Consider the following 115,343-nt stretch of genomic DNA (forward strand, 5'->3'; position numbering starts at 1 on the left):
CATTAAAAAAATCGGCAATTCGAAAAGCTAACAGCAAGGTCGGAACATAATTTCCTTTTTCCATTACGAAGATGGTTTGTTTGGAAACCCCGACTTTGTTTGCTAATTCTTGCTGAGTCATTCTGGCAAGTACACGATATTCATAAACTTTATTGGATATCGAATCACCAAAATCTTTCTTCACGACCATCACCTCTTCAAATCAAATTATAAACTTATCTTTTATAAAAGTAAAGTAAACTTATACAAAACAATGTAAAACTTTTATTTTTGATTAGATTACTTATATTTAACAAGAGTCATAATGCTGAAAAACCTGACGAAATTCACGATTCCATCAGGTTCACATATCGAATCTGGGGAATTTATCGTTTTGGCTGTAAAATGCAGTGGTGTAAAAAACGGTTAGAGTGGCGCAATCGGGTGATCATATTCAAATTTTTTCCTGGATCAGCTGGCAGCACTTTACTTAAAAGTAGCTAAGATGACCAAAGCAACTAAAACGCAAACTACAACGTAATAGGGATTATTGATTCCTTCCGTTGACATAACTAAATCAGCTGATAAAAAACGAACAATAAAGTGAAACTTCATTCAGTAGGAGTTTTCTTTCATCTCCTACTGAATGTTAGTTGAACCAATCGGGCATTTAGGTGCCGTTTTCTCCCACTTAGACCTTTTGTATTCACTCAAGATTTTGAAGTGGGAGGCTTACGGCACCTTACATGCGGGATAAAGTGAAACTTCATTCAGTAGGGCTCCTACTGAATGTTAGTTGAACCAATCGGGCATTTAGGGGCCGTTTTCTCCCACTTGGACCTTTTGTATTTCTCAAGATTTTGATGTGGGAGCCTTACGGCACCTTACATGCGGGATAAAGTGAAACTTCATTCAGTAGGGCTTCTACTGAATGTTAGTTGAACCAATCGGGCATTTAGGTGCCGTTTACTCCCACTTAGACTTTTTGTATTCACTCAAGATTTTGAAGTGGGAGCCTTACGGCACCTTACATGCGGGATAAATTGTCCCAGTGTATCATACGCAAGCTTTTAGCGTAGTCAACATATGTAGACTCCTGCGGGAATAGCTCGAGCTGAAGATACCGCAGGAAAGCGACCTTTGCTTTCCAAGGAAGCTGAAGGCGGGCCCGCGGAAAGCGAAATATGTTGACGTAGCGATGATAGGGATTTTTTTATCATAAATAAACCGAACAATTATAAATGAATTGGTCGTTTTTTGCTATTTCGTATTTGCTTATGTCCCGGCCCCATAATAAAGGATCAGTCACTAGGACTGATCCTCACATTACCTATACGTACAACTACTTATTTTGTCTTGTTCTTTTATTGATAAGAACAATAACAATACCTGCAAATAGCAATACGATCGCTACCGTTAACCAAAGATACATATTTGTTGCAGTGTTTGGAAGTTTTTCTCCTGCTTTATCTTTATTGTCCTGATCACTCTGTCTTTCTGTACGTTCTTTGTTCGCTACTGTTTCCTTTTTTGATTCAAACACTGTAAATTCACTAAAGTGATTCGTCGCGGCAGTAACGACACCAGCTTCATACGTACCGCCAATTAACTCCCACTTCTTGGCTTTTTCATTGAAATAATAAACATGGACATTGCTGGAATCTTGTATTTTTCCGTCAATGGTAAACTTCATCGTTACAGGTGTTTCGAAATCCTGAATCACTTGATCTCCTTGAATGATTGTAAAATCGTAAACATCCGTAAGAGCATCTTTAACTTTTCCAGTTTTCGTGATTTTAATGACGACTTCTTCATCCTGATGAACAAAGTTTATTGCCGGAATTCCTAACTCGACATTCGCAGCTTTCACGTTCAATGTCGCATTTTTCTCTCTTAACATCTGGACTTGTTTTTTCGTTAATTTCACAAAACCTTCTTCATTATTCCTCAAGTCAACGACCAATTTTCCTTGTAATGCGAGCTGTTCAATAGAGCCATTTTTAATTTCGAATTGATCGTTCTTATTTTTAGATGGTACTACAGTAACAACTTTTTTCCGTTCTTCCTTATCATCCGGCTTCTCACCTTTACCCGGCTTCTCGCCTTTACCTGGCTTCTCACCTTCGCCCGGTTTCTCACCTTCGCCCGGCTTCTCACCTTTACCTGGTTTCTCACCTTCGCCCGGTTTCTCACCTTTGCCTGGTTTCTCACCTTCACCCGGTTTCTCACCTTCGCCCGGTTTCTCACCTTCGCCCGGTTTCTCACCTTCGCCTGGTTTCTCACCTTCACCCGGTTTCTCACCTTCGCCCGGTTTCTCGCCTTCGCCCGGCTTCTCACCTTCGCCTGGCTTCTCACCTTCGCCTGGTTTCTCACCTTCGCCCGGTTTCTCGCCTTCGCCCGGCTTCTCACCTTCGCCCGGCTTCTCACCTTCGCCTGGTTTCTCACCTTCGCCCGGTTTCTCGCCTTCGCCCGGTTTCTCACCTTCGCCTGGTTTCTCACCTTCGCCCGGCTTCTCACCTTCGCCTGGTTTCTCACCTTCGCCCGGTTTCTCGCCTTCGCCCGGTTTCTCACCTTCGCCTGGTTTCTCACCTTCGCCCGGCTTCTCACCTTCGCCCGGTTTCTCGCCTTCGCCTGGGTCTTTATCTTGTTTGACCATTGTAAAGGCGTCTACCGTATCACCTTCTCTTGTTGTTACTTTAAACGTTAATTCATTCTTATCAATCGTAACACCAGAATAAATTTGAATATCGTCATCAAAAGCGACCCGAATCCATTCCTGATCACCCATTTCATAAAACTTAGGGCCTGCGGATCCGCCTATGATATACGTAGGACCTTTACCTTCTTCCACCTTCTCTCCATTGTATAACGGCCAACTCCGCATATACGCATGGTCATGACCGGAAAGAACAAGATCAATACCAACCTCATCAAAGACTGGCGTCCATTCATTACGAATATCTTCGCTGCCACGAGAGAAATGACTGTGGTATGGAGAACGGTGAAAAGAAACAATTTTCCATTGCTTATCACTGCTGTTCATATCCTGCTTCAACCATTCTGCCTGCTTTTTCAGATCGCCTTCTGTATTTAAGACAGCGATATGAAGATTCCCATAATCAAACGAATATGCTTGCTCCACTTCACCTTCTGGACCATTTAAAGGCAATTGGAACTGAGCCTTGAAGTTGGCATTTCCTCCGCCCACAACATCATGGTTCCCAAGGACGGGCACCATATTAATGTTCGGAAGATATTCCTTCGCCGCGTCAAACCAATGTTCCCAATGAAGCTGTTTGTCGCCATAATCAACGATATCCCCAGAAAGAAGCATAAATTTAGCGTTTGGATATTCTTGTAGTCCTTTACCAAAAATTTCTCCCCAAATACCGTAACCATCTACCGCTGTTTCGTTCGGAATGGCTTGTGTATCTGATGTGAATAAAAATGTAAATGCCTCATCCTCTTTCGCTTCGGTCGTAAATGTGGCACTTTCACTCCATCCTGCGTCTGTTCCATCCCCAACACGATATGTGTACGATGTCCCTGGCTCTAAATTAACGGCGCTCGCTTCGTGAATTTGCATGACACCAATGTCGGTAGCAAACGGATAATTCTTTCCTTTTATCGTATCGACATTATCCGCTTCAAACCCTTTAAATTCATCGGTTTTTACAATTTCAACTACTGTGTTTGTAACGGTCGGTGCCGTTCTCCATGTAAAGCTTTGTGTTGTTTTTGGGCTTTGTTCCCAAGATAAAGCCAAATGTTCCGGCTTTGTTGATCCAAGATGCGGCTTCACTGTCGTAGTTGTCTTTTTACTATAATGGGACCCTTTTTTCGCTTGCAGGTCATACGAGCCTACAGCTAAAGTAAGATCTTTCGTAACAAATTCTCCATCTTTATTTGTTACTCCCAAAGGTTGTCCCCAAGAAGAAATCGACGCATGTTCTTTGAGGATCCATCCTGCATTGCCGTTCGGCAGTTTCACGTTAATCCATGAGTCGTTATGATCGATCACTAATAACTGATCATACTCATTTACTGTTTCTAACACTTTTGATTCCGCATTACTATCACTAAAGACTTTTACACTATCGCTCTTGATTCGAGCTACTTGATTTACATCCCCCAGTACAAAAACCCCAACTCCAGCAAGTGGTTTTCCATTTTCGTCTGTTGCTTTAATCGTTGTGGGTGATTGTACAGATAAAGTTTCCAACTCTAATTGAACACCATAACTGATTTCACGGCTAAAATCAGGCAAGTTTATCGGCTTGGCATTCTCTTTATCGTCCTGTAAGCGAATATGGCCTTCTTTCCAAGCAACGGTCACATCGTCTTCAGCGCTCGGCTTCACTTTCCCGATGATCGATATAACCTCTTCTTGTTCGGTAAGATCTTTTATTTTCTCCATGTTTTCTACTGAGAATGTAATTATGCCTTTATCGGCATCGACCTGGTTCGCCGTAATCGTTGCTTGCTTTAATTTTTCAGCAACAACTATTTGAATACCTTCTTTTTCTTCATCCTGGTCTACGATCTCTACTTTACTAGGATCATATGTAAATGATAGAGACGAACCATGAATATCTTTTAATTTATTCGCTTGGACCTTTAATTCAAATGGGTTTCCTGCGTATACTTTTTCGGGAGCAGAAAGAGATAATTGGGCACTGTCTGTATCTACTTCAAAGCTCCACTTTTTTTCCACCGGATTTCCAAAATTATCTTGGACGGCTAAGTACACATGGTGGATGCCATCCGCATAAGGCTGTTTAGATGTATACGTGATTTTTCCAGTTTTTTCATCGAATGAAGGTTTTACAGAAACATTATCTACTTTCATTTCGATTCGATCTTTATTGATCCCCGTTCCTTCTTTATCATCTGTTGCAACGGCCGAAATTTCAACGGTATTCTCTTTTAACACCGCTTTATCGGCTGGTGCAATATCTGATATCGTTGGATTGGTTAAATCATCATTCGTTTCGCCATAGACTGCGCGAATATTATCAATATAAACCGTTCCCGCGTCTTTTTTATCGTTGCTCGTTTCCATATAACGAAATGCTAAGTCTAACTTTAGCGGTGTCGGCCTGCCCTTTGGAACGGGTGCTTCAATGTATTTCCAGCCTTTAAAGTCCGCATTCGTCACAAAATCTATAGCAAATGCTTTGTTCTCACCATCTTTTAATTGAGAACGAATCCAGTGTCCTTTACCATCACCATATACCCACATACCAATTGCTTCCGGATATCCTTCAATTATGATATCTTCTTTCGGAAATGCGTATGCACCCGATGTGCCCAGCTTTCCGGTAAAATCGTAATCCAATTGGAGAGCATGATTTCCGAAACGAGCCGGTTCCGGATACGTTGTTTGCCGAATATCAACTGTATTGTATCTTGCCCCTCCAGATGCCCAGTGGGATATTCCTTTTTCAAAGTCTTCTAGAATAATGGGCGGCTTGCCAACTTCAATCGTTATCGTATCTTCAACACCGCCATAGGAAACTGTTACCTTTCCTTTTGCGACTTTGTCTGTAGCAGTAAATATTCCTTCGTCATTAATCGTGCCAATTTCGTCTTCTACTTTCCAATTAAATAAGCGTTGATCCGCCACTACTTTTTTTCCCTTATGATAGACAGCAGCCGACAAATCAAACGTTCCACCACGATCAAGCGTTAGTTCTGATTGTGGAAGTTTAATTTCATCAATTTGATCAACAATTTCTACTTCTGCACTGCCTTCTACTGAACCAGTCGCAGCAGTAATCTTTGTTTTACCAGCTTCTTTCGCGGTAAGTAAACCTTCAGCTGAAATATCCGCAATGTTTTCAGATGAAGACCAAGAAATAGTGTCGTTAATGGCAACTGGATTGTATGCAGCATCTAATCCACTTGCCTTAAATTGCATCTTACTGCCTTTTAATATGAATCCTTTATTCGGCGTAACTGCTAAACTACTTAATTGTCCTACCGGAGCAGAACTTACAATCAATAATGAGTTGGCAATGAGTCGCTCAGAACCATCAGAAGGTGTGTTCACAACAGAAACAGTCTCTTGGCTTGGTTGCCTTGCTACTAGAGTGGAAGACCCGCCGCCATCTAAGTTAAGTGCATGAACAGCTCCCATTTCCTGCATGATTTTCTGTAATTCATGCACGGTAACTCCTTCACTATATCCAGGGTTACGCCCATCAATGACGACAAAAAAGAACGTCCCATCTGCTTTAATACCAACAGCCGATCTTGGTGCAACCGCATCATTAAAAGCGTTACTAGGAAGATCCGTTAATGTATTTGATTCTATTAATAACGGATGCCCGCCTACCGCTTCTTTAACATTATTCCATGGTTCGTTGGCAGCCATGGTAATGACCACCTCAGCGCCTTCTTTAAATTCATTTACTAAAAATGATTTTGCGGCACCGTGTCCAGACAGAACGATTGTCCCTTCAGCTAATGGAGTATCTCCTTTATCATTGATCACTTCTTTTACTGTAGCTTTTACAGTACCAAACTGATGGGCATCTCCCTCCACATTTTCTAAAACGACTTCAGCTCCGCTCGAATTCGTTTTTGTAGACGCTCCTTGCTTCGGAGTATAAAGAACTAATTGATCCGTCCCTCTGGCTTTATTTGTTCCGGCTATATCAAAAGATTTGTCTCCCAACGTCACTTGATGGCTAAATGAGGGTGTGCCAATAATTGGTTTTCCATCTTCAGTAATGCCAAAAGCCGGTCGAGTAGACATATGTAACCATTCTTTGTTATGTACAAATAAACCGACAACTTCACCTGTACTCATGTTATAAAAGTCGGCATTAATACCACCTACAACCACATGACCAGGCTTTGATACTTGCTTCGCTTGACCTGTTAATGTTTGCATACCTGGATATTTACCGTTAGGGATTCCAGTTTCAATGGCTAAATCCCCTTTACTTAAATCAACCGATAGCATCGATACACGTTGATTACCCCGATTATTCGAAACATGCATCTTTTTTTGCGTTACTCCTGGTGCAATCGTTGCCTCTTCTTCTTCAACAAGTGTCCCCAGTTGAGACGACTGTGCTTCAACCGAAGCAACGGGTGTCCCTACATAAGGAGCAACAGGAGAAACGATAAGAAGCAAACTAAATAAGGCAATCAAACTATTACGTAACAAAAGTTTCATGGAATCCTCCTATTCTAACAATTGATGTCAATTTTTGACGACTCTACCAACTTAGCAAAGAAATGTAAATCCCATGTAAATTTTTTGGAACAAAATAGAAAAGAATGTTATGTTTTTGTAAATTTTTCATTTTTAGCTCTCACGCTTGATCTTCCTTACATATTGGATGTATAAATCATGTAAGGATGTGAATTCGCCACAAAATACCTCAACATTCATGGAGTTAATTTCAATTTCTCAATTATATGAGCACATCGTGATGTGGATGAGATAGGAAAAAGGACATTGAAAGTTGAACTTCTCGAGTAAAAGAAGTAGCACCTGCCATGGGTTGGGGCTACAAATTTTTTTAATAGAAATGAAGAAATACGGAGCAGTCCGTATCATAAATGGGCCGGACTCCCACCCTTATTAAAGTCACATGTATATGACGCAGACTGTTTTAAATGAAGGATGTTGTCGCATGTTTACCATTACGACCATCAATGAAGACTTACAGGAGCGATTTCACATACTAATTTGCTAAATACAGTTCTCCGAGCGTTACAGGCCAAAGTTGCCCAGGCACACAAAATTGAATTTTGTAATGATGAAACGTTAAACTGCGGAGACCCATGGTTTAACGGTTGAAAAATGACTTTATGGCGCATGTTTCCTTGCTCTTTCATTTTTTCACCATCTCCCACTTGTTTCCGAGTTCAGTGGCCAAGGCTTTGAACGAAGAAGCAGCTGATCGCCAAAACCTTTCTTTTATGTCAATAAAGTGCCACGTAAGCGCCTTTGTCGCCTCCCTTTATAAAAACGAAACAACATTCTATATTTAAATATTTTTGTAAATTAATTTGGGTACGATATAATTTTTATAGATCCTAACTTTTAAGGGGGTAGATGGAATGGGAAAGATGGAAAATAAAGTTGTAATTGTAACTGGAGCGGCTATGGGTAATGGATTGGGGATCGCCAAAGTGTTAGCGAAATACCGCGGAAAAGTCGTTTTGGCTGATATTTCATCAAAGGTGCACGAAGCGAGTAACCGATTGAATGAAGAAGGCTATGAAACAATGGCGGTTGAAATGGATGTCAGTAATCCAGAAAGTATTAATGCCGCCGTGAAACAAGTAATAGAGCAATACGGACGGATCGATGCCCTTGTCAATAACGCCGGAGTCATACGGTTAGGCTCGTTGTTGGATACTACAAATGAAGACCGTGACTTTCAATTCAACATTAACATTAATGGTGTGTGGAACGTTTCAAAAGCCGTCTTGCCTTATATGAAAGAGAAAAAATATGGGCGAATTTTCAATCTTTCCTCCGTAACAGGCATGATGGTTGCGGATCCTGGAGAAACGGCCTACGCAACATCGAAAGCGGCTGTGATTGGCTTTACAAAAGCTTTGGCACGAGAGGTCGCCGAACACGGAATTACCGTAAACGCGATAATGCCAGGGTATATCCATACACCAATGGCCGAACAAATTGCCCATGATTCCAATCCGGAAAACCCTCAAGAAGTGATCGCCGGAATTGCGAGTGGCGTACCTTTAGGACGGCTTGGAAAAATTGAAGAAGTGGGAGAATTGGCGGCGTTTTTAGCATCGGACGAATCCAGCTACATAACCGGCACTCAAATTGTAATAGACGGCGGAAGTTCATTGCCGGAAACTGTTTCGGCCGGGGTGTGAAAGTAATTGCCAACGGTTGAGCCCGAATCCCTTAGATAGAGTGAAAATTCAACCAGTGGGGGGTTCGAGGCTGACACAAAACCTTATAAAAATGAATAAGCCGCACATGAAATCAAATGTAAAAACTTTGATTTCACGCGGTTTTCTGTTCACGACTTGTACGAATATCTTTTCGTTTTCAACTTATTCCCAGCTAGTATACGAACCTCCATTCCCTGATAAGGAACAGCAAGACAGGCAGGCCGGGCAGCGACACCTGTGAAAGCGATGATCAATGTATCAATGAAAAGCGGGGGCGGGCGAAAACTGTTCCTGTCTATACAAGAACACCGCCGTACATCCTTGATGGACTTTAACGCTCAAGGACATGCCATATCATCCCCGGCTTGAAGTACACCAATAAATGGGAGGTTACTATTACCATTCGAATGGAAATTTCAATGCCTTCCTTATTAGAACAAAAGGGCAAATATCTACAGGAGTTTATCCTGTGAGTATTGCCCTTTTTCCAATTTATACGGCTAACTGATTATACATGAAAAAAGTTGGAGCAAACCAAACTGCTTATCTTGGTGGTATTTACACTTTTAGGTCGAAGCTAGAACTAGCGGCCCGACTGTAGTTTTGTGTCGGGCTTGTTTTCATCTCTGCTCTTGCGGCTTTATAGGCTTCATAATAAATTGCCGTTGTTTCATCATAAAACTGACTTTCTGCTCTTGTCTGCCTCTCTGCCCATCCGGAATTAGTGCCATAAGATAATACTTCTTCGCCGTTTTTATTATAAATAAACATAGATGCCCCAGTTGCACCAACACATATTTGCCCTGTAAACGGTAATCCCGTAATCTTAAAAAAGAATGGTGAACCATTTGTATATGTTGCATTCATTAACCTGGGTGTCGTCAGTGATATAAGTCTTGAACGGTCAGGAGATACATGTTGTTTCTTATAAGAATTGATATAGGATATATAATCCTTTCCCATGTACACGCCTTTCGCCGCACCATCCTGCGCCATTTCCTTAATTCTTCTTACAACGTTATCTGGCAAAGAGCTTGTATTTTTCTTTTCAAAAATGCTTTTATCTGCTTTTGCTTTATGAGTCGCATGAGAATTTATACTTGAAAAACGGTCCAAACCACCAGAACGCACCATCATCATATCACCCCTTTTTATGAATAGTCACAATCATATTATCGTCTGTTTTTAGTAAAACTACATATCTATAAAATGAGCAGGACGTTCTTTATAGTTTTCTCTTCTGTATTAAAACAGGCTATTCCAAATAGTAAGGAATGGACATTTTGAAAAATCAAGGAAATACTGCCAAAGAACAGAGATCAAGAATTGAGTCTCCTGTAAGGCATGCACTTTTTTCCACGTTCCACTTTTGCCTCGACAATCACGGCCTAACCGCCAAAGAAACACATAATAGACAAGCAAATGAGTAAAAAAAGATTTACCCCCACCAAGCGAACTTAAAAAGGCAAGAGCATCGGTAACGGATCCTTCTACACTCTGACTAGCAAGACTCGGATTCAAATATCGAATGACATTACAACCAACAGATATAGGACAAACCATGCCATTTGGGTAAACGGCGCAGAAGTAGACAAGCGAAAGTCATTAATCGCCTAAGTAAACTTTCCCCCGATCAGATACTGGTATAGCTTTTTAATTTCTTCCAATTCGTTTAAATTCAAATAAAAAATAGGGCCGGGACATAAGCAAATACGAAATAGCAAAAACCGAACAATTCATTTGTAATTGTCCGGTTTATTTGTGTTAAAAAAATCCCGATTATCGCTACGTTAACATATTTCGCTTTCCGCGGGCACGGCTTCAGCTTCCTCGGAAAGCAAAGGTCGCTTTCCTGCGGGATCTTCAGCTCGAGCTATTCCCGCAGGAGTCTACATATGTTGACTACGCTAAAAGCTTGCGTATGATACATTGGGAAAATTTATCCCGCATGTAAGGTGCCGTGAGGCTCCCACATCAAAATCTTGAGTGAATGGAAAAGGTCTAAGTGAGAGAAAACGGCACCTAAATGCCCGATTGGTTCAACTAACATTCAGTAGGAGATGGAAAAAAACTCCTACTGAATGAAGTTTCACTTTATTGTTCGTTTTTTATCAGCTGATTTAGTTGTGTCCCAGTCCTAAATAGTTTTGCTGTTGAACTTTTTATTTTAATTTTCTACTGTTCCTCCACAATCGTTCCCGTTTGTTAAAGACCTAGGTGATCCGTTCTCACATTCAAACTTAGCTGTCTACCAAAATTTAAACCCTTAGTGAGCCGCGGAATCCTCTGGCAGCATAGTAAGAGTCCGCACCGTTGTGATACAAAAAAACGTGGCCGAAGCGATAATCGCAAAAAAGGGCACCGCCAAGTTCTCTAATATCAGACGGTGTTTGCACCCAACTTGACGTTTTTTGATCGAATTTTCCGAGTTTTTGTAACTCTCGATATTGTTCTTCTGTCAAAAGTTCGATGCCCATGGCCGTTGCCATATCAATAGCGTTATTTTCTGGTTTATGTTTTTTCCTTGACTCTAGCGCTTCACGGTCGTAACAAACACTTCTGCGCCCTTTGGGACTTTCCGCTGAACAATCATAAAAAATGTATTCATCCTTCTTTTTATCATAACCAACAACATCCGGTTCACCGCCCGTTTTTTCCATTTCATTGAGCGACCATAGTTTTAGAGGAGTAGCTTCCAACTTCTCTTGAACTTTCGTCCATTCAAGACCTTTATGGCGGTCCATGTTCTTCTCAAAACGGGCTTTCAATGTTTTAAGTAATTCTTCACGTTGTTCTAGGGACAATTCCTTTTCACTGCTGATGTTATTTCCCTTTGTCATGTTCATTCCTCCTTATCGTTTTTACTCATTATTTCAGAATATACGAATAGCCAGAATTCCATACAGTCATCTACATTTCGGTTTTGACATAATAATGATCAATGTTTCATAGATCAATTATATCAAGTACGAGCTTTGTTTCATATATTCATGTAAAGTGACAAGAGATGTTCCCATTGATTGACAAGGTAATATGCAAAACAATATCACTTTTCTAAATATATGGCGGCGCTTCATTAAAAGCGCCTGTTTCTTCAACCAAATACCTTGCCATATCAGGATAACAGATAGTGCTCGCCCCATTCCCAAAGCTGTCAAAAAGGTAAATTGAAACTCTTTCACTTCTACCTTCCATACATTAGATGAAAAAATTATTCCATATAGTCTTCAACTAATTCAAAGCATCTTTCTTCTGTAATATCTGCTTGCACAGCCACAAATTCTAATTGTTCCATCGTACCACCTTTATATGTAAGAGATGCCTCTTTTGCAGAGTTATCTCGGTAAGCTATCCATTCACGTTGTTCTTTTCTTAGTTGGTCCATCTCTTCTGAAGGAAGTTGCTTCTGTAAAACTTCATAAACTTCATTTAACAATCCATCCCAAACGTCATATCTATCTCCCTCAACTTTTTTCAAAGCGTATGTTGAATCATCTTCTGGATTGTTTTTTAGCTCATCCATTTCTTTTTTAGTTTCATTTAATTTCTTGAGATATTCTTCCTTCAAACTCGCTGTTTGATTCGTTGAAGCGTCTTCTTCTTTAAGCTCATTGGTTGATATATCTGCTTTTTCGTTTGTTTCACTTCTTGTATCAGCGGTATTCGCTTTGTCGTGATTTGAATCATTCTCTGCCGAATCTGCATTAGAAGAATCGGCGTTTGGGTTTTGAGTGTTGTTATTTGGAGACTGTTTGTCCAAGCCAGCACTTGACTCGTCGGATGAGTTGCCACAAGCAGCCAATATAACGAATACGACTGTTAACATTCCTAATAAAAATGTACGATTATTTTTCATTAAAATACTGCCTTTCTTTTTCTATAATGTAGGTTATTCTGTATCCACAACTTTAACCCTATCGTTTAAAACCACCTTTTTCCATCTCTTACTCTTTGTTTATGTTAACATATACTCAATATGTATCCCAAACTCATTCCAAATTGTTCAATTTTTACCAATTTCATTTTAAGACTGTTTCTTCCTTCTACTATCCTGAACTTTTATTGATTTTTAGATGGGGAAATCCTCCCGAAACTATTTCAGTTCTTTTTTACACTCTTCTTCTTTCTCTTTATACCGACATTTTAGCAGCGGGCGGGAAGATCGTTCCCCCATTTCTTAATTTCTCTCATGATTGTGATGTAAGCTAAAGCCGCGTTGTTCAAATTTATACTCGAACTTTGTGTCTAATAACAACTTGCTTAGCACCCTGTTTGCCAGTTCAATTTCCTTCGTTGTATAAAGTTGAGTCATTTTTCGATACATTTGCTCTTCCGCTTTTGTAATGAGTAGATGTTTTTCTTTACCTAATGGACTGAGTGTCATTCTTATAAACCGGGCGTCATTTTTATCCTTTTCCCGCCTTATGAGGCCTTCTTTTACCATTCTCTCCACTAACCTGGAAGGACTTCCATCTTCACAGATTAGTAACTGTCCCAACTCTTTCAGAGTAAGGAACTCCTTTTCTCCTAAAATACGTATTACTTCAGCTTGTGAAGGTGTAACGCCAATTTCTCTTAGTAATTCCATTAAGATTTTATTTCCTTGTCTTTGTGCAGCCAAAATCAAATACCTGAACTTTTCTATCTCGCGATACTTTTCCACATTTTTCACCTTATCTAATTATTTCTGGCACAATCGCTGGATCATGGTTACAAATGATTCTTACACATTCTTCTCTTTTTGCAAAGTTGTGCAGCCACTTTAAAGAATCATAAGCAGCCTTTCTATCTGTAGTTATACCAGGCAATATCATTTGCGTCCATGATTTTTCAGAGTAACCCACATCATTTGCCAGTACCACCCAGCCTTTTTCCATCTTAACCATCAAAGCGACCAAACCAGCACTATGGCCCGGTGTATGAACGATATAAAGCGAATTGTCACCAAATAGGTCATATCCTCTTTTATAGGGACCATAAGGTATATCAGTGAAACGAAAGGTATTTATAGGCACATCTTTCCACATTGATTGAATGTAGCCTAATTTTTTATGGGCCACCTTCCATTCGATGTCACTAACAAGGATATTTTTAGCGTCTTGAACATGTTTAATACCACTGACATGATCAGAGTGCATATGTGAAAGAATAACATAGTCCAAGTCCCTTGCCTTAATGCCAAGGTGATTGAGCCGTTCTGCTACTGAATGCCCTTTTGGCAATTCACCCTTAAACATAGAAAAAGCTAAACTCCCTAGATGTTTTCTCTGATTCACTCTCATATCTTCATGCCAGCCCGCATCAACTAAAATGAGCCCTTTAGGGTGTTCAATCAAATACGAAGAAACCGGCACCCATATCTTTTTCCCGCTATTCCTAAACCATCCCGTAAATGGAGCTGGGTGTAGGCCTCGCTCTTTATAAGCTAATGCTCGATCAATCTGTACTTTCCCTGTGTGTAAAATATGTATTCGCACTTCAAATCCCCCTTCAAAATAGATGACGTATCATCTATTATTCATATTAAATGACACGTCATTTATTTGCAATAAGGAATGTTGATATATTCTCCTGTAAAAGTCCTTCCCCTTTACCCTCAAGCGAATTGATTCGATCATAAACATTCAGCGAACCCCCCCGTATTCAACCGTACATTATAAAATGTTATGATTGAATCCCAAAAATCCAGGTGATAATGGACGGTTTTTTTTTGAAAAAGTTTTTCCCACCTCTAAATGAAATCCTTCTCAACATACGATCCGCAAACCCGTATTCCTCCATTGTCGTTAAAATAAAGTTTTTCCGTTTTTGGAAAATAGCCCGCGTTCTGAAAAAAACCAGTTCTACTCTGGGGTTGATCATTAAAAAGACCCCGACGAAAATCGAGGTCTGAATCAAACTAGATGTTGCAAGTGGGAAATACTTATTTTAGGGAGCCAATTGTCTTTGTAGAAACGCTATTGGCCGAGCTGATGGCATTGATGTCTGAGGCCATTTGGGAACCTATTAATTGTTGAGATATCTGTATGAAGGAACATATCGAAAAATCCTCGACAATCATGCCAATAGCAATCAGCTTTTTCATCATTAACACGATTGGAAAAGTACTCAAATGTTAAGACAAGACTCTATAGACTTTTTCATATAATGAACAAGTGACGCCACCTCGATCTCCCTTCCTTCCCACTTATCAACACGCTCTCCTAAGTAAGCCTTTCTCGCTAAATGGAGTAAAGCCGCATGATATTCAGGTAATTGAGGTATTGCCCATTCCGCGGACTGATCTTTAGAGCTAATTTCACTAGTAGATGCTGTAAACCACATTCTGGCTAAAGTTAAAATGACATTGCGTTCGTCACCTTTTATATCCTCAATCAACCCAGGTAAAGATTCTTTAATAGCCCTTTGAATATCTTTTATTGGCACAGGATCAAGGATTTCTGCTGCATTTACTCCCAAAAGAGTCATACTATTCTCTCTTGCAAGAGCTAAAAGAATAGCTAAATCAGGATCATAAGTGGGCGGAGGGATATCTCCCTTTTCAAACTGATCTCTCAGCCACTCTCCATACATAAATTCATATTTGGGAGGAAATTGCCAAGGAACAACATCTTTTTGATTGATCACCGTCACTTCAAGTGGTCGAATCGCATGTGCATTTCCTATTTTTCCAGATATAAGCATCAGCCTATTTGTAAGCTCTCTCCGGGTTTTTTCAGATAAACTCTGATTTGTTACCACCAAAATATCTACATCGCTATTAATGCGTAAACCTCCCATCACAGCAGAACCATATAAATATACCCCCACTAATATCCTATCAAGCAGTCCCTCTATCATTTCGATTGCTTGAATGGCTTCCTTTGGTATTTTCTTCAGCGAATTGCCCTTCAATTGTTATCCCCCTTTCATGAAAAAATAGAGCATATTTATGAAACTCTATTGCATCTTAATCTCAAATTTTCGCTTCATCTTCAGGTGGAAAAAGCCCCATATCCTCTGGCTTTTGCATCATTATGATATTCCCAAATTGATTAAGCCAAACATCATTCATATCCGCACAAAATATGTAATATCATCATCCTGGAATTCATCTTTGGGTATATTAATATTTGTATGAGACCTTCGATCGTTACAATTCTAATTCGCTTGTCCTGATTTGCTATGGAAAGTATTATATTCATCATTTCCTGTTCTATTCTCTTTTACATGCTCCCCGTCTACAAAAGCACCATAAAACAGTTTTTTTAAGAATGTCGCTACTTAATAGTACTAAAGCGGTTTAAAAAGATTGTAAGTCCTATTGAGATAAAACAGCCTATTGGCAGAAGGTTTAACGTACTGATATTAAAATCGAACCCTGTTTCATCTGCAGTAATTTCATATACTTTAAAAAAGTCTCCAAATAAAACAAATGAGCTAAAATCCTTCATTTTTAAATAAATAGTAAAGAGAAACAACAGAACAACAGTTAATATTGATGGTAAAAAGTGCCCGGTAATAAAACTTAACAGTTTGCCTTTCATTTTTTAATCAACTCTTATTTTTCTGTTGGATTTGTTTACCATCTTTCAAGTAATAATATAGCAATTTCAAAATATATATCAAAAATATTTTGAGATATACTCGATTATTACGGCTGTAATCTTTTCCAGGTTTCCCCACCTATAAAAAAGAAATGTTTATACCATGCAGATAAAGTATATACAAACTTTATCCACATTAGTATAAACATTCTTTTAATCTACAATTATTCAATTAACGATGTGTATAGGTATATACTGCCGCAGCTTTATATTTACTTCCACCCTGCACACCGTGTGTTCCATAAATCACATAAACATTTGATGGTACAGATGACCATGAGCCTGAGAAATAGGTTCTTCCTCTTGGACTCTTAATTTCTTGTGTTGAGACAACTGTTTTTCCATTTCTATCCTGCATAGATACCCTTTATTGACAGCTGTGCAGAGTCAGGGTTTTGGGTTACCTTTGTAATATAATTCGAACCCGATAACGTTCCAGTCAGTGTTCCATACCCAGTTACCGGTTTAGAAGAAGTGTTTGCAAATGATGGGGCAGCCAATGACAAACAAACCAAAATAGCAGCAATACTACTTATTAGCGTTTTCTTACTTAATACCATAGTAATCCCTCCTATTTTTTTCGTAAACATTCACTAGACCCAACAACATCTCAAAAACTATTTAAAACCAATAGATTTATTGGATATAACATGCCTCCTTTTCTACTCATTACCACCACCATACATGACTTACCTTAATAAACCCATATTATTTAGACTTTTATTAATTTTACAACCTATTCTATTCAAGGGATTTCTCGGGATACGGTGTTGCAGTCAATGCACCATCCTACCGAATTTAATCATTTTGATCCTCTAATAATAGATCATTTTCCCCATCCCTATCTATGCGATATTTTTTGGAGTCCGTCCTCGCCTCGTAGAAAATATATTGATCATCACAAGTAAAGTTCAGTACAGATTGCTCCGTGATTTTTCGGGTTGCAAAATCGTCCAGACTCATGGCATAGATTTTATATTGATCTTTACGATTCAAAAAGAGCAGTTCTGTCTCCGTCAAAATAAAATGTGTCGTTATGATATCAGGCAGAACTGTTTCCGAATCCGTCTTCGTATCATACTGAACCACTTCATATTTTTCATTAAAATAATAAATATGCTGACCATCAAAGGCCACACTTGTTAATAACGGCGCACGAATGATGACATTTGATTTGCCTGTCCCCCTATTTACCCGCCTAATCTCGTTTTGAACGATAAAATAGATACTCTTCTCATCCAAAAAGAAGGAATCTATTTCAAAGTAAAACCCCGAGTCAGCACTGTCCGCTGAATGAGGTCCTAGAAAATGATCTTCATTGGAATTCATGTTTTTTTCAAAAATGATCCTCTCATCAAACGTCCTCGTATCCACTTCTATAACAAAAAACCTGCCACGTTCTTCATTGCGGTAGGCAAAACCTCGCAACTTATCAAACTCTTGCTTGATATAATAGACAAACGGACCATTTCCATAAATAGAGGTCTCAACCTTTGTGAGTGATTGCATCGGATTTCTGATCAAATGATTCATTTCACCAGTTTGCTTATCTTCAAATACAAGTTTCATATCATCCAAATCCGTTTCATCCACATAAAAACGATATTGCTCATTTTCAAAGGACTGCCTGGAAGAATAATTATAAATATCAACGTCCTTCATATTTTGCTTAGAGGTGCAGCCGGCAAAGGTAAATGCGGTCAGGCAGAGGATCACCATCATACTTAATGACTTTAACCTTCCGCCTCTTCTTTTCTTGACACTCCATACATTCGTATGCCGGATCATAATCACTATCATGGCCCCGATGTTAAGGCACAATGTGATCACGAACAGGATCATCACGGTCAGCATCGAAATTTCCTCAAACGTCACATCCATCTGATCTGTAACGATATTATACTCAGCTTCACTCCCTCTGAAAAACCCGGTGGCAATCATAAAGGCAAGCGGCCCCGGCAAAAAATATTTAGTGGATTCCATACTCAGTCCAACATAAGGTAACAGAATCACGGCAGTAGATGAAAATAAGGTTAATGCGTATTTTTTCGTCCATACAGAAAAGAGCATAATGAGCACGGAGAAGCTTAGGTTGCCGAATATTTTTAAAACCGTTACCCATATAAAAGTGGAAAAAAGTGTGCTGTTTTTTGTAGAAGTTCCAAAATAAGATAAACTCTGTAGGGGATAATCACCATTCTCTAAGCCATATTTTATGTGAAAGAATCCATACCTTAACAGCGAGGTTAAGAAACAAAGCACAATCACCGTCATGAATACAAGAACAACTTTTGAGACAGCATGCACGCGCGTCCCTTTCTTTACAGTCAAGTGAAGGGAATCCATCTCACTGGCAAACTCCGCACAAAAAACGGGCGTAACCAATACTAACAATAATAATAGAAATAACAAATCCAAATGATCCGTGGCCAATAGTCCATTCCAACCATTCGTAGATAAAAAATACCGGTTGTCCGGATTTTCGCGAATATACGAATATTGGTCAAAAATGACTTTAAAGCCACTTTCATTTTTCACGATTTCCTCCAATGGACTTGCTATTTTTAGCAACTCATTCTCGGAGATTTTTCCATCATAGTATTCGTTGTATGCCCTTTCTAATGCTACGTTTGCTTCAGAAATTCTCTTTGCTTCCGTTTTAAAGAATCTCTCTGTTTCGTCCGTAAGTGCCCCCTTAACTTGGTTTAAATAGAAAGCATACGGTTCGGAATTCATCTCAATTTCGGGGTTTTTTGGCGTGTCAAAAATCAGTAATGTCGCCATGCTTAAGACGAAAAATAAACTGATAAAGTACAAACCTTTCTGATAGAAAAGCATTTTCTTCCATTCATAACTTAATAGTGACACGCTCTCTCCCCCCTCTTCTGGTGACAGTATTTTTCCTAATGAGCAGCATTATGCCTAATATACAGATCGCTCCCCAAGCTACCGCAAACAATAAGGCTAGGGTATAACTCACCACGGGGTATCCGAAAAGATTGACAAATTCCGTTTTACGAAATAATTCCCGATTGATCACAAGCACAAATGGATTTAGAACTTTGAACAAGACTCGACCAGACCCTATATACAGTTCCTGGATATAATTGAATCCAAAGGTAGCGAGCAGGCTGATGATAAACGGAAATAAAGCATTTTTAAAAAAAATGGAAATCAATAGAAACACGAAACTCAGTACTAGAATTCCCATTGTTTTTATGAGATTCGATAAAACGGCATACGCTCCTAAACGGATACCAATCGATGAATTTGCAAAGTTTTCAATCGCATAAAGCGGGGAAAAGGTTGCTTCCACCGATCCAAAAAAAGTCGCAAATGCCACAAAATCAAGCAACCAAAACCAAAAACAGACAACAACGACAAAAACGGCAGAGGAAATCAGTTTTGCCCAGACAGTTCTATTTCCTCCTGCTTGCGTCGTCAATAAAAGAACATCCATCTCCGTTTCCTTTTCGGAGACAAATACATAGATTAAGACATACATACAAATCAGTATGACCAAAAAAGATGAAAAGTCGTAATGAATAAGGTTTTCATACATTTCCGTATATGAAAAATCCGATATCATCCGTCCCGCGTAACGATCCGCAATCGCTGCATTCTTTCTATATTCGTATTGATTTCCGAGCGATTCAAAAAATGTCAGATTCTCTTTTGCCGTCATGACAACATCATTTGCATAACTTTTGTACATGTAGGCATATTCCATTGGATTCACAAAATTCCAACGGAAGAATAAGGTGTCGTTGTATACATTTCCCGTATATGTATTTGGATTATCTGTTGCTGTGCTTGCGGTTTTATCCGCTGTTTGCTGGTCAAGCGGTCCGTAAATCGACATGAGTTTCTCGATTTTTTCTTTTGTAATGGTTCCCCCAAAATCCTCATACATTTCCCAATATAAATCATGCCAATCCGACCCTGTACTTTTGGAAAGTAATGATGTTTGGTCATAAACGCTATATATTTTAACAACATTCAGTATACTAAAAAGAAGAATCGCCAGGACAACTGACTTTTTAAAGAAATGTTTACGGCATTCAAAAAGAAGTAACTTCACCATCGTTCGCGTTCTCCCGAATAGTACAAAAATACATCCTCCAAATTGGGCTCTATATTCACCGCATGGGGATCCGGTTTTTCATCATCAATCACTCTTAAATGAATGCCATCGTGATCCCTCATCATGTTACTAATGTGAAAATGATTGAGCTTTTCTTCCATCGTTTCATCTGTCACTGTCACCATCCAGACTTTCCCCTCGATTTCACGCGCAAGTGCCTGAGGCGAATTCTGTTTCAAAAGCTGTCCAGCTTTTAGTAAAAGAACCTGATTGGCGATATATTCAACATCGGAGACGATATGCGTTGCCAGTAAGACAATTCGATTCTCTGAAAACTTGGTAATCAAATTTCGAAAACGAATTCTTTCTTGCGGGTCAAGTCCAGCTGTTGGTTCATCCAAAATTAAAATATCAGGATCATTCAGCATCGCTTGTACAATACCGACGCGCTGGCGCATGCCGCCGGATAGTGCGCCGATTTTTTTATTAGAGGCGTCACTTAAATTGACGATATCCAATAATTCCTTTGCTCTTTTTTCACCTTGTTCTTTCGGAATATCTTTGAGGACACACATGTATCGCAGAAAGTCCATCACTTCAAAGTTTTTATAAAACTGCAGGTACTGTGGTAAATAGCCAATATGGGATAAAAAATCGATTCCTAAATGTCTTACATCCACATCATTCATGAGCACTTGCCCTTTGTCGCTCTTTAAAATGCCCACAAAAATATTAATCAGTGTTGTTTTGCCCGCACCATTCGCGCCCAACAGACCATAAATCCCATTCTCTAGTTCTGAGGAGAAATCTTTGAGTGCATACTTGCCCTTATATTGCTTTGAAATATCCTTAAACGTGACTTTCATAAACATGCCCCCCTTATTTCCCGCTTATCAGAAAGAACATTTCATTACCATTAAAATTGACTAATGATTACTTTCGATTCTATATCGTCTCGTTTTGACCCTAATAACACAATACAAGTCCTCGTCTCGTCTATCAATTTGATCACTGGTTCGTGAGACATAAAATGATCGTTTCCGTCATTTGAAACCGGTTGCTCTGCTTCCAACTTTCCCGTTTCCGTATGATACACCCGAATGGTCCAACCGGTTTTATGTGCAATCGGAGTGGCAAAATAACGACCAGCATTAGAACCCGATATGAATCCGCTTTCCGCCTTTTCCCTCAGAGTATGCAGTTTCGTTTGATTGCTTGGCATCTCCATCACCAATGCCTTTCCGGATACAACAGTAGGGTCTTCTGCAAATAACAGCAAATGATTGTAAGCCGTTAAATTCTGACATGAAAAATTGTCAAATGTACGATTTAATAACTCTGAACCATCTATATTTACGATCCCGCAAGTTGCAAAGGAAGGCTTGTCAGGGTCAGCTGGAATATCAAAGCTTTGCGCCTTAAATGCGATCCGTTGATCCTCATTCGTGAAGCCAATTTGTTCAATGTTGACCATACCAGAACGCTCCTTTGCGTCTTCAGATGTCAAATCGATGATCGTATTCTTTGTTTCTGTTGCAAAATCATAAATATATAATCCGGAATAGGTTGCAAATGCCACTTGGGTTCCAGAGGCAGAAAACGAAATCGCATCTGTTGACATCAACATATCGTCGCCCGCTAGCAATTGATTCAAGTCAAATTCTGAAACGATATTCAAGTCATAATCGTAAAACGCGGCTTTATAACGAAAAGCCCCATCCGTCATCACCGACTCACCATGATCGCTCGTTGATGATTGTCTAACTGCCACATAACCATTGTCAGTCACCCAAAAACGTTCACTTAAAACTTCTTCGTGCGGGGCTTCTTGTAGTATTTTCTTCGTATCTGTATCATATAGGTATAGCTTATCAGCCACTATGAAAACCTTGTCGTCATCAGCATAATAAACATGCTTGATATCTCCCTCTAATTTCAATTCTGAAACAACATCCGGTGTCGTCGGCTTGGGTGTGGTTGTTTCGCGGACTTCATCTGCTCTATTTGAATGCTTTTGACCATCATTTGAGGGACCAAAATGTTCATTATTTTTTGAACATCCCACGGAAAAGAACACAAATATGCTGAATATAATGCTGAATCGTTTATAATTCATCTTGATCCCCCGATCATTTATACAATAAGACGGATTCACTTTTTAGTAGAAAAGCATTATCAGGGAAATCCGCCGTATTCGTAGGTACGGAAACAACATAAAACGTATTGAAATCTTCCAATCTCTCTAAGTCAATCTCCACATCAATCACGGATACCTCTCCTTTTGCTAAAGTTGTTTCAAAAGAAGTGTCGCCATCTACGGTTGCTAACGCTTGATGGTTGATATAAAACGTATTTTGGTAGTGTATCCCCGGGTGGCCGAATAGTTTAAATGTCACGTGAAGGGTTCCGTTATCATTTACCTTTAGGTTATCGACATTCATCGAACGATCCCCATCAAAATTCACTTCATTTATTACGAGCTTTTCCAATGTCTCCAAGTCTATTTTCATCGCACTATGCTTTTCATGTTTTTCCAACAATTCCTTCTTCACTGGTTCTGTTGACAGACGAACATTCCTTAAATAGTCTTTTTTAGGGATGCTAGAAGCTTCCAGAACATCTGCATCTTTTTCAAAAACCAACGAACCTAACGACTGCAATGTAGAGTGATATCCTCCATAAGAACTCGTTTCTTTCATGTCTGGCATAAATGCTGGATTGTAAACGCTCGTAATATTGACATCCAAAGTATCCCCTTGCTTCCCTGTTATGGGGGTAAAGACAAATGTGAATGGTGTCTCTTTGTCGTCCTCTTCCAAATCAAGAATATGCATATATTCGTAAGGTGCTTCCGTTGTATTAAATTTATAGGGTTGCGGGATGCCGTCCACGAAAATAAGAAAACCGACATTTTTAGCTTTCCCTGATGCAGCTACGGAATAGTCTATTTTCAACTCTCCCCCATGATATGGAATGGGGAGCATTTCTTCATTTTCATCTACTTCTGGGTTATCAAAACCATGAACCATAGATCCCATAATACCCGTTTCTTCGTCATTTACTTCAAATGGATTGTCCGTTTCATGATGGATGGTGCCCTCGTTATTTTTATCAGAATTTTGATTGGAACAACCTGCCGCCAACACCATCAATGCGAGTAGTAATAATGCCAATGCATACCGAGAGAACCCGCATTTCCCCATACCTCATTTCTCCTTTCATATTCTGATGATTGACTTTTCTCGCTGTAGCATTATTTACTCTCTATCAACTTAGGATTATCATATTCGAACATCTTTTCATCATTATCTATTAATAGATTCCTATCTGTTGTATTTCTTGATACATCTTCGTCCACTTCTAGAACCGGTTTATCCTTTTGGGGGAGTGTCTGATCAATCTTTCTATTTTCCTCATGATCCATGCTCGGATCGCTTTCATTCTCAGGTACAAGTACAGATGGTTCGGGAGAGGCGTCTGGAGTGCTGATTTTTATCATCATACTTGTACTAAAAGTCGCCACAACAATCATTGCGAAAATTGAAAATCCCCATTTTTTGTTTCTGACATCCATAATGGAGAAAACTCTGTGTTTCATCCCCTGCTTCCCACTATAAAAATTGGTGGAAAATGTACTTCGTACCTTGGATTGTTTGCGGATGACCCCAATAATTGTTTCAACATATTTTTGTCGACCATCCACATTCGTATTTTTGACTACTTCTTCGTCACAAGCAATTTCACATTGAATAGAAACTTCTCTTGCTATCAGGTAAACGAATGGATTGAACCAATGCAGCGCAGTCGCTAAAAATACAAGTGCTCTAAACCAAATGTCTCTGCGTTTAAAATGAATCAGTTCGTGCTTTAAAATAAGCGGAAGCTCATCCGGCGGAATGTTGCCCGTTGGGAGCAATATGGTTGGCCGGATAAAACCAATTAACATGGGACTGGAAATACCGGGACAGATTTGCAATTCTACTTGTTGCTTGATTCGCAACTTTTTTTGAACATCGTGCAACAGATTCAGTACTTGCAAATCCTCGACTTTCATGCTCCAGCGTTTCACCATTTTCAAGAAGTGTCCGTGTCGAATGACATGAATGATGATAAAAACAACCACACCGACAAGCCATAGTCCACTCAATAGAACAGACCATGGAATAGCTGATGACATCGTCATCTCATAGGGTGCTACGAAATGACTGTTTGTTGTCTTTATGGCAGGTATGAACGTATCAATACAAATTGCTGATTCTTGTCGGTGAAATCGGAAGGGAATAATCAGCCCGATAATAATGACCAACCATGTATAGTAACGTCCTTTTGCTGTAAATATTTTGCTTAATAATGGAGTGACGGCCATGTACACAAGCGCGATGATTGACATGGCAATCGAAACTTCAAGCAACGAAAACAACAATTTCTGCAATATTACTCCCTCCGTTCTTTCGCCCATTTCAACAACTCATCCAACTCTTCTTCGGTAGGCGGCTCCGTGTTATACAACGTATTTACAAAACTTAAAAATGAGTTTTTGTGATATTTCTTCATAAATTGTTCTGTTTCTAATTGAAGATAATCTTCTTTACTGATCAACGGGTAATACGTGCGCTCTTTCCCTTTCTTTTCTGTTCGTAAAAACCCTCGTTCTACCAAACGCCTCATAAGGGTGAGTACAGTAGGCGCTTTCCATTTACGTTTATCTCCTATTTCTGCCATAATCATCGCTGTTGTGATAGGTGGTTCGTTCTCCCACACAACCTTCATGATTTCAAATTCTGCATCAGGTAATTTTTTCATTTTCTCCATACAAATAACTCCTTTTTCTACAATTGTCTTCCTCATATTCTACACTTGTAAAATATGAAGGTCAATTGTTTCATGAATATTTTTACATTTGTCTACAAGAGGGGCGTATTCATTTGAAGTGATGATAACCGCTGCATTGCACAAGCTCTTTACGTAATGCCGTTTGCTTTGTTTCATTCATTAACCCATCTGATTTTTGGCTGGCTTGAATAGTGAAAGGATGATTCAAGCCTTTTTCATTACTGGATTGAATCATACTGATTTTTAAAGACTTATTTTAGGATTTTATTACAAAACAAGGGGATAGAAGTAGAAAATTAAATCCTGCTTAGATAGGTTAATTTAATATAACTACTTTTGTGGTTTTTTTGGAAAGTATTAACAACAATCGTGCCCTTTCTTACTCAATATTTTTCATACGCACATGCGTCATAAACGTCTCTCATGTAATGTACACTTAAACGTAGAGTCAATGTATGAGGGGCCATTTTTTAATGGAAATGGGGTGCTCAGAAAACAGTGTGGAGAAATGAAAAACAAATCTCAAACTACTAAAACATTTTCATGATCCTTACGAGCTATCCTGTTTTTTTCCACAATCGCAACCGATTGTGGAAAGCAGCATGAAAAAGATAAAGTGAAACTCCATTCAGTAGGGCTCCTACTGAATGTTAGTTGAACCAATCGGGCATTTAGGTGCCGTTTTCTCCCACCTGGACCTTGTGTATTCACTCAAGATTTTGAAGGGGAAGTCCTACGGCACCTTACATGCGGGATAAAGTGAAACTTCATTCAGTAGGAGTTTTCTTCCATCTCCTACTGAATGTTAGTTGAACCAATCGGGCATTTAGGTGCCGTTTTCTCCCACTTAGACCTCTTGTATTCACTCAAGATTTTGAAGTGGGAGTCTTACGGCACCTTACATGCGGGATAAAGTGAAACTTCATTCAGTAGGAGTTTTCTTCCATCTCCTACTGAATGTTAGTTGAACCAATCGGGCATTTAGGTGCCGTTTTCTCCCACTTAGACCTCTTGTATTCACTCAAGATTTTGAAGTGGGAGTCTTACGGCACCTTACATGCGGGATAAAGTGAAACTTCATTCAGTAGGAGTTTTCTTCCATCTCCTACTGAATGTTAGTTGAACCAATCGGGCATTTAGGTGCCGTTTTCTCCCACTTAGACCTCTTGTATTCACTCAAGATTTTGAAGTGGGAGTCTTACGGCACCTTACATGCGGGATAAAGTGAAACTTCATTCAGTAGGAGTTTTCTTCCATCTCCTACTGAATGTTAGTTGAACCAATCGGGCATTTAGGTGCCGTTTTCTCCCACTTAGACCTCTTGTATTCACTCAAGATTTTGAAGTGGGAGTCTTACGGCACCTTACATGCGGGATAAAGTGAAACTTCATTCAGTAGGAGTTTTCTTCCATCTCCTACTGAATGTTAGTTGAACCAATCGGGCATTTAGGTGCCGTTTTCTCCCACTTAGACCTCTTGTATTCACTCAAGATTTTGAAGTGGGAGTCTTACGGCACCTTACATGCGGGATAAATATTTACATTTATATCACCATATTTACAATTTCATTCACCCATTCTGAATCATTTTCGATTTCCAATAGTTCACAAAGTGTATCATGTACTTTTTTAAATTCAAGTACGATACTTCTCATAACACTCATCATTTCTATCGTTTCTCTTCCGCATTCCCAACTTTCAAGTAGCGACTTCTGCCAGTCTTTTAACCGACTTCTATCACCTTCGTATTTAGACCAATCACCAAACGTATTTGGTTGAATTCCTGAAGCCATATACCAAGCTGTTGACATGGATAATCGTAATGTATCAATACAATCCAAAGCATAATAATATTCTTTTGTCATTGCCTTCCGATAAGCTTCATGTAAATACGCAAAAAATTTTGTTCTCCAAGCTTCAAATTCAGCGATTGTTGGTTTGTAAGTCATTTCCATGGATTGTCTTTGTATAGCTCTCATCACTTCATTGGTGTCCTTGATTATTTTAATGTTTTGTAACCAAGGAGAGGGTTGAATATCGTCCAAAGTAAAATAAAAAATGTCCACTTTAACAAAACAATCATAATGGGCAACAGTATAGATTGACGAAGGATCAGAATCCTCAAAATACAATACATTTCCCCAGCTTTTTGCGTGTATCTGTTTATTTGCAATGTATTTGTTTATTTTGTGAGGTTTCACAACGATTCTAAGGTCAATATCCGAAAAAATATTTGTATTTTCATTACCGATGGAACCACCATAAAAAAATGACAGAACATTACCATCGCTTAATAAATCACTTGCAATTGCATCTAATAATTTGTTTCGGTTATTTGGTAATTCTAAGTCTCTCTCTCCATGTTTACTTACAAATCCACACATGAACAGGAATGCTCCTTTCTTTATCAGGAACTTCTTTAAACGTCACTGGTGTATTTTTCAGGAAGTAATTCCAAAATCTTACACTTTACTAATTTGTCATTATAGGGAATGATGACATCTGTATTTTTCCCATAATCACTAATTAACTCCCGACACATGCCGCAGGGGGCAACCACCCAACATTTTTCTATATTTTCATGAGGGTGAGGATGAGCCACGGCTACAATTGTTTCAAATTCATGATCTCCTTCAGAAATAGACTTACCGATAGCTATTGCTTCCGCACAAACGGTGATTCTTCCCACATTTGCTTCTACGTGAACGGCTGAAAAAATAGCACCAGCTCTAGTTCTTACTGCGGAACCAACATGGTGTCGTCCATACTTATAATTTTTTTTAATAACTGTTTCTGCTTCTTTGATCAAATCATAGTCTCTATCCTCTAAAGGGCGTACCTTTAACATCATATTAACTCCTTAGTCATTTTAACCTTTACTTTATAATCCTACTATCAGCATTGCTTTTGAAGCTCAATCTTTATTTTTCTCTGGCCGTAGTTATTTCTGCTGGATTTGAATATATCTTTGATAAGCCTTATCAGTTCCTCTTCTTCCTGGCCACCTTTGATTTTGGCTTCATCATAATACGTACTTCTAGGGACTTGCAGGACGTCACACATTGCACCTGCGGTTACTCGGTGCAGTAAAAACATGTGCTGATACTGAGTATTTGTGAGCGTTATTTCGAATCACATCTACTTTCGTCCCATGATCAGCGCGGCTTGCTTTAAAATGTCATTCCCCATCGCAAGCCTTTGGTTTTCTTTACGTAGCTTAATCAGTTCTTCCTGTTCAGGCACTCGGTTATCTTTCTCTTCAAAAGAGTCAGTCATATTGTGTTAACGCACCCATTTATCAAAGGAAGAAGGTGTTAGATCATACTCCATGATGATTTCGGTTCGTGGCTTGCCAGTTGCATACAGCTGTACGATTTGTTCTTTAAATTGTTCATTCTCGATTCTCCTCCGACTAGATTGAATCGAGTCTATGACCTTAACAAATCTGTCCAACTAAGTGTAGCCGATTCAAAAAGATTCCTTATTGAAATGGATAGAAAGGTCTAAGTCTTTCTCGAATTAATTGCAGTATGCTTTGCTATAGAACCTGAGTATTTAAACTTTATCACCAAATTTCTCTCTTATTGCTGTTTCTACTTCATCTCTTTTTTCTTCTTTATTTTCATCGTCAATTTTTTCCTCTTCAAGTAATGATTCTAAATACTCTATTACTGACATATTAATTTCCCCTTTCATATGATAGTGCATTAGCCAATGACATCATATTACTTGTAAGGCTTGTCGGCATATTCGCCATAACTGAAAATGGGTAAGAATTTACTGAATGAAGGTCTTCTCCATCTACTCTTGTACCATGAGGAGCATAAACTACAATGGGAATTTCCAAGTCCAAATCTTTTAGCTTTTTTATGTATTTCCTTATAGTTTCTTCTTGCTTTTTCCCACCAGCTTTTTCATACCTATATATAATAATATCTATTTCACCACTAGCTATCGCCTGGTCAAATTCTTTGAAGTTTTCCAAACTCAATAACCGAGCTTCATCTACTATTCTACGAATTCTCATTACTTCAAGTCTTTCCATCTCTTCTTTTTTATCTTGGGGGCTTAAAACCATTACTCTGCTCTTTCTAAGAGAGTGTTGATTCTCCATAAACCTTTCTAACTCACTGTATTTTGCTTCAAAGTCTTCCATTTTAGGATCAATTAAAAGTTTAATTTTAGTTTTAGCTTCCTCTTCAATTACCTTTACGGAATCCTTCACTGTTGAGTCAGCACTTTCTTTTATCTCATTAATGGATGATTTTATTGTTAAATTTGCATTTTCTTTTACTTCTGTTTTCGTTTGACCAAAAATCCAATAAAGGACTATTGTTCCACCTGTTACCAAGACGGCTAATGCTACAAAAAATAAGCTGACTAAGTTCATGAAGCTTTCTCGGTCATTGTTTGCAAAATCCTTATAGTTTATATATTCCTGTTTAAGAAAATCAATCGTTTTATCAGCACTACTATTTCCTGTTGTTGAATTGTTTTCCTGCAGATCGCCTATTTGACTACTTAATTTGGTAAGTCTTTCTTCTAATTGCTCCAGCTTTTCGTTCATTGAATTATTAATGTGCAATAAAAAGAAAAAATTGAAGGCTAGTAGGGCTATGAGCAATATCCCTAACACCTTTTCAATGTTGTTTTTCAACATACCACCCCCAGCATTTACTATCAATTTAACCACGTAAGAAATAGAATTATCAAGGGAGAGAATAAAGAAATAAAATTGCAGCCAATTCTCATCCCTTATTCCATTAAAGCACCCCATTAGTGGAAGAGTGTTTTTGCTTAATACAAAAACATCCCGTTGCTTATAGACTTGTCACGTTATCAAAAGGTATTGATTCCCCATTTACTAGAACTTCTATTACATCGTGTTCTGGGTCTGTCGTTAAATAAAATGTATGTTGCTTTACAGCGTCTTCTGCTAAATTGGTTTCATTCAACTTTAAAGTAACTTTATCCCCTTGTGTTTCTAAATCAGTTTCTACATCTCCACTTGAATGAAAAATGATATAAGAACCTTTTTCTCCATCATTGATTAATTGAAGTTTTAAATTGGAATCAATTCTGTCTTGCACATGATTAGGTACATTTTCAATTTCACTAAAACTCAATGCTGATGAATTACAAGCCGATAAAATCAAAATCACTAAAGTTACAGATATATATGTTTTCTTCATTGTTTTGACTCCTTCTGCACTTTACTTTGATACAGTTAAAACAAATATAAATTCCACTTTTGATTCAATTCTATTTGAAATAACAAAAAATCCATTGGTGCTTATTAAAGAAACCTGCTTCGTTAGTACAATAAAAGACACGATAATCCTTCTTAGTTCAATTAGTTCAACAGAAAAGTGCGTTAAACCTTCTTGAAATCATCATAATTTTAAAATAGTTTACCGCAGCCTACGGGAAAATTGAAAATCCATTGGTTTGGCATCATTATATTTATATAACCACTACCACCAGTATGTATTACCTTTTCTCTTTTTTTCGCATATTTGCCCCGAACTAAAACCTGATGCACGTGCTCCGAGCTCCTGATACCTGAATATAATTATTATCAGCCATGATTTCTCCTTTTTATATATGATACGGTAAATATATGAGTGGGTTAACCATATTTAATCACTACATGACCATAATAGAATTTTGTGGATAAATCGGTATGACAATATTTTTAATGACAGCTTTACTAATTTTTGTTGAACATCACGTTGCTTAGTATTACTTATAGATTTGCTATGAATAAAACATTTATAATTTTTGAGCACATTGACGAGAAAATAGTTTATTTAAACAGAAATAACCTCACTACTGTTGCATAAAATTTGATAGAATTTCCCATTTATTCACTTTCCGTGTTAAGAGCTAAAAAAGTAAAAACCTAACTAAAGGTGGTTCCATCCACTTGGGGTTTATTTACAATTAGACTTTAAGAACGACGACGACTTACTTATCAGGGAACGCCTTTTCCTTCAATTTTCCGAAGCCAAATATGCGCTAAGCAGCCCGTAATAACGGCTGATTTGCAAGGTCTTTCGTTTGCTTCCTGTCTCTATTTGTACGAGAATATGTAGGCAAAAAACAATCAGTGCGATGAACACTTGATTTTGGATGGCCCACTCGCTTTGACCGTAGAATTTTTTTATGTTGAGATGTTGTTTGATCCATTTGAAAAATAATTCAATTCCCAACGTGATTTATACATCTCTGAAATTTCTTCGGCGCTCAAATCAAACCGATTTGTAATGAAGTGTAGTACATTCCCTTTTGAATCCATCCCTTTTAGAAAACGAAAGTAATTTTTAGCACTATTTTGAGTCGTAGTCGTACCAATCAGCACCATTTGATCAGATAAAACAGTCGTATCCTCGGGCAATTTAAAATTGTAAATTGCCCGTATGACAGCGCTTTTACGTAGTCTTGATAGAAAAAAGTAGCCGTCATCCTTCATGCGGTCAAAGCGCTCGTAGTCCAGATAGCCACGGTCAAACACATACATGCATTCCTTGTCATCCACCATGAATTCAAGCTGACCACGGTCGTGTTCTTTTTTTGTTATGACGGCTTTTTCGGGATAGGAAGTTCCTTTTTCCATAAATACAAGGCGTAGATGCAGTTTCACACCGGCTTTTGTCTTGCGGAACTTTGCCCCACCCATGGTTGTTTAAATTCAGTGACAATGTGCTTGAATCTATGTTTTTTAACGGCATAACAAGTTTTGTATAGTGAGTTTTGGCATGCATTTATGAGACTAAGTCATGGAAAAGCCTTTGAAATAGATCTGGATTCATACCATTTATTCGGCGTGACAGCTGCGAAATACTGATCGAATCAAGGTCAATCTCTTTTTGAAGATGATCATCGAAAAGACAATCACTTAGCGCATAAAGACTTTCTACTTCATGTAGCTAAGAAAAAAGCAGTAATTTTAGGAATGACTCTGTCGTTAATTTTTTAGTATAGAAATCTAACTTCTGGTTTTCACCTGTTCTTCAAATTATGAAGTTTTTCATGTAATCTTGTCCATGAGTTTGTGTCCTTTTTAGTGGATTTGGATGGGTTACCACATGACTTATCCATTATAAAAGACTTTTTCTATGCAAAAAATAAAAAGTGAAATTTAATTAATGCAACACTAGTGATTTCAGAATCATTATCAAAACTAGCAATGATGCCAGTTGATAAAAGTAAGATTCCACTTGCAATAAAAAGTTTTTTAGCTTTCAGCCAAAAAGGCCGAGAAAGAAAAAGAGAAAAAAGAAGCTGAAGAAGAACAGAAAAAGCTCGAACAAGAAAAACAGAAAGAAAAAGAGCGACTCGAAAAAGAGAAAGAGCAAAAAGCGCTTGAGAAGGAAGAGGCCGAAGCAAAAGCCAATGCCGAGGCGAAAAGCGCTGAATCAGCGAAAGAGTCTCCCCGTGATGAAGAGATCAAAGAGGTTATTAAAAAATCGCAAAGAAATATTTCAATGATGTTGAGATCAAAGAGATTAAAGCAAATGAAAACATGGGTCTTAATGACGGGAGTTATGTTGTACTCCCCCACTTCACTTGGAATGTAAAAAACGGTGCTAAAAATACACGTAACATGCTATCAATGTACAGTGAACATCTAGCTGCAAAGTTGGCCAAAGAATCTGATGTAAGTGAGATTACAGTATTCTGGGAGGTTCCCTATCATAAAGAAGCAAACAATGTTGCCAAGTTTAGTTATGAAAGAAATGGTGAACAAATGATGGTTGGCGAAGAATGGTTTGATCAGGTGATTCGTGAATAATATAAAGTGCGAGGTGAAATAAAATAATGGATGACAAAATAAAAACTGAGATGGAAATACAGAATGAACTTGAACAGTTAACTATTGAATTTCGTCGTGAATCAACGATTACAAACTCTCAAACGAAGAAAGATAAACTAAAGTTTATAAAAAACAAAGCGAAAAATCTAAGTATGAGAAGCATGCCCTTAAAAGGTTCAAACTTATATACCGAAATAGTGGGTTTGCAATACGACGTTGACCAAAGTTTAAAAGAAGAAACAAATAAATCAAGGAAGCGACACTTTGATCTTGAACGGTAACATCGCTTGATTTTAAGCCCTCTCGAAAGGGGCTTGTTTTTTATAAAAAACATTAACTTTTTTCATAATATCTGTTTACAACGTAAAGCGGTGGTATAATTTGTTATAGAAAGGAGGTGAAAAGTTGGAGGATGTAAGAAATATAGTCCTCACCGTCGCAGGAATCATCGCTAGCATCAAGGCGCTACTTGATATATACGATAGATTCACTAAAAGAGACGATAAGGACTAAACCACAGGGGGAGGCAATCCCCCTCCCTACAAATATTATAACACATCTTCCTCAAGCTTATGAATAAGATAAACAGTACAGACTTATTGGCGTTTGTTTTAATGGCCATACTGCTCTTGGAAATTGACTTCAACAACATGACTACATTAAACTGGATCGGTTTAGTAGTAAGTTTATTATGGTTTATACTCTTTATTACTAAAATGATATTACCAACAAAAGAAAAGAAGTGAGTGCGATGACAACTTACCAAAACTATACTCTAAAGCCGACTTAGCTCGGCGTTGGAACGTAAGTAGACAAGTCGTAAAAAATTGGGAGTTGAGACATGACGATTTTCCAAAACCGGCGATGTGGGTACATGACAACTCCCTCCCTCTTTATATTGAAAAAGACATCAACGAATATGAAGAAAAACGAGGTCTGTTAAAAAATGAAAATTAAAATCGGTCCCCGTAAACCCAGCTTAAAAAAGCGTATCAGCGGACAACGTTTTTACACGGAATATGACTGGAACAACAAAAAATAAAGAAGGGAAAGTGATTGGTATGACTTTTAAAGATACGAAATATCTTCATATTTATGCTCAATACATGCCACACCACGAGTCATTTATAGTGGGGAATAAAACAGCATTATTAGAATTAAAAAGAGTAATTGATGTAGCATTAAGTACGGGAGAGTCTCAAGGTGATTTTTCTGCATCTGATGGAGAGGGTTATGAAGTAATTGTGATAAAAGTTTCAGATGACAGCATGAAGTTATTTGAATCACTTGAAATGCCTTATACAGAACAATACGGAGAAATTAATAACCATATGTATTTTGTGAATGAAACGAAAGATAACAGTACACCTCATCCTCCTGCGATCTTGTTGAAAAATAAAAATGAGGATGGGAAATAAGTAAAAAATCATCGGAATTGGTACAAACCCAGAAAGTAAAACCGCATAAAATCAAGTTTGAAAACCCTTGATTTCATGCGGCTTTTTTGATTTTCACTGGGTTTTACCCAGCATCATTTTTAAAATAACGTAAGGCCTGGTTTAGGTTTATATTTTGAAGGAATTATAGCTCTTAAAGAGTAATGATGTTTCATTGCGGCTGGTGTTCCTCCTATATGGAAATGCCAGAACCATTGTGATGTACCAGGTTTTAAATATGCATGTAAACTACCATTATCTAATCTAAATACAATTTGTTTTGTAGGTTTGTGTTGAATACTTAATAATGTTGTAACTTTACCTTTAGAATTTTTAATATTCCAGATTAATCTGTAATTCTTTCCTACTTTTTTTAGATTCTTTTTTAAATATGAGGATGCAACACGAGTTCCATGTCTTACAACAGTTTGTAATGCAATTCTTGCAACATGGGCTAGAATTGGAACAAAAATTGGAGCTATTGCAGGTTGTACTTCTCCATGTTGACCCTCAAGTGCTGAGTATACTTCCCCATGTTCTCTTTCTAGTTCTAGAAATTCCTCGCTATAAAAATATGTATTAAAAATCTTATCAAACTCTTCATCACTCATTGTTTCAAATTCTTCTTCGGTATAAGGAATTGTTTTAAGATAATCATCAATTTCATCTTCAATATTTGATAACTTTTGAGTCAAAATAATGTTTTCTTTCTCGCTTAGCGCAGAATTATACTGGTTTTCATCCTTGATTGAAACCTTATTAGTTTCTGCGCTAACCACATTGGTAAAAAAAGGTAATGTCATTCCGAAAACTAAAAGGAAAGCGCATAGTAAAGAAATTACATTCTTCATCCTCTTTTTTGAAAATAAACTGTTCATTTTCAAATCCTCCTGAATTATAAATTTGTTTAATTATAACAAATTTTTTTAAAAAAACGAATAAATAAATACAGGAAGCGATCACTGCTCTTTATATTAATCGACGGTGTATTGGGTGCTGAAAGAGACCAATTGTGGTAAAAAGCATATTTTAAACTAATTAAGGATCCTTTGATTACCTGAGCATTTTGTAGTTATAAAGGGACTGTCTAAAAAATCCAATTGAGAGTAAAGGCACTAAAATATAAAACCCAAGAATGTTGATTTTACAGCAATCTTGGGTTTGTTTTATTTAGTATTCAAGCTGTAATTTTACTTTTCGGACAGCCCGCCTTTTTTTAAAAAGGAGGGATAATTTATGAATGCAGCTATATATGTAAGAGTATCTACACACGAACAGGCTGAAGAAGGTTATTCTATAGAAGAACAGAAAGAAAGGCTAAAATCTTTTGCTGAAGCTAAAGGTTATGATGTTGCTAAAATATATTCGGATCCTGGATTTTCTGGTTCTAATTTAGACAGGCCAGCTATGCAAGAAATGATAAAGTTAATAAAAACTCGATCCATTGACGCTGTGTTAGTCTACAAAATAGATAGGTTAAGTAGATCACAGAAAGATACTTTATTTCTGATAGAAGAAATTTTTCAAAAAAATGGGGTAGCCTTAATTAGTATGAGCGAATCATTTGACACATCTACTCCCTTTGGAATAGCTATGATTGATATACTTTCCGTTTTTGCACAACTAGAGAGGGAACAAATAAGAGAACGTTTTATAATGGGAAAAGAAGCGAGAGCAAAGAGTGGAAAGTGGCATGGTGGAGGTGGTGGTGCAAGGATAGTCACAGGATATGATTACATTGATGGCAGTTTGATTATCAATGAATACGAGGCACAATGCGTCAAATACATCTATGATAGGTACAACAAAGGTCACGGTATTTTTAATATATTAGAAAATGTTAGGGAAAAGTTTCCTGGGGTTCTTTCTTCTGAAACAACAATAAGCAACATTCTTTCTAATCCCATTTATATAGGAAAATTGAAATACAAAGGGGAAATTTATGAGGGCGAACATGAACCTATAATAGAAGAGGATTTGTTTAATCGAACTCAAGAATTGTTAGCAAAACGAACCAGTAAAACGAATCCTTTTAGAAAAACCTATCTATTATCTGGGATAATCTATTGCGGTTTATGTGGAGCTAGAATGAACGGAAGAAGCGGAGGATTGCTAAAAAATGGTGAAAGAAACAAATACTACAAGTGTTCTGATAAAATAATTAAAAAAAGGAAAGGTATTGCCGACGAATATTGCAATAAAAAAGAAGAAGCGAAAGAAGATATTGAAAATTATATCATAAGTGAGATTAAAAAAGTCAATATTGGTAACTTCGAGCAATACAAAAGAAAGAATAACGATAAAAATAAAGAAGTCTCAATACTTAAAAAGAAGTTGGGTGGCATCGATAAACAAATATCCAACTTGGTTGATTTATACAGCTTAGGTAACATCCCTGCCGAAGTAATATCAAATAAAATCAAAAAACTAAATGAAGACAAAGAAGGTATTTCAAACAGAATTAATGAATTAAAAAAGGAAAAAGATGTGAAACACTTAGAGCAAATAAAAGAAACAGTCTCTCAATTACCCAATTTCGACTGGGAGAACGAAGAGACTGATAAGAAAAGATTAGTCATTGCAACGCTTATAGATAGAATCACGGTCTTTGAAAATAAAGTTGTTATTGATTGGGCTTTCTAATTATGTTACAAACGCATTCTATATGTGTCGTATGCGGGAACATATCCACTGGCTGCACTTGCACCGTTGCATAGCCACCATCTGTAAGAATTCGCAGATCCCGCGCCAATGTGGCCGGATTGCAGGAAACGTAGACGACTTTCTCGGGTTTCATGTCGATGATTGTTCGTAACAAGGATTCGTCGCAGCCTTTTCTTGGCGGGTCGACGATGAGGGTGTCTGCTCGCACTCCTTCCTCATACCATTTTGGAATGACGCGCTCTGCCTCCCCCACCGCGAATTCGACGTTGGAAATACCGTTCAGTTCCGCATTGCGTTTGGCGTCTTCTATTGCTTCGGGAACGATTTCGACGCCGTACACTTTTTTGGCTTTTTGAGCCAGGAATAGTGAAATGGTTCCGATGCCGCAGTAGGCGTCGATGACGGTTTCTTTTCCTGTGAGTTGAGCGTATTCGAGCGCTTTTTCATATAATACCTTCGTCTGTTCAGGGTTGACTTGGTAAAAAGAGCGGGCGGAAATGGCGAATTTGATATGACCGATGTAATCGTAAATGAATTCATCGCCCCAAATGACGTTTGTTTGCTCGCCGAAAATAACGTTTGTCCGCTTTGTATTGATGTTCTGGACGATTGATTTGACTTCTGGAAGCGCATCAACGATAGCTTCCACCAGTTTTTTTCGGTTGGGGATGTCTGATGTCCTTGTGATCAGGACGATCATGATGTCTCCTGTCGCCTTACCGCTTCGCACCATGATATGCCGGAGTGTTCCTTTATGCGTCTTCTCGTTGTACGCCCTGAGTCCAAATTGGCTGCAAATCGCTTTGACTTTCTGAAGCACAACATCATTTTCTTCTTGCTGGATGAGGCATGCTTCCATGTCAATGATGTCATGTGTGCGCTGTTTGTAAAAGCCGCCGACAAGTCCCCCTTCCCGCTCCCCAATCGGCACTTGCGCCTTGTTCCTGTACCGCCACGGATCGTCCATGCCCAACACGGGATGAACAGGAACGCTATCGAGCTTCCCAATTCGTTGCATGGCCTCCCGTACTTGTTTTTCTTTAGCAAGGAGCTGTCCTTGATACTTCATGTGCTGAAGTTGGCAGCCGCCGCATTCTTCATAAATGGGACAAGCTGGAGCCACCCGGAACTCGCTCTTTTCCTGAAGTTCAACGAGCCGTCCAAACCCGTATCCTTTATTTAATTTTGTTGCTTGTATTTTCGCTTTTTCTCCTGGGAGCACACCGGCAATAAAAAGCGGGTAGCCGTCTATTTTTGCCACGCCTTTGCCGTCATGCGTCAAGTCTTCCACATAAACGTCATAATACTCATTTTTTCGAATGTCTGGATGTTTGTTCATGATTTACGCCTTCTTCTTTGCAGTTTGCTGATAAGATTGTAACATACATCACCGAGGGAGTCGTAATTCCAGCCATAACAGCTTCTCAATCAGTGAGGATAAGCCGACAGGAATAGGTTAAGATTCTTAGTCGTAAACCTCAATTTCCGCAAAACAATGGCAAGATCACAGCATCATCAAGCAGCACAGTTCTTGAAAAAGCACACACTTTTTCTTCGTTCGATGCCGATGTTGTTAAAGCTTTCTTTGTTCTGACGTGCGCTTGCACTCGTACGCCCTGTAATCGCCCCCCCTTGAAAAAAATGCGATTCGATGTATCTATGGCCGAAGTTTTTTTCTTACCCTGCTTATCAGGACGAATCATGCTTTGACGAGCTTTTCGTTACTGCCAATTGATCCTGTATAAACTGAAACTTCAATCAGCGAAGGCTTTTTATTCACGTTGATTGCTAGTCAAGACAATCGGACTTTTACTGGCAGATGGATCACTCACCCCGATACTGTCAGTTAAAGCGGGATTAGGAGAAATTCCAATCAGCTAAGGCTTGTATTCACGCTGTTTGCTAGTCAAGACAATCGGACTTTTACTGGCAGATGGATCACTCACCCCGATACTGTCAGTTAAAGCGGGATTAGGAGAAATTCCAATCAGCTAAGGCTTGTATTCACGCTGTTTGCTAGTCAAGACAATCGGACTTTTACTGGCAAATGGACTACTCACCCCGTTACTGTCAGTTAAAGCGGGATTAGGAGAAATTCCAATCAGCGAAGGCTTTTCATTCACGTTGATTGCTAGTCAAGACAATCGGACTTTTACTGGCAGATGGATCATTCATTCCGTTACTGCCAGTTGATGCAGGATAAAACTCGCCTGATACACGTCGGCCCATTGGTTGAATATGATACGTTAAAACGATGTGGAGTTGTGTATGCCATGCTGAACGCCTTGCCGGTAAACATTCAAACGAGTAAAGCATACTTTGGCCCTCAGCAATCTGTTTTTTATCCCCAAGTGTCTGAAATGAAAAATCGCGATTTGGAAAAAATGATCAATCGAACGATCATGCAGCAAACAAAACAGCTCATTCAGCAGCAAGCGGGTGATATACCGACACCGATAGAAGAGATGATCGGCTCTTATGAAATCAAGAACAATCAACGCAACATTCTTAGCATGTCATTATCCAATTATGCTTACCACTACCATGCCGCCCATGGCATGACGTATATTAAGTCTTTAACATTTGACTTAAAAAAAGGAAAGCTTTGTGCTCTTCAAAACTTATTTAAACCGGGAAGCGATTATGTTGAAAGACTTTCGGCCATCATTCAATCACAAATAAAGCAACGCAACATCCCTCTTCTCAATGGCCAAGTACGCATTGGGCCGAACCAGGATTTTTACATTGCGGACAAAGCGCTCGTCATCTTTTTTCAATTGTATGAAATCACCCCATATGTCTTTGGCTTTCCCATGTTTCCCATCTCTGTGTATGATATACAGGACATCATTGACGAAAATGGACCGCTTGGCCGAATGGCCGTCAATAATTAAGGACAGGTCAGCAAGATTATAAAAAATAGAGAATTTTTCTACCTTTACAAAACTTCATAGATCATTAACAATATTTTAAAATTAACCCCTTAAAATAGATGTATAAATAGACAAAGAAGGTGCATACATGAACCACTCATCGTCTTTCCTTTCTTGGGCCGATCATTTTATTTCCTACTTAAAGTATTTACATTATCGACTCAAGAAAGAGAGTTTGTATCATAAAAGATTTATGATGCTGCAAAAGATTATGCGAAACCAATTATTGGACACCTTCTTTCAGCCCATTGTCTGCCTGCAATCCGGTACAACGATAGGGTATGAAGCTTTGAACCGACCGGCGCCTTCAAAGTGGTTCCCCAGCACTGAAAGTTTTTACGATTTTGTCGGACAAACAGATCAAGTTTTCTTGTTTGATTATTTTTGCAGAAATATTTCTTTGCAACGCTTTATGGAGTTGTCTGAACATCTTGAAGCCCGTGAGGATACATTGCTTTTTATTAATATACATCCCCATGTTTTACTCGATTCCAGCTATCATAGCGGGGAAACACTAGGTCTTTTGCAGGATTTGGGAATTGATCCGGGAAACATTGTATTGGAATTGACAGAAAGAAGTGCAGTGACTGATTTCGTCCAGTTTGAACAAGTTCTCTCCAACTATCGTTCACAAGGCTTCCGTATTGCCGTAGATGATATGGGGGCAGGATATAACAGCTTGAAAACACTCGTTCATTTAAAGCCGGAATTTATCAAGCTTGACAAATCATTGACTCAAAATATTGATCAAAACAACGCGCAACAGCAAATGGTTACGTTAATCATTGAGTTTGCCAAAAAGACAATGACACATATGATTGCGGAAGGTATTGAAAGGGTGGAAGATCTTGCCTATTTGAGCTACAAAGAAGTGGATTTTGGCCAAGGATATGCTTTGGGCAAGCCTAAAAAGGAGGTTATGCCGGGGAAGATCCCAGATTTTTTTCAAAAACGGAAAATATTGTGAGAAAGGTGAGCGTATGGCAACACATATCGGTGAGATCGCTGAACCAGTCCCTTGTATTTCCCCAGATACAAAAAGCCAAGAGGTTGATAAAATTTTTAGCGAAAACCATCAATTGCAAGGAATTGTTGTCATAGAACAAGGCATACCGATCGGACTGATTACAAAAATACAGTTCTATCAAAAAATTGGCACACTGTACGGTTATCATTTATATATGGGAAGACCGATTACATTATTGGGACCCAAAAAACCCCTCATCGCACATTATTATGACTCCATTACAGAAGTAAGTAAATTGGCAATGTCACGCAAGGAAGAAAACCTTTACGATTATGTCGTCATCATTCAAGATCATAAGTTTGTAGGAATTGTGAGTATTCAAAGGCTGCTCATGAAGTTAGTCGAAATTCAAGTGGAAATTGCAAGCTATTTAAATCCTTTAACAGGTTTGCCCGGCAATCATATTATCGAGGCAAAGCTGAAAGAAATCATTGGAAAAGAACCATTCAGCATACTGTACTTTGATCTCGATCATTTTAAAGAATATAACGATACATATGGTTTTAAAAGAGGAGATGACCTCCTTAAATCTACTGCAGAATTGTTGAAAAGGATTATTGTACAAAATGGCGTTTTTCTGGGGCATATCGGCGGAGATGATTTTATCGCTATTTTAAATCATTATCATTATCAATTCAGCTGTGAAAAAATAATTGAAGAATACGGTAAAATGATCACGTCATTTTATAGTCCCGTTCATCTGTTGCAACAATATGTTGTCACCGAAAATCGTTTAGGCGTGCTGGAAGAAGTATCGCTCGTTTCATTGTCCATAGCGGTCGTCACAAATGAAGCACAGCAGTTTAACAGTGTAGAAGAATTGGCCGAATTTGCAGCGGTAGTAAAAAAGCGCTGTAAAAAGGTGAAGGGTAGCTGCTATTATGTGAATGACAGCCATTAGGGGATTATGGTATCCCAACGTCAACAACACTTTCTTCCGGCTTGATATGTCGCGCTTCCATATAGATGTTGTATGGGAGCGCCGTCCCGCCTTGCTCCTAGTCCACCTTACAGTGCCTTGCACCGGGGTATCATTCATGTTTCTCTATATGGTTCCCATGCATCGCGGTGGCCGCTGCTTCACTTTCTTCTCCCCCTTTTCTTGAAAATCTTCATCCGAACTCATACTTTTTTTCGATTTCCCAGCATGGCTCCAGCTTCAAACTACATATGTTTTTACTATTGATTGTTCGCGTATCCACCCACTTCTTTGCAGTTTGCTGTGAAGATTGTATGATAAGTACTGGATTCGTAATTATGATGACTAAGGTGTGTGAATATGAAAGAAACAGGAAGCAAAATTAACAGTCTGGAAAAAGCATTGGCTCTGCTGGATTTATTCTCCGAAGAAGTCGCCTCTCTGACATTAGATGAAATCGTTGCATTATCGGGCTACTCAAAATCAACCGTTTTTCGGATGGTCAGTTCCTTTGAAAAGTTCGGATATTTATCGAAGGTACAAAAAGGAGGCGAAATGAAAATATCGTTGGGGATGCGTTTCCTTGAAAAAAGCCGCTATGTTTCCTCCCAGTTAGAAATAAAAAGAGCGGCAAAGATGCCGATGCTACAGTTGCGGCAAAAGACCGGGCTTTCTGTTCAACTTGCCGTCAAATCGGGTTTGGATGCCATTTATATTGAGCAATTTGAATCTATGAAAGCCGTACGTGTTTATCCCCAGGTGGGCCGAAAAGTTCCTTTATATGCCGCTGCCTGTCCACGGGTGTTGCTCTCCGGTCTGAGCGAAAAAGATATTCGGACTTATATTCGTAATCAAGAGCTTTCCTCCTTTACTGAACAAACTTTAAATGAAAAAGAAGAGCTCCTGAACGAAATGATGAAAATAAAAGAACAAGGCTATTCGATCAGTAAGGGTGAGCTTTACTCTGGAACTTTAGCCATTGCCGTACCGATCTACCACCCTCCGGGCCATATTGTGGCCGCTTTGAGTGTTATTGGATTGGAGCAAGATTTTGAAACCGAAAGCTTGGAACATTTCTTACAGCTTTTAAACGATGCTTCCAAAAAAATAACAGATTATTTGACTTCCAAATGATAAAGCAGCTTGTAGAGAAAGGATGAGATTTTCTCTACAAGCTTTTTTTAGGATAATTGTAAAAAATATGGATTCATCCCGACCTTTGATACAAGCCCTGCAAGCCATCCTTATACGTATTGGATGTAATGCAGGTTTTGAAAACAATCCCTGGTAGAACAGTATGTTCAGCACTCACATGTTTCCGTCATCATTGGTGTAAATGGCTGTAGTAATAGCTTCACTAATATAACGAAGCGCTTCTTTTGCTCTTTTTCATTATCGAAGTGTTATGTCGGCGAAGCTGGCCTCGGCTGAGATTTTTTACGTTAACACAAAACAGTTATTGATTATAATTCACGCCGTGTTAAAATATAACTAAATTCGTATTATGGAATTACTATTTCACAATGCGGAATATGGGGGTTAAAAATGTCTGTTCAAAAAGTACACGCGGACGGGGCCCAAGGCGCAAAGCTGTCTAGAGGCCTCGGTTTTATTGATTTATGGAGCGTTGGTGTCGGCGCTTTAATTGGCGGCGGAATTTTCACCGTCATTGGCCCGGCCGCAGCGCAGGCGGGGCCGGCATTGTTCGTTGCCTTTTTAATTGCGGGAGTAGTAGCATTGCTCTCCAGCTTGAGTTATGCAGAAATGGCTTCACTATGGCCATATGAAGGAGCATCTTATGCCTATTCAAAGTTTGCTTTTTTGCCCATTTCCAAAGATTTGGCACAATGGATGGCATTGCTCTGTTCTATGCTCTATTTCTTATCTTTTGCGTTTGCCGCAGGTGCGGTCAATATGGGGTTTGCCGGCTATTTTCAATATTTATTCCCTTCGCTTACACCCCAATTCGTCGCACCAATTGTTTCGGTTTTAATTACTCTGCTGTTACTGGCCGGTATTAAAACGACTGGGAAAGTGAATACCATTTTTTCCATTATTCAAGTCGCGGCATTATTTGTCATTTCAATTATCGCCATGTTCTCCAATCCGTCTGGTCCTTTCACGTATCCTGAATTTTTACCAAATGGATGGACAGGAGTCTTTGCTGCCACCGCTTTGATTGCTTTTGGACAAATGCAAGTCGAGGCTGTCCTTACACTGGGGGAAGAGGCAAAGAATCCTCGGAGGAATTTGCCTCTTGCACAAATTTCGGCTTTGGCAACGGTCGTTGTTTTGTATATATGCACCGGATATGGGGTCGTTTCCGCCGCCGACATTAAAGCGTTAAGTGAATCGTCGGCTCCCCTTTCACTGGCTGTTGAAAAAGTGCTTCCAGTTGGAGGAGCCATGCTCATTTCGATTGCCGCGTTAACAGCAACTGGCACTTCGACTGTCGGGTGCCTGCTCGGTTCTTCCAGAATGCTATTTGCGGCGGCACGCGAAAAAGCCATTCCGGCGATTTTTGGAAAAGTGAATGAAAAAACGAAAGTACCAGCCAATGCCATTATTTTTACAGGTGTCATCGCTTTGGCTACAACACTGATGAGCTCTTTCGGGCTTGGACAAGCAATCTCGATTGCTGTTGGCGCCGCTGTTTTTTCCAACTGGCTGATGATGGCTTTAATGAATATCGCGCTTATCATTACAAGAATCAAACAGCCCCATTTGCGGGCATCGTTTCGCTATCCGCTCAATATCAAAAATATTCCCGTGCTGGCGATCATTGCGACAGTTGCCGCAATGGCCATTTTGGCTTATATTGAGCCGATTCCACTGCTGATCGGAATCTCATGGGTCATCGTTATTACGATTTGGTATTTTGCCTATTCTCGAAAACGCTGGGAATTTTTAGATGAAAGTGAATTGGAAGATTAAGAGGGAGTGTTTTTTTATGAAAAGCGTCTGGCTTCAAGAAAATAAATCACACGATGTAGAGGAATATTTAAAACATAAGAAGAGCATCATTGTGCCAATCGGCAGTGTTGAGCAGCATGCAAGACATCTTCCTCTCGGTACGGATTCCATGGTTGCCATCAAAGTGGCTGAAGAGGCCGCAAAACAATCGGGAATACTCGTGAGTCCCCCGCTTTGGCTTGGATGGGCTCCCCATCACATGGCATTTCCTGGAACGATTACGCTTAAGCCGGAAACATTAATCGAACTTGTCTATGATGTATGTAAAAGCTTAATCTACCATGGATTTGAGAAGATTCATATTTTTAATGGCCACCGTGAAGCAAACTTGCCGCCTTTAAAAATTGCGGCGACGAAACTCCGGAATGAGACAGGTGCTTATATTTCAATTTTGGACCCTTTTTATGTCGCTTATGAAATTGGCAAAGAAATCAAGGTGTCAGAACCTGGAGGAGTCGGCCATGCGGCTGAGATGGAGACGTCCCATATGCTCTATATCCATCCGGAGCTGTGCAATCTGGAAGAGGCGGTCAAAAACATTCAGGAAAAACATCGCTTCCTATCCCATGATCCTTTTGTTGAAGGGGATACCGTGTTTGTTCCGAGTGACGTGGCCCTGTACCGCGAAGGCGCATTAAATATCGGTGTCGTTGGGGATCCGACCGTTTCGACTAAAGAGAATGGCGAAAAATATCATAAGCAACTCGTAGAAAATGTGGTCGAATTTATTCATTACTGTGAAAATGAAATTGAGGTAGACATCCGCAAAAAAGAAATACCTTTATAAAATACAATCAAAGTCCGCAGAGAACGATTGAGTGATCTCTGCGGATTTTTTGAATGCCCTACTCTTTCAATTGATGATCCAATTCCTTTAAGAGCGAGCCGATTTTCCGGTTATGAATGGTCATGTCGGCATATATGTCCAGCTCGGTCGGCTCCATATTCACAATGACGAGATAGGCTCCGTTTTGTTTCGCGATGAGTGGAAACTGGTTGGCAGGTGTAACACTGAGTGAAGACCCGAGAACGATAAACAGCTCTGCCTTTTCACTCTCTTCCGCGGCTTGAAAAAGCGCATCCTCCGGAAGCATTTCTCCAAACAACACAACAGACGGGCGAAGTTTGCCGCCGCACTCACATTCATATTGCTTATTAATGTAAGTATCATTTCTATACTGTTTTCCACACGATTGGCAATGAACCTTTTGCAGTGTTCCGTGGAGTTCCGCGACATTTTTGCTGCCCGCTTCCGTATGAAATCCATCCACATTTTGTGTGATGATACTTTGGATGATTCCGTCTTTTTCCCATTTGGCCAAAATGTCGTGGCCAATATGAGGCTTGCAATCTTTCAAGCCTAGCACACGGTGGCGGTAAAATTCGAAAAATTTTTCCACATTGCGGTTCAGCGCATCAGTACTTGCAATCCGGCTTGGATCTTCTTTCTGCCAAAGGCCGCCGCTTTGAGAACGGAAATCGGGAAGGCCACTCTCCGTCGACATGCCTGCTCCTGTCAGGACAACTGTATAATTGGATTTTTTCAATTTTTCGAGCAACACCTGGTACAGCACTCCTTTCAGCTTCTCACTTCAGTATAGCATGGAAATAGAAATGTGATGGGTTGTGGCAAAACGGAAAGTGAATCATTTCTAAGCTGCTGGATGAAATGGCATTTTCGGATGACATTCCGATGACAAGCCGTTTTGAACGTCCTCCCCCTTGCTAGCGGAGAGCCGCTTCCCCGCTTTTAGAGTCCTGCCTTTGCCATGTCGCGGCTCTGCGGCGTTGCTTCCACAATTGATTCTTATTTCTTTAGTATGCGTTCGGGATGAACACCCGATTGCTCGAAGAACGATTATCACGACCAAATTATCGTGGAAACCTAGAAACGGGCAGCACCTTTTTGCACAATAAAGGCCCTCTTCGATTGTTACACTGCGTCTAACAATATAGATGCGGTTCGTTTACCTTTACATAACGGGTATCAAGTCCGCTTTTTCTTCCTCGATTAGGGGTATCCAGCAAATCTGGTATTCGGTTTTTGGTCTCCCTCCTGCTTGCCTATTATCTTTTTAAGCCAGAATTGGAATCTGATAAATGATTCTTTTTATAGAAAACAAGATAACACATAATATTCTGTAAATAATAGCACTCCTAACCAATAAAGATGAGGCCAATCGCAAGATATAAAATAGCGGCGATACAAGCAACCGTTAAAGCGTATGGCAATTGTGTCCTAATATGATCAATATGATCTGAAGCTGCCCCCGTTGAAGCTAAAATGGATGTATCTGAAAGCGGCGAACAATGGTCACCGAAGACACCGCCTCCCGCGACTGCGGCAATGGTGGCAAGCACCACAGTACTGATTTCTCCTCCTGAAAAATGAAAGGCCATCGGAACCGATAAGGGAATCATAATCGCAAAAGTTCCCCAAGACGTGCCTGTCGAAAATGAAATGACCGCCGCGATGAGAAAGGTTAGTAGTGGCAGTAAACTGGCCGACATCCACCCTTCAGTGATCGAAACAATATAAGATGCAGTCCCCAGTTGTTGACTCAAATGATTAAGCGAATAAGCAAACGCCAAAATAATAACGGCGGGCATAATTCCCTTCACTCCATCTGTAGCCGTTTTCATGATTTCTTGCAATGGGATGCCTTGAATTCGCATAATGATACCGAGCACGACAACGGCCGCCAAGAACGCTTCCATCGTTTTGGCAGATTGAACAGCCATAAAGGTCCCGACAGCGATCGAAATGACAATAGCGACCGGAAAGAAAAAGTTCAAAAAAATATTCGTTTTTATCCCTTCGTAAGGAGGTGTATTCGTCAACTCCTCCCCCATTAATGGCTCAGCCCCATCACGCAATACTTTTCCTTCTTCCATCGCACGCCGTTCCGCCTCCTTCATGGGACCGTATTCAGGAATGAACCGGAGAGCCAACAATCCAACGAAAAGGACGGACAGAATGGCGTAAAAATTGAATGGAATCGATTGGACAAATACATTTATCGCAGATGATTGATCACTAACACTCCCTAAACCGATCAGCAGCCCGGAAATATAAACTGCCCAACCCGAAATCGGGATCATGACACTGACGGGAGCAGATGTCGAATCTGCGATGTACGCTAGTTTTTCCCTCGAAATTTTTGCCTTGTCTGATACATTTCGCATCGTTGATCCGACAAATAGCGGACTGAAATAATCGCTAAAAAAAACAAACATACCTAATAACCATGAGAGGACTTGTGTTTTGACACGGGTTAAATTTCTCCTATCAATTATCTTTGTAAAGTTTTGAATGGCCCCGGTGCGCTGAAAGAAGGCAATTAAAATACCAATAAACAATTCCAGTAAAAATATCCACGAAAAACTCGTCGTTCCTAAAGAATCTTTTAATAAGTTAGGAAAGCCCATTAATCCTTGTCCCGCAAATAAGACACCGACAAAGCAGGCCACAGCCAAAGAAAAAACTGTATTTCGGGTTATAAAAGCCAAAGCAATGGCAACCGTTGCCGGAATGATCGAAACAATGCCTAAGTGTTCGGCCGCTTCCATATTTTCTCCTCCAAGTATAATATGGGCAACTGCTTGTGATCAGTTTTTGTTAAACGAAATCGTAATCCCTCTCTTCTTCAACTCTGTCATGAAACCATGAAATTTCTCTCCAGTTATTAATTGTTCAATCGGGAGAACGCCCTGATCAGCAATCTTGCCTCTCGCCATCCAATCTGCCACTACTACTGCTGGAAAAGCTGTCGTTTTCGCCATCGAAGTAATGTTACGTTCCCGGTCGTACAGGTCGACCATCTCCCATGTAAATGTTGCTGTTTCCCCATCTCGTTTTCCTTTTGCAATGACCCTTAATACGGTTGTATCTTCAATGGAGCCGCTTTTAAGTTTGGGCTCCAACAATGCGGTCGTCACCTGTTGCGGACTGATCATAATGCCGTCTATGTTGAGTGTTTTTTCATCCAAAAATCCCAACTCGGCCAAAACCCCCATTTTGGTCCAGTGACCCTTGTAACGCACTGTTTTTTCATATATTTTTTTGACTTTATTTTTTAAAGTATGGGGGACACTATGGGCATCAGTAATAACAGCCTCGCACGCGCCCACTGGTTCCGGAAAATGAATATCTTCCAATCCCGAGAGTGGGGGAAATTCAATGATTTTACCATTTTCAGCTGCCAAAGCTGGCCTTGTGTACAGTTTCATCACGCTCTCCAAGCGAAAAACGACTTGGTACCATAATGGGGGTTTGGGATGACGGGGTAACCCGCCGCAAATCATTGTCACTTCATCCGCTTCGTCCAACAATTCAGCTCCACGCGCCGCTAAAGCGTTTACAATTCCAGGCGCGACACCGCACCCCGGTACGATCAAGACGTTACTGTCTTGTGCGGCACCGTTTAACCTTTCTTTTTCTACATATTGAGAGCCGACTAAGTCCACGAGGTGGCACTTTGCTGATATCGCCGCTTGCACAGCCAGAAAACTGAGGGAATGGGGCAAGCAGGCGATCGCAATATCAGCTTCCCGCATCACGTCTGTCAGGCCTTCAACCTCGTTTAATTGTGCCAGTTTGCCTTTTACTTTCGCATTATTCGCCTGCGATACACACTGATCCAAATTCTTTTGTAAACCATCTACCGCCAGTACCTCGGCAACTGCCTCACTTTTGGCAATCTCGCATACGACTAAGTTGCCAATCATTCCGGTTCCTAGCACAACAACTCGCATAAAGTTCAACTCCTCTATCCAATCTGGGTTCAGGGGCACGCGCTATTTTCACCCGCCCGCTTGTCCCGCATTACATATTTATGCAAAAGGTGTCCCATTAAATACGTTTCGTTATAAATTAACCGTAAGCATCGATGAAACGGCACACTTACACACAAAAAAAGCGGAATGATGTTTCATCCGCTTTTGTTTTATGGTCATTTTTTTGGTAAAGTTTATCCGATTTTACATGCAATGATCTGCCCGGGATGGTGGAAGAGTGGCTCACAACATGATGAGTCGATGAACCCATACATAACATAGCGTGCGGCCGCTTTTTCACGGCTTTTTTCTACAATAAACAGAAGAGTATGGGACACAAGCAAAGCCGTAGGACTCCCACTTCAAAATCTTGAATGAATACAAAAGGTCTGAGTGAGGGAAAACGGCACCTAAATGCCCGATTCGTTCAACTAACATTCAGTAGAAGCCCTACTGAATGAAGTTTCACTTTATTATTCTTTATTTCATCAGCTGATTTATTTGTGTCCCAGACTCCCGCATCTTTACATTATGCTTCTTCTGTCGGTGTTGGATCTGCATAACCTTCTTTATATTTTTGATCAATTTCAGAACGTATTTCCTTTATCGATTTTCCTTCCTGAAAATCCATCACCGCTTTTGCGGCAATTTCCAGGCAAACGATGCATTTTGTACCGTGATCATCCCATACGACTGCACCATCTTCCTTATTTTCATGAACAAAGCAATCATAATTGTCTTTATGCCCGACAGAATCTCCGCAGCCGCAATAACAAGGCATTTTCTCCAATAAATCTTTGTTAAGTGCCGCCGCTTTATAAATCGTTTGCATGTCTTCCGGCTTTTCTTTTAAAAACTCGGGAAGCACCGTTGTCCCGCTCGTTTCTTCACGAATATCCGCAGCAGCGACTTGTTGATCTTTATTTGAATCATCTTGTGGTTTTTCTTCCCCTGACTGTGAACAGGCTGCCAGCAACAGCATCCCAAACAACATCCCACTGATTATGATCTTTTTCATGAAAGCTTCCTTTCTTTTCAAATTCTTCAATGTATATTCTACTGTTGTTCATAGCCATTCTCAACATATGTCACATGACATTCTGTTTCTCCGCCGTTTTTACTACTGCAAAAAAGGGGAAACTGCGAGATTTCGTAAATTATGGTAAAATAGAACTGGTGAAATGGGGGAGTTAGTATGTCCAGCGGTTTATGGACTCTGATTTTAGCATTTATAATTATTGGAATGTTAACTGCTTGGGGGGTTACACAAACAAAAAGAAATATCCAAAAAGGGAAAAGATATACGACAGGTTCGATTTTATTTTTTGTAGGAGTAGCCTTGGGAATTGGATTTATTATTTTCGCCAGAAGTATGACCAATTTAGACTTGATTCTTTTCTGGCTCATTTTAGCTATGGGGTGTATGGCTGCAGCTTCGATCGCGCTTCTCATCGGGTTTTATTCCGAAAAAAGCGGTAAATAAAATTTGAATAGAAAGTAGGAATGACGCCTATGAACATCAGGCATATCCGCCTGGAGGACGCCGAGCAGTTTACTCATTTACTTGTAAGCATCGATTCTTCCAATATGATGTTGTTTGATCCTGGAGAAAGAAAAACGAGCATAGAACAGGAAGAGCAACGCATTGAAAAAATTCTTCTCCAAAGCAATTCTACAATCATTGTAGCCGAAGAAGAGGATAGACTGGTCGGTTATGTGATGGTCCTCGGCGGGACAACAACAAGAAACCAGCATTCTGCCCGTATTGTAACCGGAGTTGTAGAGGAACACCGGGGAAAAGGTGTTGCCGAAAAAATGTTGAAGGAGGCTTTCCGGTGGGCGAAAGAAGTTGGGGTGACCCGACTCGGCCTTACAGTGATAAAACACAATGAAAAGGCTTACGAACTATATAAAAAGCTTGGTTTTGAAGTTGAGGGCGAAAGGGTCCATTCACTGATGATCAACGGAAAGCCGATTGACGAACTATATTTATATAAACTATTATCGTAAACAAGAATGTGAATGTGATAGAAAGCAGCTCTTGCATTAAACCGTTTGGCGATTGCCACGGTAGGCAAAAGGAGCTGCTTTTCTATTTCCATTTACTCTGCCTTGTCTTCAGGTCTGATGTCATCAATGGGTACAAATACTTCCAAATGCCTGTACAAGTTGTTAAACTCGGCTGGCAAAAGTCCTCCATATTCTCCATCAATGTTTAATTGCATTTTTTCTTTCGACTTGACTTTGATATGGTTTGCTTTGGAATAAATTAAATTGGGATCGTTGATATGTTCTCCCCGGAGTGCGAGTGTTGCAATTCTGATAAACTCGGCCAGATTCGTTTTTTTCAAGATAAGCAATGTAAACAAGCCATCGTTAATGGAAGAGTCCGGCGCCAGTTTTTCAAACCCGCCAACGGAATTTGTCAGCGCGACCAGAAATAACATGATTTCCCCTTCAAACAGTTTCCCGTCATATTCGATGCTCACTTCTGAGGAACGAATAGATGGCAGCATTTCGATACCTTTTAAGTAATAGGCAAGCTGTCCAAGGACCGTTTTCAATTTGGCAGGTACTTCATACGTCAGTTCGGTCAGTCTTCCGCCTCCGGCAATATTGATAAAGTAACTGTCATTCATCTTGCCGATGTCAATTGGGATCGTATGGCCAGCCGTAATGATATCGACGGCGGCATCTATATCCCGGGGCATTTGCAAAGCACGGGCGAAGTCATTCGTTGTTCCCGTGGGGATCACACCCAATTTTGGACGGTAATCCTGCTCCGCAAGGCCGTTGACCACTTCATTGATCGTTCCATCCCCGCCCGCACAGATGACAACATCATACTTTCTTTCTACAGCTATACGTGCAGCTTTTTTCGCGTCGCCCGCACCAGTTGTCGCGTGGCAAGAAGTTTCATAGCCGGCCATTTCCAGTTTTTGAAGGACTTCGGCAATATGGCGTTTAAAGATTTCTCGCCCGGCTGTGGGATTATAAATTATTCGTGCTCTTTTCATGTACATCCATCCTTCATCAGCTAACAACCAAAAATTCCTGAAATGTATTGTAAGAAGATTTTTTCGAAAGATCTTTCCTCAACAATCATACCTTTTTTTCTCCAGAAAATCTACTTAGTGGACATTTACTGCATCAGCTCCGACGATTGTTAGCGTGTGTGCGCCATTTCCAATCGTCATAGTAGCTGAAAGAGGGCCATACTCTCCCCTATTTTCTCTTTCGTTGCTTTTATCTTGAACATTTTCCCAGTCCCCTTGTCCGAGATTGTGACTGTTTTCAACGGAAATATTCATGTTTGCCGATTTTTCCGCTTTCACTTCAACAACTCCTGCTCCCTCGATTTTCCAATCGTTTTCTATTTGCCGGGGGCTCGCTTTGATCATATGGTTTTTTGCATCCACTTCCAACTTCATTCCCGTTGGCACGAGTAATGTCGCTTCGGCGGTCAAATGTTCGGAAAACCGATGATACGGAAGCTCCTTCATTTTGATAAACAAGGTGTCGCCTTTTTTTTCAACGAGTGCGTAATCTGAAACTTCTTTTAATGAGGGCGAGGAAGTTTCACTTGCCTTTTCTTCTTCATACGTCCCAAATAGAGAAACGTGTTGCTCTTGGGTCCCTTCGATGTTAAGCGGGTAGGACCAGGAATCCACAACGATTCGCTTGACCCCCGCCAAGGAGGTTTCCTCATATTTCGGCAAGTTCTCCGTTCTCACTTCCGCCTTCATGACTTGCTCCGCCACCGCCAATATACCCGTTGAATGGGCAAGTACCATGGCGACACCTGCCGTTCCGATTAAACCGATAAAAATAATGCTAATAAAATCATATTGGACTGCAGCATTTTCCTTTTTCGCTATTCTCAAATAAAGGAGGATCTCAAGACCTAAAATGATAAGCAGCGTTGGCCACCAGGACAATAATACATATCCGGGATCCCACTGGAAAACCTGGGTTAATAAAAGGAACAAGCCCAATAATAATAGGGCGGCCCCCATGGAAAATGAGCCAACTCTCCACATTCTCATTTCGCATCCCCCTCTTTGGCTGTCGCGCTTGATTTTTTTCCCATTAATACCTTAATCCCGCCTCCGATCAAGATCAGGCATAGAATCGCCTGTTGGAGATAACCGTAGACAAAATCGTAAAAATTCGTATTTAGAAATTCTTCAAGTGCCGGCTCAGCTAACGGAATAAAAATGTTCATAACCAGGTAATAAAAACCCAAAACAATTAAACCTAAACCAAGCCATTTCTGGTGATTGGCCAGATATGATACGAGTGGCTCATCCTCTACTTCCCCGGTACCGTATAGAGAGGCTTTTTGCATGCTGTCAAAAAAGCTGTAAAACCAAATGATCGGAATGATAAAAAGGAAAAGACCCAGGCTTAACACATCCAATATATAGATGGAGAACAAAAAGGCCGCCATCAGTTGAATTCCGCGTTTTTGCAGGCCAAGATACAGGTGCCCCGCCCCTGGCATGATAGAAAGCAACGCAGCTACTGATTTGCTTTTTTTACCGCCCGCTCTCCGCTTTTCCAGGTCTTCCAAAACGGAGATGTCCTCAAGCGTTTCCCCTTTCTGTTTCCGTTCAAGCAATTGCATGATATCAAAAAATCCATAAACCCAAATGAGCGGAAGTGCTCCCAGGAAAATAAGAAATTGACTATATCCTGACATCATGGCCACGAAAAGCACCATAACAGCCAGCCCGATAAAGATGGCAAGCAGTGTTACTCCCCTGTAAACCAATCCTAGTTGAAAGTGGCCAAGCCCGGGAACGAAAGAGAGAATGATGGCAAAAAAACGTTCCGAATCTGGTGTCTTTTCCATCAATTGTCCGTCGGGTAGCACTTCGTTAGGATTGTATAGCTTTGAGGCGGTGATCGTCGTATCAATAAAATTGATGATATACATGATCAGCCCGCCAAAAGCAAATACAAGGAAAAAATCACTGTTAGTAACACCGGTCGCCACCACTGAAAGGACCGGAAAGCCAAATACGATAGCCGTATAAAAAAGCCCGCGTAATACTTTTCCGAGATACATGAGCCCCCCGCCCGGAAAGAAGGCGAGCAAAAATGCAATGATCGGATTTTTATTCATCTTTATTTTCCTCCTCAAGGGTGGTTTCAATTTTTTCAGTAATAGAATCAGTGTTTTGCAAAAAGCCATTCACGATGGAACGATCCTCATTGGCGGCAAAGGTACTGGCTATGTTCACCAATTGTGAGAATGCCCCGGTAGACATTAGTAAAAACGTCATGGCAGCAGCCACCCCGTAATGCATCAATGTTTGCTTCTTTATATTGCCGTCCGCTTTTTCCCGCGGTACTTCTTTCGGCTTTTCAATACGTTTCATCACCGAGTCAGAAAAGCTTGCTCCAACAGAATCAGCGAGAGAAGGATAATCCGCTTCCTCAACGGCTTTTACGTACAGCTCGAGGCAGTGGTCGCAACTGTATAGATGGTTTTCATATTGAACACGCAATTCTTCATCAAGTTCGTCTTTGGCATACTGGAGCCATTGCCCATACGTCTGGTGGTTCATGAAAAATCATCCTCCTTCCAGTGCTTTTTCATCCATTGCCTTGCCCTGTACAATCTTACTTCGACCGTTTTCAATTTTACATCCAGTTTTTCAGCCAGTTCTTCATAAGTCTGTTCTTTTATGTAAAAACCTTCCACAACGTCCCTGTAATTGTCAGGAAGTTCATTCAGTCTTTTGCGGATAAGCCGTTTCCTTTCACGTTGGATCACAAGTAGTTCAACACTTTCTCCAGGCGGGGCATGACTCTTTTCCTCATACTCAACATTCATTTCTTCATGTCTTCGCGTTTTCTTTCTTTTGATATCAATGGCATGATTGACAGCAATTCTTGTAACCCACGTTGTAAAACCTTGCTTCTCATATTGGGGGAGAGAAGTATAGATTTTAAGAAATACTTCTTGCGCGGCGTCTTCCGCATCTTTTTCATTGCGCAAAACGCCATATGCAGTATGAAAGACCAGATTCCGGTATTTCTCAACGAGTATCCGGAACGCATGGTCATTTCCGCTCTTGATTTTTTCAATGAGCTGATCATCCAACCCTTCTCTCCCCCCTCTCAAACGACGTCACCTATATAGACGCAGGGCACCGGGATTTCCCTACAGTATTATGTAAAATTTATTCAAGCCTTGATTATTGTATCATTATGCCGTCAATAGAGGAGCTTCATTCGAGTAAATCAGCGGTTCAAAAAGAAATTAGAGTGGGAATTTCAAAAAATGATGATAAGATTATTTGTACTATCCGCTTTTTTTCGAGATTATCTTCCTGTTTCCGGAATTTCTTTGAATTATATTTCAGAATATTTTTTACTTTACAATCGACAATTTACTTGTCTTTTTTGGAGTTTACTAGCGACTTTTTCCATTTACTATCAACTATTTCGATCTACTCACGACTTTAGGAAAATACGATCCACTTTTTCGATCTACTCACGACTTTTGAAAAATACGATCCACTTTTTCGATTTACTCACGTCTTTTGGAAAATACAAACCCTTTTTTGAGTTACTCGCCGATTCCAAGTCAAGACTTCCTAAGATTTACTAGAGGCTTTTGTACAAATTTAACAGGAAAATTTCTTTTGATCATCCCTGCTTTTTTAACAGCGATGAGCGGTGGCGGCCTTCTTATTAGAAAAAAACGCTCTCTTTTTTTAGCCGCGGAAGAGCGGAAGTGCGCTTATTGAAGCATTTCCGCTTGTTAGTTTTCTTCGACTAAGGTTGCCTTCTTTATGCGTTTTTTCTTTCCGGAATCCCTGACACCTTTATGTCGTGGAGCCATTGACCGCTATACCCGGCCGCATTCCTCACTGCCTTTGGATGCTTCTGGTTGAGATTTTTAAAAAACGAATCGACCTCTTACATTCATAGAGCAGGGATTTATTGTTGCAATAAGTTCTTTGACCAACTAAAAAATGCAGGGTGATTGACTGGCACCCTGCATTTTGTCACTGAAGATATTTGGGATTTTTCTTGTCATTGTCTTGAATTTCTTTAAATAGATTGTCGGTCTGTTGACCCGGTGCCAGGTCACTATGATTGCTTTGCAAATAAACCTCCATCCACTTTTTGAATTCGCCTGCGGTCAACGGTTTGGCATCGTCCATTAGCTCGTAGCCCAATTGACCATTCGGTTCAATTGTGGCTGTTTTTACATCTTCAATTTTTTCAATTCCACTCGTTCGGAGCCTCATTTCCAACTGGTCAACCGTCATCCGCAACTTTTTTAATTCAGCAACATTCAAAACCCCGTCTTGAATGACGATTCTGGACTTTCCCGTCAATAATTTTTCAAATCCATTTATTTTTACCTGCAAAAATTCTAACAGCAGCAATGTGACCACAAACGTTGCAATGACGACGAATGTATCTACCACACCTTTATCTGTGATCGGATGGACGAGAATAGTCCCGACCGCCAGCATGACAATCGTTTGGGGCAAGGTCATTTGGGCAATTGATTTTCTTCCGGATAACCGTAACAACAGGATTGCTGCTATCAGAATAGTGGCTGCTTGGAAAACGGCGTTCATGACATCATCTCCCTTAAACATTATCCTTTGCGGCAACTAGGGAAAATATTTACAAATATTTTTTGTAGTATTTCTTTCCTTTCGATCGTCTAATAGATAAATGCATCTTTCAAAGGACGGGATCACGATGATTGAAGTTAAAAATCTTTGTCATGCTTTTCGAGTGGGGAGAAAAGGGGCAACGCAAAAAATTCACGTACTGAAAGATTTATCCTTTTCAGTAAAAAAAGGTGAGCTGGTTGCCATTATGGGCAGAAGCGGTTCAGGCAAATCCACGTTGCTGAATATCATAAGCGGCTTCCTGAAACCAAATCGGGGCGAGGTGAAAATTGGAGGAACGTTCGTTACAAATTTGAATGAGTCTAGGTTTGCCGAGTTCCGTCTCCATCATATCGGGTTTATCTTCCAAAACTTTCAGTTGATCCCGAGCATGACCGCCTTTCAAAATATTGAACTCCCGCTTATTTTAAAAGGAATGCGGAAAGCCGAACGAAGTATGAAAGTGGATGAAGCATTGGAAAGGGTTGGCTTACTTACATACAAGTCTCACTATCCCAGTGAGTTATCGGGAGGCCAGCAGCAGCGTGTCAGTATCGCACGCGCGCTTGTTGTCAATCCCCCTCTGATCCTTGCCGATGAACCGACTGGAAGTTTGGACAGTGAAACGGAAGATAACTTGCTGATGTTTATGAAAGAACTGAATAATGAACTTGGTATTACTTTTTTAGTCATCACCCATGATAAAAAGGTGGCGCAAATGGGAAGTCGGATTCTCGAAATGGCGGATGGCAAAATGATGGAGGGTGTTCTTCCATGAGTTTGAAAGATCAATTCCGATTTGTTAAACAAAATATGAAAAAGAATAAGAGACAGATGTTCATGACGATTGTAGCAACAGCGATTGGGTGTGCATTTTTGATTGTCCTGGCGTCTGTAGGCTTTGGACTTCATAAAGCTATAATAAAAGAAATGCTGGAAGGCCGGCTTGTGACGGAAATTGATGTCAATGGAAAAGAAAATGAAGCGGGAAGCATTGATCAATTGACGGACAGGCATATTGAATATTTCGAAGCGCTGGAAAATGTGAAAGTTGTGACACGCAGGCAAAATTTACAGCAGACTCCCTCTTTTACAATTGGAGAATTCACTGCTTCTGCCGAAGCTTTCGTCCCCCACTTTCCTTCAGAACTAAAAGCAGGGTTCAAACTCTCTGAAGGAAGGCTTCCGGCAAAAGACAATGAAATTGTCGTTAGCCACACCTTTTCAAAAGACTTGTCACACAAGGCTCCAGATGGTGTCGCCCCTTATCATAAAGACGGGACTTTAAAGAACGAGCTTGCCTTTAAAGACGGTGTAGTTGGGAAAACGGTGGACATGGAAGTGCTCAAAATCAATGATGGGAAAGAAACGAAAGCGTCATTTCCCCTTACGATTGTCGGGGTTGCCGAAAAGCCCGCAAAAGACTGGCTAAGCATCTCGAATGTGTATATTTCTGAAACCATCTTACAAGAGGTTGAAAAATTCACCGGAACTCCTCGCGGCAATCCAGAAAAAAATAGTGCAAAAGAAAAAACGTATGACAGTGTAAAAATTTACGCGCAAAACGCGCAAGCGGTGTCCGATATTATTGAAAAGCTGGATGCCGACAACTATATCACCTACTCCATCCATGATGAAATGAAGCAAGTGAACAAGCTATTTATGATTATAAAAACAGGATTACTCTTTATTGGCACAATCGCAATCATTATTGCTTCTATTGGAATTTATAACACGATGACGATGGCGGTAACAGAACGGGCGCCGGACATTGGGATTATGAAAGCGATCGGGGCCAAGCCAAAAACAATAAAAAGTATTTTTTTATTGGAAAGCAGTTATATCGGCTTCCTAGGTGCCGTAATCGGATCAGTTGTTGCTTACGGAATCAGTTCTCTCGTTAACTTTTCTTTTCCCCTCGTTTTTGAACATGTTTTTGATGAGGCTTTTCCCGAAGGACTTCTGTTCTCCTATATTCCCTGGACATTAACCATCAGCAGTATGGCAATCTGCTTCATTGTCACCATTTTTTCCGGCTGGAGACCGGCGCAGCGCGCCACAAAAATAGATGTATTAAGAGCCATTCGAAGAGAAGTGTAATGGAAAATCCTGAAGGGATTCCCCTCTCCTTCAGGATGTTTTTCACAAACAGGATTCTTTTACCCCTGGTTCTACAATGCTTTAAGAGTCGTTTCTTCTATCTCACTTTTTTGTTTGGCGTTTTCTGAATAGGAGTGCAACGTGTTAAATAACTCTTCTACATGCGCTTGCTTTTTCGTTAAAAGAGAGACGGCCACATACAAAATGAGATTGTATAACAATCCAATGCTTCCAGGTGACCAGCTTCCTGCCCAATCCGTTAACCACGGAAACACACCTGCCGTTAAAACAACAATCATGCCTGTTATGGTACCAGTGAACGCTCCGTAAACATTTCCCCTCTTCCAGAAGAGACCGAGAACCAACGGAATCGCTACTTGAACGATGCAATCATACACATAAAGAATAATGGAAACTAAGCGTCCTATTTCCATTGTGGCTATTCCAATGGCAATGAGTCCAACCAACAAGGTAGCGATTTTCGAAACAGTAAGTGTCTTCTGCCTTGACAGATTAAGCGGGGCCAATATATTCTTCCCAATCATTACGGCCGCAGTAATCGTGGCGGCACTGATTGTCGACATACTGGCGGCCAAGGCAAAGACTCCCATTAACCCCAATGATATAGGTCCTCCAAACTGATCCGCTATCCAAAATGCGCCTGCTTGCGCATCATCCGGAAAACCGTCAATCAATCGTGAACCAAGTCCCAGCCATAGTAATAGGATCGTAAATAGAGCGCCGATTAAAGGAACAACCAAAACCGCTTTCTTTGATTCCGTCACATTTTTCGCCATATACATGCGGATGAATACTCCCGGCATCATCATCCCGCCCAAAGCCCCGACAATAATGGCTGAACTCCATGAACCATATCCAACACGATCCGAAATAACGAGTAATTCTGGAGCGGTGGCAGCTAGTTCTTTAAACATGGGCAAAATTCCGCCGTAAGCTTGAACAATCAAATATAGCACCAGTACTGTTCCAACAATCGTGAAAAATACACCTTGCACAAGAGCGCCTACAGCACTCGCACGCGCGCCGCCAATCCAACAGTACACAACAACAAACAAGCTTACTAATACGAGTCCCACATTAAACGAAATCGTTCCATATGTTGCGGCAGAGATCAGATAGCCAATTGTTTTTATTTCTACAATTAACCATGGGCTCCAAAACAGGAAGGTTGTTATAGCGATAAAAGTGCCAAACTTTTTACTTCTATACCTGAGTGCCGCCAAATCAGCATTCGTTTCAAGTTGGTATTCCTTCCCCCAAATCCAAACCGGACGCACAATGGCAAACATTACAACCATTGAACCTAAGGAATAAAGAGCTAAATATTGCGCAAATAAACCGAGATTGGCCGAGTCAGCAAACCAACCGGTATACATCGCTCCAACATACCAGGCCCCGATAAAACCAAACATGCTTAAATACCACGGAAAGGATCGTCCGCCAACGGCGAATTCTTCAAGCGTATCTTGTTTCCTATGAGCAAGTTTGATGATAACTGCATTCAGAATGAAGAACCCGATAATAACACTGATGGCGATAAATGCATTCATTCAAGTTCTCCTCTCTTTTCTTCAACTTTGTACCATATTATCAACATGGTGGAAACTGCCAGAACAACAAATAGAATCCAGAATTGGACAAACGGAAGGCCCATTACCCACGGATCGATTCGGTTAAAAAATTCAAAAAAAGGCGGAAAAATAATGCTGCTTAAAATGCCCCAAATAGCACAGAAAAAAATAAGTGTTACTGTTCCTCTTTTCACTAGACGATCCTCTCCTTGAATATAGTTGGAAATGTTCTTTTCACTTCATCAATGATAGGATCAATATCGGGCTTGAAATCAGCAAAAGGAAGTAATTTCTCAATATCTGCCTCCCATTGATAGCTTTCGTTTAATAGACCTTCAATCACTCCAAAAGTGGCAAGGGGAAAATACGGCAAACTATATCCTCCCTCTTGGATAACAACCAATCTACTTTCGCAGTGTACGGCGGCCAAGTCCCTTACTTTTGCCATCATCTTTCTAAATCCTTCTCTTGTCACGGTCATTCTGGATAATGGATCATACATATTGGCATCCTGTCCCGCAGATACAAAAATCAACTGAGGCTGATACACATTCACTGCCGGCACAACGATTTCTTCTATGACTTTTACATATTCAACATCTCCACATCCTGGAACAAGTGGAATATTGATATTACATCCTTCTCCTTCCAACTCTCCGGTTTCATATATTTCTCCCCCTTGTAAAGGGTAATTTTTGTCTTGATGGATAGAAACAAATAATACGCTGGGATCGTCATAAAAAATATCTTGGGTGCCATTGCCATGATGTACATCCCAATCAAGAATCATGATCCGTTCCAAGCCAAACTTTTCTTTGGCATATTCTGCCGCAATGGCAACATTGTTAAACAAGCAAAATCCCATCGGACTGTTTCTTGTTGCATGATGACCTGGTGGTCTTATTAGTGCATAGGATTGTTTGACATCCTTTTCTTCAAAAACGACATCCACTGCTTTTTTGGCGCCCCCGGCAGATAATAATGCAATTTCATACGACCCAGGTGCGGATACCGCCGCTTCGCCCACTGCAGTATTGGTTTTGTTTTTGCTTGCCCCTTTCACTTTCTCTATCATTTGTTTTGAGTGTACTTTCAACAAATCTTCTTCTGCGGCAAGCTCGGGAGTGTACTCGGTCAATTTGTCTATAAACCCGGTTTTCTCTAGTAATTCATAAACAAGCTTTATCCTGTAAGGGTTTTCAAAAGCAAGGCCAGATGTCATCTCCACGTCTTTGTCAATAGCATATACTTGTTTGCCTATGTCATGATCTATATACCTCTCATCCCAAATAATCGCTGTTTTCATTTGCAAGTCCTCCTTGATCGTATTACATCTTTGAATGGATGTTATATAGATATATTGCAAAATGTATGCCAATTTAAAAAGTATTGATTTATCAACCTATTGACATTATAATGATGAAAAAATGCATTATAGTAGTTATATTTTGATGAAATCGTTGCTACATCGTCATGCGAAAAAGCATTTTAATGTTATTTTGCATTCCCATAAGGAGGTATGATCATGGATCTTTCAAATAGTTCATGGAAACTGTTTGAAGTGAATGAAAACCTCTCTCATCATACCCTTCACTCATTTCCCAAAAAGTTCGGTAATAAAGACCTGAGGGCAAGAATTTATAAAGCATCCGGTCACTATTTTTCACTTATGGAAAATGAATCGGCAAGAATCATTTGGATAGATGAATACCCATTTCTCTTATTTAAAAAAGAAAACCGTACCTATTTGGGTGTTCCTAATGCAAGCATTGCCGAAGGTATGTCAGGGGAAGTTTGGAAGGCAAACGGAAAAAAGCTGACTTTTCAATCTGAAAAAATGAAAGCGGTTATGGAACTTGTCAGAAAAGTGTCTTTTGTGGATTCGACAGTACTCATTCTTGGTAAAACAGGTGTTGGGAAAAGCCATATTGCCAAACTGATTCATCAATATAGTCATCGTTCTCATAAACAGTTTGCCATGGTGAATTGCAGTACCATTCCTGAATCATTGATCGAGGCCGAACTATTTGGATATAGCGCGGGAAGCTTTACAGGCGGCCACAAAGATGGGAAGCAAGGAATTTTTCAATCCGTGTCGGGGGGAACTATTTTTTTAGACGAAATAGGAGAAATCCCTTTTCATCTCCAAGCCAAAATGTTGGAGGTGATTCAAGAAAATCAAATCAGACCTATCGGCTCTGCCGAATCCATACCTGTTGATGTCCGAATAATCGCCGCCACTAATCAAAATCTAGAAGAAATGGTCGAAAAAAAGTTGTTTCGTGAAGACCTTTATTATCGTTTAAATGTGGTGCCCATTCACATTCCTCCATTATCTGAAAGAAAGGAAGATTTGGAGGTTCTTATTACGTATTTTTTAGAATTATTTCATAAGAAATATGGAGTGCCAAAGATGTTAACCCCGGAAGCGATCAATGTTTTTTATCAATACAATTGGCCCGGTAATGTCAGAGAACTGGAAAATTTGATCGAGCGACTTTTTATAACAGTGGAAGAGGATATTATTTCATTAAAGGATTTGCCTGAAAAAATGTCCAGTGTAAGCATAGAATTTCAAGCTGAAGCTCATGTGCCGCCTTTCAAACCATTGAAAGAGGCGAAAAGACAATATGAAAAGGAACTCATAGCGAAAGCATATAATATCTATCAAAACACATATAAGGTAGCAGAAGTATTGCAAGTAAATCAATCTACGATTGCAAGAAAAGTGAAGGAGTTACGGGAGAAAGGGGAGCTATAATTGCTGACAATAGCCCTGGCACAGTTAAAAAGTTCGTTCATGAACAAACAAGAGAATCTGGAGAAAGCTATTTCGGTGATGAAACAATGTAAACAAAAAGCCGTTGATCTAATCGTATTTCCCGAAATGTTTCTAACCGGTTATGCCCTTAAGGAAAGAGCGACGGAGATGGCAGAGCCTTTAAACGGACCAAGTCTGAGCGGGCTATGTCAAGCAGCCAGAGAAAATGAAATCGGTATTGTAATTGGGTTTCCCGAAAAAAAAGATACCCAATATTTTAATGCAGCAGCTTTTATCCAAAAGAATGGAGAGGTACAAGGAGTATATAGGAAAGTTCATTTATTCGAATGGGAGAAAGATATTTTTACGGCGGGGAATGAAGGCCCCTTGTTTACCATGGAGGATGGAAAAATCGCATTAATGATGACTTTTGATGCGGGATTCCCTGAAATGTCACGCATATATGCCTTAAATGGAGCTGAAATGATCGTCGTGTTGTCAGCGCATGTTGTTCCTTATCAAATCTATCACAAAATTATGATGAGAGCCCGGGCATTGGAGAATCAGCTTTTTCTGGCAGTCGTCAATAAGGTTGGCCTGGAAGAACAATCTGTTTATTTTGGTGAAAGTGCCATTATTTCACCATATGGTGACTACTTAAATAAAACGGATCATCAAGAAAAAGTGATTATAGAAAGCATTGATCTATCATTGGTTTACAAGACGAGAGAGAGTTTGTCCATGAAATATCTTGAAAATAGAAACGTGAATTATTTTAAGAAGAGCAGGTTGTGTAAATGAAAGCAGCAAAGCAATAGAAGGAAAACACTCACCGTCAGTTTGAGGTGAGTGTCTTTTCCAAGTAGAAATGAAACTACATTTTTTTATAGACCGGAATATCATAAATGAGTTTATAAGAGCCTAGTAGACTATATAAATTATGAATTTGATTAATTTGTTTTACTGCCCAACCGATATCCGTTGCATATTGATGGGAGGCTCTTCCATTTGCAGCTGATGCCGCCGGGTTCCATCTCATTTTATATATGGTATTCTGGCCTTTGCCAATATAACCTTGTGCAATGAATTTTGCCCCGCCAATAATCGCATCTTCAGGTGTGAACCAGCCCGCATTATAGGCAAATTGAGCACCTTTTGCCACTGCGTCTCCATCTTTTGCACCGATGCCGTACATATTATAGACCGTTCTTCCATTTACTTTGACACCATTTGCCAACCTGGAAGAGCCGTTGCCTGTTTCCAACAATGCATGGGAAATTAAATATAGTTCGTTAACTCCGTATAACTGTCCTGCTCTTATGAAAGCAGCAGCTTTTCCACTTAATATTCCTTTTCTGTAAAGAATATTTTGATTTACTTCTGTCGCTTGAATATGTGTAGGTTTGGATAAATTGATAAACTGCAGCGACTTGACCGGATCATTCACAAAGTTGTTTGGGTCCACATAATATCTTACATCATCTGGACTTGCATTCACCCAAGTCTTATTATATTGTACCTGATACCATGTATGACCGTCTGTACCTTTTATAGAAGAAATGATTTTTAAACGAGTGCCCCTTTGAACTTGTCCTACTGTCCAAAAGTTTGTTCCGGCTCCGCCCCTTACGTTCCAGTTGCTTCCTTGAACAATTCCTGATGAACGAGAATCCATTTTTAATGCATCTGCCCGTATGTATGTTTGATATTTCTTGTCGGTCTGCGGCTTTGCCGCCATTTGAATCTTGACCATTTCATCTAACGTCAGATCATAATTGCTATACATTGTGGATCCTTTACCATTCTCTTGTGGTGTATCCAATTTGGCGGATAAATATTGTGAGCTCACATAACCGGTTTTTCCGTTCACCGATACTTTGGCCCAGCCATCTTTTTCAGAAAGAAAATTAACGACAGTACCATTGGCCAGTTTTGCAATAACCGAGGCACTTAGTGATGGCGATGACCGCAAATTTAAATTTGATCCTGCATTTATGTTTACATATTTGACCTGTCCTCCGGGAGCATTGTTATCTTGCCCACCGCCTGTAGCAGGAGGTGTAGCCGCGAGATATTTTGACTGGACATATCCATCCTTGCCATAGGCGCGAATTTTGGCCCATCCATTTTCTTCTGAGTATACAAGCACTGGAACTCCCGAGGCTATGTTTACCATGACTGATGCCTGTGATGAAGGTTTCGTGTGCATGCTTATTCCAGAAATAGATGCATGATTGACATATTTCGTTATCGTTTTTCCTGGGGCCGAAGGACTCGGAGTTGGCGCTGTTGGCGCACCCGACTGGCTTGACAAGTATTGACTGCTTACATAGCCGGTCTTGCCGTTTGCCGTTACTTTTGCCCAGCCGTTGGATTCCGATAGCACTGATACTTGGGTCCCTCTTGACAATTTGCCGATAACTGATCCACGCGTTGACGCTGTGCTCCTGAGATTCAGATTGGAGCCTGGATTTACCGACACATATTTCGTTATCGTTTTTCCTGGGGCCGAAGGACTCGGAGTGGCCGAACCCGACTGGCTTGACAAGTATTGACTGCTTACATAGCCGGTCTTACCGTTTGCTGTCACTTTTGCCCAACCGTTGGATTCTGATAGCACTGATACTTGGGTCCCTCTGGACAATTTGCCGATAACTGACCCACGCGTTGACGCTGTGCTCCGCAGGTTCAGGTTAGAGCCGGCATTTACCGACACATATTTCGTTATCGTTTTTCCTGGGGCCGAAGGACTCGGAGTGGCCGAACCCGACTGGCTTGACAAGTATTGACTGCTTACATAGCCGGTCCTGCCGTTTGCCGTTACTTTTGCCCAACCGTTGGATTCCGAGATCACTGACACTTGGGTCCCTCTGGACAATTTGCCGATAACTGATCCACGCGTTGACGCTGTGCTCCTGAGATTCAAATTGGAGCCGGCATTTACCGACACATATTTCGTTATCGTTTTGCCTGGGGCAGAAGGACTCGGAGTGGCCGAACCCGACTGGCTTGACAAGTATTGACTGCTTACATAGCCGGTCCTGCCGTTTGCTGTCACTTTTGCCCAACCGTTGGATTCCGAGATCACTGACACTTGGGTCCCTCTGGACAATTTGCCGATAACTGATCCACGCGTTGACGCTGTGCTCCTGAGATTCAGATTGGAGCCTGGATTTACCGACACATATTTCGTTGTCGTTTTGCCTGGGGCAGAAGGACTCGGAGTGGCCGAACCCGACTGGCTCGACAAGTACTGACTGCTTACATAGCCTGTCTTACCGTTTGCTGTCACTTTTGCCCAACCGTTGGATTCTGATAGCACTGATACTTGGGTCCCTCTGGACAATTTGCCGATAACCGATCCACGCGTTGACGCTGTGCTCCGCAGGTTCAGATTGGAGCCGGCGTTTACCGACACATATTTCGTTGTCGTTTTGCCTGGGGCCGAAGGACTCGGAGTGGCCGAACCCGACTGGCTCGACAAGTACTGACTGCTTACATAGCCGGTCTTGCCATTCGCCGTCACTTTTGCCCAACCGTTGGATTCTGATAGCACTGATACTTGGGTTCCTCTGGACAATTTGCCGATAACTGATCCACGCGTTGACGCTGTGCTCCTGAGATTCAGATTGGAGCCGGCATTTACCGACACATATTTCGTTATCGTTTTTCCTGGGGCCGAAGGACTCGGAGTGGCCGAACCCGACTGGCTTGACAAGTATTGACTGCTTACATAGCCTGTCTTACCGTTTGCTGTCACTTTTGCCCAACCGTTGGATTCTGATAGCACTGATACTTGGGTTCCTCTGGACAATTTGCCGATAACCGATCCACGCGTTGACGCTGTGCTCCGCAGGTTCAGATTGGAGCCGGCATTTACCGACACATATTTCGTTGTCGTTTTGCCTGGTGCAGAAGGACTCGGAGTGGCCGAACCCGACTGGCTTGATAAGTACTGACTGCTTACATAGCCGGTCTTACCATTCGCCGTCACTTTTGCCCAGCCGTTGGATTCTGATAGCACTGATACTTGGGTACCTCTGGACAATTTGCCGATAACCGATCCACGCGTTGACGCTGTGCTCCGCAGGTTCAGATTGGAGCCGGCGTTTACCGACACATATTTCGTTGTCGTTTTGCCTGGGGCAGAAGGACTCGGTTTAGGCGCTGGTGGTGTGCTCGACTGGCTTGACAAGTACTGACTGCTTACATAGCCGGTCTTACCATTCGCCGTCACTTTTGCCCAGCCGTTGGATTCTGATAACACCGAGACTTTTGTACCATTGGACACCCTGCCAATGACTGACCCGCTCGTCGATGGCGTGCTCCTGAGATTCAAATTGGAGCCAGGATTTACCGACACATATTTCGTTGTCGTTTTTCCTGGAGCAGAAGGACTCGGTTTAGGCGCTGGTGGTGTGCTTGACTGGCTTGACAAGTACTGACTGCTTACATAGCCGGTCTTACCATTCGCCGTCACTTTTGCCCAGCCGTTGGATTCTGATAACACTGAGACTTTTGTACCTCTGGACAGACGGGCGATGACCGATCCGCTCGTCGATGGCGTGCTCCTAAGATTGAGTACAGAGCCGGAATTCACAGAGACAATTTTGCTCTCATTTTGAGACTTTAAAACACTTGATGGTTCTGCAGCCTGAACGGCCTCTTGAAACGCGGTTGTCGATAGGGCTGCAAAACACAAACCGGGAATAATCAGCTTTTTTTTCATTTTTTCACTCCCTTTTTTAGGAACTCATACTTTCATCCTACCATAAGCACTTAAATTGGTAAATGTTTAATATTTTGGTAGAATTTTGGGGAGTTTTGTAGAAAAAAAGCATGATTTCTTTATGACATGTAGTGAAGTTTTAATTTATCTCAATATTTTTTAAAAAATGTTTATACCACGTTTTTCCAAAAAGGCGAGAGCATATGCTGTCGAATGTTTATCAATCTGGTAAACTTCCTGGATTAAATTCATCCATCTGTCCGGATTGTGAAGACGAATTTCACTAATATTCCGGAGTGTCATGACTTTCATCGTGTCGTTGCGCAGAAAAAAACATTGATGACCATTAAACCGAACGGCTGTAATTCTTCGCATGGTAATGTTTTCATCCCGATCATCGTACGATTCATCTATATCAGCCGTTATCTCTTCTTCCGACAACGGTTCCCAATCAATCTGCTTTTTGATAAATGACTTTCCATTTGATCTACGGTCAATTTCATACTTGTCGGAGCCGGCTTTTGTGAAAATGATCTCTTCTCCGAAACCGTGCAATATGTGACGGTGCTTTGCTTCCAATTCAATGGGCTTCATGATGGGAGACCCGTAGCCCACATCCACATACAAGCGTTTTCCGGCTATTTTGACCATAATCGCCAAATGAGATGGGTTTACTCTGACGAGTGAACAGTGAAAGCCAAGCTCAGCCAGCAGGCGGGAAAAATTAATATTGAGTGTGAAGCATGTTCCGCCCCACCCCTTTTCCGTCAAGTTTTTAACAAATAGGGGTAAAGAAGGGACAAACTCCGAACCATGTGTATAATAATAAAACTTGCTAAACGTTTCGTAAGGTACGATCGACAGATGGTGTTGGATGAGCCTTTGCAAGTAATTTATGGTTGGAGGTTCTGTTTTTAACCGTAAATGATGCAAATATTGCTCGACAACTGTTTCCATCCGTTCTCACCTCCCAATTTGGCGGTGTATTCCAATCTGTATTTATTATAACATGCCCTGCTCATTACACAGCCACTTGCAAGAACCCAATACTGAATTCGCCATTTGCCTATTATCATGCTGCAAACCCATATCGTAATCATCATGACGTGTTTCAAGTGGATTCAAACATTTTTTCCAACAAGAACAAGCTTCCAAACTAAAATAAGCTTGCCCTCCTCCGTAGCCTTCATCGCTGTGAAAAACACCATAAATCTCTCCATTCGGATTCATTAACCTGTTTGGGGATTAGAAATGAACGTTACTCTATGAGTTGCAAAAGAGCATCCATTGGCCTCATCCACCCTGTATGGATGTTTGTCCATTATTCGAAATGATTCATTGAATGCAGGTTCTACAATTTAAGAGATGAAGCATTTTATCAGCACCATCCACCACAATGTCATCATTTTACGAGATCAGCTTTAAACCAATAGCCGCCCCTAAGATCATTGCAATGAAAATAATTCTTTTCCAATTTTTTGATTCACCATAAAAAAACATTCCTAATATAGCTCCACCGGATGCACCGATTCCTGTCCAAATCGCATATGCTGTTCCCATGGGCAATGTTTTCATTGCATGTGCAAGAAAAAGAAAGCTTGTTCCAAATCCAAGAATTAACAATGCCAGCGATTGCCAATTACCGTCTTTATGCCACTTATGTATCATTAAAACACCCAATATTTCACACAAGCCTGCAACTACTAAGGAAGCCCATGCCATTAAGATTCAGCTCCTTCTTTAACGTTGTCTTTAGTCACTAATTTCAAGCCGATTACGCCTGCTAATAAAACCAGTATCAAAATGATTTTTGTTATATTAAATGGTTCATCAAAAAATACAATATCTGAAAAAGCCGTCCCTGCTGTACCCAAACCTACAAATACCGCATAGACCGTTCCAACAGGAAGTTTTCTGCCTGCCATAATCATTAAATAAAAACTGACAACAATAGAAATAACCGTCCCTGTCCAAGTCGCAAAATTATCTGCGTGTTTTAATCCAATAACCCAAAAGACTTCAAATACAGCAGCAATAACTACTTTAATCCAGCTTGTATTCATTTCACCGACACCCTCCATTTTGATGATTTCCATAACGCAAAAAAAGCCTAAGAGATAACTGTTAAACAGTATCTCCCAGGCTTTTATCCTTCCGTGACACAGCAGAGCTGCGAGTTTCCTCTTGGTCCAGGCTAACATACTTTGTTACGGAACCCTAGAAAACATTTACCTTATTTCATTAGGTAAAATTATACACAAATATAGCCTTTATTCAAGTTTTAAGTGTAATCATATATCCATAATCAATCGAGGTCCAAAGTAGAGTGCGTATGTTGCCTCATTGAACTTTTACTGAATTGCATAAATTTCTGCGCTGTAATCTCAAAAGGGACTGGGACATAAGCAAATACGAAATAGAAAAACCGAACAATTCATTTATAATTGTTCGGTTTATTTGTGTGAAAAAAATTCCTATCTTCGCTACGTCAACATATTTCGCTTTCCGCAGGTCTCTTCAGCTTCCTTGGAAAGCAAAGTTCGCTTTCCTTCGGGATCTTCAGCTCGAGCTATTCCCGCTGGAGTCTACCTATTTTGACTACGCTAAAAGCTTGCGTATGATACACTGGGACAATTTATCCGGCATGTAAGGTGCCGTATACTCCCACTTCAACAACTTGAGTTGAATACTAAAGGTCTAAGGGGGAGAAACGGCCCCTAAATGCCCGATTGGTTCAACTAACATTCAGTAGGAGACCTACTGAATGAAGTTTCACTTTATCCGGCATGTAAGGTGCCGTATACTCCCACTTCAACAACTTGAGTTGAATACTAAAGGTCTAAGAGGGAGAAACGGCCCCTAAATGCCCGATTCGTTCAACTAAGGGGCTGTCTAAAAAGTCCAATTTAGAGCAAATGCATTAAAAAGTAAAACCCAAGAATGTTGATTTTACGGCAATCTTAGGTTTTATTTTTTTCCTTTTCAAGCTCCATTATTACTTTTCGGACAGTCCCAAGTTTCACTTTATCCCGCATGTAAGGTGCCCGATTCGTTCAACTAACATTCAGTAGGAGATCGAAGAAAACGCCTACTGAATGACGTTTCACTGTATTGTTCGTTTTTTCATCAGCTGATTTAGTTGTGCCACAGCCTCTTCCTTTTCACCGTTTATTGATTTCCTGAACGAGCAATTTATTAACAAGAGGCGGGTTTGCCTGGCCTTTTGTCGCTTTCATGACTTGCCCGACCAAGAAGCCGAGTGCCCTATCTTTACCATTTTTGAAGTCTTCAATGGACTGGGCGTTGTTGTCGAGAACTTCGCCAATGATTTTCAAAAGGGCTCCTTCGTCAGAAATTTGGACGAGGCCTTTTTCTTTGACGATTTTTTCCGGATCTCCACCATTTTCCACGAGTTCCCGGAACACTTTTTTCGCAATTTTTGAAGAGATGGTTCCCTTTTCGATGAGCTTAATCATCCCGGCAAGCCCTTCTGGTGTCAACGCGACCTCATGAAGCTCCTTCTGCTCGGCATTCAAGTAGGCAGACACTTCACCCATGAGCCAGTTAGAAGCTTGTTTTGCGTCCGCCCCGGCAGCAATCGTCGCTTCAAAGAAATCGGACATCTCCTTCGTAAGTGTTAGTACCATCGCATCGTATTCAGGCAGCCCGAGCTCTTCGACATAGCGCTGTTTACGGGCATCCGGTAGCTCTGGAATTTCAGAGCGGACACGGTCTTTCCACTCATCGTCAATGTAGAGATCAACCAAGTCTGGATCAGGGAAATAACGGTAGTCGTCCGCTGTTTCCTTGACACGCATGAGAATCGTTTCCCCAGTAGATTCGTCGTAGCGGCGGGTTTCTTGTAAAATGACACCGCCTGACAGAAGAACTTTCTCCTGGCGCTTTTCCTCAAACTCAAGGCCCCGGCGCACGAAGTTAAATGAGTTTAAGTTTTTCAATTCGGTTTTCGTCCCGAATTCTTCTTGTCCAATTGGGCGAAGGGAAATATTGGCATCACAGCGCAACGAGCCTTCCTCCATTTTACAATCGGAAACACCCGTATATTGGACAATTGATTTTAACTTTTCCAAGTAGGCATACGCTTCTTGAGGACTGCGCATATCCGCTTCCGACACGATTTCGATAAGCGGCGTGCCGGCACGGTTTAGGTCGACAAGGGAATACCCCATGTTCGTATGTGTCAACTTGCCCGCATCTTCCTCAAGATGCACCCGGTTAATCCGGATTATTTTCTTCTTTCCCTCTACTTCTATTTCTATCCAACCGTTCTGCCCGATCGGTTTGTCCAACTGTGAAATTTGGTAAGCCTTCGGATTGTCGGGGTAAAAATAGTTTTTCCGGTCAAATTTTGTTACTGTGGCAATTTCGCAATTCAACGCCATAGCCGCTTTCATACCGAATTCTACCGCTTTTTTATTTAAAACAGGGAGCACACCCGGATACGCAAGATCAACAATTGATGTGTTCGCATTAGGCTCGGCACCAAAATGGTTTGGAGCAGGCGAAAATATTTTTGAATCTGTTTTTAACTCGACGTGTACTTCCAGTCCAATGATCGTTTCAAAGTTCATTTCATTTTCACCCCTTACAATTGTGGTTTTTGTTTATGATAGTCTGTCGCTTGTTCGAACGCGTGAGCAACGCGGTAAATGGTTTTTTCATCAAAATAATTGCCGATAATTTGCAGGCCTAAAGGCAATCCGTTTGTAAAACCGCATGGAACGGAAATTGCCGGAACACCGGCCAAGTTTACAGGTATTGTTAATAAGTCGCCGGCATACATGGTTAACAAATCATCGATCACTTCGCCCATTTTGTAAGCGGGTGTCGGGGTAGTAGGCCCGATAATGACGTCATATTCAGAAAAAATATGATCAAAGTCTTGCTTGATCAGGGTGCGTACTTGCTGGGCTTTTTTGTAATACGCGTCATAATAGCCGGCACTGAGCGCAAATGTCCCGAGCATGATGCGGCGTTTTACTTCATCGCCAAATCCTTCGGCACGGGTTTTCTTGTATAAATCATCTAAGCTTTCCGGATTAGGGGTTCTGTATCCATAACGCACTCCGTCAAACCGGGCCAAGTTCGATGATGCTTCCGATGAAGTCAAGATATAATATGTACCTACTCCGTATTTTGAATGCGGGAGGGATACTTCTTCCCAAGTCGCCCCAAGGCTTTCCAATACTTTCAATGCCGCCAAAACAGATTCCCTTGATGCTTCACTTACGCCATCTCCAAGATATTCTTTTGGAACAGCGATTTTCAAGCCTTTTATATCACCGCTCAGCGCCGCCGAATAATTCGGCACCTCTTGGTCAATGGAAGTGGAATCCCGATGGTCGTGACCGGCAATAGCTTCCATGACGATTGCGTTGTCCTCCACATTTCTTGTGATGGGTCCGATTTGGTCCAAGGAAGACGCAAACGCAACAAGCCCTGATCGTGAAACACGCCCGTATGTAGGTTTTAATCCAACGACGCCACAAAAAGCCGCCGGCTGACGAATGGAACCGCCTGTATCACTTCCAAGCGAAAACATAATTTCGCCTGCTGCCACTGCCGCTGCTGAACCTCCTGATGAACCGCCGGGAACAAATTCAGGATTCCACGGGTTGAAAGTCGGGTGAAAAGCGGATGTTTCAGTCGTCGAACCCATCGCGAATTCATCCATATTCATCTTTCCAATTGTGACGGCGCCTTTCTCATTTAATTTCTCCATCACCGTGGCATCATAAATGGGGTCGAAGTTTTCGAGCATTTTACTGGCGCACGTAGTGACAAGATTTTTCGTGACGATGTTATCTTTTATGCCGGACGGAATACCGAATAGCGGATGGCTGCTAGCTTCTGTCCCAACTTTTTCGTCAAGGTCCTTTGCTTGCTGCCGCGCCTTTTCCTCATCTACAGTGATAAATGCTTTCACTTTTTCTTCTACCTTGTTGATCTGCTGAATAGACTCCTCAACAAGTTCGGAAACGGATACTTCTTTTTTATGTAAAAGTTCATGGACATCTTTTATCTTTTGATCGAATATAGACATAAGTTTCCCTCCTTATTCCAAAATCGCAGGAACTTTAATAAGACCGTCTTCATGCTCCGGAACATTTTTCATCACTTCTTCAAGAGAAAGCCCTTTATCCGGAACATCTTCACGCATGACATTTTTTTGGTCAAATACATGTGAAGTCGGTTCAATATGGGCAGTATCGAGCTCGTTCAATATTTCTGCCATTTGCAAGATTTGATCAAGCTCGTTCGTAAATTGCTCTGCCTCTTCTTCATTTATTTTCAAACGGGCCAAATTTGCGATGTGATACACTTGTTCTTTGGAAATTCCAGACATTTTACCACCTCCGGTTTTTTTCGATCCACTTACAATAATATAGATCATATCAAAAAAAGTTCGGATCGGGCAAGAAGAAGCGGTACTTCCGCTCTTGCCCATCCTTAATAAACATGTACAAACGGTTCTTTTTCCCCTGCTTTTCTCACAATGAGCGCTTCGGCGCCGTTCACTGATGTAATGTCCACTTCGACATTGATATAATCGGGAAAATGGTTCATGACAAGCGACGCCGCCCATTGGGTAAATCCGATAATTTCAGCTTCGCCAAACATCTGAATCGGAATTTCGATCTTTAAATCGACAAGCTGGCTGTCTTTGTAAAAGGCCTTCCCGATTACTCCGTTATAGTTTGGAAAATATTTTTCGATATCATCTTTAAATCTTAAATAAAAGGTAAGATCGTCCCGATGGTTTTTCTCGGCTTCATCGGATGGGAAAAGGACGTATTTTTCTTTAATATCTTTCCACCCTCCCAAAGAGGCGCTGCCTTCCCCAGCCTTTGCATAAGCAAAAAAGTTTCCGGGTACAACGGAGTTTTTGCCTTTTTGCTCAAAAAGCGCCACGACAATCGGTACACTTTCCATCCCTTTCATGCCTCGCATCCTTTTGACGACTTCTTCTGCAATCCTTTTCCCTTCCTCCGTCATTTTCTCGCGGGAAATTTCCTGTTCAAATGTCGCCCCGTATTTTTCTTTCTGGTAGTAGTGGACGGAATTGAGGGCGAGCCCCACGACAACGCCGCTCAGCTTGACCGATTTGTCGTTTTTAATCAAATAATTATGCTCTAAAATATGGGCTAAATAAATCGGGTTTTTTTGATTTTGTTCCTCCACTGAACCTTTGCCATCATTTAATGGATTCAATCCAACATTTTGTTCTTCTTTCAGCCCGCGTTCCTTCAACTGTTCCTTCGTAAACTTCCGATTCAGCCAAAGGCTTACCGTATCTTTGTCCAGATGCTGGCCTTCCTGGAATACATACTTATCTGGAGAAAATTCCTCCTTTGCAATCCTCATCAAACCGTTCTCGAATTCATTAATATCGTAACGGGAATTTAAATTCGATACGACCAATCCTCTTGCCTTGCTTGGTTCAAAAGGCAAGGTTGTCCGATATGAGTCGGACATTTGGTAATTCGGGATGATGGAAGCCTCCTTTTGATCGTCTTTTGTTTTTTTGGAGCCTTCCGAATTGTTGTTAAAACCGGGGGCACATCCTGTCAGCAATACACCTGCCATTAGAAGTGAAAGCCATTTTTTCATGTCTTATTATCCACCTTTAGTGTTCAAGTTGTTCCAAAAATTCTTCTTCGTCCCAAATGTCGATGCCCAGTTCCTGAGCTTTTGCCAGTTTTGAGCCCGCATCTTCGCCGGCAATGACCAAGTCTGTTTTTTTGCTTACGCTGCCGGTGACATTTCCTCCGAGCATTTCAATCTTTTCCTTTGCCTCTCCACGTGTCAATTTTTCCAGTTTTCCTGTCAAAACAATTGTTTTTCCGGCAAAAATGGACTCGACATCAGTTTGCGAAGATGGCCGCGGTCCGCGATAAGTCATATTGACTCCGGCAGCTTTCAATTCATCGATCAGTTGTTTCACTTCTTCACTGCCAAAGTAAGTCACGATCGCATCCGACATTTTTTCACCTATTTCCGGAATCAATTGCAATTCCTCATCTGTCGCTTTCATCAAATCATCGAGCGTTCCATAATGCTCGGATAATATTTTCGCCGCTCTTTCACCGACATGACGGATGCCCAGACCGAATAGCAGTTTTTCCATTGAATTGCTCTTTGATTTCTCAATAGCTTCAAGTAAGTTGTTGACGGATTTCTCACCCATTCGTTCGAGCTTTAACAACTCTTCTTTTTTCAAAAAGTAAATATCCGCCGCATCTTTGATAAGACCGTGCAAGAACAATTGCCCAATAACTTTTTCTCCGAGTCCTTCGATGTTCATCGCATTTCTGGAGACAAAATGAATCAGGCTTTCCCTTATTTGAGCAGGGCATTTCGGGTTGATGCAGCGGAGCGCCACTTCGCCCTCCAGCCGCACAAGATCACTCCCGCATTCCGGACAATGCTTCGGCATATGAAAAACAGTCTCTTCGCCTGTTCGTCTTTCCGTTAATACATGAACAACTTCCGGAATAATGTCACCAGCTTTTTTGACAACAACCCAGTCACCGATCATAATATCTTTTTCGCGGATCAAGTCTTCATTATGAAGGGAAGCACGTTGAACGGTCGTGCCCGCTACCTGGACAGGAATCAATTTGGCCGTTGGAGTGACAACACCTGTTCTGCCAACACTCAATTCGATATCGGTCAGTTGCGTGACGACTTCTTCTGCGGGGAACTTATAAGCAATCGCCCAGCGCGGCGACTTGGCCGTCCTGCTGAGCTGCTCCTGTTGCTCCAGGGAGTCGACTTTAACGACAATTCCATCAATATCGTATGGGAGGGAAGGCCGCTTTTCAGTCCAGGATTCGATATATGCGATTACTTCATCTATATTACGGCATTTCTTCCATTCTTTATTTACTTTTAGTCCCAAACGGGAAAGAAGCTCCAGTGATTCGCTATGGGTAGCAACAGCCAAATTTCTCGTATTGCCTATGCCATATAGAAAAATATCCAGATGGCGGGAAGCGGCAATTCTCGGATCAAGTTGCCGCAACGAACCGGCGGCCGCGTTTCGCGGATTGGCAAACAACATTTCTCCTTTTTCTTCCCGCAATTTGTTCAATTGCTCAAATGACTTGCGCGGCATAAAGGCCTCTCCGCGCACTTCAAAGGTTACTTCTTCATTTAATCTGAGCGGAATGGAACGGATCGTTTTTAAATTGGCCGTAATATTCTCGCCAACCGTTCCGTCGCCCCTCGTTGCTCCCAGAACGAATAGCCCATCCTCATACCGCAGCGATACAGCCAATCCATCTATTTTCAGCTCGCATACATATGCATAGTCTTCACCGATTGCCTGGCGGACGCGGCGGTCAAAATCACGCAAATCTTCTTCACTGAAAGCATTGGCAAGGCTCAACATCGGAGACTCGTGCTCCACCTTTTCGAATGCGGAAAGTGCTTCACCACCCACCCGCTGGGAAGGCGACTCAGGGACCACAAGGTCGGGAAAACGCTGTTCAATCTCGATTAATTCATTCATAAGCCGGTCATATTCCGCATCAGGGACGGATGGATTGTCCAAAACATGGTATTCATAATTATATTGATTTAATAGATTATGCAGTTCCTTGATCCGTTTTTCAGCGGCCTTACGGTCCATCTCAACAGCCCTTTCTAAAAGCGTTTTTACATTAGGGAGAGCGCCCGGGTCAAACTTTTTTGATTGGAGCAAAGTCGGCAAGCAGGCGTTTGATCCCGATCGGACTTGGAAAAGCGATGTCCAATTCCACACTGTCATTTTCATTTTTTATACTGACAACCGTTCCGACTCCCCATTTTTTATGTTCGGCCTTATCTCCGACCTTCCACTGGGTTTGTCCTTCTTCAGAAGCCGGTTCCGGCCTGACAACCTGTCGATAGGCTTTTTTACTCGGTTCAAACCCAAAAGAAATCCGTTTGTTATCCACTTCTACAATCATTTCCACTAGTTCATCCGGGATTTCATCAATAAAACGGGAGGGCGGATTCATATTTGTGCGGCCATAAAGAGTGCGCATTTCAGCATTCGTCAAATAAAGCTCCTCTTCGGCCCGTGTAATCCCAACATAGGCAAGCCGGCGCTCTTCCTCCATCTCTTCTTCATCCACCAAAGAGCGGTTATGAGGAAAAATTCCTTCTTCCATACCGACCAAAAATACGACAGGGAACTCCAATCCTTTCGCTGAGTGAAGCGTCATAAGGGTCACGGCATCTGAAGAAGCCCCATCATCGTCCAATTGATCAATATCTGCAACAAGTGCCAAATCCGTTAAAAAGGAAACCAGGCTTTTATCTTCGTTCTGATCTTCAAAGCTTTTTGTAACAGACAAGAATTCTTCGATGTTTTCCAAGCGGCTTTCTGCTTCCAATGTCTTTTCGGCTTTCAGCATGTCCCTATATCCGGATTTTTCAATGACTTCTTCAACAAGTTCCGTCACTGATAAAAACTCCTGCATTTGCGAATAGTTCTTCATCATATCATAAAAGGCGGCTGCCGAGTTCACCGCTCTGCCGCTCAGTCCGATAAAATCAACTTCACCGAGTGACTCAAACATGGATAGATCCCGTTCATTCGCATACGCTGAAATTTTGTCAACAGAGCTTGCGCCAATCCCTCGCTTGGGCACGTTGATGATGCGCTGGAAGCTTACATCGTCATCAGGGTTTGCGATCAAGCGCAAGTAAGCTAGCAAGTCCTTAATTTCTTTTCGGTCATAGAACTTCGTACCCCCGACGATGTTGTATGGAATATTTGATTTCATCAATACTTCTTCAATCACGCGGGATTGGGCATTTGTCCGGTACAAAATAGCGATATCGGAGCGGGAACGCTTCCCAGCTTCTGTCAGCTCTTTAATTTTACCGGCCACAAATTGGGCCTCCGTTTTTTCACCCTCCGCCCTATAATAAACAATTTCTTTCCCTTCATCATTATCGGTCCACAAGTTTTTCGGTTTGCGGTTTACATTATGTTTAATCACTTCATTGGCCGCTTCTAAAATCTTCCCTGTGGAGCGATAATTTTGTTCAAGTAAAATAACGTTTGCGTTAGGGTAGTCTTTTTCAAACGATAAAATGTTGGCGATATCCGCCCCGCGCCATCTATAAATCGACTGATCAGAATCCCCTACCACGCATAAATTTTTAAAGCGGACAGCAAGGAGTTTGACGAGTGTGTATTGCGCCCTGTTTGTATCTTGGTATTCATCCACATGAATATAATGAAATTTTCTTTGGTAGTATTCCAATATTTCCGGCACTCTCTCAAAAAGCTGGATCGTCACCATAATCAGGTCATCAAAATCAAGGGCGGAATTCCTTCTTAAACGGCGCTGGTATTCCACATACACATCACTGATCGTTTTTTCATAGTATCCAGCGGCGCTTTTGCTATATTCATCCGCATCAATCAGTTCATTTTTCGCATTGCTGATCGCCCCGAGGATCGCCCTTGGGTCAAATTTTTTCGAATCGATGTTTACATCTTTTAATATGTTTTTGATCACCGAAAGCTGGTCTGTCGTATCCAAAATCGTAAAGTTTCGGTTGTATCCAAGCCGGTCAATATCGCGGCGGAGCATCCGGACACACATTGAATGAAATGTTGAGATCCAAACATTCTGCGCTGAATCTCCCATTATGTGCCCAATCCGCTCTTTCATCTCTCTTGCGGCTTTATTTGTAAATGTAATCGCCAAAATATTATATGGATTGACCCCTTTTTCTATCATTAAATAAGCCACACGATGAGTCAGAACCCGAGTTTTTCCGCTACCTGCCCCGGCCATGATCAACAGCGGTCCCTCCGTCGTTTTGACAGCCTCTTTTTGCTTTCGGTTCAATCCTTCGAGCAAGTTTTCTGTTAAAAATTGCACAAGATCCACCACCTTATCAGGAACATCCGTTCCTATTATAGCATGTTTATTTTACAGATCGAACTGTTTTCAGCGCTTCTTTTAAATTGTCGTAAACAGCATTTCCAACAACAATAACATCAGCATGAGCGCCCATTTCCGCCGCCTGCTCAGCTGTCGAAATGCCCCCTCCGTAAAATAACGTTGTCTTGGAAAGCTCCTCTTTTACTGCCTTCACAAGTTCCGGATCCCCATATGTACCACTATACTCCAAATAAAATATGGGCATACAAAACAATTTTTCCGCCATCATGGCGTAGGCAGCTACTTCTTCCGTAGAAAGGTTCGTATTGGCGTCTGTCATCTTGGCAGCCTTGCAATCTGCGTTCAATATGCAATAACCTTCTATGCACACTTCTTCCCAATCAATGAGTGCGCCATATTCTTTGATAGCTTCTTTATGTAAGCCTGTTATCCAACGCACATCACGGCTGTTTAAAACAGTCGGTACAAAATATATGTCAAATCCCGGCGTAATGGATTCAAGATTGCTCACTTCCAACACACAAGGCACGGTGAACCGCCGGACTTTGGCCATGAGATCCAGTACATTGTCCAGCGTCACTCCATCCGTGCCGCCAATGATAATGGCATCAGTGCCGGATTCGCATACTTTTTCCAAATCGCCAGATGCTAACTCTTTATTTGGGTCCAGTTTAAAAACATGGCGCCAGTTCCTGACATCATACACGTCAATGTCCTCCATTCTCCAATTCCGTACACTATTATATCATTATCAAGTCAAATCTCCGAATTGAAAAATGAATATTTTCAACGGTAAAAATAACCCCCTCATCATGCTGAAAAGCAGGGCTGATCACATAGCAGATTAAACTGTTTTTGCCTGATGCCGATGCTATAAATTGGTTATTGCTTTATGATCCGCTGCCAATTCATCAAGAGGTTAGTGCTTCCTGACTTTCATCGAATCCGGTTGCCACCGCTGTTCGGATAAACGACAATCTGAAGACCGTTTTACTTGCTAATATGTTTTAAGAAATGTTTTCACGGTTCGTTCATTCCATCATATCATCCGGAACACAGGGGGAAAAAATGTACTTTAGCAGAGGAGCTTCTACCCAGGACTCTTCGTAATCCTCTCATCGTATCTGCGGGATAGCGGCATTCTTGTATTCAAAACAGTGAAATGGCTCGCTATCCTCTCCCTCATATCCTTTTACCCAATGAAAAATAACCAAGACGTCCGTTCGGAATAATGAGTTTGTAAAAATTGGTACATACTTGAAATTTATGTAAAGTTTTATGTAAATATGGTAATCTTGTACCATAAACTTCTATATGATGGGGTGCATCATGAAAGAACAACGGACGAAACGCACGCTTTTTATCTCCATCGGAGCGAACATTTTACTCCTATTCATAATCGGTTTTATATTCATTAAGTTTGATGGGATAGGTGGAGTGAACGCAGGCTTAGAAAAGCCAAATAAAAGGTCAGGATTTCACTACCTGGAAAGAACCACTTTATTTAACGAACTCACCATTCCTCCCAACTCTATCGTGTTCTTGGGAGACAGCCTTACCTTTCGAACAGAGTGGAGTGAGCTCTTTCCAGAAGAAATTGTCATCAATCGCGGGATCGGCCGGGATACAACAGCAGGAGTGCTCAAACGATTGGATCACATTATAGAGGCGAAACCCAAAAAAATCTTTATTCTCATTGGGGTGAATGACTTGAAGAGTCGAAAAAGCGTTTCGGCAACCATTCATAATTACGCCAAAATAATCACAAGCATCCAATCCAGATCACCCAAAACAGACATTTTTATACAAAGTTTGCTTCCAGTCAATAACAAAAAGTATGGCAATATACTAAGCAACGATACAATAAAAACAATGAACAAAGATTTGCAGGCATTAGCGGAAAAAAACGGTGTGCAATATATTGACCTCTATTCCGCTTTTTCCCAAAACGACCAGCTGCCTGACAAATATACGGTCGATGGAATCCATTTAACAGGTGAAGGATATATCCTTTGGAAAGAGAGCATAAAACAATATGTTCATGAAAAGTGAAATAAGATGTCATTCGGATTTCCTATTAAATTCCTTACATAAACAAAAACCGCGACTTTTTTATTCGTCGCGGTCCTCTTCATAGAGACGTTTCAACACCATTTCATACGTGTCATTCCCATAGTTAAGGCAGCGTTTGACACGTGAAATAGTAGCTGTGCTGGCTCCTGTCGCCTTTTCAATTTTTTGGTACGTATTTCCTTCCCTCAGCATCCTTGCTACTTCCAGGCGCTGGGAAAGTGATTGGATTTCATTAATGGTGCATAAATCATCGAAAAAACGGTAGCATTCTTCCAAATCCTTTAATGATAAGATGGCATTAAAAAGTTGATCAAGTGCTTTTCCACGTAACTTCTCTATTTGCATCATAAATTCTCCTTCAATTACTTTTCTCCGAAAGAGACAATCGCCATCTCGGGCACAATACTAATCCATGTTTTTCCCGGGACAAGTTTGACAGGGCGTCCATCCTCATATGGCACAATTCGCCCATCCTCATTTCTCCATTCGGCTTCTTTTTTGATCCCATGTTGGAGAACATAGGCCTCGCCTCCCGACTCGAGAGCAATTTCTTTTCGCCCTTGTTCATCGGCAACATGATGGGCAGCTTCAACCACTATAACATTATCAAACAGCACCGGCTCGTTTGTTTCATATTCAACCATCTCCACTTCTCCTGTTGAGCGCGTATATTTTTCCTTATTCGCGTCATAGGAAAATTCAGAAGCAAAAACCGCGTCCTTGCTGTAAGAAATCGTCATGTTTGAAACACTTTCGCCATCCAATGACTCAACTTCTTCTTTCTTTAAAAATGCCAGCGGCTTCGGCGGTTTATCCATTTCAAAGTCGCTATCCGCTGCTTGTTTTTCAATTTTGTCAAAAGTAATATAGGAATTATGGGGCGCCTTGCGAAAGCCTACCCGTTTAAACAGGGTTCCATCATGCCGCATCCCGTTAATATGATCAATCACTCCGTTCTCAAGCATCCGCTTCGCTTCGGGGCTATAGCCATGTGAAATATATAAACTGTCATACCCTTTAGCCAGATCAATAAAATATTTCCTTGCGCTGCGAACGGGACCGACGGTTTCCGGTTTTTCACTTTGATAAATCGCCAAAAATCGTGTGACCGCCCCTTCCGTGAGCACTTCATAAACAATATCTGCCTCGGCAAGCCCACTTTGCGGCCTTGCTTTCGGATGATTATTCACAGTTATAGCTATAGCACGCTGTGATGAATCTTTTTTTGCTTCCATTCCTGTCAAAGGAAATTGTTCCGCAGCTTTTTGTTTCTCCACTTTAGGTTGTTCCTTGCGTTCATCGCCATCTTTTTTACTGCATGCAGAAACAATCATAAAAGCTGCACAACATACGATGATCCATTTGTTCATTTTCAAAGTCCCATCCCCTAATGATGTAAATTTTCGTTTCCCACACTATTTTAACGCATTAACGTCGGAAAAAGTACCGTTTTATTCTTCACATCATACATTCCGCGCTGAGTAACGCGAATATACGGGAGATGGGTGGAAGAAAGAAAAAATAACGTATAAACAGGATCTGAATAAGGATAGCCTCGTTCTACAAGCAATCTGATTAACTCCGCTTCCTCTTCCATAAGCGCCGGAAGATCTTTGTTTGACATGATGCCGAGAAGAGGCAAGCGGATTTCATGAATGATGACACCATTTTCCACTAGGACGATCCCGCCTTGAATCCCTCTCATTCGATCAAAAGCCAGCAGCATATCTTGTTTGTTTTTGCCAATCAAGATAATATCGCCGGTTGTTGAAAAGGAAGAAACGAATCCCCCTACATGACGGGCGAATCCTTTCAGCAATGTGTTGATTCTCCACTTTCCCTGCCGGTCAAGCAGCATGAAAAAGCACTCGTCGCTGTCAGCAGGCATTTCGTCAGACACATCTCGTGTAATGGAATAAGGTTTTGTGATTGCATTGCTGACCATTTGAATACCAAAAGGCATGGAGTACGCCAAATCTTCCTTCGTTAATTGCCAGTCGAATGAAAATGGCTCTATTCCGTAATCTTTCCAGCAAATATCTTCATCTACAACCATTTCTTCACCGGATTTTTTTACCCACTGGCCATTTGCCAAGACAGAGATCGGGGTGGGTTGTTGTTCATTTTCCAAAAAGTTGATACTTGCCACTCTTCCCGTTGCAATCATTCCATGCAAATGTTGCAGGTTATAATGCTTTGCCACATTATAGGAAGCCATATGGTAGGCATCAATAGCAGGCACACCACTTTCAATTGCTATGCGGACCATCATATCCGACATTCCTTGTTTGTAAAATGACGGAGTTGATCCATCGGTGGTAAGCACCATGGAATCATACTGGCCGATCCCCTGCTCCTTCATTTCCTTTAGTAAAACAGGCAAGTCGGGACGAACAGAGGAATGCCTTAATGAAACGGTATAACCATGCATCAGCCGCTTATAAATATCTTCCCCTGTTATCGACTCATGGTCGCTATCCGTTCCAAAAAGCATCATTTTCGCCAATGTCCTGTCGGAAGCGCCCGGAAAATGCCCTTCGACTTTTTTGCCGATCCGCTTTGTTTCTTGTATCCAGTAAAGCATTAAATCATCGCCATCCAAAAGCTGGGGCCAACCTGTCAACTCCCCGCCTTGGATCACCTTATCATGTTCAATCCATTCTTTGACATCTCTGTTGGAAAAAATCATTTCTTCTCCATTTAGGACAGTTTGGGCATCATAGCGCGCCCACCAATACATCGTAACAGGACATTCCCATAATTTCGCCAATAGTGAAAACGCTTTCTTTTTCTGTAAATGTAAAAACAGAAAAAGGTTGTCGTTGATTAACGTTGTAGTGCCTGTTTGCGCAGCATAACGCGACAACGATTGAGGATTATAGAGCAGATAGGGGTGTGAATGCGGCTCTATATAACCTGGAACAAGCGTCAATCCTGAACAATCAACAATTTCTGTCCCATTCGTTTTTTTGGGCAGAGCTTCTCCCGCATAAACGATGCGATTATGGTGAATCCAAATATTCCCATTCACCCATTGACGGAGGACCGAATGCAAAAAACGAGCGTTTTTTAACAGTAATGTCGGTGATTGTTTACCATCGATAATAGCGGCTTGTTCACGTATATGTTTGTTTTTCCACATAAAACGTTGTTCCAAAATGTATCCCTCCCTGGGGAGAAAACTGTTTATTTTTATATAATGACAACTCCATAAAACAGTGCGTACTTTCTACTCCTGAACAAAAAAGCAAACGCTTTCACTATTTGTTCTTAATAGTAACATATTTTTTCTTTTAGCGCATTAAAGTTTGAAAGGAAACTTTATATTTTTTGTGAAGGGCAAAACGCAATAAAAAGATCCTTGGGGAAACTTGCATCCCAAGGCGCATAGTCAATTTTTATCATTATAATATGTTTTCAACAATCACTGCAATCCCCTGCCTCACTCCTATTTACATCATTGCATATATATGTTGATTCCCGCTTTTTTATTTCTTAAACATTCGTCCGACATTTTTGTTATGATTCGCGTTCTCAAATTTGACTTGGTCGCATTTTTCAGAAAGTGTTTCGTACAGGCACTTCGGGTTCAGCAAGAAAATGTTCGTTAAATCGTTTAGGATGTCTTTCCGCAGGCTGGATGACAATGGCTCCCCAAAAATCCTGACCGAATCTTTTCCCGGTACTCTATACCGCACAATCGGTGTCCGGGCAGCATGAGCCATTACTACTTAATTTCATGTTTTTTCCACCATACCATCCCCTGTATAATCATAAACACCTTTGCCCGTCTTTCTGCCAAGCCTCCCTGCTTTTGCATATTGTTCTAAAAGGGGCGCCGGACGATATTTCTCACCAAGCTTATCATAGAGGTAGCGAAGGTTATTCAGCCTTGTATCCAAGCCTACGAGATCTGCCAGTTCGAATGGACCCATTGGATAATGTAATCCGTGTTTGATCGCTTTACCAATTTCCTCAAGTGAACCAAGTCCTTCCTGAAGCATATAAAATGCCTCTTTCCCGACAAGCGCCGAAATCCTGCTCGTCACAAACCCCGGAAACTCGTTGATGATAACCATTTCTTTTCCCATTTTTTGTGCCACTTCCTGTATAACCTCTGTTGTTTTGTCACTCGTTTCCAGACCACGGATTATTTCCACAAGCGGCATCTTATGTACTGGATTAAAAAAATGCATCGCAATGGTTTTATCCGGCCGCATCGCATACGATGCAATCTCGGTTGGGCTCATCGTGGATGTATTGGTGGCAAAATAGCAATGTTTTGGTGCATATGCTTCCATTATTTCAAATATTTGTTTTTTTATGTCGGCCTTTTCCGGAACCGCTTCTATGATTAAATCCGCTTCGGTAACCGCTACTTCCAGGCTGCTTGCAAATTTTAGGCGATTTTTGGATTCATAAGCCCATTGTTCCGTTATCTTATGACGAGCAATTCCCTTTTCAAAAGTGGCATTGATTTCATTTTCGGCGCTTTCTAAAGCAGAAAGGCTAACATCCGCCACCGTTACGCGGAATCCCCCTGCCGCTCCCACATAAGCGATGCCCCGGCCCATAACGCCCGCACCGATAACCACTATATGTTGCATCAGCTCATTTCCTCCCAACATCGCAGAATAGGAATCAATCGAATATCCTACCCCGAGTTCCTTCCATATATAGTACAATTTTTTACCGTTTTATTTATGATTTTTTGACGTGATTGCCTTGTACAAAAAGCGCAGCGCGGGCGCAATGTGACACGAAAAAACGATGAAAGCAACGTTAGCAGGAACAGCTTTCATTTTTTCAATGGGCCGCTGGTTATGTCCGGGCACTCACTTGCCTTTCCTACGAAGCATCGGCTGGAATTTTGCAAGACAGCTGCCTCATCCCGCACTTTTACAAGTGGTGGAATTTTTCTGAATGAAGTTAAAAGGTTCATTAGAAAGTTTAATAGAATCGGTCGGGCAGCCATCATAGGCATCTTCAACATCTTCAATAAGTTCCTCTGGAATTTCGGCGATGCCTTGATTATGATCCAAGAGGACAAATGATAACCCCTCTTTATCGTAGTCAAATACATCTGGGGCAGCATCTGCGCAAGCTCCACAAGCAATGCATGTATCTTGATCAACCAACGTATACCATTTCATGGTTTTACCTCCCCACTATTAGAAATCAAAGCAGTCAGCAAAAGATTATTACACATAAAAACGGGCCGGTTCTGTTGACAGCAACAGAATTTCATCCGTCTTTACTTCATACAATCCATATGGATAAGGCGCAACCCCGGCAGAAAATCACATGTCAAAAACAGCAATGTGTACAAAATATCGTGAAATGGAAATCGTCCTTCCCGCATCATCTCCTAAAGGCGATCATGCTGTTTTAAGGCAGTATCAAAAGATGGACCGGTCGTCATCATCCCGGTAAACGACAAAGGAATTGCGAGTACGATCTTATCTTTATTGGCGATGGCAATCCCTCCTCCCATTTCGTAGACCTTGGATGCCGCTTGCTTTTGCCATTGCTTTCAAATCTCTTCCGATCACCAGCAATTCTGTCGTCGTATTATAGGTGGAAGCCAGACCATCCAAATCCACAGCAAAACGCTCCAAAATCCCTTTCGTGACCCATTGCTGATTTCGCTCAATAAGGGCTGGATATAATAGTCCTTTTTCAATCGTTAGATCAATGTAACCATTTACCGAAGGAAGCCGCATATCTTTTCTCGCAGTGATGACATTGCTTTTAAAGTGAACGACAGGCACCGGACTTTCGGGATCGCTGTGGGGATACTGATAAAGATGCAAATCCTCCAGAAAACTCTTTTTAAATCCAAAAGGTGTTCTCACGACATATTGATTCCAGTCTATTTCCGGCAAAGGAGCTATCAATTTACCGGCTCGGGCAACCACTTTCCCTTTGGAAATCACGATATTTGGCCGAAAATCCACAAGATTCGGAAGTATTAAAATATCCGCCTGCCGGCCTGGCGCAATTCCGCCGATATAGTCGTCCAACCGCAAGTATGAAGCAGGGTCTAACGTCGCCATCTGAATTGCCTGAATAGGAGAGACTCCAAGTTCGACAGCCTTTTTGACAAGTCCATCCATAAACCCCTCTTTTTCAATAAAGGAGGGGTGAGGCCCATCGGTCGTCATTAATAAACGATTTGTATTCGCATTGCTTTCCGTAATTAGTTTGATGATTTCCTCTAGATCCGGCCGCAGGGAACTATTCCGCAGTGTCGTCCACAGTCCGAGCCGCAGTCTGTCGAAGTCCTCCTTTGACGTTATAGCCTCATGACATGCACTGACACCCGAAGCCGCCACTGCATTCAATTTCTCATATGAGCAGCCGGCAGTATGGCCATCAATCACTGTAAACATCCCAACTGGATCTGCATCAATAATTGACACACCAAATATTGTTTCATTATTCTGTATTTTAACGATAAAACCATCCTTTTTACGCCTTCAGCAATCTCCACCGATATCTTCCCATTAGTGTTATGAATGAAGGAGCTCTTTCAATTTAAAGCGCTGAATTTTACCAGTTGCCGTCTTGGGCAATTCATCTATAAATTGAATAATACGCGGGTATTTATATCGTGCCAGATTTTTTCTTACAAACTGTTGAATATCTTTTTTCAATTGTTCCGATGGAGTGAAGTTCTCTTTTAATACAATAAATGCTTTGGGGACGATGAGATTTTGATCATTCGTTTCCCCTATGACCGCCGTTTCCAACACCGCCTTGTGATCTAAAAGGCAGTTTTCGATTTCTATCGGAGACACCCAGATTCCTCCGACTTTTAACATATCGTCAGAACGGCCACAATACCAATAATAACCTTCTTTATCCGTGTAATATTTATCTCCGGTATGAAACCATTTTCCCATAAATTTATGTTTGGTTTGCTCATGCAAATTCCAGTAGCCCTGTGCAATACTGTCACCGCTTATGATCAAGTCGCCGACTTCGTTTGGCGGCAGTTCCACTCCTTGTTCATTGACGATCTTTGCTTCATAGCCGGGTACAATTTTTCCGCTACTCCCTTCTTTCATATCATCGATACGATTTGAGATAAAAATATGGAGTGCTTCCGTCGAACCAATACCGTCCAAAATGTCTACTCCAAATAGATGGTTCCATTTTTTACTGAACGATGACGGGAGGGGTTCGCCCGCCGATATGCAAATTCTCAAAGAGGAAAGATCAGGACATTCTCCGCTCTGATCCACATGCTCTATCATCGCGCCAAACAGCGTCGGCACCCCGAAGAAGATAGTCGGTTTATATTTTTCAATGGTTTGAAACATTGTTTTGGGTGTTGTTTTTTCCTTGACCAAAATGGTTGACGCCTTCATTCCCAACGGAAAAAACATCCCCCCGCCCATTCCATAGGCAAAGAAAAGTTTGGAAGCTGACAGACAGCGGTCGGCTTCCGTCATTTTCAATACTTTTTTTGCATAATGGCTAGTGGACACTTCCATATCATGATGCAGATGGATGACACCTTTTGGATCACCGGTAGTGCCAGAGGTATAAAGCCAAAAAGCCGCATCATCAGAGCACGTCAACGAAGGCTGGCATTCAACTGGTTGCTCCGATATTTGCAGATTAAAATTCAGGGCACCTTCATGGATATCTGTGGCGATGTCACTGATGATCAAAATCTCCCTTACATAAATAAAGCGTTTTCTTATATGCTTTATCTTTTTCCAAATATCATGATGCACGATCAAAGCTTTGGCTCTGCTATTATTTAAATAATACTCATAGTCGCCAGCCTGCATCATCGTATTGACGGGGACCGGAACAGCCCCTATCCTGACGGCTCCAAAAAAGGAATAGATAAACTCCGGGGAATCATGGCAAATAATGAGTACCCGATCTTCCATTTCCAATCCTAATGCTTTTAACATATTGGCGGTCTGATTCACGAGGGTCTGGAGTGTTTTATACGTAATGTTCCCGTCCTCATAATAAACGGCTGTTTTCTTTTCAAAGCCGGACAATACACTTACATCAATCAAACGACTACACGCGTTATAAACCGGCCGTATTCCATTTAGTTCCATTTTCACTCATCACCCTATCACTTATTTTTCATACGAGTGAATTATGTGAACATCTAGTTGCCAATACTCAATAAAAGAAGTTACCCAAAAGGACATTGAGAAATATTCTCTTGGGTAACTTGTTGAACAGTCACGACTTTATATAAAAACTTACTTTCCTTTCCAGTCTGGCGTCCTCTTATCTAAAAAGGCTTTTAACCCTTCATGGGCATCTTCCGAGCGGAACAATAAGTTTTGCAGTTCGCCTTCATAACGGATGGCCGCGTTTAATGGCATTTCCTTTCCATTCATAATGGAAAGCTTAATATTAGAAACCGCGTAGGTGGCGCTTTCTACAATTTTCCGTGCATATTCCAAGGTTCTCTCCCTGACTTCTTCTTGCGGAAATACGCGGTTTACAAGTCCGATATCCAATGCTTCCTGGGGTGTTAGTGTATCCCCCGTAATATTCAAGTCAAGGGCCCGGGAATAACCGACAAGGCGGGCCAAGCGCTGCGTACCACCCGTTCCGGCCAATACGCCCAGCGACACTTCCGGCAGACCGATTTTTCCCGCCTGATCCCCCATAAAGCGCAGATCGCATCCGAGCGCCATTTCCAAGCCGCCGCCCACGGTATGCCCCTCCAGACAGGCAATGTAAACTTGCGGAGAGCGCGCCATTTTGTCCAAGGTTTCGTTACAGAACAGGCAAAATTGTGTTTTAAAGTGCGGGTCTGCAGATTTTAGAAAATGGATATCTGCCCCGGCCGAAAAAAAGTTTGGCATATCACTCATGAGGATGGCCACCTTGATATCATGATCAAAACGGATATCGTCAATGGCCGCATTCAATTCCTGATAGAATGCAAGACTGTAAGAGTTTGATTTGTTCACGTGGATATGGATTTCCGCAACTCCGTTGTCTTTGACAACCGTGATATTCTTCTTCTTTGCTTCTACTTGTGTACTCATATTCGTTCCTCCTATATTTTACATTTTTAAAATGGTGCTTATTTCTTTTGCTTGTCAATTTACAGCTACAGGGCTTCGCAAAGGCAAGCTGTTCAGCTCCTGTTCAAATTTTTTGTACAGTGAAGAGCTTTTTACGATATAGCCTTTGGCGGCAATCTCCGTTTTCTCCTCCACACTTTGCAGCCACTGTTTCACCTCGGGCAGTACAATGTTTATGGCATCCTTAAATTTGACAGGAATCAGACCTTCATCGTTTAAAAGCTGCTGTGCCCATTGCTTGGAATAAATAATGTGTTCTTTTTGTTCATTGACAAGTTTTTGAATGCGGGAAATGACTTTTTCATTCCCAGTTTCCAAAATGGCTTTTAATACGATATCCACTGCCGTGCTGACCGTATAAAGCGCCGCAATCAATGAGATCCAATTTTGAACCTTAATGACTTCATGAAATGCTTTGCCGGTCTGATTCTCAATACTGGGCTTTTTTCCTTTTAATCCTTTTAAGTCAAATATCCAATTGTACAATAGACGGGCGTGGCCAAGCTCCCCTTGTGCCATTGCAATGGCAGCCAGCGTCGCCTCCAGGTTCGGACCACTTACCCCCACTTCCACCAAACGATCACCCAGCACATATTTATTGTCCGCGATCGCTTCAAGAAGCTGAATAAATTCCTCCGCACTTTGTTTCTGTTCCCCCACGTCTTTACGCCCCTTTCCTGGCAAATAATCCTTTCGCTTTTTTGACCCATTGAAGCTGGTTTCTTTCAACGACACACATCTCGGTCCAATCCTCTTCATCGTAGGTATAGGCGGCATATACTTTTGCCAAATCTGCCGTTTCCGCCTCTACTGTTCCAATATGGATTAAGTCGTCCCCCCGCTTAATTCTTGTGAAAATATCAAAGGTAGCTTTCTTTCTTGACTGTTCAGTCATTTTGAACTGACCCCCCAGTACCTCATCTTGTCACGGCCTTTCAGACTCATCATCTCAACAGTCCACGGCGGGCTCCAAACGACTTCGATATGGACTTCTTTTACTTCCGGCTCCTTGAGAAGACGGTTCTCAATGTCTTCCTTTATCCAATCCATGCATGCACAGGAAACCGCGGTGAACGTCATCGTAACATAGAGGGCAGCGCCGTTTTTTTCAATGTTGTAAATTAATCCCATATCGACAACACTGATTGGAAATTCCGGATCATTTACTTCTTTCAAGGCATCCCAGTATTTTTGAACACCCCCAGCAACCGTTTTCATTTATACCACCTCTTTTCTTAGTCTTTCCATCTCTTTCGCACCGCGCTGTATTCTTTCAACAAATTGTTTGTTTTGCGGCCCGCGTCTTTTAAATCGTTTAATGACGTTCTCCCATGTATCCGGCTGGTCAAAGAGCCACTGTTTGTTTTTTACGTCGAACTTGCATGGGAAAGGAACATCAAGGACATATTTGTTTTGTTCCTCATCATAATGAGCCGGTACTTTCACGCCGATGGATTCGCAGAATGGAACAGCCGTTGAAAGCCACTGTTGGCGAAGTTCGTCATTCGTTTTTCCCTTTAATTTATATTCGAGCTGATGGGAACGGCTTTTCAAGTTGTCTTCCACACCAAAAAATTCAAGCGCCATCAAAAACATCCAATCAACTGCTTTTTGCACTTCTTCCCGTAGCTTTGGATCTTTCATTGCTGTTTTCATAATGATTTCGCCATTTCGGAGGTGGAACAATTCTTCTTTATCAACTTTTACGAGTGCCCGCTTCCATGGACCGTATGATGTATGCTTGCCGGCATCACCGAGTAATGTATAGCCGGCCCGGTCGAACAGCGCGTTAAATACGCCAAGTTCAATCCAGTTGTCTAGTTTAAAATCAAATGCATACGGGTTTTTCCACCGGTGGGGTTCTCTGCTGTACAATAATTCGTCTGTATCTTCTCCCAAATCTTTCAGCAGGCGAAAAGCGATATGTGCATGGCCGATTTCATCTTGCATGATGGCAAGAGCGGTTATCTTGTTATTGAGGGTCGGTGCCTGGTTGTATACAGTCAGCAGTGGAGGAACACTCAATAATTCCGTGTCCCCAACAATGACGAGCGTTTGCTTCAATGCTCGGAGATATTCCCCGTTCATATCCTCCAAGCTTTCAACCATAAACCCCTTACGAACCTTCTCTTTTAAAAGCTCTGCACTTTCCATTTCCTGCACCTTCCTATTACGTTTATTTATCTGTCGTTTATTAAACATAATATTAATAAACATTCATAGGAATGTCAAGAACATTTAAAAAAAGGTTTCAATTCAGAATAAAACAGGGGTTAAGCTACTTCTAAGCATTTTCCTTGAATACAAGAAGGGACCGGGACACAACTAAATCAGTCGATTAAAAAACGAACAATAAAGTGAAACTTCATTCAGCAGGCGTTTTCTTCCATCTCCCTACTGAATGTTAGTTGAACCAATCGGGCATTTAGATGCCGTTTTCTCACACTTAGACTTTTTGTATTCACTCAAGATTTTGAAGTGGGAGTCTTACGGCACTTTACATGCGGGATCAATTGTCCCAGTGTATAATGCGCAAGCTTTTAGCGTAGTCAACATAGGTAGACTCCTGCGGGAATAGCTCGAGCTGAAAATCCCGCAGGAAAGCGACCTTTGCTTTCCGAGGAAGCTGAAGAGAAAAGCGAAATATGTTGACATAGCGATGATAGGGATTTTTTTACACAAATAAACCGAACAATTTTAAATGAATTGTTCGGCTTTTGCTATTTCGTATTTGCTTATGTCCCAGCTTCAATATAAGAGTCCGCAGTATATACAGTAGTATAACTTCCCGCGGATTTTGATTTTGTTATTTTTCCGGAAAAATAAAGATACTCCAAGTGCGCCAGAGTCTCTGCGATTGCAAATCTCCATTGATGTGAGTTCAATTGTCTTTCTTTAAATACTTCCCTGGCAACTTCAAAAGCGGTCTTTCCCCCTATCACCAGGTTGTACATTTCATTTAATCGTTGCTCGTGGTGCAAATGAATCTCGTTAATTCGTTTAGGCAAATCTAAAATAAGATCCCCATGGCCAGGGAGGGCGCATCTGACATCCAAGGAACTGATTTCTTCTAAAGATTGCAAATAATCCTGAAGCGGATTTTCTCTTCCATAGGGCCAAAGACCAATATTGGGCGTGATCCTTGCCAATACATGATCTGCTGCTAAAAGCAATTGTTTTTCCTGTTGGTAAAAACAGAACATGCCGTCACTATGGCCAGGTGTATGAATCACTTGCCATCGGTCACCTCCCAATATGATTTCATCCTTTTCAAAAAATGTAAACGCTGGGAAAGGCCGAACATGTTCTCCCATTTTTTCGAACTGATCTTGAATATCAAACATCAGCTCTTCAGGCACTCCATTTTCTTTACATATTTCACCAAACCGGGCGGCCATTACTTTTTTATCACTGAAAGCCAAATCAAATGTCTCGCCGTCTTTTACACTGATATACACCGGTGCGCCCGACCATTTCTGCATCCACCCCGCCAAACCCGAATGGTCCGGGTGATAATGTGTTACATATATCGCTTGCAGGGAAGAAGGTATTATGGACAGTTCGGAGAACACCTTTTTCCACACTTCGGTGGCCTCTGGATAGTTAAACCCCGTATCGACGATGCTCCATCCGTCTTCTTCCTGAAAAAGGTAGCAATATACGTATTTCATCGGAAAAGGAATGGGCACGGCAATCCGGTAAATCTTCTCTTCTATTGCCCGTATTTGCAAGTTGCATGCCCCCTATGCATTCGTCCAGACCGGCTCCCTATTTTCAACAAAAGATCGGAGGCCTTCCTGGGCATCTTTAGATGGAATTAATTCACGGAAATAAATCTGTTCGATCTTGCCAATGGCAGACGCAAAGTTGACCGCCATCGCTTCCCTGACAGCCTTTCGAGTAAGCGAAAGCGCCAGGGCGCTCTTATTTTTCAAGTGATTCAGCAGCTCCTGAAGCGTTTCCTCCAGTTGTTCCGAAGGAACGATACGATTGACGAACCCCCATTCATAAGCCTTTTGAACATTGATCGTTTCACCTGTTAAAAGCAACTCCATCGTTCTGTTCAATCCGATGATCCATGGAAATGCGACAATGGAGACTGGCGGGAAAAGCCCTAAATGAATTTCCGGCTGGCCAAATGTTGCTTTTTCCGTTGCATACACCATATCGCAAAAAGTAGCCAATTCACATCCCCCTCCCAAAGCAGCTCCTTCAACAACCGCAATCGTCGGGCAGGGAATTTCAACCAGCAAGTGAAACATTTTATGAAAAACATGAAACATCGGCTCTGCCTTTTCCCCCATATGGTCTTCCACCGAAGCACCAACCGAAAAAGCTTTTCCTTCTGCCCGTATAACGAGTGCATGCAAATCCTTTTCTTCCCGGATCGTTAAATGCATCGCATATTTCCTCCATCATCTCAATATTTAAAACATGTAACGGAGGACGATTGAGCGTCAAATGGGCAACTCCTTCACTCACTTTAAATATGATCGTTTCAAAATCGGTTTTCATGGCTTGCTCCTTTCATTGAAAGATGCTGGCTTATACGATATTCATGAATGGATTGATCGCCCGATCCCGGTTATACGCGGCCTTGGTGTCTGGCGCCTGCTCAAAAACAGACTCAAAATACCGGATGGCCGGAATAGCCAACAACTGGTGGATATTAAAAAATAGCTCTCTTGCCCGAAATCCGATCCAATCACGCGGTAAGAAGTCCGCTGGAAAGTTGGGGTCGAAAAATAAAAATTTCCTATATTCGTGGACAAGCTCCGTTCTATCGATAAAACACTGATTATCCGTTAATTTACTGTTCCAGGCATCTTCTTTAAGCTGCTCAAATTTATTTTTATAACGTGCAATGAAGTCGGCATGTTTTTCTTCAATTTGATCCAAGTCCCAGCCTTTATGAATGATATCTTGATCATCATGGGAAACAAACGAACTGGAAGTAAACAGAATACTGTAGTCGTTTAAATGATGTTCCTGAACCATTTCCATTACTTGCTTTTCGATGGGGTTAGGGGTGGCCCATACACCATTGGAAATAGCCCCAAAGCCAAGCCAACTTAAATCCTTGCGCAGTTGATTTCTTAATTCCCGCATTTCTTCCGGAATGGAATATGTAAAAATCCGCCATTTGCCGTCCCATTTCGGATTCGGCGCGGAATAAACCCTTGATACTCCATCAAAAACCGTTCTTTTCCCTTTCTCTGTCAAAGAATAATAGCTTTTATTGCCAATTTTTCTGGCCTGTATAAAGCCTTGCTGCACCATCCTCAAAGTGGCGCCGCGGCAAGAAGATTCTGACAATCCAAAATGGGACATGAGCCGTATTAGGCTTCCAATCCATATTTCTCCTCCATAATGCTGGATATACTCTCCAAAAAGCGTGAACATCAATCCTCTGGGCTTCATATTTTCACCATCTTATTCTCATATTTTCCCTCCTTTATTATATCATTTGGAAAATTTTTTTAAAAAGACTACCGCTGTTTATAAAAAGCCGGCAGCCATTTGCTGGACAGCCTCTTTACCAATCCGGATTCCCATTTTCCAAAAGGCATTCAACCCTCCATGAATATTTTCGGAGCGGAACAACAAGTTTTGTAGCCCGCCTTCATAACCGGATAGCCACATTGGACATCCATTCTAATGGACAGCTTCATATTGGCCACCGCATAGATGCACTTTATATGATTTCCCTTGCATATTTCAAGGTGTTTTCCTGCACTTTCAAAAATGTGATTTTTCTATATAAACTTGAAACGCTTACATTTTTTCTTCTTGTTGCCATCTGATACATTCAAACACACTCTTGCAATGATTGCAGTAGTATTGTGAGACAAGCTGCGCTGTACCAAACGAAGAGATTCGGCTAACGTCTTCCGAATCGCAGAAAGAACAATAAGGCCGGAATGATTGCGCCTGATTGAGCACATCATGACCTCCCTTCTTCCTTTATTATCTTTTTATTCACACCGTCTATTAAACATAATAATAAGGAAGTTGTGTTTCATTGTCAATACATTTCATTTTTAACGTCTAAAGATTCCACAAAAGGAAAAGCAAAGAAACTGAAAACGGAATACTTATTTGCCCTTTCTCTACATTTATTTTTCCATCATCGGATGCATTGTAGAAGCTTCTCGACAAAACGGAAAACCAGAAATGTCCGAAGAGATTGGCTAATTCGATAAGAAAGAGGTACCAAGATCATGTAATGAAAATTGGAACGCTCTCCTAAATCACATTTATTGAATGTCCCTTTTCAACGCAACCGGCTTCCCTTTTCTTTTTACACCAGTTTGATTTTTCATTCGTTCTTCCATCCCTTCTCTTGAACCTCCTCCGTTTGAAAAACCTAAAATAGAAAAAAATCAGTCGTCCATCTCTTTCTCTGAGGACCTCATCTTAACTCTCCTTCAAGGTTTTCAATTAATTCTTCCCGCAAAGAAATTTTTTTGATCTTACCGCTCGCGGTCATCGGAAATTCATCTAAAATAATCATTTTATCCGGCACTTTGTAATCAGCGATTCTCTCTCTGATAAACTGGAAAAGATCCTTTTCATCCATTTGGCTGTGCGGCTTTAATTTAATGCATGCACACGAAATTTCTCCCAGCACTGTATCAGGAAGGCCCACTACGGCTGCTTCCATTACGTCAGGATGTTGGTAAAAGACTTCTTCGATTTCTCTCGGATAAATATTATAGCCGCCCCTTACAACCATTTCTTTTTTCCTTCCGACAATTCGGAGGTTTCCTTCAATATCGATTGTGCCAAGATCGCCAGTATAAAACCAGCCGTCTTCATCCAAGACTGCTTTTGTGTGTTCCGGCATGTTGCAATAACCTTTCATAACGCCAAAGCTCCGGCAAGCGATTTCCCCTACTTCACCATTCATTACCTCATTGCGATTGTTATCTACAATCTTCACTTCTGCCCCTGGAAGTGCCTTTCCAACGGTTTCCGCCCGTACGACATCACTGTCGGAAAAGCTTGTCATCGTCAATGTCGGTGAAGTTTCACTTAATCCATACGCGACCATAATCTCACAGCCCATTTCCTGACGAATCCGTTTAACAATTTCAACCGGACACGGCGCAGCAGCGATAATTCCCGTTCTTAGAGAAGATAGATCGTATTGGTGACAGTTTTTATGATTTAATTCTAAGATGAACATCGTTGGTACACCGTGTTTGACCGTAATTTTTTCGGATTCCGTCAATGACAAAGCTTTTTCCGGTTTGTATTCATCCAGCAGTACCATGCGGGCGCCTACCGAAACTGCGGATAGGATGCTTGGTACCATGCCGAATACATGAAAAACCGGGACAGACACGAAAAAGACGTCCTCTGCTGTACAATCCATTTGTTCCGCTGTTTTTATGGCGGTCATCACAACATTGGCATGAGTAAGCATGGCCCCTTTCGGGGAGCCGGTTGAACCCGATGTAAATAAAATCGTAAACACATCTTTTTTCGGATTGACGGCAGTCCGATTAAAAGAGGTGCATACTTCTTCTCCTTTTATTATTTGCTCATAGCTTTCCAGTTGATCCGCCTTGTACCGAACAGTAATCAGTTGTTTCAGGGAAGTGACATTTTCCTTTGCTTCCTGGAACTGTTCCATGTGGTTTACACCCTCAAATTCATTTGTAAAAAACGCCACCTTCGCTCCTGAATTTCTTATATTATATTGGACTTCATACATGCGGTACCTCGTATTAAAAGGAACAATAACCGCTCCAATATGGGCAGCGGCAAAATAAATCACAACAAATTCATTCCAATTGGGCAAGCAGACTGCAATTCTATCTCCTTTACTGATGCCCATTTTTTGAAGGGAAGCCGCCAATAAACAAGATTGATCCATGAGTTCTCCATAAGTCATTCTGCTATAGCCGTCAAACAATACTTCCTTTTCCGGCTCCAATTGATAGGCCCGGTAAAGCAACTCTGAAACAGACAAACTCTCAAGTTTCTCCTTCATACCCATGTTCTCCTTTCAAATCGAATATGAGAGTACTTTTCAAAACTGTCATCACTAAGCCGCCACAGCACCAAAGTTCTTCAACATAATGCTGGTTTTGCGCCACTTGCTCCGAGCTGATGAAGAAGTGCTTCGCACCGTCAATCAAGCTCAATTTTCATCGCCAAAACCAGCTTTTGGGGCTACAAAAAAATGTGCTTATTTTAGTGCTGGCCAGATCTGCAAATACAAACGATGATCCACATCTCTATCCACATCTCTTTCTTTCAGTCAACTTTCCAATAAAAACGCTTCCGTTATTTCTGCTATTTCAGAATATGTTAGCATCATTGTCATCCTATTTGTACCTGAAATTTGCGGAATTAAACGATTACAATTCCGCATAAATGAGGAAAATAATTCTTAAGAGCGAAAGCTCCTCGTCTCGATCTTCGAAAGAAAATACTCCCCCTTTCCAGGACTCATAGCGTATAAGCTTCCCAAGTCAGGACAATAGAAAAAGTACAAAGGAATAAAAAAGATGACCTCATCTAAAAACAGAGATCATCTTTTTCATCCTTTATTTACAGTGCCTTATGCCCGATATCGCTTCTGTAAAAGAAATGATCGCTATCCAGCTTTTTCATTTCTTTGTACACGTTGGCATAGGCTTCTGGAATATTGGCTCCTTTAGCAGCGGCCAATAATAGCCGGCCACCATTTGATACGTACGTCCCAGGCTCGCTTCCGGCTGCAGTTCCGGCGTGGAACACTTGAATGGAGGGATCGAGAACGTTTAAATCCGGGATTGGCAGTCCTTTTTCATAGTCTCCTGGATAGCCGTTGGATGCGACGACTACTCCGATCACGGCGTCGGCAGACCATTTGATGACTGGTTCTTTTCCGGCGAGCAAATCTTGAATGAGTTCTGCCAAGTCGCTGTCCAGGCGCTCCAGGACAACTTGGGTTTCAGGGTCGCCAAAACGGGCATTAAATTCGATCGTTTTCGGCCCTTCTTTTGTTAAGATCAGCCCGGCATATAAAATCCCGGTAAAGGGTCTTCCTTCTCGTACCATGGCTTTGGCGGTCGGGATCACAATTTCAGCAACTGCCCGCTCGACTTCGATATCCGGAATGTGAGGAACAGGGGTGTAGGCACCCATTCCTCCCGTATTCGGCCCCTTGTCGCCGTCAAAAGCTCGTTTATGGTCTTGGGCGATGACCATCGGAAAGACGTTTTCTCCTTTTACGAAAGCCATGAGGGAAAATTCTTCGCCTTCTAAAAATTCCTCAATGACAACACTTGCGGATGATTCACCAAATTTTTCGTCCAACAGCATTTCTTTCAGTGCCGTGTCAGCTTCTTCGTCTGTCATTGCCACGACGACACCTTTTCCGGCTGCCAAACCATCTGCTTTAATCACAATCGGGGCGCCCTGTTTGTCAATATAAGCCTTCGCTTCTTCATAAGAGTGGGATGTTTCATAAGCGGCTGTTGGGATTTGATATTTTTTCATTAAATCTTTAGCAAATGATTTACTGCCTTCGATGATAGCGGCATTTTTCCGCGGGCCGAAAATCTTCAATCCCGCCGCCTCGAATTCATCGACAATGCCGGCGTTTAACGGAACCTCGGGACCTACAACCGTTAAATCAATCTCTTCCTTTTTGGCAAAATCAATTAAATCGGCAAACTTTGTTTCTTTAATCGGTACGATCGTGGCATCTTCGGAAATCCCCGCATTTCCCGGGGCACAAAAAACCGCAGTTACTTGTTTGCTTTCTTTCATTTTTTTACAAATGGCGTGTTCCCGGCCTCCGCTTCCAATCACTAAAACCTTCATTACACTTCACCATCCAATATCGTTATTAGTGTTTAAAATGGCGTACACCTGTAAAGACCATGGCGATTCCGTGTTTGTCGGCCATTTGAATGGAATCTTCATCCCGAATAGACCCGCCCGGTTGAATAATCGCTTTAATGCCGGCGCACGCTGCTTCTTCCACTGTATCACTCATTGGGAAAAATGCATCTGAAGCAAGAACAGCTCCATTTGCCTTCTCTCCCGCCTGTTCAAGCGCAATTTTGGCAGCACCCACACGGTTCATTTGTCCTGCGCCAACTCCGAGTGTCATTGATTGGTCAGCAACGACAATCGCATTTGATTTTACGTGCTTGACCACTTTCCAAGCCAGCTTCAACGCAGTCATCTCATCATCCGTCGGCTTTCGTGTTGTAGGCACCGTGACTTCAGCTTCTGCCAGCGTATGTTCATCCTGGTCTTGAACAAGCAGCCCGCCTTCAATCGACGTTAACATCTTTTCTCTCACTTTTTCCGCATGGAAATCAATCGTCAAAAGCCGAATGTTTTTCTTGGCGGTTAAAATGTCCAGTGCCTCTTCTGTGAATGATGGCGCAATAATAATTTCAAGGAAAATTTCTCTCAGCTTATTGGCTGTGTCCGCATCCACTTCACGATTGAAAGCAATAATTCCTCCGAAAATCGATGTTGGATCCGCTTCGTATGCTTTTGCAAAAGCAGCAGCGGCACTTTCACCTATTCCGACTCCGCATGGATTCATATGCTTGACTGCAACAGCGGCAGGCTCTTCAAATTCTTTCACAATTTGCAGCGCCGCATCGGCATCATGAATGTTATTATAAGAAAGCTCCTTGCCATGAAGCTGCTTGGCATGCGCGATAGAGAACTTGGAACCAAACGGCCGGGCATAGAAAGCTGCTTTTTGATGAGGATTCTCACCATATCGGAGTGGCTGTTTCAGTTCGTATGTAAACGTCACCCGTTCCGGCTGCTCTTCTTCGGCAAGCTCAGTCATGTACCCGGCGATCAACGCATCGTAAGAAGCCGTATGACGGAACACCTTCGCCGCCAACCTTCTTTTCGTTTCAAGTGGAACTTCTCCGCTGTCACGAAGGGCAGAAATAACCTCATCATAATCTGCACTGTCAACAATGACTGTAACACTTTCATGATTTTTGGCAGATGCCCTTAACATTGCAGGTCCACCGATATCAATATTTTCGATTGCTTCTTCCGGCGTTACGCCAGGCTTTTCAATCGTTTTTTGGAACGGATATAAGTTTACGCAGACAAGCTCAATTCTTTGGATGCCCTGTTCCTCCAAATGCTTCGTATGAGAAGGATCATTCCCTTTGGCAAGCAATCCTCCGTGAATGAATGGGTGGAGTGTTTTTACCCTGCCTTCCAAAATCTCCGGAAAACCTGTTACTTCATCAACACCGGTTACGGGCAATCCGTTTTCTTCCAAAATGCGTTTTGTCCCGCCAGTTGATAAAATTTCATACCCGAGGTCCACCAATTGCTTTGCAAATTCAACAATACCTGTCTTATCCGAGACACTGATCAGCGCTCTTTTCATGTTTACAGCACCTTCCAAAAATTTAATTTAACAGCTTTTCAAGCGTTTCGGGATAAAATACATGTTCGACCGCATGGATTTTTTCCGCCACTTCTTGCTCCGTTTCTCCATCAGCAATTTCGATGGCGCGCTGGGCAATAATCGGGCCTGTATCCATCCCTTCATCGACAAAGTGAATCGTTACTCCTGTTACTTTCACCCCTGCCGAGACGGCTTGGCCGATTGCGTCTTTTCCCGGAAATGCCGGCAGCAGCGATGGATGAATATTTATGATTCTTCCAGGATATTTTTCAAGTAAAAATGGGCCAATTAAGCGCATATAGCCAGCCAAAACGATGTAATCCACACCATACTTTTCCAATTGCTCATGGATAGCCTGTTCAAATGCCGTTTTGGATGAAAACTCTTTCGGAGCAAACGAATAAACGGGAACACCCGCCTTCTCCGCCCTTTCTATCACAAATGCTCCCGGCTTGTCGCAAACAAGCAGACTTACGTTCGCATGAAGGATTCCCGCTTCAATCGCATCAACAATTGCTTGGAAGTTGCTTCCGTTTCCAGAAGCAAAAACGGCTATATTTTTCACGATGACGCCTCCGCATCTTGAAACTGGACGCCTTCTCCTTTGACAACTTTGCCAATAATGTAGGCTTTTTCCCCTTGCTCGCTCAAAAAATGAACCGCACTTTCCGCATCGTCTTCATGAACTGCCAAAACAAATCCGATCCCCATATTGAAGATGTTAAACATTTCTTCTTTCGTGAGCTTTCCGTATTTTTCAAGCGCATGGAAAATGGGCAGGATGGGCCAAGAGCCGATGTTCATTTCTGCCCCCATCCCTTTTGGAAGCATTCTCGGGATATTTTCGATAAAGCCCCCACCGGTAATGTGGGCCATTCCTTTTATTTCAAACTGCTGAAGAGCCGCAACAACTTGCTTTACATAAATTTTTGTCGGTTTTAACAGCTCAGCCCCAAGGGTTCCGTCCAATTCAGGCAATTGTTCATCCACCGTAAAGGAATGATCTTCGAAAAATATTTTTCTCACTAAAGAATAGCCGTTACTGTGGATGCCGCTTGAAGCCAAGCCAATGAGTACATCCCCTTCTCCAATCCGCTCTCCAGTTATCAACGCCGATTTTTCACAAGCGCCCACGGTAAAGCCGGCTAAGTCATACTCATTCTCTTTGTATAAACCGGGCATTTCCGCGGTTTCTCCGCCAATCAACGCACAACCTGCTAATTCGCAGCCATCCGCAATGCCTTTTACGATTTGTTCAATCTTATCGGGCACCGCTTTTCCACATGCAATATAATCAAGAAAATAAAGCGGCTCAGCACCTTGGACAACGACATCATTTACACACATGGCCACGCAGTCAATACCGATTGTATCGTGGCGATCCATCATAAAGGCAAGCTTCAGCTTCGTTCCAACACCATCTGTTCCTGAAACAAGAACAGGCTCTTTCAAATGTAATTGCGATAAATCGAAAGCACCGCCAAAACCGCCTAACTGTCCCATCACGCCAAGCCTTTCTGTCCGCTTTACATGTTTCTTAATTTTTTCTACAGCCTCATATCCGGCTTCAATGTTAACTCCCGCTTTTCGATAGGCGTCAGCCATCGTTATTGCCTCCTATTACACATTTTAAAAACAGCCGCCCGCAAGTCCCCGATGCCTATTTTTAAGGTGCCATATACACCACTTCAAGACCTGAGTTGATACAAAAGATCTAAGTGGGAGAAAACGGCACCTACATGACCGATTCGTTCAACTAACATTCAGTAGGAGATGGAAGAAAACGCCTACTGATTGAAGTTTCACTTTATTTCATCTCTTTTTCATATGGCAATGGTGTGTCCGGATAAATTTCCGTTGGATATTCTCCAGTAAAGCAGGCCATACACTGACCGCAATTTTTCCCCATATTTTCGCTTCTGCCAATTGCTTTCAGCATACCTTCCACACTTAAAAAAGTCAGGGAGTCGGCTCCGATGATTTCGCGGATCTCTTCCATTGAATGGTTCGCTGCAATGAGCTCTTCGTGTGTGGATACATCAATCCCGTAAAAACAAGGGTTTGTCATCGGCGGCGAGCTAATGCAAACATGGACTTCTGTTGCTCCTGCTTGTTTTAACATTCTGACGATCCGCTTGCTCGTCGTTCCCCGAACGATCGAGTCGTCCACCATAATCACCCGCTTGCCTTCAACAACTTTCCGAACGGGGGAAAGCTTCATTTTGACACCCTGCTCGCGAAGTTCCTGAGTCGGCTTAATAAATGTCCTTCCAACATACCGGTTTTTGATCAGACCCAGTTCATAAGGAATACCGGCCGTTTCCGCAAAGCCGATCGCTGCCGAAATGCTGGAATCCGGCACCCCCGTTACAACATCCCCTTGGACATTCACTTCAAGAGCAAGCTGTTTCCCCAAATTCTTTCTTGCCGTATGGATATTGATTCCGCCAATATCACTGTCCGGCCGGGAAAAATAGACGTATTCCATCGTACACATCGCATGGGTGGCAGACAAGGAAAAGCGCTCTTCATGAATCCCATCGCGATCAATAATAATGAGCTCGCCAGGTTCGACATCACGGATATACTCTGCTCCGATTAAATCATAGGCGCAGGTTTCAGCCGCAACGCAATAGGCATCACCGACTTTTCCGATCGAAAGGGGACGGAGGCCATTCGGATCCTGGGCAATAATTAATTCCTTTTCCGTTAACATCATAAAAGAATACGCGCCTTTTACCATCGAAAGGGCATTTTTCACCTTATCTTCCTGCGCCAAATAGCCGCTTCGTTTTATAAGATGAGCCAAAACTTCCGTGTCTGTATTCGTTTGAAAAATACTTCCCTGCATTTCCAATTGATGTTTTAAATCATTGGCATTGATTAAGTTTCCATTTTGTGCAAGCGCAAGGCTTCCGCTAGATGAGTGGAATAGAAGGGGCTGAATATTTTCAATCCCCTTTTTTCCTCCATAGCGAACATGGCCAATAGCTCCGATGCCCTTCAGGCTATCAAGTTTTTTCTCGTCGAACACTTCGTTCAGAAGTCCTTCTCCCTTGATGCCTTGCAGGCGTTCCCCATCTGTAGTTACGATGCCGACTCCTTCTTGCCCTCTATGCTGCAAACTGTGCAATCCATAATATGTCATTCTTGTCGCATCGGGATGTCCCCATATTCCAAACACGCCGCATTCCTCATTTAAACTTTATTCAGCAAACGCGGAATTGCTTTTTTCCATGCTTCTTCCAACGATTTGCTGTTGATTTTGATTAAAAGTTCTTTGTTCTCATTTTGAATGACAAGTTCTTCATTGCCGGTAACTTCACCAATGAATTGCGCATCTTCAACTGCTTGTTCGAACGCTGCTTGATTTTCTTTTTTCACCGACACGATAAAACGTGACTGTGTTTCCGAGAATAAAACGGTTGTTTCATCACCTGGTAATGTGATTTCTGCACCAAGTCCATCCGTTTCAAATAAACATTCTGCTAGTGCAACAGCCGCTCCGCCTTCAGAGATGTCATGAGCAGATGATACAAGTCCGCTCCTGATGGCTTCAAGTAATTGTTTCTGTCTTCTCACTTCTTTATCTAAGTCAATCTCAGGCGCTTTTCCGGAAATGTCGCCGCGAACCATTTTTTGCAGCTCGCTTCCTCCAAATTCCTGCTTTGTTTCCCCAATCATGTAGACTAAGTCGCCTTTTGCTTTGAAAGATTGTGTCGTAACATGATCAAGATCAGAGATCAAGCCGACCATACCGATGATGGGTGTCGGGTAAATCGCTTTTCCGCTTTTCTCATTGTACAGGGAGACGTTTCCGCTAATAACTGGACTGTTCAAGGCTCGGCAAGCGGCACTGATTCCTTCTGCAGACTTTTCTATTTGCCAAAAAATTTCCGGTTTATCCGGGCTCCCGAAGTTCAAACCATCGGTAATGGCGAGCGGTTCCGCACCCGAGCAAACGACGTTGCGCGCCGCCTCGGCAACTGCAATTTTCCCGCCTGTTTCCGGGTCCAAATAAATGTATCGGGAATTACAGTCCGTTGAAATGGCAATGGCTTTATTCTTACCCGGAATTCTAACGACTGCCGCATCAGATCCTGGCGTTACAACTGTATTTAATCCGACTTGATGGTCAAATTGTTCATACACCCACTGCTTGCTCGCAATTGTTGGTTGTTCCAAAAGTTTGAGCAACGTTTCCTGATAATCTGTTATGTGAATAACATCCTGCTCCATTGACTGGAATTCACGATAATAAGCTGGTTCCTCGGCCTTTTTATGATACACGGGCGCATCTTCCGCCAAAGCATCGGCAGGAACTTCAGCCACAACTGCTCCTTTATGGAAAAGACGAAGCATTTTATCATCAGTAACATGTCCAATGGACACAGCTTCAAGGTCATATTTTGCAAATAAATCAATAATCTCTTGCTCACGGCCTTTTTTAATAACGATCAACATCCGCTCCTGGGACTCTGACAACATCATTTCATAAGGTGTCATATTCTCTTCCCGCTGTGGAACAAGATCCAAGTCCATTTCAACGCCATATCCTGCTTTACTTGCCATTTCAGCAGAGGAACTGGTCAGTCCGGCCGCCCCCATATCCTGAATACCGATCAACGCATCCGAATGAATGAGCTCCAAACAGGCATCCATGAGCAGTTTCTCGGTAAACGGATCGCCGGCTTGGACCGCGGCCCGCTCTTCATCTTCCGCCTCCGACAATTCCGAAGAGGAGAATGTCGCTCCGTGAATACCGTCGCGTCCTGTTTTGGAACCAACATACATGACCGTGTTGCCCACGCCTTTGGCTTGGCCTTTTTGCATGTCTTCGTGATTCAACAAACCTACAACCATCGCATTGACGAGCGGGTTGCTCTCGTAGGACGGGTCAAACTGAATTTCACCGCCGACAGTTGGAACTCCGAGCGTGTTGCCGTAATCAGCAATTCCGGCAACAGCCTGTTCAAGCAAATAGCGAACCCTTGAAGAACTCAATTCGCCAAAGCGCAAGGAATTCATCGCCGCAATCGGGCGTGCTCCCATGGAGAAGACGTCACGCACAATGCCTCCCACACCTGTTGCAGCACCCTCGTACGGTTCAATCGCAGAAGGAGAATTGTGGCTTTCAATTTTAAATACAACCGCTTGGTTATCGCCAATATCGACGATTCCGGCGCCTTCACCCGGCCCCTGAAGGACTTGCTTGCCTTCCGTCGGGAATCTTTTTAAAACTGGTTTGGAACTTTTATAGCTGCAATGTTCGGACCACATGACGGAAAAAAGTCCGGTTTCCGTATAATTCGGGGTTCTCCCGAGCATTTTCTCCGCCCGCTCAAACTCTTCATCTGTCAATCCCATTTTTCGGTAGATTTTTTCTTCCTTGATTTGTTGCGGACTAGGTTCAAGCGTTTGCGGCATGTGACTCCCTCCAGTTTCTTTCAATAGATTGAAACAATTTGACGCCATCCGTGCTTCCCAAAAGCGTATCGATCGCTCGTTCCGGATGCGGCATCAAGCCAAGGACATTACGACGTTCGTTTGTAATTCCGGCTATGCCCCCAATGCTGCCATTCGGATTTTCAGATGTATAAGTGAAGATAATTTGATTATTTTCCTTTAATTGTTTATAGATAGCTTCATCACAAAAGTACCTGCCCACTTTATGGGCAATGGGCATTTTGATTTTTTCTCCGTCCTCATATAAAGAAGTAAAACATGTATCACTATTTTGAACGAATAATTCCATCTGCTTGCAAACAAATTTCAAGGTTTCGTTTTGCAATACCGTGCCGGGAAGAAGACCTGCTTCAAGCAAAATTTGAAAACCGTTCCCAATGCCGACAACTGGCTTTCCGGCTTCAGCCGCTTTCTTCACTGCCCCCATGACAGGCTGTCTTTTGGCAATGGCTCCCGGACGAATGGCGTCTCCATACGCCGCTCCTCCCGGAAGAAGAATGGCGTCGAATGAATCAAGGTCCGTCTCATCGTGAGATACGTAAGTTGCCTTGACACCCGAAACTTGTCCAGCTGCTTCGAATGTGTCTGTTTCACAGGTCGTGCCCGGAAAAACGACAATGGCTATTTTCACTCTGCAACAACCTCCTCGATTTCAAACCGGTAGTCTTCCACTTCCGTGTTGACCAGCAAGTTGCGGCACATATCTTGTACAGCTTCTTCTACGTTTTTATCCGTTTTAGCCATTGTCACTTCTATATATTTGCCAATGCGTAAGCTTTCCACTTCTGGAAATTCCGATCTTTTTAGTTCTTTCATGGCAGCGTCCCCTGCAGGGTCAATAACACTTTCCCTCAACGTTACGAATATCTTCACTTTATACATCTTTCATTTCTCCTTTCACTGGCGCAAGCCAAGTTTTTCAAAAATGGCATCAACATGCTTTAAATGATATTGGGGATCAAAGCAAGCGTCTATTTCCTCAGGTCCAAGCAGCTTTTGCACTTTCTCATCTTCGGCAATCAACTTTTTAAAAGAAACTTGTTTTTCCCAGGCTTCCATCGCTTTTGGCTGAACTGTATCGTACGCTTCTTCACGGGAAAGACCCTTTTCAATTAGCGCAAGCAACACTTGCTGTGAAAAAATTAAGCCGAGTGTTTTCTCCATGTTCCTTTTCATATTTTCCGGGTAAACCGTCAAATTTTTCACAACATTGCCGAAGCGGTTTAACATGTAGTTCAAGGCAATCGTCGCATCTGGCAAAATGATTCGTTCCGCAGAAGAGTGGGAAATATCCCTTTCATGCCAAAGCGGGACATTTTCATACGCAGTCATCATGTAACCGCGAATGACCCTTGCCATTCCCGTCATATTCTCGGAAGCGATCGGATTCCGTTTATGCGGCATAGCGGAAGATCCTTTTTGTCCCTTTGCGAAAAATTCTTCCACTTCCCGTGTCTCGCTTTTTTGCAAACCGCGGATTTCAATGGCAAACTTTTCAATCGACGTGGCGATTAAAGCAAGGACACTCATGTAATGGGCGTGCCTGTCACGCTGCAACGTTTGCGTAGAAATCGGCGCCGGCTGAAGACCAAGTTTTTCACAAACATACTGCTCGACAAATGGATCAATGTTGGCGTAGGTGCCGACAGCTCCAGAAATTTTGCCAAACTCGACTCCTTTTGCTGCCGCTTGAAATCGTTCCAGATTCCGCTTCATTTCCTCATACCATAATGCGAGCTTTAATCCGAACGTTGTCGGCTCGGCATGAACTCCGTGTGTCCGTCCCATCATAACAGTATCTTTATGTTCAATCGCTTTTTCCTTGATAATGGAAATCATATTTTCCAAGTCTTTTACAATAAGACTATTCGCCTGTTTTAACAAATAAGAAAGAGCAGTGTCCACAACATCCGTTGATGTTAAACCGTAGTGAATCCATTTCCGTTCTTCCCCTAATGTTTCCGACACGGCCCTTGTAAAAGCAACGACATCATGCCTTGTTTCTTTCTCAATCTCTTTGATTCGGGCAACATCAAAAGAAGCCTTTTCCCGAATTTTTTTCACGTCTTCCCTGGGAATCTCCCCCAGTTCTGCCCATGCTTCACAAGCAAGTATTTCCACTTCCAGCCAAGCATTGTAGCGGTTCTCCTCTTTCCATACCGCTCCCATTTCAGGCCTTGTGTAACGTTCAATCATAATTTGAAGTACCTCACTTTTCCTTACATCATTTTTTCCATATGCCACTGTTCTCAAATGCTGCCAATGTATCGTCCAAATCATCGGAAAGCACGGTAATATGACCCATTTTCCGGTTCACTTTTGCTTCTGCTTTTCCGTATAAATGAACATTCCAATGAGGCTGCTTTGGAATCTGCTTGACCACGCCTTCCACATGCTGCCCGAGAATATTGATCATGACAGCCTGTTCCAAAAGCCTTGGCTTTAATAATGGCCACCCGCAAACAGCCCGAATATGCTGGGCAAACTGTGAAATATTGCATGCTTCAATCGTATAATGGCCGGAATTGTGTGGACGTGGCGCCAATTCATTTACGTATAACGCCCCATCTTTCGTTAAAAACATCTCAATTGCCAGCGTCCCGACAAGATCAAGATGCCCAGCAATTTTTTCGGCAAGTAGGACCGCCTGTTCTTCTACTGCTTTGGAAATTCTTGCCGGAACAATCGTTTCATGCAAAATGTTGTTTACATGAACATTTTCTCCTATTGGAAAACATTCAAGCTCTCCGGTTGTACTTTTGGTAATAATCATGGATATTTCTTTGTCAAACGGAATCCATGATTCCAGCACACACGGACCACTTTTCAACAACTCAGCTGCAGCGGCAATATCTTCTTCCTTTCGGAGTACATACTGTCCTTTTCCGTCATAGCCTCCGCGTGACGTCTTTAAAACAGAAGGAAAGCCGATCGTTCGGAGCTCCTTATTCAAATCTTCTTCCGTTTCGATCACGGCAAAAGGAGCGACATCCACCCCTGCCTCTGTCAATGCTCGTTTTTCCAAAATCCGGTCTTGCGTCACTTTGATGATCTCTGCTCCCTGGGGAACATAAGTCTTCTCAGTAAGCCATTTCAGCGCTTCATAGTCGACGTTTTCAAATTCATACGTAATAACATCACTAATGGCGGCCAACTTTTCCAGAGCTTGTCGGTCATCATATGATGCCACAATTTCGTCATCAGCTACTTGTCCTGTAGGTGAATCTCTCGTCGGCTCTACAACGGCAATACGGTATCCCGCCGCTTTAGCCGACATAGCCATCATCCGGCCAAGTTGTCCTCCGCCGATAATGCCGATGGTTTTTCCCGGTTCAATAAAACCCCTAAACAAGCTCATCACTGCTTTCCATTACTTTTTCTTTTAATACATTCCTTCTATTTACCAATTTTTCATAAATATCATCATTCATAGTTCCAAGTATTTGGGCTGCCAATAACCCTGCATTCGTTGCTCCAGCTTTTCCTATGGCAACGGTTGCTACTGGTACACCACCCGGCATTTGAACGATGGATAACAAAGAGTCCATCCCTTTTAACGCCTTCGATTCTACCGGTACACCAATGACCGGAAGCACCGTCTTGGCCGCCACCATCCCCGGTAAATGAGCCGCACCGCCCGCTCCGGCAATAATGACCTTCAAGCCGCGCTTCTTCGCGGTTTCAGCATACTCAAACATCAAATCAGGTGTCCGATGTGCAGAAACGACTTTTTTTTCATACGGTATTTCCAATTCATCCAAAATATCGCAGGCGTGCTTCATCGTTTCCCAATCGGATGTACTGCCCATAATAATTCCGACTTCGGCTTTCATTCAATCAAACCCTCCGTCTATTTTATAAAATAAAAGTGAAACTTCAATCAGCGGGATTTTTCTTCCATTCCTACTGATTGTTGGTTGAACCAATCGGGCTTTTACTGGCAGTTGTTCCCCCGCTTGCCATTCTCCTATGATCTAACATTCTTGAAGTTAAGGTCTTATTGCCAGTTAAAGCGGAATAAAAAAACCGGATCACTACTTTTCTGGAATAGAAAGCAGTTGATCCGGGAGTACCTTATGCATTTGAAAAAAGCATCTCAAATGCTTCCCAAATTCCACTTTCCTCATAGTCCAATTATTTACGGTAATTGGGTAGAAACTTATGGGCCTTATTCCCATGATATACGAGGCTTTTTACATATTCATCTTAACAATCGGACGAATGGATGTCAAACAATAATCGAACAATAATTAAACTTTTTTGTATAATGTTCGGATTCAGGACATCTTCTCTCCCTCAAAAATAATTTTCTGCAAAACGGGCTTATATTCAGAATCGCCATTACCTTTCCCCTCCATAAAGACCGGCTTTTCCAGCCGACGCACCGGCCTATATCCTTCCCGTTCCATTCGGGCCAGGCAGTCATCAATCGTTTCATGTTCCTCCACAAAAAACTTCTTCTTTTGTTTGGTCATTTCTCCAGCTTTCCTCTCTTGACCGTTTTCACCCAAAATCCCCCATGAATGGCCTTCGGCTCATAGGCAATAATGAATGCTTTGGGATCTAACTCCTTAATTTGCTGATACAATTTTAATTCATATTTCCTTGGCGTCAGTACTTGAATCGCCATTCTGTCTCCTTCAAGACCCTGCGCCGCCCAACTCGTCACGCCGTAGCCTTGCTCACGGAGTAGTTTGGGCAAATCTCGATCATATTCTTTTGTAATCACATTAACGGTTATGTATCCGAGCGCAAGCTTTTCTTCAATTTTTGATCCAACAATAATCCCGATCCCATATCCTGCAGCATAGGCAAGTAAATTTTGAACTTTGTTTAAGTTATCAAGCACCAAACCTAAGCCCACCACATACACGAGTATTTCAATAACACTAATACCGGCGGCCAAATAGCGGTAACCTTTTAAAGTCAGGATCATGCGAATCGTGAAAAAAGATACGTAAACAATATTTATAACTAAAATAATAGCCAACATCATGAATCCATTTTCAAGCATGGCGCCCACTCCCTTCTCCCTTAAATCTTGTAGCAATTATAATGGGTCGTAAAATCGATTTTACATGTAATATATGCCGAGAGCAATATGTAAAAAAACATACTGATTCTCCTCGCTTACATTGATTTCTTTTCAATACTTTTTTTAAAAAACTAAAAAAGACACCCATTGATATGGATGTCCTGCTTGCCCGGCAACGTCCTGCTCTCACAAGGGGAAGCCCCTCATTACCATCGGCGCGCGAACTTAACTTCCGTGTTCGGGCTGCGGATCATGATGACCGGCGAATCTCTTCGTCATCTGCACTCGCTCGATTCTCATGGGCATTGCCCATTGCGAGTCTCTCTCCCTTGATTCCTTGATCTTCTTGGTCCTTCTGATCCTCGCTTACATTGAGTTTCTTTATATCTTTCAATACTTTTTAAATAAACTAAAATAAGACATCCATTAATATGGATGTCCTGTTTGCCCGGCAACGTCCTGCTCTCACAAGGGGAAGCCCCTCATTACCATCGGCGCGCGAACTTAACTTCCGTGTTCGGGCTGCGGATCATGATGACCGGCGAATCTCTTCGTCATCTGCACTCGCTCGATTCTCATGGGCATTGCCCATTGCGAGTCTCTCTCCCTTGATTCCTCGATCTTCTTGGTCCTTCTGATCCTCGCTTACATTGAGTTTCTTTATATCTTTCAATACTTTTTAAATAAACTAAAATAAGACATCCATTAATATGGATGTCCTGTTTGCCCGGCAACGTCCTGCTCTCACAAGGGGAAGCCCCTCATTACCATCGGCGCGCGAACTTAACTTCCGTGTTCGGGCTGCGGATCATGATGACCGGCGAATCTCTTCGTCATCTGCACTCGCTCGATTCTCATGGGCATTGCCCATTGCGAGTCTCTCTCCCTTGATTCCTCGATCTTCTTGGTCCTTCTGATCCTCGCTTACATTGAGTTTCTTTATATCTTTCAATACTTTTTAAATAAACTAAAATAAGACATCCATTAATATGGATGTCCTGTTTGCCCGGCAACGTCCTGCTCTCACAAGGGGAAACCCCTCATTACCATCGGCGCTGAAGAACTTAACTTCCGTGTTCGGGATGGGAACGGGTGTTGCCTCTTCGCTATCGCCACCAGACAAAAATTAACAACATATCTTATTATAATACGTTTTATGTATTTTTCAAGAGTTTTTTTCATTCTCTCAAAACCAGGATACATGAGAAGATTTCCGAGAACCGTTTTTGTTCAATCCAGCTCCGGACGCTATCGCTTTGCGTCACTTCGCTTCTTCTGGCAAAGTCGATTGACTTTTCCGCCAGAAGCTCCAGTGAGCTGCAGCGATGGACGAGCGTCCTGCGCTTTTTATATTTGATTAAGTCCTCGATCGATTAGTATCCGTCAGCTCCATGTGTCGCCACACTTCCACACCGGACCTATCTACCTGATCATCTTTCAGGGATCTTACGTTGCCTGGCAAGCCAGACAATGGGAAATCTCATCTTGAGGGGGGCTTCATGCTTAGATGCTTTCAGCACTTATCCCTTCCGCACATAGCTACCCAGCTATGCCTCTGGCGAGACAACTGGTACACCAGCGGTGCGTCCATCCCGGTCCTCTCGTACTAAGGA

The 115,343-nt window shown here is 41.6% G+C and carries 95 protein-coding genes, 2 rRNA genes, 5 pseudogenes and 2 riboswitches (2 of these 104 cut by a window edge); of the genes and pseudogenes, 18 read left to right on the forward strand and 84 right to left on the reverse strand.

Translation table 11 applies throughout. From position 1 onward, the window contains the following. Both NST31_RS04970 and NST31_RS04975 read right to left on the reverse strand, forming a co-directional pair. Window positions 1–190, reverse strand: partial view of a helix-turn-helix transcriptional regulator gene (locus NST31_RS04970; protein WP_077109445.1) — the 5' portion only. It extends 56 nt beyond the left edge of the window; the window shows 190 of its 246 coding nt (coding positions 1–190); the start codon lies at window positions 188–190; its stop codon lies beyond the left edge, outside the window. Between the two features lie 1,131 nt (window positions 191–1,321). Next, window positions 1,322–7,165 (reverse strand): phosphodiester glycosidase family protein, encoded by a 5,844-nt coding sequence (locus tag NST31_RS04975; RefSeq protein WP_339164242.1) that lies wholly within the window; start codon window positions 7,163–7,165, stop codon window positions 1,322–1,324. An 893-nt stretch (window positions 7,166–8,058) separates the two neighbouring features. On the opposite strand from NST31_RS04975, the gene ucpA reads away from it, so the two are divergent. Further along, window positions 8,059–8,850: an SDR family oxidoreductase UcpA gene (gene ucpA, locus NST31_RS04980; protein WP_339164243.1), complete on the forward strand. Its 792-nt coding sequence runs from the start codon at window positions 8,059–8,061 to the stop codon at window positions 8,848–8,850. Between the two features lie 579 nt (window positions 8,851–9,429). On the opposite strand, the gene NST31_RS04985 is transcribed toward ucpA, so the two are convergent. The 24 genes and pseudogenes from NST31_RS04985 to NST31_RS05100 all read right to left on the reverse strand — a co-directional run. Continuing rightward, window positions 9,430–10,011, reverse strand: a complete 582-nt coding sequence (locus NST31_RS04985) for a hypothetical protein (protein ID WP_205177965.1) — start codon at window positions 10,009–10,011, stop codon at window positions 9,430–9,432. A 255-nt stretch (window positions 10,012–10,266) separates the two neighbouring features. Next, window positions 10,267–10,413 (reverse strand): annotated as a pseudogene (locus NST31_RS04990) (ATP-binding protein); the annotation flags it as partial. A gap of 716 nt (window positions 10,414–11,129) precedes the next feature. After that, window positions 11,130–11,711, reverse strand: coding sequence for a DUF4256 domain-containing protein (locus NST31_RS04995; RefSeq protein ID WP_205177967.1), 582 nt, complete (start codon window positions 11,709–11,711; stop codon window positions 11,130–11,132). Window positions 11,712–12,082: 371 nt separating this feature from the next. After that, window positions 12,083–12,727 carry a lysozyme inhibitor LprI family protein gene (locus tag NST31_RS05000; RefSeq protein ID WP_339164245.1) on the reverse strand — a complete coding sequence of 215 codons (645 nt, stop codon included), beginning with the start codon at window positions 12,725–12,727 and terminating at the stop codon, window positions 12,083–12,085. Window positions 12,728–13,048: 321 nt separating this feature from the next. Beyond that, window positions 13,049–13,534, reverse strand: a complete 486-nt coding sequence (locus NST31_RS05005; RefSeq protein ID WP_339164247.1) for a MarR family transcriptional regulator — start codon at window positions 13,532–13,534, stop codon at window positions 13,049–13,051. A gap of 10 nt (window positions 13,535–13,544) precedes the next feature. Then, window positions 13,545–14,348, reverse strand: coding sequence for an N-acyl homoserine lactonase family protein (locus tag NST31_RS05010; protein ID WP_339164248.1), 804 nt, complete (start codon window positions 14,346–14,348; stop codon window positions 13,545–13,547). 631 nt (window positions 14,349–14,979) lie between these two features. Then, window positions 14,980–15,765: an aminoglycoside nucleotidyltransferase ANT(9) gene (gene ant(9) / locus NST31_RS05015; protein ID WP_205177975.1), complete on the reverse strand. Its 786-nt coding sequence runs from the start codon at window positions 15,763–15,765 to the stop codon at window positions 14,980–14,982. A 73-nt stretch (window positions 15,766–15,838) separates the two neighbouring features. Next, window positions 15,839–16,058: pseudogene (locus NST31_RS05020) on the reverse strand (aminoglycoside 6-adenylyltransferase); the annotation flags it as partial. Between the two features lie 746 nt (window positions 16,059–16,804). Beyond that, on the reverse strand, window positions 16,805–17,017 hold the full coding sequence (locus NST31_RS05025) for a hypothetical protein (RefSeq protein WP_339164250.1): 213 nt from the start codon (window positions 17,015–17,017) through the stop codon (window positions 16,805–16,807). Window positions 17,018–17,255: 238 nt separating this feature from the next. Continuing rightward, entirely contained in the window at window positions 17,256–19,325 is a 2,070-nt protein-coding gene (locus NST31_RS05030) for a DUF5050 domain-containing protein (protein ID WP_339164251.1), read from the reverse strand. After that, window positions 19,306–20,541, reverse strand: coding sequence for an ABC transporter permease (locus tag NST31_RS05035; protein WP_339164253.1), 1,236 nt, complete (start codon window positions 20,539–20,541; stop codon window positions 19,306–19,308). Before NST31_RS05035 ends, NST31_RS05030 begins: the two co-directional genes overlap by 20 nt. Then, the gene (locus NST31_RS05040) at window positions 20,535–21,407 is read right to left on the reverse strand and encodes an ABC transporter ATP-binding protein (protein ID WP_339164256.1); all 873 of its coding nucleotides are present in this window, start codon (window positions 21,405–21,407) and stop codon (window positions 20,535–20,537) included. The genes NST31_RS05035 and NST31_RS05040 overlap by 7 nt, the downstream gene beginning before the upstream one ends. Before the next feature lie 50 nt (window positions 21,408–21,457). Beyond that, window positions 21,458–22,657 (reverse strand): transcriptional regulator, encoded by a 1,200-nt coding sequence (locus NST31_RS05045; RefSeq protein ID WP_339164259.1) that lies wholly within the window; start codon window positions 22,655–22,657, stop codon window positions 21,458–21,460. 13 nt (window positions 22,658–22,670) lie between these two features. Further along, window positions 22,671–23,744, reverse strand: a complete 1,074-nt coding sequence (locus tag NST31_RS05050) for a beta-glucanase/beta-glucan synthetase (protein WP_339164262.1) — start codon at window positions 23,742–23,744, stop codon at window positions 22,671–22,673. A 50-nt stretch (window positions 23,745–23,794) separates the two neighbouring features. Next, window positions 23,795–24,973: a M56 family metallopeptidase gene (locus tag NST31_RS05055; protein WP_339164265.1), complete on the reverse strand. Its 1,179-nt coding sequence runs from the start codon at window positions 24,971–24,973 to the stop codon at window positions 23,795–23,797. A gap of 2 nt (window positions 24,974–24,975) precedes the next feature. Then, window positions 24,976–25,353 (reverse strand): BlaI/MecI/CopY family transcriptional regulator, encoded by a 378-nt coding sequence (locus tag NST31_RS05060; protein ID WP_077110405.1) that lies wholly within the window; start codon window positions 25,351–25,353, stop codon window positions 24,976–24,978. 39 nt (window positions 25,354–25,392) lie between these two features. After that, complete coding sequence (locus NST31_RS05065; RefSeq protein ID WP_339164270.1) at window positions 25,393–25,530, reverse strand: hypothetical protein; 138 nt, start codon at window positions 25,528–25,530, stop codon at window positions 25,393–25,395. 1,387 nt (window positions 25,531–26,917) lie between these two features. Then, a complete protein-coding gene (locus NST31_RS05070) occupies window positions 26,918–27,757 on the reverse strand; it encodes a hypothetical protein (RefSeq protein ID WP_339164273.1) in 840 nt (279 codons plus the stop codon). Window positions 27,758–27,792: 35 nt separating this feature from the next. Beyond that, entirely contained in the window at window positions 27,793–28,221 is a 429-nt protein-coding gene (locus tag NST31_RS05075; protein WP_077110408.1) for a cytidine deaminase, read from the reverse strand. 53 nt (window positions 28,222–28,274) lie between these two features. Beyond that, window positions 28,275–28,796: pseudogene (locus tag NST31_RS05080) on the reverse strand (IS3 family transposase); the annotation flags it as partial. Window positions 28,797–28,928: 132 nt separating this feature from the next. Further along, complete coding sequence (locus NST31_RS05085) at window positions 28,929–29,051, reverse strand: hypothetical protein (RefSeq protein ID WP_268920932.1); 123 nt, start codon at window positions 29,049–29,051, stop codon at window positions 28,929–28,931. A 1-nt stretch (window position 29,052) separates the two neighbouring features. Continuing rightward, window positions 29,053–30,033 carry a hypothetical protein gene (locus tag NST31_RS05090; protein ID WP_339164278.1) on the reverse strand — a complete coding sequence of 327 codons (981 nt, stop codon included), beginning with the start codon at window positions 30,031–30,033 and terminating at the stop codon, window positions 29,053–29,055. A gap of 160 nt (window positions 30,034–30,193) precedes the next feature. Then, window positions 30,194–30,565, reverse strand: a complete 372-nt coding sequence (locus NST31_RS05095; protein WP_339164281.1) for a peptidylprolyl isomerase — start codon at window positions 30,563–30,565, stop codon at window positions 30,194–30,196. A gap of 782 nt (window positions 30,566–31,347) precedes the next feature. After that, window positions 31,348–32,391 (reverse strand): annotated as a pseudogene (locus NST31_RS05100) (IS4 family transposase); the annotation flags it as partial. Window positions 32,392–32,898: 507 nt separating this feature from the next. Between NST31_RS05100 and NST31_RS05105 the strand changes: the two are divergent. From NST31_RS05105 to NST31_RS05115, 3 genes are all read left to right on the forward strand, one after another. Continuing rightward, on the forward strand, window positions 32,899–33,168 hold the full coding sequence (locus NST31_RS05105) for a hypothetical protein (protein WP_077110416.1): 270 nt from the start codon (window positions 32,899–32,901) through the stop codon (window positions 33,166–33,168). Between the two features lie 26 nt (window positions 33,169–33,194). Further along, window positions 33,195–33,470 carry a hypothetical protein gene (locus NST31_RS05110; RefSeq protein ID WP_339164284.1) on the forward strand — a complete coding sequence of 92 codons (276 nt, stop codon included), beginning with the start codon at window positions 33,195–33,197 and terminating at the stop codon, window positions 33,468–33,470. 738 nt (window positions 33,471–34,208) lie between these two features. Beyond that, the gene (locus tag NST31_RS05115; RefSeq protein WP_077110250.1) at window positions 34,209–34,607 is read left to right on the forward strand and encodes a hypothetical protein; all 399 of its coding nucleotides are present in this window, start codon (window positions 34,209–34,211) and stop codon (window positions 34,605–34,607) included. 119 nt (window positions 34,608–34,726) lie between these two features. Here the strand turns inward: NST31_RS05115 and NST31_RS05120 are convergent, their stop codons facing one another. Then, entirely contained in the window at window positions 34,727–35,503 is a 777-nt protein-coding gene (locus NST31_RS05120) for a hypothetical protein (protein WP_077110069.1), read from the reverse strand. Window positions 35,504–35,861: 358 nt separating this feature from the next. Here NST31_RS05120 and NST31_RS05125 point away from each other — a divergent pair, with 358 nt between their 5' ends. Beyond that, window positions 35,862–37,268: a recombinase family protein gene (locus tag NST31_RS05125; RefSeq protein WP_339164287.1), complete on the forward strand. Its 1,407-nt coding sequence runs from the start codon at window positions 35,862–35,864 to the stop codon at window positions 37,266–37,268. Here the strand turns inward: NST31_RS05125 and rlmD are convergent. Continuing rightward, the gene (gene rlmD / locus NST31_RS05130) at window positions 37,249–38,628 is read right to left on the reverse strand and encodes a 23S rRNA (uracil(1939)-C(5))-methyltransferase RlmD (protein ID WP_339164290.1); all 1,380 of its coding nucleotides are present in this window, start codon (window positions 38,626–38,628) and stop codon (window positions 37,249–37,251) included. The two genes, NST31_RS05125 and rlmD, sit on opposite strands and share 20 nt — an antisense overlap. 934 nt (window positions 38,629–39,562) lie before the next feature. Here rlmD and NST31_RS05135 point away from each other — a divergent pair. From NST31_RS05135 to NST31_RS05160, 6 genes are all read left to right on the forward strand, one after another. Beyond that, window positions 39,563–40,183 carry a DUF3298 and DUF4163 domain-containing protein gene (locus tag NST31_RS05135; RefSeq protein ID WP_077110066.1) on the forward strand — a complete coding sequence of 207 codons (621 nt, stop codon included), beginning with the start codon at window positions 39,563–39,565 and terminating at the stop codon, window positions 40,181–40,183. Window positions 40,184–40,310: 127 nt separating this feature from the next. Continuing rightward, window positions 40,311–41,189, forward strand: a complete 879-nt coding sequence (locus tag NST31_RS05140) for an EAL domain-containing protein (RefSeq protein WP_339164293.1) — start codon at window positions 40,311–40,313, stop codon at window positions 41,187–41,189. A gap of 13 nt (window positions 41,190–41,202) precedes the next feature. Beyond that, the gene (locus tag NST31_RS05145; protein WP_339164296.1) at window positions 41,203–42,150 is read left to right on the forward strand and encodes a GGDEF domain-containing protein; all 948 of its coding nucleotides are present in this window, start codon (window positions 41,203–41,205) and stop codon (window positions 42,148–42,150) included. Between the two features lie 378 nt (window positions 42,151–42,528). Next, the gene (locus NST31_RS05150) at window positions 42,529–43,302 is read left to right on the forward strand and encodes an IclR family transcriptional regulator (RefSeq protein WP_077110063.1); all 774 of its coding nucleotides are present in this window, start codon (window positions 42,529–42,531) and stop codon (window positions 43,300–43,302) included. 411 nt (window positions 43,303–43,713) lie between these two features. After that, window positions 43,714–45,102: an APC family permease gene (locus NST31_RS05155; protein ID WP_339164301.1), complete on the forward strand. Its 1,389-nt coding sequence runs from the start codon at window positions 43,714–43,716 to the stop codon at window positions 45,100–45,102. Window positions 45,103–45,118: 16 nt separating this feature from the next. Further along, window positions 45,119–45,928, forward strand: coding sequence for a creatininase family protein (locus NST31_RS05160; protein WP_077110061.1), 810 nt, complete (start codon window positions 45,119–45,121; stop codon window positions 45,926–45,928). Between the two features lie 58 nt (window positions 45,929–45,986). Here the strand turns inward: NST31_RS05160 and NST31_RS05165 are convergent, their stop codons facing one another. The 4 genes from NST31_RS05165 to NST31_RS05180 form a co-directional block, all read right to left on the reverse strand. After that, the gene (locus NST31_RS05165) at window positions 45,987–46,703 is read right to left on the reverse strand and encodes an NAD-dependent protein deacylase (protein ID WP_339164304.1); all 717 of its coding nucleotides are present in this window, start codon (window positions 46,701–46,703) and stop codon (window positions 45,987–45,989) included. A gap of 595 nt (window positions 46,704–47,298) precedes the next feature. After that, window positions 47,299–48,711 (reverse strand): Na+/H+ antiporter NhaC family protein, encoded by a 1,413-nt coding sequence (locus tag NST31_RS05170; protein ID WP_205178071.1) that lies wholly within the window; start codon window positions 48,709–48,711, stop codon window positions 47,299–47,301. Between the two features lie 39 nt (window positions 48,712–48,750). After that, on the reverse strand, window positions 48,751–49,896 hold the full coding sequence (locus NST31_RS05175; protein WP_339164309.1) for a saccharopine dehydrogenase C-terminal domain-containing protein: 1,146 nt from the start codon (window positions 49,894–49,896) through the stop codon (window positions 48,751–48,753). A 550-nt stretch (window positions 49,897–50,446) separates the two neighbouring features. Next, window positions 50,447–50,935 carry a PCYCGC motif-containing (lipo)protein gene (locus NST31_RS05180; RefSeq protein WP_339164312.1) on the reverse strand — a complete coding sequence of 163 codons (489 nt, stop codon included), beginning with the start codon at window positions 50,933–50,935 and terminating at the stop codon, window positions 50,447–50,449. A 177-nt stretch (window positions 50,936–51,112) separates the two neighbouring features. Between NST31_RS05180 and NST31_RS05185 the strand changes: the two genes are divergently transcribed. Together NST31_RS05185 and NST31_RS05190 are read left to right on the forward strand one after the other, a co-directional pair. Continuing rightward, on the forward strand, window positions 51,113–51,400 hold the full coding sequence (locus NST31_RS05185) for a hypothetical protein (RefSeq protein ID WP_339164314.1): 288 nt from the start codon (window positions 51,113–51,115) through the stop codon (window positions 51,398–51,400). 29 nt (window positions 51,401–51,429) lie between these two features. Then, window positions 51,430–51,927 carry a GNAT family N-acetyltransferase gene (locus tag NST31_RS05190; RefSeq protein ID WP_339164317.1) on the forward strand — a complete coding sequence of 166 codons (498 nt, stop codon included), beginning with the start codon at window positions 51,430–51,432 and terminating at the stop codon, window positions 51,925–51,927. Window positions 51,928–52,019: 92 nt separating this feature from the next. Here the strand turns inward: NST31_RS05190 and NST31_RS05195 are convergent, their stop codons facing one another. The 6 genes from NST31_RS05195 to NST31_RS05220 form a co-directional block, all read right to left on the reverse strand. Further along, window positions 52,020–52,934 carry a diacylglycerol kinase gene (locus tag NST31_RS05195; RefSeq protein WP_339164319.1) on the reverse strand — a complete coding sequence of 305 codons (915 nt, stop codon included), beginning with the start codon at window positions 52,932–52,934 and terminating at the stop codon, window positions 52,020–52,022. A 114-nt stretch (window positions 52,935–53,048) separates the two neighbouring features. Beyond that, window positions 53,049–53,963 (reverse strand): hypothetical protein, encoded by a 915-nt coding sequence (locus tag NST31_RS05200; RefSeq protein ID WP_339164323.1) that lies wholly within the window; start codon window positions 53,961–53,963, stop codon window positions 53,049–53,051. Continuing rightward, window positions 53,960–55,045, reverse strand: a complete 1,086-nt coding sequence (locus tag NST31_RS05205) for a hypothetical protein (RefSeq protein ID WP_339164326.1) — start codon at window positions 55,043–55,045, stop codon at window positions 53,960–53,962. Before NST31_RS05205 ends, NST31_RS05200 begins: the two co-directional genes overlap by 4 nt. Continuing rightward, window positions 55,038–55,490: a hypothetical protein gene (locus NST31_RS05210; protein ID WP_339164330.1), complete on the reverse strand. Its 453-nt coding sequence runs from the start codon at window positions 55,488–55,490 to the stop codon at window positions 55,038–55,040. The genes NST31_RS05205 and NST31_RS05210 overlap by 8 nt, the downstream gene beginning before the upstream one ends. Beyond that, complete coding sequence (locus NST31_RS05215) at window positions 55,487–56,029, reverse strand: sigma-70 family RNA polymerase sigma factor (protein ID WP_077110079.1); 543 nt, start codon at window positions 56,027–56,029, stop codon at window positions 55,487–55,489. The genes NST31_RS05210 and NST31_RS05215 overlap by 4 nt, the downstream gene beginning before the upstream one ends. A gap of 910 nt (window positions 56,030–56,939) precedes the next feature. Further along, entirely contained in the window at window positions 56,940–57,524 is a 585-nt protein-coding gene (locus tag NST31_RS05220; protein ID WP_339164333.1) for a YetF domain-containing protein, read from the reverse strand. A 127-nt stretch (window positions 57,525–57,651) separates the two neighbouring features. Here NST31_RS05220 and NST31_RS05225 point away from each other — a divergent pair, with 127 nt between their 5' ends. Both NST31_RS05225 and NST31_RS05230 read left to right on the forward strand, forming a co-directional pair. After that, complete coding sequence (locus tag NST31_RS05225; RefSeq protein ID WP_339164335.1) at window positions 57,652–58,341, forward strand: ABC transporter ATP-binding protein; 690 nt, start codon at window positions 57,652–57,654, stop codon at window positions 58,339–58,341. After that, a complete protein-coding gene (locus tag NST31_RS05230; protein ID WP_339164337.1) occupies window positions 58,338–59,663 on the forward strand; it encodes an FtsX-like permease family protein in 1,326 nt (441 codons plus the stop codon). The genes NST31_RS05225 and NST31_RS05230 overlap by 4 nt, the downstream gene beginning before the upstream one ends. A 71-nt stretch (window positions 59,664–59,734) precedes the next feature. Here the strand turns inward: NST31_RS05230 and NST31_RS05235 are convergent, their stop codons facing one another. The 3 genes from NST31_RS05235 to NST31_RS05245 are packed head-to-tail and all read right to left on the reverse strand — an operon-like array spanning window position 59,735 to window position 62,561. Beyond that, window positions 59,735–61,234: a sodium:solute symporter family protein gene (locus NST31_RS05235; protein WP_339164340.1), complete on the reverse strand. Its 1,500-nt coding sequence runs from the start codon at window positions 61,232–61,234 to the stop codon at window positions 59,735–59,737. Further along, the gene (locus tag NST31_RS05240) at window positions 61,231–61,449 is read right to left on the reverse strand and encodes a hypothetical protein (RefSeq protein ID WP_339164343.1); all 219 of its coding nucleotides are present in this window, start codon (window positions 61,447–61,449) and stop codon (window positions 61,231–61,233) included. The genes NST31_RS05235 and NST31_RS05240 overlap by 4 nt, the downstream gene beginning before the upstream one ends. After that, entirely contained in the window at window positions 61,449–62,561 is a 1,113-nt protein-coding gene (locus NST31_RS05245; protein ID WP_339164345.1) for a class II histone deacetylase, read from the reverse strand. The genes NST31_RS05240 and NST31_RS05245 overlap by 1 nt, the downstream gene beginning before the upstream one ends. Before the next feature lie 219 nt (window positions 62,562–62,780). On the opposite strand from NST31_RS05245, the gene NST31_RS05250 reads away from it, so the two are divergent. After that, window positions 62,781–64,016, forward strand: coding sequence for a sigma 54-interacting transcriptional regulator (locus tag NST31_RS05250; protein ID WP_339164348.1), 1,236 nt, complete (start codon window positions 62,781–62,783; stop codon window positions 64,014–64,016). Then, window positions 64,017–64,817 (forward strand): carbon-nitrogen hydrolase family protein, encoded by an 801-nt coding sequence (locus NST31_RS05255; RefSeq protein ID WP_339164352.1) that lies wholly within the window; start codon window positions 64,017–64,019, stop codon window positions 64,815–64,817. Window positions 64,818–64,890: 73 nt separating this feature from the next. On the opposite strand, the gene NST31_RS05260 is transcribed toward NST31_RS05255, so the two are convergent. The 11 genes from NST31_RS05260 to NST31_RS05310 all read right to left on the reverse strand — a co-directional run bounded on the left by NST31_RS05260 (window position 64,891) and on the right by NST31_RS05310 (window position 81,384). Beyond that, on the reverse strand, window positions 64,891–68,745 hold the full coding sequence (locus NST31_RS05260) for an SH3 domain-containing protein (RefSeq protein ID WP_339164355.1): 3,855 nt from the start codon (window positions 68,743–68,745) through the stop codon (window positions 64,891–64,893). A 159-nt stretch (window positions 68,746–68,904) separates the two neighbouring features. Beyond that, window positions 68,905–69,702: an arylamine N-acetyltransferase gene (locus NST31_RS05265; protein ID WP_077110044.1), complete on the reverse strand. Its 798-nt coding sequence runs from the start codon at window positions 69,700–69,702 to the stop codon at window positions 68,905–68,907. 450 nt (window positions 69,703–70,152) lie between these two features. Further along, the gene (locus NST31_RS05270) at window positions 70,153–70,467 is read right to left on the reverse strand and encodes a multidrug efflux SMR transporter (protein ID WP_339164358.1); all 315 of its coding nucleotides are present in this window, start codon (window positions 70,465–70,467) and stop codon (window positions 70,153–70,155) included. Then, a complete protein-coding gene (locus NST31_RS05275; RefSeq protein WP_077110077.1) occupies window positions 70,467–70,808 on the reverse strand; it encodes a multidrug efflux SMR transporter in 342 nt (113 codons plus the stop codon). The genes NST31_RS05270 and NST31_RS05275 overlap by 1 nt, the downstream gene beginning before the upstream one ends. Window positions 70,809–70,878: 70 nt before the next feature. Continuing rightward, a riboswitch (guanidine-I (ykkC/yxkD leader) is annotated at window positions 70,879–70,977 on the reverse strand. Window positions 70,978–71,906: 929 nt separating this feature from the next. After that, on the reverse strand, window positions 71,907–73,337 hold the full coding sequence (gene gatB, locus NST31_RS05280) for an Asp-tRNA(Asn)/Glu-tRNA(Gln) amidotransferase subunit GatB (RefSeq protein ID WP_077110042.1): 1,431 nt from the start codon (window positions 73,335–73,337) through the stop codon (window positions 71,907–71,909). 14 nt (window positions 73,338–73,351) lie between these two features. Continuing rightward, the gene (gene gatA / locus NST31_RS05285) at window positions 73,352–74,809 is read right to left on the reverse strand and encodes an Asp-tRNA(Asn)/Glu-tRNA(Gln) amidotransferase subunit GatA (RefSeq protein WP_077110041.1); all 1,458 of its coding nucleotides are present in this window, start codon (window positions 74,807–74,809) and stop codon (window positions 73,352–73,354) included. Between the two features lie 12 nt (window positions 74,810–74,821). Further along, window positions 74,822–75,112 (reverse strand): Asp-tRNA(Asn)/Glu-tRNA(Gln) amidotransferase subunit GatC, encoded by a 291-nt coding sequence (gatC, locus tag NST31_RS05290; RefSeq protein ID WP_077110076.1) that lies wholly within the window; start codon window positions 75,110–75,112, stop codon window positions 74,822–74,824. Window positions 75,113–75,216: 104 nt separating this feature from the next. Beyond that, complete coding sequence (locus NST31_RS05295) at window positions 75,217–76,377, reverse strand: CamS family sex pheromone protein (RefSeq protein WP_339164363.1); 1,161 nt, start codon at window positions 76,375–76,377, stop codon at window positions 75,217–75,219. A gap of 16 nt (window positions 76,378–76,393) precedes the next feature. Continuing rightward, window positions 76,394–78,400 carry an NAD-dependent DNA ligase LigA gene (gene ligA, locus NST31_RS05300; protein ID WP_339164366.1) on the reverse strand — a complete coding sequence of 669 codons (2,007 nt, stop codon included), beginning with the start codon at window positions 78,398–78,400 and terminating at the stop codon, window positions 76,394–76,396. 49 nt (window positions 78,401–78,449) lie between these two features. Then, window positions 78,450–80,654 carry a DNA helicase PcrA gene (gene pcrA / locus NST31_RS05305; RefSeq protein WP_339164368.1) on the reverse strand — a complete coding sequence of 735 codons (2,205 nt, stop codon included), beginning with the start codon at window positions 80,652–80,654 and terminating at the stop codon, window positions 78,450–78,452. Window positions 80,655–80,700: 46 nt separating this feature from the next. After that, window positions 80,701–81,384, reverse strand: coding sequence for a heptaprenylglyceryl phosphate synthase (locus NST31_RS05310; protein WP_339164370.1), 684 nt, complete (start codon window positions 81,382–81,384; stop codon window positions 80,701–80,703). 623 nt (window positions 81,385–82,007) lie between these two features. Here NST31_RS05310 and NST31_RS05315 point away from each other — a divergent pair. Continuing rightward, the gene (locus NST31_RS05315) at window positions 82,008–82,730 is read left to right on the forward strand and encodes a GDSL-type esterase/lipase family protein (protein ID WP_339164373.1); all 723 of its coding nucleotides are present in this window, start codon (window positions 82,008–82,010) and stop codon (window positions 82,728–82,730) included. A gap of 60 nt (window positions 82,731–82,790) precedes the next feature. On the opposite strand, the gene NST31_RS05320 is transcribed toward NST31_RS05315, so the two are convergent. The 32 genes and pseudogenes from NST31_RS05320 to NST31_RS05475 form a co-directional block, all read right to left on the reverse strand. Then, a complete protein-coding gene (locus NST31_RS05320; RefSeq protein ID WP_077110037.1) occupies window positions 82,791–83,096 on the reverse strand; it encodes a YerC/YecD family TrpR-related protein in 306 nt (101 codons plus the stop codon). Window positions 83,097–83,113: 17 nt separating this feature from the next. Next, entirely contained in the window at window positions 83,114–84,121 is a 1,008-nt protein-coding gene (locus NST31_RS05325; protein ID WP_339165480.1) for a DUF3048 domain-containing protein, read from the reverse strand. Between the two features lie 50 nt (window positions 84,122–84,171). Further along, on the reverse strand, window positions 84,172–85,911 hold the full coding sequence (locus NST31_RS05330; RefSeq protein WP_339165481.1) for an adenine deaminase C-terminal domain-containing protein: 1,740 nt from the start codon (window positions 85,909–85,911) through the stop codon (window positions 84,172–84,174). 577 nt (window positions 85,912–86,488) lie between these two features. Next, window positions 86,489–87,361: a 3-hydroxyacyl-CoA dehydrogenase gene (locus tag NST31_RS05335; RefSeq protein WP_077110072.1), complete on the reverse strand. Its 873-nt coding sequence runs from the start codon at window positions 87,359–87,361 to the stop codon at window positions 86,489–86,491. A gap of 276 nt (window positions 87,362–87,637) precedes the next feature. Next, on the reverse strand, window positions 87,638–87,904 hold the full coding sequence (locus tag NST31_RS05340) for a ferredoxin (RefSeq protein ID WP_339164375.1): 267 nt from the start codon (window positions 87,902–87,904) through the stop codon (window positions 87,638–87,640). Window positions 87,905–87,952: 48 nt separating this feature from the next. Next, window positions 87,953–89,134 (reverse strand): annotated as a pseudogene (locus tag NST31_RS05345) (adenine deaminase C-terminal domain-containing protein); the annotation flags it as partial. 129 nt (window positions 89,135–89,263) lie between these two features. Next, window positions 89,264–90,838 (reverse strand): benzoate-CoA ligase family protein, encoded by a 1,575-nt coding sequence (locus NST31_RS05350; protein ID WP_339164377.1) that lies wholly within the window; start codon window positions 90,836–90,838, stop codon window positions 89,264–89,266. Between the two features lie 150 nt (window positions 90,839–90,988). After that, window positions 90,989–91,789, reverse strand: a complete 801-nt coding sequence (locus tag NST31_RS05355) for an enoyl-CoA hydratase/isomerase family protein (RefSeq protein ID WP_077110032.1) — start codon at window positions 91,787–91,789, stop codon at window positions 90,989–90,991. 54 nt (window positions 91,790–91,843) lie between these two features. Beyond that, on the reverse strand, window positions 91,844–92,488 hold the full coding sequence (locus NST31_RS05360) for a Phenylacetic acid catabolic protein (protein WP_077110031.1): 645 nt from the start codon (window positions 92,486–92,488) through the stop codon (window positions 91,844–91,846). Between the two features lie 4 nt (window positions 92,489–92,492). Beyond that, complete coding sequence (locus NST31_RS05365) at window positions 92,493–92,723, reverse strand: hypothetical protein (protein WP_077110030.1); 231 nt, start codon at window positions 92,721–92,723, stop codon at window positions 92,493–92,495. Beyond that, a complete protein-coding gene (locus NST31_RS05370) occupies window positions 92,720–93,046 on the reverse strand; it encodes a metal-sulfur cluster assembly factor (protein ID WP_339164382.1) in 327 nt (108 codons plus the stop codon). Before NST31_RS05370 ends, NST31_RS05365 begins: the two co-directional genes overlap by 4 nt. Then, window positions 93,047–93,982, reverse strand: coding sequence for a Phenylacetic acid catabolic protein (locus NST31_RS05375; protein WP_339164384.1), 936 nt, complete (start codon window positions 93,980–93,982; stop codon window positions 93,047–93,049). 581 nt (window positions 93,983–94,563) lie between these two features. Continuing rightward, complete coding sequence (locus NST31_RS05380; protein WP_339164387.1) at window positions 94,564–95,559, reverse strand: MBL fold metallo-hydrolase; 996 nt, start codon at window positions 95,557–95,559, stop codon at window positions 94,564–94,566. 12 nt (window positions 95,560–95,571) lie between these two features. Beyond that, window positions 95,572–96,228, reverse strand: a complete 657-nt coding sequence (locus NST31_RS05385; RefSeq protein WP_339164390.1) for an enoyl-CoA hydratase/isomerase family protein — start codon at window positions 96,226–96,228, stop codon at window positions 95,572–95,574. A gap of 145 nt (window positions 96,229–96,373) precedes the next feature. Next, the gene (locus NST31_RS05390; protein WP_339164392.1) at window positions 96,374–97,249 is read right to left on the reverse strand and encodes a PaaX family transcriptional regulator C-terminal domain-containing protein; all 876 of its coding nucleotides are present in this window, start codon (window positions 97,247–97,249) and stop codon (window positions 96,374–96,376) included. A gap of 78 nt (window positions 97,250–97,327) precedes the next feature. Then, a complete protein-coding gene (locus NST31_RS05395; RefSeq protein ID WP_339164394.1) occupies window positions 97,328–97,471 on the reverse strand; it encodes a hypothetical protein in 144 nt (47 codons plus the stop codon). 769 nt (window positions 97,472–98,240) lie between these two features. After that, window positions 98,241–99,827 carry an AMP-binding protein gene (locus tag NST31_RS05400; protein ID WP_339164397.1) on the reverse strand — a complete coding sequence of 529 codons (1,587 nt, stop codon included), beginning with the start codon at window positions 99,825–99,827 and terminating at the stop codon, window positions 98,241–98,243. 563 nt (window positions 99,828–100,390) lie between these two features. Next, window positions 100,391–101,650: a phosphoribosylamine--glycine ligase gene (gene purD, locus NST31_RS05405; protein WP_339164399.1), complete on the reverse strand. Its 1,260-nt coding sequence runs from the start codon at window positions 101,648–101,650 to the stop codon at window positions 100,391–100,393. 25 nt (window positions 101,651–101,675) lie between these two features. After that, window positions 101,676–103,208, reverse strand: coding sequence for a bifunctional phosphoribosylaminoimidazolecarboxamide formyltransferase/IMP cyclohydrolase (gene purH / locus NST31_RS05410; RefSeq protein WP_339164401.1), 1,533 nt, complete (start codon window positions 103,206–103,208; stop codon window positions 101,676–101,678). Window positions 103,209–103,230: 22 nt separating this feature from the next. Beyond that, complete coding sequence (purN, locus tag NST31_RS05415; RefSeq protein ID WP_339164403.1) at window positions 103,231–103,794, reverse strand: phosphoribosylglycinamide formyltransferase; 564 nt, start codon at window positions 103,792–103,794, stop codon at window positions 103,231–103,233. Further along, window positions 103,791–104,834, reverse strand: coding sequence for a phosphoribosylformylglycinamidine cyclo-ligase (gene purM / locus NST31_RS05420; protein WP_339164405.1), 1,044 nt, complete (start codon window positions 104,832–104,834; stop codon window positions 103,791–103,793). Before purM ends, purN begins: the two co-directional genes overlap by 4 nt. 202 nt (window positions 104,835–105,036) lie before the next feature. After that, complete coding sequence (gene purF / locus NST31_RS05425) at window positions 105,037–106,413, reverse strand: amidophosphoribosyltransferase (RefSeq protein WP_339164406.1); 1,377 nt, start codon at window positions 106,411–106,413, stop codon at window positions 105,037–105,039. A gap of 14 nt (window positions 106,414–106,427) precedes the next feature. Next, on the reverse strand, window positions 106,428–108,656 hold the full coding sequence (gene purL / locus NST31_RS05430; protein WP_339164408.1) for a phosphoribosylformylglycinamidine synthase subunit PurL: 2,229 nt from the start codon (window positions 108,654–108,656) through the stop codon (window positions 106,428–106,430). Further along, complete coding sequence (gene purQ, locus NST31_RS05435) at window positions 108,640–109,326, reverse strand: phosphoribosylformylglycinamidine synthase subunit PurQ (protein ID WP_077110017.1); 687 nt, start codon at window positions 109,324–109,326, stop codon at window positions 108,640–108,642. Before purQ ends, purL begins: the two co-directional genes overlap by 17 nt. Beyond that, on the reverse strand, window positions 109,323–109,577 hold the full coding sequence (gene purS / locus NST31_RS05440; protein ID WP_077110016.1) for a phosphoribosylformylglycinamidine synthase subunit PurS: 255 nt from the start codon (window positions 109,575–109,577) through the stop codon (window positions 109,323–109,325). Before purS ends, purQ begins: the two co-directional genes overlap by 4 nt. Before the next feature lie 15 nt (window positions 109,578–109,592). After that, window positions 109,593–110,891, reverse strand: a complete 1,299-nt coding sequence (purB, locus tag NST31_RS05445) for an adenylosuccinate lyase (RefSeq protein WP_339164412.1) — start codon at window positions 110,889–110,891, stop codon at window positions 109,593–109,595. Between the two features lie 28 nt (window positions 110,892–110,919). Beyond that, window positions 110,920–112,053 carry a 5-(carboxyamino)imidazole ribonucleotide synthase gene (purK, locus tag NST31_RS05450; protein ID WP_339164414.1) on the reverse strand — a complete coding sequence of 378 codons (1,134 nt, stop codon included), beginning with the start codon at window positions 112,051–112,053 and terminating at the stop codon, window positions 110,920–110,922. Further along, window positions 112,040–112,528 carry a 5-(carboxyamino)imidazole ribonucleotide mutase gene (purE, locus tag NST31_RS05455; RefSeq protein ID WP_077110014.1) on the reverse strand — a complete coding sequence of 163 codons (489 nt, stop codon included), beginning with the start codon at window positions 112,526–112,528 and terminating at the stop codon, window positions 112,040–112,042. The genes purK and purE overlap by 14 nt, the downstream gene beginning before the upstream one ends. Window positions 112,529–112,801: 273 nt before the next feature. Continuing rightward, a riboswitch (purine riboswitch) is annotated at window positions 112,802–112,902 on the reverse strand. A 70-nt stretch (window positions 112,903–112,972) separates the two neighbouring features. Next, window positions 112,973–113,170 (reverse strand): NETI motif-containing protein, encoded by a 198-nt coding sequence (locus NST31_RS05460; RefSeq protein WP_339164415.1) that lies wholly within the window; start codon window positions 113,168–113,170, stop codon window positions 112,973–112,975. Next, entirely contained in the window at window positions 113,167–113,709 is a 543-nt protein-coding gene (locus NST31_RS05465; protein WP_077110070.1) for a DUF5698 domain-containing protein, read from the reverse strand. Before NST31_RS05465 ends, NST31_RS05460 begins: the two co-directional genes overlap by 4 nt. Window positions 113,710–114,734: 1,025 nt before the next feature. After that, a 5S ribosomal RNA gene (gene rrf / locus NST31_RS05470) occupies window positions 114,735–114,850 on the reverse strand. Between the two features lie 233 nt (window positions 114,851–115,083). After that, window positions 115,084–115,343 (reverse strand): 23S ribosomal RNA (locus tag NST31_RS05475); it runs 2,671 nt beyond the window's last position.

Origin of the sequence: Siminovitchia sp. FSL W7-1587 (genome assembly GCF_037963795.1) — a bacterium.
Lineage (GTDB): Bacteria > Bacillota > Bacilli > Bacillales > Bacillaceae_C > Siminovitchia > Siminovitchia thermophila.

Excerpts from the sequence above, each read along its gene's own strand:
- NST31_RS04975 (WP_339164242.1), bottom strand. The coding sequence starts at position 7,165 with ATGAAACTTTTGTTACGTAATAGTTTGATTGCCTTATTTAGTTTGCTT.
- ucpA (WP_339164243.1), top strand. The coding sequence starts at position 8,059 with ATGGGAAAGATGGAAAATAAAGTTGTAATTGTAACTGGAGCGGCTATG.
- NST31_RS04985 (WP_205177965.1), bottom strand. The coding sequence starts at position 10,011 with ATGATGATGGTGCGTTCTGGTGGTTTGGACCGTTTTTCAAGTATAAAT.
- NST31_RS04995 (WP_205177967.1), bottom strand. The coding sequence starts at position 11,711 with ATGACAAAGGGAAATAACATCAGCAGTGAAAAGGAATTGTCCCTAGAA.
- NST31_RS05000 (WP_339164245.1), bottom strand. The coding sequence starts at position 12,727 with ATGAAAAATAATCGTACATTTTTATTAGGAATGTTAACAGTCGTATTC.
- NST31_RS05025 (WP_339164250.1), bottom strand. The coding sequence starts at position 17,017 with ATGGTATTAAGTAAGAAAACGCTAATAAGTAGTATTGCTGCTATTTTG.
- NST31_RS05035 (WP_339164253.1), bottom strand. The coding sequence starts at position 20,541 with ATGGTGAAGTTACTTCTTTTTGAATGCCGTAAACATTTCTTTAAAAAG.
- NST31_RS05040 (WP_339164256.1), bottom strand. The coding sequence starts at position 21,407 with ATGAAAGTCACGTTTAAGGATATTTCAAAGCAATATAAGGGCAAGTAT.
- NST31_RS05045 (WP_339164259.1), bottom strand. The coding sequence starts at position 22,657 with ATGAATTATAAACGATTCAGCATTATATTCAGCATATTTGTGTTCTTT.
- NST31_RS05050 (WP_339164262.1), bottom strand. The coding sequence starts at position 23,744 with ATGGGGAAATGCGGGTTCTCTCGGTATGCATTGGCATTATTACTACTC.
- NST31_RS05060 (WP_077110405.1), bottom strand. The coding sequence starts at position 25,353 with ATGGAGAAAATGAAAAAATTACCTGATGCAGAATTTGAAATCATGAAG.
- NST31_RS05065 (WP_339164270.1), bottom strand. The coding sequence starts at position 25,530 with ATGAAACAAAGCAAACGGCATTACGTAAAGAGCTTGTGCAATGCAGCG.
- NST31_RS05070 (WP_339164273.1), bottom strand. The coding sequence starts at position 27,757 with ATGTGTGGATTTGTAAGTAAACATGGAGAGAGAGACTTAGAATTACCA.
- NST31_RS05075 (WP_077110408.1), bottom strand. The coding sequence starts at position 28,221 with ATGTTAAAGGTACGCCCTTTAGAGGATAGAGACTATGATTTGATCAAA.
- NST31_RS05085 (WP_268920932.1), bottom strand. The coding sequence starts at position 29,051 with ATGTCAGTAATAGAGTATTTAGAATCATTACTTGAAGAGGAAAAAATT.
- NST31_RS05090 (WP_339164278.1), bottom strand. The coding sequence starts at position 30,033 with ATGTTGAAAAACAACATTGAAAAGGTGTTAGGGATATTGCTCATAGCC.
- NST31_RS05095 (WP_339164281.1), bottom strand. The coding sequence starts at position 30,565 with ATGAAGAAAACATATATATCTGTAACTTTAGTGATTTTGATTTTATCG.
- NST31_RS05105 (WP_077110416.1), top strand. The coding sequence starts at position 32,899 with ATGGGTCTTAATGACGGGAGTTATGTTGTACTCCCCCACTTCACTTGG.
- NST31_RS05110 (WP_339164284.1), top strand. The coding sequence starts at position 33,195 with ATGGATGACAAAATAAAAACTGAGATGGAAATACAGAATGAACTTGAA.
- NST31_RS05115 (WP_077110250.1), top strand. The coding sequence starts at position 34,209 with ATGACTGGAACAACAAAAAATAAAGAAGGGAAAGTGATTGGTATGACT.
- NST31_RS05120 (WP_077110069.1), bottom strand. The coding sequence starts at position 35,503 with ATGAACAGTTTATTTTCAAAAAAGAGGATGAAGAATGTAATTTCTTTA.
- NST31_RS05125 (WP_339164287.1), top strand. The coding sequence starts at position 35,862 with ATGAATGCAGCTATATATGTAAGAGTATCTACACACGAACAGGCTGAA.
- rlmD (WP_339164290.1), bottom strand. The coding sequence starts at position 38,628 with ATGAACAAACATCCAGACATTCGAAAAAATGAGTATTATGACGTTTAT.
- NST31_RS05135 (WP_077110066.1), top strand. The coding sequence starts at position 39,563 with ATGCTGAACGCCTTGCCGGTAAACATTCAAACGAGTAAAGCATACTTT.
- NST31_RS05140 (WP_339164293.1), top strand. The coding sequence starts at position 40,311 with ATGAACCACTCATCGTCTTTCCTTTCTTGGGCCGATCATTTTATTTCC.
- NST31_RS05145 (WP_339164296.1), top strand. The coding sequence starts at position 41,203 with ATGGCAACACATATCGGTGAGATCGCTGAACCAGTCCCTTGTATTTCC.
- NST31_RS05150 (WP_077110063.1), top strand. The coding sequence starts at position 42,529 with ATGAAAGAAACAGGAAGCAAAATTAACAGTCTGGAAAAAGCATTGGCT.
- NST31_RS05155 (WP_339164301.1), top strand. The coding sequence starts at position 43,714 with ATGTCTGTTCAAAAAGTACACGCGGACGGGGCCCAAGGCGCAAAGCTG.
- NST31_RS05160 (WP_077110061.1), top strand. The coding sequence starts at position 45,119 with ATGAAAAGCGTCTGGCTTCAAGAAAATAAATCACACGATGTAGAGGAA.
- NST31_RS05170 (WP_205178071.1), bottom strand. The coding sequence starts at position 48,711 with ATGGAAGCGGCCGAACACTTAGGCATTGTTTCGATCATTCCGGCAACG.
- NST31_RS05175 (WP_339164309.1), bottom strand. The coding sequence starts at position 49,896 with ATGCGAGTTGTTGTGCTAGGAACCGGAATGATTGGCAACTTAGTCGTA.
- NST31_RS05180 (WP_339164312.1), bottom strand. The coding sequence starts at position 50,935 with ATGAAAAAGATCATAATCAGTGGGATGTTGTTTGGGATGCTGTTGCTG.
- NST31_RS05185 (WP_339164314.1), top strand. The coding sequence starts at position 51,113 with ATGTCCAGCGGTTTATGGACTCTGATTTTAGCATTTATAATTATTGGA.
- NST31_RS05190 (WP_339164317.1), top strand. The coding sequence starts at position 51,430 with ATGAACATCAGGCATATCCGCCTGGAGGACGCCGAGCAGTTTACTCAT.
- NST31_RS05195 (WP_339164319.1), bottom strand. The coding sequence starts at position 52,934 with ATGAAAAGAGCACGAATAATTTATAATCCCACAGCCGGGCGAGAAATC.
- NST31_RS05200 (WP_339164323.1), bottom strand. The coding sequence starts at position 53,963 with ATGAGAATGTGGAGAGTTGGCTCATTTTCCATGGGGGCCGCCCTATTA.
- NST31_RS05205 (WP_339164326.1), bottom strand. The coding sequence starts at position 55,045 with ATGAATAAAAATCCGATCATTGCATTTTTGCTCGCCTTCTTTCCGGGC.
- NST31_RS05210 (WP_339164330.1), bottom strand. The coding sequence starts at position 55,490 with ATGAACCACCAGACGTATGGGCAATGGCTCCAGTATGCCAAAGACGAA.
- NST31_RS05220 (WP_339164333.1), bottom strand. The coding sequence starts at position 57,524 with ATGAACGCCGTTTTCCAAGCAGCCACTATTCTGATAGCAGCAATCCTG.
- NST31_RS05225 (WP_339164335.1), top strand. The coding sequence starts at position 57,652 with ATGATTGAAGTTAAAAATCTTTGTCATGCTTTTCGAGTGGGGAGAAAA.
- NST31_RS05230 (WP_339164337.1), top strand. The coding sequence starts at position 58,338 with ATGAGTTTGAAAGATCAATTCCGATTTGTTAAACAAAATATGAAAAAG.
- NST31_RS05235 (WP_339164340.1), bottom strand. The coding sequence starts at position 61,234 with ATGAATGCATTTATCGCCATCAGTGTTATTATCGGGTTCTTCATTCTG.
- NST31_RS05245 (WP_339164345.1), bottom strand. The coding sequence starts at position 62,561 with ATGAAAACAGCGATTATTTGGGATGAGAGGTATATAGATCATGACATA.
- NST31_RS05250 (WP_339164348.1), top strand. The coding sequence starts at position 62,781 with ATGGATCTTTCAAATAGTTCATGGAAACTGTTTGAAGTGAATGAAAAC.
- NST31_RS05260 (WP_339164355.1), bottom strand. The coding sequence starts at position 68,745 with ATGAAAAAAAAGCTGATTATTCCCGGTTTGTGTTTTGCAGCCCTATCG.
- NST31_RS05265 (WP_077110044.1), bottom strand. The coding sequence starts at position 69,702 with ATGGAAACAGTTGTCGAGCAATATTTGCATCATTTACGGTTAAAAACA.
- NST31_RS05270 (WP_339164358.1), bottom strand. The coding sequence starts at position 70,467 with ATGGCATGGGCTTCCTTAGTAGTTGCAGGCTTGTGTGAAATATTGGGT.
- NST31_RS05275 (WP_077110077.1), bottom strand. The coding sequence starts at position 70,808 with ATGAATACAAGCTGGATTAAAGTAGTTATTGCTGCTGTATTTGAAGTC.
- gatB (WP_077110042.1), bottom strand. The coding sequence starts at position 73,337 with ATGAACTTTGAAACGATCATTGGACTGGAAGTACACGTCGAGTTAAAA.
- gatA (WP_077110041.1), bottom strand. The coding sequence starts at position 74,809 with ATGTCTATATTCGATCAAAAGATAAAAGATGTCCATGAACTTTTACAT.
- gatC (WP_077110076.1), bottom strand. The coding sequence starts at position 75,112 with ATGTCTGGAATTTCCAAAGAACAAGTGTATCACATCGCAAATTTGGCC.
- NST31_RS05295 (WP_339164363.1), bottom strand. The coding sequence starts at position 76,377 with ATGAAAAAATGGCTTTCACTTCTAATGGCAGGTGTATTGCTGACAGGA.
- ligA (WP_339164366.1), bottom strand. The coding sequence starts at position 78,400 with ATGGACCGTAAGGCCGCTGAAAAACGGATCAAGGAACTGCATAATCTA.
- NST31_RS05315 (WP_339164373.1), top strand. The coding sequence starts at position 82,008 with ATGAAAGAACAACGGACGAAACGCACGCTTTTTATCTCCATCGGAGCG.
- NST31_RS05320 (WP_077110037.1), bottom strand. The coding sequence starts at position 83,096 with ATGCAAATAGAGAAGTTACGTGGAAAAGCACTTGATCAACTTTTTAAT.
- NST31_RS05325 (WP_339165480.1), bottom strand. The coding sequence starts at position 84,121 with ATGAACAAATGGATCATCGTATGTTGTGCAGCTTTTATGATTGTTTCT.
- NST31_RS05340 (WP_339164375.1), bottom strand. The coding sequence starts at position 87,904 with ATGAAATGGTATACGTTGGTTGATCAAGATACATGCATTGCTTGTGGA.
- NST31_RS05350 (WP_339164377.1), bottom strand. The coding sequence starts at position 90,838 with ATGGAACTAAATGGAATACGGCCGGTTTATAACGCGTGTAGTCGTTTG.
- NST31_RS05355 (WP_077110032.1), bottom strand. The coding sequence starts at position 91,789 with ATGAGTACACAAGTAGAAGCAAAGAAGAAGAATATCACGGTTGTCAAA.
- NST31_RS05365 (WP_077110030.1), bottom strand. The coding sequence starts at position 92,723 with ATGACTGAACAGTCAAGAAAGAAAGCTACCTTTGATATTTTCACAAGA.
- NST31_RS05370 (WP_339164382.1), bottom strand. The coding sequence starts at position 93,046 with ATGAAAACGGTTGCTGGGGGTGTTCAAAAATACTGGGATGCCTTGAAA.
- NST31_RS05375 (WP_339164384.1), bottom strand. The coding sequence starts at position 93,982 with ATGGAAAGTGCAGAGCTTTTAAAAGAGAAGGTTCGTAAGGGGTTTATG.
- NST31_RS05385 (WP_339164390.1), bottom strand. The coding sequence starts at position 96,228 with ATGCATTTAACGATCCGGGAAGAAAAGGATTTGCATGCACTCGTTATA.
- NST31_RS05390 (WP_339164392.1), bottom strand. The coding sequence starts at position 97,249 with ATGAAGCCCAGAGGATTGATGTTCACGCTTTTTGGAGAGTATATCCAG.
- NST31_RS05395 (WP_339164394.1), bottom strand. The coding sequence starts at position 97,471 with ATGTGGCTATCCGGTTATGAAGGCGGGCTACAAAACTTGTTGTTCCGC.
- NST31_RS05400 (WP_339164397.1), bottom strand. The coding sequence starts at position 99,827 with ATGAAGGAGAAACTTGAGAGTTTGTCTGTTTCAGAGTTGCTTTACCGG.
- purD (WP_339164399.1), bottom strand. The coding sequence starts at position 101,650 with ATGAAGGTTTTAGTGATTGGAAGCGGAGGCCGGGAACACGCCATTTGT.
- purH (WP_339164401.1), bottom strand. The coding sequence starts at position 103,208 with ATGAAAAGAGCGCTGATCAGTGTCTCGGATAAGACAGGTATTGTTGAA.
- purM (WP_339164405.1), bottom strand. The coding sequence starts at position 104,834 with ATGGCTGACGCCTATCGAAAAGCGGGAGTTAACATTGAAGCCGGATAT.
- purL (WP_339164408.1), bottom strand. The coding sequence starts at position 108,656 with ATGCCGCAAACGCTTGAACCTAGTCCGCAACAAATCAAGGAAGAAAAA.
- purS (WP_077110016.1), bottom strand. The coding sequence starts at position 109,577 with ATGTATAAAGTGAAGATATTCGTAACGTTGAGGGAAAGTGTTATTGAC.
- purB (WP_339164412.1), bottom strand. The coding sequence starts at position 110,891 with ATGATTGAACGTTACACAAGGCCTGAAATGGGAGCGGTATGGAAAGAG.
- purK (WP_339164414.1), bottom strand. The coding sequence starts at position 112,053 with ATGAGCTTGTTTAGGGGTTTTATTGAACCGGGAAAAACCATCGGCATT.
- purE (WP_077110014.1), bottom strand. The coding sequence starts at position 112,528 with ATGAAAGCCGAAGTCGGAATTATTATGGGCAGTACATCCGATTGGGAA.
- NST31_RS05460 (WP_339164415.1), bottom strand. The coding sequence starts at position 113,170 with ATGACCAAACAAAAGAAGAAGTTTTTTGTGGAGGAACATGAAACGATT.
- NST31_RS05465 (WP_077110070.1), bottom strand. The coding sequence starts at position 113,709 with ATGCTTGAAAATGGATTCATGATGTTGGCTATTATTTTAGTTATAAAT.